Origin of the sequence: Amycolatopsis sp. WAC 01375, assembly GCF_003947325.1 — a bacterium.
Classification (GTDB): Bacteria; Actinomycetota; Actinomycetes; order Mycobacteriales; family Pseudonocardiaceae; genus Amycolatopsis.
Genome location: NZ_QHHW01000016.1, coordinates 112,974 through 197,502, shown reverse-complemented (window position 1 = coordinate 197,502; position 84,529 = coordinate 112,974). Strand labels below are relative to the sequence as shown.

Here is an 84,529-nt window from a genome sequence, read left to right as displayed (position 1 = left end):
GCCTGGCGGATCGGGAGCGGGTCGGGTTGGTCGTGAGTGGCGATTCGGGTTAGAACCCGAATCGCCACTCACGACCCCGTGGCGAGGCCCGTCGGCACGCCACCTGCACGAGCCTCAGAACGCGGTCAGGATGATCCGTGCGGTACGCGGGTCGCCGTCGTGCACCAGCGACTCGAAGTGCCCGACGTCGTCGAAGGCGAATCCGTACGCCTTCCCGTCGACCATCTGCTCGTGCACGATCCGCGAGTAGTGGTCGGTCACGGGCTGCTTGTAGAACTGGCCCGCGTCGTAGGTCGGCTGCGTGTGCAGGGAGCCGAGGGTCGAGCGGTGCAGCGCCGCGCACAGCGTCCGCGCGATCGGGCCGACGACCTGGTCGTTCGGCGCGTGCAGCCGTCCGTCGCAGTTGAAGACATCGCGGGTGCTCGGCTTGCTGAACGACGCCACCGTCGCGCCCGAGGTGTCGGTGAAGCGCAGGACGTCGTCCCCGCCGGTCCGGCCGGTGAACTTCTTGCCGGGTTCGGCCTCGAACGGGACCACGGTCAGCGGGGTCGACTTGTAGGTGTTCCAGGCGCTCGTGACGTAGCCGTCGAGGTAGTTCGCACCGAATTTGCCGGTGTCGAGCCCCTTGCCCGGCGCGAGGACCCGCAGCCGGTTGTACACCAGGTTCGAGAAACCGGACTGTCCTTGGACGGCGTTGAAGATCGCCTCGCGGCCGCCCGCCTTGAGGCGTCCGGCCTCCTTGTTCGTGCCTGCCCCGTTGGTGAGCCCGACGGCGTGCGGCACGCTGAACATGTCGACCTGCGAGCTGTTGATGAACAGCCCGCCGTTGTCGTAGGTGAATTCGCTCCAGTCGAACAGGATGTCGCGGTTCGGGTCACCGTCGGCCCACGGCGCCGGCTGTACCAGCCCGTCCGGGGTCAGGAAGAACTTGATCTTCTGCCCGAACGACATGTAGACGCGGCCCGAGAGCATCCGCGGGATCCGCAGCGTGGTCGAGCCGCCGTTGCCGGGGCCCGCGATCGCGACGTCCGGCGCGGGGCTCGGCGGATTCGCGCCCGCCGGCCATGGGGTGAAGGCACCGGCGGCGTTGACGTAGCCGAGTTTGCCGGTGTCGAGGTTCGTGCCGAGCACGTAGAGGTGAACCGCGTCGGAGCGGTTCGAATTGTTGGTGACGGTCAACGGCAGCGGATCGGGGCCCGCGGCGACCGCGGTGGGCGCCGAAAGCGCCGAAACCCCGGTGACCAGGGGCAGGGCGACCGCCAACGCGGTCAAGACGCGCCGGATCTTCTTGCGGATGCGCACAGTTCACTCCTCGGCGGAATCCCGCCGCGGAACGCGAACGTGCCGCGGCGGTGCTTGCGGATATCGGCCGGGGGCGCGTTCCCGGCCTGGGTGTGACCTTGGCGAGGCGTCTCAGCACGGGAAGTTACGGCGCCGGGCCGGGAGTTGTCCAGACCACTGGTGGGAATCTGTCCGGTTTTGCGCCGGGGTGGACAATTGGTCGCGGACCTTCGTCGATTGAGGTGGCCGGTCCTCTCGACTACCGTTGTCCGCGTTCCGTCCTGGACCTCGGCGGCTGGATTTTCTCATCCGTGGGAGCGGGACATGAACGACGATTTTCCGATGCGAGGAACCGGCGGCGGTGAGACGTGGATTTCCCCCGCCTGCTGGGACGGCCTGGCCAAGGCGGCGACGGACGGCGGGCCGCACGGGATGGACGACCTCATGGCCGCCGTCAACGCGTGGGCGCGGAAGTACGCCGAGATCCGCCTCGGCGGCCGTGACCTGACCTATCTCGAACCGGCCGACGTGGCGCAGGAGATCTGCCTCGCGGTCTTCGTCGCGGTTCCCGGGCACGGCCTGCGCGGCGGCTCCTTCCTGTTCCTCCTGCGCGCCATCGCGGCGAACAAGGTCGCCGACGCCTTCCGGAAGGCGTCGCGGAGCAAACAGGTGCTGACCGGTGAACTCCCCGAACGTCCGGCGGTGGCCGCCGACGAACCGGAGCAGCGTGCCCTGCGGACCGACCTCGGCGTCCGGCTCGGCAGGCTCATGCGGATACTGCCCGTCTCCCACCGGGAAGTGCTGGGGATGCGGGTGATCGGCGAACTGACGTCGAACGAGACCGCCGCGGCGCTCGGTACGACGTCGTCACGCGTACGGGTGACCAAACACCGGGCGATCAGCAGGCTGCGCGCCCGCGCTCAGCGCCGGGACGCCTTGAGCTGAATACGGACCAGTAGCCGGAGGAAGGGATTCCCCCGTTTGGCCCGGGTCTCGAGAATGCGAACGCACATTGCCCCTCCAGAGCTCGCCGACGAGCGCCGTTCGCCGGGGGCCGGGACGAGCGGTCTCGCGTTCCACCCTAGGGGCGGACCGGGGGACCGAAACCGGCTGAACGGACGATTGCCGCCGTCCTGGTCGTCCGTTCGTCTCTTCGGAGCACCGCATTGGTGCCGGAGACGAGGTGGCGGGCGCGGCAAAAGGACGAAGACATGGGAGAATCGGCATGGCGCCGACGAGTGGTCCGCGCTGTTCGCCCTGGCCCCGGCGGGCTCGTCCGAGACCGGACAATGCCGGGGAGGCGCCATGGGGTTTCGGCGGCGTGATCGCACGGCGCTGGTCTGGGCGAAGATGAGTTTTCTCGCTTCGGAAACAGATTCGGCGGTTTCCGTGGAACACGCCTGCGTCGTTTGCGGAAACGTCCTCGAAGCGGCCGGTGTCGGGCTGACCCTCGCCGTCGGCGGAGGAGTCGCCGAGCCATTCTTCGCCACCGACGAACGCAGCCGCGAATTGGAAGACCTGCAGTTCACCTTGGGCGAAGGCCCGGCATGGGAGGTGGTGCGCGGCGGTATGCTCCTCGTCGTAACCGATGTGACCAGTTCGGAGACAGCACTCCGATGGCCGATGTTCGCGCCGGAAGCGATCGACAGAGGCGTGAAATCGATCATCGCGGTGCCGATCCGGACGGGTTCGATCAAATTGGGTGTCGTCGACTGTTATCGCGAACTCGCGGGGTTCCCGTCGAGGGAAGGACAGGCGGAGGCACTCGTTTGCGCCGACGCGGTGATCGCCCTCGCCGATGTCGGTACCGGCGGGCCCGGTCTGGCCGAAGTGATCGATCGCGAATTCGCCGGACACCACGACCGGGTGCATCAGGCCGCGGGAATGGTGTCGGTCCAGCTCGGCATCGGGCCGGTGGACGCGCTCGCCCGCTTGCGTGCCCACGCCTACGCCAGTGGCCGGAACCTCGACGAGGTCGCCATGGACGTGGTGCGGCGCCGGATCACCTTCCGGTCCGAGTCATGACGGACGCGTGCCTAAGGAGATATCAGAAACGATGACCGACCTCGCGGCAGGCTTGCGGGAAACCTTCGTGCAGTTGGCGGACACCCTTGTCGACGATTTCGATCTCATCGAGTTCCTCGACCTGCTCGCGTTCAGATGTGTCGAACTGCTCGGCGTCTGCACCGCCGGGCTGCTGCTCGCCGACGCGCACGGCACACTCACCATGGTGGCCGCGTCCGACGAACAGACCCGCACACTCGAACTGTTCCAATTGCGGAACTCCGAGGGGCCGTCCCTGGACTGCTACCGGCACGCCGAGCCGGTGGTCTGCCCGGATCTCACGCTCACGGGCGAAAGCTGGCCGAAGTTCTCCCGCGCGGCGGAAGACGCGGAATTCCGCTCCGTGTACGCGTTGCCGATGCGCCGCCGGGACGAAGTGATCGGCGCGCTGAACCTGTTCGGCACCCGCCCCGCTTCGCTGGACGACGCCGGATTGAGGCTGGGGCAGGCGCTCGCGGACATCGCCACGATCGGCATCCTGCACCACCGGCTGTTGCAAAGACAGGAAACCATCACCGCACAACTGCAAACGGCGCTGAACAGCCGGGTGATCATCGAACAGGCGAAAGGGGTGCTCGCCGAACGGCTGCGGGTTTCGGTCGACGACGCGTTCGGCGTATTGCGCGCCTACGCGCGGAGCAACAATCGCAAGATCCATTCCGTGGCGACCGGGATCATCGACCGCACAGTGGACATCCCGCGCTGAACGATACCGATTCGGCGCTTGTCCGCCTGCCGGTGATACCTAGACTGGATGGGTGTTCTCCCTGGAACAGCTGGTGAGTTTCGTCGCGGTGGCCGAGGAACTGCACTACGGCCGGGCGGCGGAGCGGCTCTCGATGACCCAGCCGCCGTTGAGCAGGCGGATCCAGTTACTGGAGCGCGAACTGGGGGTCGAGCTTTTCGACCGTACGCACCGCATGGTCCGGCTGACACCCGCCGGACGGGTTTTTCTCGCCGAGGCAAGGAAGATACTGCGTTCGGCGCAGGAGGCGACGCTGTACGCACGCCGGGCGAAGAAAGGCGAGGTCGGCGTCGTCACGCTCGGGTTCACCGCCACCGCCGCCTATTCGTATCTCGACCGCGTCATCGCCGCGGCGAACGCCGAGGTGCCCGGCGTCGATCTCGTGCTGCGGGAAATGGTGACGGCGGCACAGGTGGAGGAATTGCTGGCAGGCGGGATCGATCTCGGCATGGTCCGGCCGCCGGTGACCGGTGCCGACGTCGTGACCCTGCCGCTTTGGCGGGAGCCGCTGCTGGCCGCGCTGCCGTCCGCGCATCCGTTGGCGCGGCGCAAGAAGAATCCCGACGTCCGCGACTTCGACGGCGAGCCGTTCATCATGTATTCGCCGTCGGAGGGCCGGTACTTCCACGATCTGCTCGTGGCGGTGTTCCGCGCCGCCAGGGTGCTGCCGGACTACACGCAATACCCCTGCCAGGTGCATACGGTGCTCGCGCTGGTGAAGGCGGCCCTCGGTGTCGCGCTGGTGCCCGCCGCGGCCGCCGCGCTGCGGTTCGAGGGCGTCGTGCTCCGCCCGGTGGGCGGGGTCGAAGGCCGTCCGGTGGAACTCGAACTGATGTGGCGGAGGGGCAACGACAATCCGGCGCTGGGCGCGCTGCTCGCCGTCATCGGGAATCCGGCTCGGCGAGGTCCGTGAAGGCCCCCTTGAGGGCAGTCACGCGGTGAGCGTGTCGCGTGACGGGATCGGCATGTGACTGGAGGCGTAACTCGCGTGATTGGAGGCGTAACACCCGTGATTGGAGGCGTAACGGCTCCAGACACGCGAGTTACGCCTCCAGACACGCGAGTTACGCGTCCAGACACGTGAGTTACGGCTGGAACCACGCGAGATCCGGCTCAGCGGAACCAGCGGTCGGAGCGGTCCCCGGTGCTCCCAATGTGGCATTGGGGACGCTCAGCGCCTCCAATGCCACATTGGGGGCACAGGCCTGGCGGTCAGCGGGCGGGCCAGGCGTCACCCCATTCGGCGTCGCGGGCCTCGCGGTAGGCGTCGCCGTGCCGTTTGGTGACGATCGTTTCGGTGAGCCCGGTTTCGGCGCACAGAGTCAGGCTGACCATGCCCTTGCGTTTGGCCGGATGCCGCAGGATCCGGCCTTCGGCCCGTTCCGGCGCCGTGCGTGAGGCGACGACGTAGGAGAACTTCTCGTCCTCGAAGCCGAGCGTCCCGGACTTGAGCTGGCGGTGCAGGCCGGTGCGCGGGAGGCGCGCGGAGAAATGGCACCAGTCCTTGCCGCGCGGGATCGGGCACGCGCCTTCGTGCGGGCAGGGCGCGACGAGGGAAAGCCCGAGTTCGACGAGCTGATCCCGCGCTTCGACGATCCGTTCGTAGCCCGCTGGTGTGCCGGGTTCGATCAGCACCAGCATCCCGGCCTTCGCCGACAGCCAGCGGACCGTGTCGGCCCGGCGGGCTTCGGGCAGCTCACCGAGGACGTAGGAAAGGGTCACCAGATCGGCGTCCGGCGCGGGTGCGGCCGGGTCGATCAGGCCGCGCTGCCAGGTCGAGCCGCGGACAGCCTTGCCACCGGCGTTCCCCGCGAGCCGGCGGCCCAGCGCGATCGCGCCGGGGACCTGTTCGACGACGGTGCTCTCCTCCAGCGACGGCCACACGTCGGCCGCCGCCCAGATCGCCGCACCGGTCCCTCCGCCGACGTCGATCTGCGTGCGCGGAGCGAACCCGGGAGTGCGGAGGGCGGCTTCGGCGAGAACGGCGTGTACGGCTGCGTACGTGGCCGGCATCCGGTAGCCCGCGTACGCCGCGATGTCGACCTCGGAGGAGAGGATGGGCGCGCTCGCGGGGTTGTTCTCGCGGTAGCGCGTGCTGAGCCGCTCGACGGACTGCGTCAGCCTGGTCTGCGGGTACTTGCCCAGCTCCTCGTCGAGGGCGGAGCGGAGGGTTTCGGGGAGTGCGGACACGGTTCGGCATTCTCCCATGCATGCTTGACCTGCGGTTTTCCGGCTGCTCGAATACTCGCGGAAAAAAGTTCGGGGACCGTGTCGAAACCGGGGGTGCCCGATCGACGCGTTGATGTGGCAGGGGACGAGCCCCGCCGGGAACGGAGACTCAGATGCGGTTCATGGTGATTGTCAAGAGCGACGAGAAGACCGACGTGGCCGGTGCTCAGCCGAGTGCCGAGGAGTTGCAGGAGATGGGGAAGTTCAACGAGGAGCTGGTGAAGGCGGGCGTCATGCTCGCGGGTGAAGGACTGCTCCCCAGCGCCGACGGTGTCCGCATCCAGTACTCCGGCACCACCGAGGCCAGGGTCGTCGACGGTCCTTTCGCCGAGAGCAAGGAGCTCATCGCGGGTTTCTGGATCCTGCAGGTCAAGGACAAGGCCGAGGTCATCGAATGGATGAAGCGCGCGCCGTTCCGCGAGGGCGAGATCGAGATCCGGCGGGTCGCCGAGATGGAGGACTTCGACAACGCCACGCCCGAGATCGTCGAGCACGAGCAGAAGCTGCGGGAACAGGCCGAGGCGAACTAGGCCGCGTCAGGGTTGCGGTCGTCACGCCGACGATGTTGATTGGTCGGCGTGACGGCAACAGCAGACCCCCGGTCGGCGATCGACGCGGTGTGGCGGATCGAGTCGGCCCGCCTCATCGCCGGCCTCGCGCGGATGACGCGCGACGTCGGCCTCGCGGAGGAACTCGCGCAGGACGCGCTGGTCGCCGCGCTCGAACAGTGGCCGGAGTCGGGCGTCCCGAGGAATCCGGGTGCCTGGCTCATGACCACGGCCAAACGCCGGGCCGTCGACACCTTCCGGCGCAACGAGCGCTACGAACGGAAGCTCGGCGAGATCGGCCGCGAGCAGGAGTTCGAGGAGGAACCCGACTTCACCGCGGGCCTCGACGACCACATCGAAGACGATCTGCTGCGGCTGGTGTTCACCGCCTGCCATCCGGTGCTTTCCACCGAAGCCAGGGTGGCGCTGACGCTGAAGATGATCGGCGGGCTCCAGACGCACGAGATCGCGCGGGCGTTCCTCGCCAAGGAGACCGCCATCGCGCAGCGCATCGTCCGCGCGAAGAAGACGCTCGCCGACGCCAAGGTGCCGTTCGAGGTGCCGGAGGGGGCCGATCGCGTCGCGCGCCTGGAGTCGGTGCTCGAAGTGATCTACCTGATCTTCAACGAGGGCTACTCGGCGACGGCGGGCGAGGACTGGATGCGGCCGGCGCTGTGCGAGGAAGCGCTGCGGCTCGGCCGGATCCTGGCCGGGCTGATGCCGAAGGAACCCGAGGTGCACGGGCTCGTTTCGCTGATGGAGATCCAGGCGTCGCGGTCGGCCGCGCGCGTCGGGCCGAACGGCGAACCCGTGCTGCTGCTGGATCAGGACCGGACGAAATGGAACCGGCTCCTGATCGGCCGCGGCCTCGCCGCGCTGGACCTCGCCGAGTCACTCGCGGACGGCGCTTTCGGCGTCTACGCCGCGCAAGCCGCCATCGCCGCCTGCCACGCGCGGGCGCGGACGGGCGAGGAGACCGACTGGGCACGCATCGCGATCTTGTACGAAGGGCTCGGGAAGCTGAACCCGTCGCCGGTGATCGAACTGAACCGCGCGGTGGCGCTGTCGATGGCGGTCGGGCCGGAAGCGGGCCTCGCGGTGGTCGACAAGCTGACGTCGGAGCCCGCGCTGAAGGCGTACCACCTGCTGCCGAGCGTGCGCGGCGACTTCCTGGCGAAGCTCGGCCGTCTGGACGAGGCCCGCGCCGAGTTCGAGCGCGCGGCGGAAATGACCGGGAACGACCGGGAGCGCACCCTCTTGCTGAACCGCGCGGCCGAGTGCACCCCCTGACCCCTTCGCAATTCGTCACCTACTTGCGTTCGATCCCGGCGCAAGTAGGTGACGAATTGCGATAGGGGCGCGTCAGGCGGGGGTGGGGCGCAGCGCGGACAAGGCCCGGTGCTGGCCCAGCCGGACGGCCTGGACGGTGCAGCCGAGCGCCAGCGCGGTGTCTTCGGCGGAAAGCCCGACGAGCGACCGCAGCACCATGATCTCGCGCTGCTGGCCAGGCAGGCCCGAAAGCGGGTTCGGCAGTTCGGCGGTGCTCCGGTGGAAGTCGTCGACGAGGCCGCGCGTGACGTCGTAGGCGAACGTGAGAAGCGCGGACGCCCCGGCCACTCCGGCGACGATCTCGCGGCAGCTGTCCTTCGCGATCGCGTCGGCGATGTCGTAGGTGCCGGAACGACGTCCGATCCGCGCCCGGCAGTAGCGCACGACCAGGACGCGGACGACGTCGACCAGCTTCGAGGCTGTCTCCGTCCGCCCGCCGGCCTCCAGCGGCCGCCGCGAACCGTGTCCTTGCATCGGCTCCCTCTCCCACCTTTCAGATGAGCACGGCGGAGGGGGAGGGAGGTACGGTCTTTTTGCCGACACGGGCCGCTTCAGGCCTCGATGAAGACGATCCGCTCGGGCTCGGTCGTCAGGTTCACGGTCTGCCGCTTCACGCTCACCAAGGTCTCGAATTCCGTGGCGTGCCCGTCCGGGACGGTGAACAGGCGGTCGTTGCGGGAATCGAGGAAGTCGGAGAAGCCGGTGAGCGAGACCCCGCCGCTTTCGTCGAGCGCGAGGTAGTCGACGAGCCTGCGGAACAGTTTCGGCAGGATCACCAGTTCGTCGGCCAGTTGCCGTCGTGACGAAAGCTTGAACCCGGAGTTCGTGACGTCCTGCGGCCACAGCCCGCGCCCGTCCTGGCGGGCCTTGCCCGCGGCTTCGGCCAAGGCGTCACGAAGATCGGGGTACAGCAGCGAATAGAACGTCGGGTAGACGAGGCCGGCCGCGACCTGCCGGTAGTTCGCGGAGTTCTTCAGCGTTTTGACGTCGAGATTGACCTTGGAAAGGTCCGCGGACCTTCCCGGCCGTTGCCCGGGAAAGGCGAACGCCACCGCTCGTCCGTATTTGTCGGCGAATCGCGTCAGTATGTGACCCGGTACCTTGATCGGAGTCGCCGAAGTGACCCTTCCCCGTTCATCGCGTTCGACCGTTTTGAAGCCGAGGACCTTCAGCAGGTTCGCCGCGGCGGCGTCGGCGAATTCCGCGGGCTGATGCCACATCCCGCCGGTTCCCCTGGCCTGGTAATGCGTTTCGAGCGCGTCGATCGCGTCGAGCCGCAACTGCATCCCGCCCCGTGAATTGAGCCGGACCTTCAGGCCCGCCTTCTTGGTCGCCTGGGGATCGTCGGGATAGAACCGCACCGAATCGCCGTCCGGTGAGGCTCCGACAAGCTGGAACGTACCTTTGATCAGCGTCATGGGCATGAGGACAACGGTAGTTCCCATTCCGGTGAACGAACCTGGTGTTCATCCATCCAGCCCAATGGCCGGTAAAGATCGGGTGACCATTGTGGACATTCCCGTGTTCTCGTTCACGACGGGATCATGAACTCCAGCACGGTCGCCTGCAGCAGCGCGATGACCCCGACCACGGCGGTCAGCGCGACCGACCACAGGAACGTCTGCCGCAGCAGCGCGCCTTCTTTCCCGGACTGCCCGATCGCGGTGGCGCCGATCGACAGGTTCTGTGGCGAGATCATCTTGCCCATCACGCCGCCGGAGGTGTTCGTGGCACCGGCGAGGATCGGGTCGACGTGCAGTTGCTGCGCGGAAATCACCTGCATCGGCCCGAAGAGACTGTTCGTCGACGCGTCCGATCCGGTGAGGAAGACGCCCAGCCAGCCGATGTAGGCGGAGAACAACGGGAACAGCACCCCGGTGGTCGCCAGCGCGAGACCGAGGGTCTGCGTCGCACCCGAGTAGTTCATGACGAACGCGATCGCGAGGATCATGAAGATCGTCGCCAGCGCCCACCGCATCTGGTGCAGTGTCCGGCGGTAGGTGGCCAGCAGCAGCCGCGGTTTCGCGCCCATCGCGAACCCTGCCACGATCGCCGCGATCAGGGCCACGGTTCCTGGCGAGTAAAGGAAATCGACGGTCAACGTCGCCGCGTACGGGGTGTCCTTCGGCGTGATCGGCGCGTGCTGGACGACCTCCTTGTGCAGCCCAGGCCACGCGAACACCCAATCGGCCTTGTGCAGCAGCTTCGTCAGGTCCAGCCATTCGGGCAGGTCCTTGAAGATCGTGCCGATCCGGGAAAGGAAGATCGCCGTGATCAGGACGATGTACGGCGCCCACGCGTACAGCGCGCCTCGCCCGGCTTTCGCCGCGCCGAGATTCGCCCCGGCCTTCACCGGTTCTTCGCCGTCGAAACGCCAAACCGCCGACGGCTGCCAGAAGCGCGTCAGTATCCACAGCGAGGCCATCGCGGCGAGCGCGGCGACGACGTCGACGAGGCTCGGGCTGATGAAGTTCGAGGTGACGAACTGCATGACCGCGAACGACAGGCCCGCGGTCAGCACGGCGGGCCAGACCTCGATCATCCGTTTCCAGCCCGCGAGGACCACGATCAGGAACCCGGGGACGATCAGCGCCAGAAAGGGCAGCTGGCGGCCCACCATCGACGAGAACAGTTCCGTCGCCTGTTCGGAGTTCATGTCGAGGATCGGCGCGGTCAGCCTGCCGAGCACGATCAGCGGATTGCCGAGGCCGCCGAACGCGACCGGCGCGGTGTTCGCCAGCAACGCGAGCACGACCGCCTTCACCGGCGGGAAACCGAGTGCGGCCATCATCGCCGCGGTGATCGCGATCGGCGAGCCACCGCCCGCGATCCCCTCCAGCAGCGCCCCGAACCCGAACGCGATCAGCAACGCCTGGAGGCGGCGGTCCTCACTGAATCCGGCGAGGACCGCCTTGATGTGGTCGAACCGTCCGGTCGCGACGGTGACATTGTGGAAGTACACGGCGTGGAACGCGATCCAGGCCACCGACCACACCCCGAACACCAGCCCCATGGCCGCGGAATCGAAGGCGAGCCCCGCGGGCATGCGGTACAGCAGTACCGCGACCAGCAGCGCGGTGATCAGCGCCAGCGCCGCCGAGAGATGCGCGGATCTGCGCAGGACTCCCAGCGTCACCAGCAGCACGACGATCGGCAGCGCCGCCAGCGCGGCGGACACCCACAGCCCGCCCGCCGGCTGGTAGTCCTGGACCCAGCCCACCTCAGCCCCTTTGCGCGCGGACGTAACCCAGCCGGAGCGAAAGCGCGGCCGCGGTGCCGGCCACCGTCGCACCCAGTTCGTCGGTGCGGCGGAGCACCCGCCCAGCCGGGCCCGCGATGCTGATCGCGGCGATCGGCCGTCCGGTGTGGTCGCGGACGGCGGCGGCCACGCAGCCCACGTCCGGTTCGTTTTCGACGTCGTCCACGGCCCAGCCGCGGCGGCTCGTCCTCGCCAGGTCGTCGAGCAGCCGGACCGGATCGTTGATCGTCTTGAGCGTGAGACTGTCGAGTTTCATCCGGCGGATGCGTTCGACGCGGTCCTGTTCGGGCAGCGCCGCCAGCCACGCCTTGCCCAGCGAGGTCGCGTGCTGCGGACGGCGGGTGCCGAGACGGCAGGCAAGGGTGACGGCGTTGGCGCTGCGTTCGGTGGCGACGTAGACCATCGTGTCGTTGTCCGGGACGGCGAGGTACGTCGTCTCGCCGCTCCGCTCGGCGAGCGACGCGAGATAGCGCGGCGCGCAGCGGTGGAGATCGGTCGCCGCCATCGCGCGGGCGCCGAGTTCGACCAGCCGGGTGCCGAGCCGCACGCGGCCGGTGGCGCGATCGGCTTCGAGGTATTCCAGGTTCTTGAGGGTGCCGACGATGCGGTACGCGGCGCTCCGGGAGAGACCCAGTTGCCTGGCGATCGCGTTGGTGGAAATCTCCTGGTTCTTGCCGACGTGCTCGAGGACCGCTAGTCCGCGCTCGAGTGTGCCACTGGAATCCAGGCCTCGTGGTGTGCCCACTTCGCCCCTCCGTTGGACCGGGGTACCGATGATCGGCACCTGTTTCCGCTAAGCGGGTTCGGACGTTAACAGCTCGGCCCGACGTTGGGAAGGTTTCTTAACAAAGTGGCTACCGGACAAGTTTTCCCTGTTCGGGGCGGTTCGGTCAAGATCACCGGTTCGGCCCAATCCGTTCGGTGGGTTCCGATTCGGCGTATGACTTCAGGGGTCATTTTTCTGTTCACGGATATGAAAGAACCCTCGCCGGAAAATCGCGGCGAGGGTTCGGCTCGAAGTACGTTTCTAACGCACCGACAGATTCGCGACCGCTCGGACGACGGCCGTGCAGCGGTCTTCGACATAGGCCAGACCGCCTTCTTCGGCGATCCGGCGGGACTCGGCGGAGACGATGCCCTGTTGCAGCCAGAGCGCCTTGGCACCGATCGCGACGGCCTGTTCGGCGATCGGCGGGGTGTCTTCGGACGGGCGGAAGACGTCGACCAGGTCGACCGGCTCCGGGATGTCGGTGAGGGAGCGGTAGACCTTTTCGCCAAGCAGCTCGTCGGCCGAAGGGTGGACGGGGATGATCCGGAACCCGTGTGCCTGCAGTACGGCGGCGACGCCGTGCGAGGCCTTGGCCGGATCACGGCTCAGCCCCACTACGGCGATCGTCTTCGATCCGGCGAGGATCTCGGTGGCGCGATCGGTCATACCGGGTTCAACGACGGCGGGCGGCCGTGAATTCCTAGAGTTTCCAGAGCCGCAGGCCGCGCACCCGGTACACCGGCCAGACGACGTGCCAGGCGCGACGCCGCAGGAACACCGTCGAACAGGTCAGGATGCTTCGCGCGGATGTCGTCGCGACGTCGTGGCGGTCCGGCCAGCTCTCGCCGTGCCGCCCGGCGGCGATCCGGAAGACGTTGACCAGGCCGCGGCCCTGCAGGTCGAACTTCGCGCCGGTGTCGCCGGAATCAGGAGTCAGCGAGGCGATCTCCGGGCCGAACGCGGCCGCGGGCGCCGGTCCCGCGTCGGCGGGGAGGTCACCGATGGTCGAGGAGACGGCCTTGCCGTAGAGACGCCGGGTGTAGCGCTGGAGCAGCAGCCGCTCCCACAGCGGCAGGACACGGCGGTGCTTGAGCAGCGCCGAACACTCCGCGTGCCCGATGGCGAAGACGTCGGTCAGCTCGTCGTAGGCGTTGTGCGCGGTGGGCTCGTTGAGGTGCACCCGCACCTCGTAGCGGATGCGCGCGGTGAGCTCGTCGAGCTCTTCGCGGCGGTCGACCCTGGCCTTCGCCCGTGAGAGCGTCCAATCGGACATGGGAGCAGGCTAGGTGATGATCGGGGTCGCACAAGCCACTTTCGGCCTAATCTGTTCGTACCGGCCAGTGGAACGGGCGTCTTGTGCGGGCATCGGTGACGGGGCAGAGTCCGACTGTCGGAAGGAGCCCATGGACGCCAGCACGCTGCAGGAGGCCGCGGCCGCGCTGCTCAGCGCGTACGAGACCGGCAAGCCGATCGCGCCCCTCATCGAGACGTATCCCGCCGCGACCTTGGAGGACGCGTACCGCATCCAGCAGTGGCTCGTCCACCATTGGGCCGAACGCGGCGACGGTGTACGCGGGCACAAGGTCGGCCTCGCGTCCGCCGCCATGCAGCGGCAGATGGGCGTCGACCAGCCCGACTACGGCCATCTGACCGGTTCGATGTTCCACCTCGAACACCAGCCGATCCCGATCGGCGGGTTCCTGCAGCCGAAGATCGAACCGGAGATCGCGTTCGTGCTCGGCTCGCGGCTGTGCGGGCCAGGGGTCACGGTGGCGGACGCGCTGCGGGCGGTGGACTTCGTCGTCCCGGCGCTGGAGATCGTCGATTCCCGCATCCAGGACTGGAAGATCAGCATCGTCGACACCATCGCGGACAACGCGTCCTCCGGCGGGGTCGTCCTCGGCAGCAGGCCGACCGCGATCGGCGACGTCGACCTGCGGCTGGTGGGCTGTGTCCTGCACCAGAACGGTGAGATCGCGGCCACCGGCGCCGGCGGCGCGGTGCTCGGCTCGCCGGTGAACGCGCTGGTGTGGCTCGCGAACACGATCGGACCGCTCGGCGTCGCGCTGGAGCCGGGGCACGTCGTGCTGCCGGGCTCGATGACACGTGCGATCCCGGTGAGCCCCGGCGACACCGTGGTCGCGACGATGGCGGGGCTCGGCAGTGTCACCGCGAAGTTCTCCGGGGAGGAGCGGCCGTGAGCCTTGACGTGCGGGAGGCGGCGGAAGCGCTGCTGTCCGGGGAAGAACGCGAGCCGCTGACGGATTCATGGCCCGCTTTGGACGTCGAAACCGCGTACGCGATCCAGGACGAGGCGCTCCGGCTCAGGCTGGAGCGCGGCGAGACGCTCATCGGCGTCAAGCTGGGCTTGACCTCTCAGGCGATGCGACAGCGGATGGGGATCGACTCGCCGTTGCTCGCCTGGCTGACCGACGCCATGGTCCTGCCCGCCGGTGTCCCGGTGCCGTCGCTGATCCACCCGCGTGCGGAGCCCGAGCTGGTTTTCGTGCTGGGTGAACGACTTTCGGGCCCCGGCGTGACCGCGGCGACCGCGATGGCGGCGGTGAGCCGGGTCCACGGCGGCATCGAGACCGTCGACAGCCGCTACCGTGACTACCGGGGAAAGCTGCCGGACGCCGTGGCGGACAACGGTTTCTCCGCGTACTTCACGCTGGGCCCTGTCGGCATCGATCCGTCCACAGTGGACCTTTCGCTGGAGGCGGCGCTTCTGGAGGTCGACGGCGCCATCGTCGACACCGCCACCGGCGCGGCCGTGCAGGGCCATCCGGCGGAAGCACTGGCGCTGGCGGCCAACACCCTCGGCGCCCGGGGGCTCGCGCTGGAGCCGGGCTGGATCGTGCTCACCGGCGGGATGACCGACGCCGTCGACATTCGCCCGGGTTCACGGGTGGCGGCGCACTTCTCGCATCTGGGCTCGATCACGCTCGCCGGGTCTTGACGTCGGCGAGGTCGGCCGTGCGGAGCAGTCCACGCGTCAATCGCGGCCAGATCGCCCGCGGGAGGTCGTGCCCCATCCCGGGCACGATGTCCACTTCGGACTTCCGCAGCGCGCGGGCCGTCGCCCGGCCGCCGGAAACGTGCACGAGCGGATCCTTCGAACCGTGCACGACGAGCGCGGGTACATCGAGTTTCCGCAACGCGCGGAAGCGATCCCGGCTCGAAACGATGGCAGCCAGCTGCCGCGCCGTCCCGCCGGGATTCACGCCGCGATCGAACGACCGCTCCGCGCGTTCACGCATCCGCGCCTCGTCGAAGGGGTAACCGGGCGAGCCGATGACGCGGAAGGTGCGCACCAAGGACTCGACGTACTGCGCACGATCACGCGGAGGCGCCGAAAGCAGCATCGCCATCGCCTTGGCGCTCGGCCGGCCGACGAACCGGTTGCCGGTGGTCGACATGATCGACGTCAGCGAACGCACCCGCGACGGATACTCGACGGCCAGGGTCTGCGCGACCATCCCGCCCATCGACGCGCCCACGATGTGCGCGCTCTCGACGCCGAGTTTCGTCAGCAGTCCGGCGGCGTCGCCCGCCATGTCCGCCAGGGAGTACGGCGCCGTGCGCAGGGCGTACGCGAGCGGCAGGCTCGCCCGCCCGGTCATCCGGCTGGACCGGCCGGCGTCCCGGTTGTCGTAGCGGATGACGAAGAACCCCTCGGCCGCGAGGTTCTCGCAGAGCTCGTCGTCCCACCAGATCATCTGCGAGGCCAGGCCCATGATCATCAGCAACGGCCTGCCGTCCGGCGGACCGAACGTCTCGTGGCACAGCTCGACGCCGTTCACGTCGGCGATCATCTCCGGCATCGGCACAGTGTGACCGGCGACGGCGAAAACGGCTACGTGTCCTCGATGTGAACGGCCTGGCTCTCCGGCCCGGCGGCCCGCTGAGTGCCCTCGTCTTCGGCGATCTCTTCCGCTCACTCGCCGCGATATGCACGGGCCTGGATTTCGTAAAGCTCGTGGTAGAGGCCTCCTTCCTCGATGAGTTCGGCGTGCGTGCCCTGTTCGATCAGCCGTCCTTTCTCCAGTACCAGGATCCGGTCGGCGGAGCGGATGTTGGCCAGCCGGTGGGTGACCAGGATGGTCGTGCGCCTGCCCGCCCCGGAAACGCTCGCGTGCCGCAGACCGGCGAAGACCCGTGCCTCGGCCTTCGCGTCGAGCGCGGCCGTCGGCTCGTCGGCGACCAGGACGGCGGCGTCGCGGTAGATCCCGCGGGCGATGCCCATCCGCTGCCACTGCCCGCCCGAGAGGTCCTGCCCGTCGTTGAACTTCTTGGACAGCACCGTTCTCTCCTTGGCGGGCAAGGATTCGATCACCTCGTCGGCGCCCGAGGAGATGATCGCGTCGTGCCACGCGGCGCGTTCCGGGTCCTCCCGGCCGAGCCTGCCGACGGTCACGTTGTGCTCCGCCGTCATCGGCCATTCGGCGGGATCCTGGGCGATCACGGCGATATTGGCGTGCACCGACTCGTGATCGGCGTCCGCGAGATCGACGTCGTCCCAGAACACCTTCCCTTCCGAGGGCGGATACAGCCCGGTGAGCAGCTTGCCCAAGGTGGTCTTGCCGGAACCGTTCTCGCCGACGAGGGCGATCACCTCGCCGCGCCGGATGGTCAGCGAAACCTCCCGCAGGGCGGGGTTTTCCTGGCCCGGATAGGTGAAACCGACGTTCTCCAGCCGGATCTCCGCCGGGTCCGGCGGAGCGGCGACGCCGTCCTTCGCCGGGCTGCGTTTCTCGGATTCCACGAGCAGCCGCTGGAAGAAAGCGATGTAGAACGACTCCTCGTACAGGGAATTCACCGCGTGCATCGTGATGGACAGCGAATTCGACGCCGACCGCATGGCGAGCGCGGCCGTCCCGGCGAGGGCGAGCTCCATCTGCCCGGTATAGAGGAGGAGGCCGAGCACCAGATACGCGATGGCGGTGCCCACCCCGGCCGCCGCGCGCCCGGTCAGCCGGACCAGGTTGCTCCGATGCGCGAGCCGGACCTCTTCGCGCATCAGGCTTTCGGTGATCCGCCGGTACTCGTGGAGCAACGGCTCCTGCAAGGTGAGGGCGTGCCGTTCGAGGGCGAAGGTGCGCCAGGTGGCCACCTCCTCGACGATGCCCTTCCGGATGTTCCGGCCGACGGTGTCGAGATAATGCCGGTAGTTCAGCCGCGCGACCTTCGCCGCCGCCCAGCCGTCGGCCACCGCGGCGAGCAGCAGCACCGGCGCGAGCCACGGATTGAGCAAGCCGGCCGCCACCAGCGCGGCGACCAGCGAGATCAGCGCCGAGGTCAGATCCGCGACCCAGCGCAGGCTCATCTCGATCGAGCGGACGCCGTACCGCGCGCCCTGCCTGGCCAGCTCCCGGAAATCGGCGTCCTCGAAGGCCAGCAACCGGACCCGGACCATCGCGGCGGTGACCTCGTCGCCCGCCGAAGTCACGACCCGCGGCCGAAGCGCCCCCTCGACCGCGGCCACCGCGGTGTCGAGCAGGGCGCGCAAGGCGTACGTGCCGACGACGACCAGCAGCGCGGGCAGCGATTCCAGCACCTTGTCCGGCGTCGGCCCGTTCTCCAGCAACGCGATGAACACGTTCGCGGTGGCGAGCAGGCCGAACGCCGTGACACAGCCCGAAAGCAGGTGGACGACGCCGGCGAGCAGGGTCAGCCGCGGCGACGTCCGCCAGGCCAGCCGCAGCACGATGGCCACCGCGGACGGGAGCGTGCGGATGGCCTTGACCATCCCCGCTTCGGCCACGGTCTCGTCGACCGTGGCCCATTCGGGCATCTTCAGGTTCTCGACCCCGATCAGGGGCACGGTCGGTTCGGGCACTCGTCCTTGTCTACGCGCACCCACCGACAATTCCGACCGCCGAGAGGCCGCGGCCGTGCCAAGCCGGCGTTCTCGCGTGACTGGATGGACGACACGTGTGTCTGGCCGGACGACACGCGTGATCCGGCGGACGACACACGTGCGGCAGGGTTTCGCCGCGAGTCGTCCATCCAGTCACGTGAGTCGTCCGCCCAGTCACGTGAGTCGTCCATCCGCGCACCGGCACAGTCGGTCGGCGCACGGGACGAAAGTCCCCTTCACCTGCCCCGGACCGTGAGCTACGCTCTCGCTAGAGCGATCTATCAAATCGCAAGGGGGCGAACATGGAAGCTCTTCGGAACCGGGGACTCACCGCGTTGCGGCTGATTCTGGCCTTCACGCTGCTGTCCACCACGTTGCACTACGCGCACAACGTGATCAGGGCGGCGGACTATCCGCAGGTCGAGGGGATCTCGGTGGGCGTCGCCGCCACCTTGGTCGTCGTCGCCTACGTTCTCTTCACGACGTTCGGCGTGCTCGGCTACCGCGACTACCTGCGCGGACGTTACTGGCGGGCGCTCGCGTTCCTGATGGTCTTTTCGCTGTCCGGGCTGGCGAGCCTCGGCCACTTCCTGGTCGCCGTGCCGCAGATCCCGGCCTTCTGGTTCGCCACGATCTACACCGACACGGCGGCCGCGCTGCTGCTGTGGGCCTTCGTGACCTGGGCGGCGGCGAAGCTCAACCGGGCACCCGTGCCCGCGTGACGGTCATCCGCCGTAAGTGATGCGATGGGGCGCGGCGACCCGGTTGATCTTCGCCGGATCGATCGCCCCATCGGTGAAGACGGCGGGCCCCGCTTCGAACAGGTCCTCCAGGTAGTGCTCCCAGCCGCCGGGAGACGAGATCTGGAGAACCCGAGGCGGTTCGGAAACGCGTCGCAGGGCGTGCGGGACACCGCGCGGCAGCAGGACGAACGTGCCCTTGGTCGCGATGTGGCTCTCGTCGTCGAAATCGATGCCGAGTTCGCCTTCGAGGACATAGATGCACTCGTCGGCCTCGTGGTGCACGTGCCGCGGGATGTCCATGGCGACGGTGACCTCGAGTAGCGAAAACCTCGTCTCGGTGTCCTCGGTCATCGCCTTGACGCTGAACGCGGGCGGCAACGGGACGCGGCCGGGCCGGGCCTCGCCGGGTTTGAGCAGGATGAAGCGGTCCTTCGACATGTTATGCTCTCCTTCATGCGGAAGCGGATTCCGTTTCCACTTAATCGTGAGGGAGGGCGGGTTGTCAACCAAGCCGCGAGCGGACGCGGAGCGCAATCGGGCTCGGGTGGTCGACGCCGCGCGAGTGTTGTTCGCCGAACGCGGGGACGACGTGCAGATGCCGGAAATCGCGCGCGCGGCAGGCGTGGGCGTAGGGACGGTGTACCGGCATTTCCCGGATCGTCAGGCGCTGGTCGAGGCGGCGGCGGAGCACCGGTTCGCGGAGATCGAGCAGTACGCCCGGGCGCACTGCTTCGGGGAGGATTCCGGTCTGGAGCGCTATTTCCGGTATGTCGGCGAGCTGTTGTCCCGCGATCGCGGGCTCACCGCCGCCATCGATTCGGCCCGCGGGCGGCCGGGGAGTGAGCCGCGCGGTACCGCTCGCGAGCGGCTTGAGACCGTGGTCGCCGAGGTCATCGCCCACGATCAGGCCGCTGATCTCCTTCGTTCGGATTGCACGGTCGCCGACGTCTATCTGCTGGTCGGCGCCCTGTCGTCGGTCATCCGCAAAGGTGGCGACTGGGCTCGTTTCCTCGACCTGCTCCGTGACCAACTTTCTACATAACATTGACGGTAGTTAGTGCCATGTAGACAATCGGAAGGGTGACGCGGACCACATCGGTGACGTTCGAACGTCATCCCAGCGGCTACCGGCACTGGAAACTGTCCACCGACGGCGACGTCGCGTGGCTCGAACTCGATGTCGACGCCGACGGGGGTCTCGTACCGGGTTACGAGCTCAAACTCAACTCGTACGACCTCGGCGTCGACATCGAGTTGTACGACGCGACGCAGCGGCTGCGGTTCGAACATCCCGAGGTCCGGGTGGTCATCGTGACCAGCGCGAAGGACAACGTCTTCTGTGCCGGTGCGAACATCCGCATGCTGGCGTCGTCGTCGCACGAATGGAAGGTGAACTTCTGCAAGTTCACCAACGAGACCCGCAACGCGATGGAGGACGCCGCCGCGCACTCCGGGCAGATCTACGTCGCGGCGGTCAACGGCACCTGCGCCGGCGGCGGCTACGAAATCGCGCTCGCCTGCGAGAAGATCCTGCTGGTCGACGACAACTCTTCGACCGTGGCGCTGCCGGAAGTGCCCCTTCTCGGCGTTCTTCCCGGCACCGGCGGGCTCACCAGGGTGGTCGACAAACGCGGCGTGCGGCGGGATCTCGCCGACGTCTTCGCCACTCGCCCCGACGGGGTGAAGGGGCGGACGGCCGTCGACTGGCGGCTGGTCGACGAACTCGTGCCGCGGCAGGGTTTTCGCGAAGCCGTGTTGGCCAGGGCGAAGGACTTCGCGCGGACGATCGAGCGGCTCGACGGCGAAGGCGTCGAACTGAAGCCACTCAAGCATCGTTACGTCGACATAGCCCGCGGCAAGACGGAAGCGACGATCACCGTCAAGGGGCCCGAGGACGACGACGGCTGGCTACTGGACGTCACCCGCGAACTGGACGACGCGATCCTTCGCCTGCGCACCAACGAACCCGGACTCGGCACCTGGGTACTCCGCACCGAAGGCGATCCTGCGAAGGTTCTCGAACACGAGCGAGCCGTGTTCGACGCGAAAGACTGTCTGAACAACGAAATCGTCCACTACTTCAAGCGGACGCTGAAGCGCCTCGACGTCACCAGCCGCAGCCTGATCGCGCTCATCGAACCTGGTAGCTGCTTCGCCGGGCTTCTGCTGGAGCTCGCGCTCGCCGCGGACCGGCAGTACATCTTGGACGGTCCGCCGATCGATGACGAAGAAAGTGAAGAACACGCCTCGATCACGTTGTCCGAAGCCAACTTCGGCCGTTTCCCGATGGGCAACGGCCTGACGCGCCTGGAGTCCCGGTTCTTCGGCGACCCTGGCCACGTCACGAGGCTCGCGGAAGTACGCGACCGGCCACTGAACCCGGCGGAGGCCGACGAACTCGGCCTGGTCACCGACGCCCCGGACGACCTCGATTGGGAGGACGAGATCCGGATCGCGCTGGAAGGACGGGCTTCGCTCAGCCCGGATGCCTTGACCGGAATGGAGGCGAACCACCGGTTCGTCGGCCCCGAGACGCTGGAGAGCAAGATCTTCGGCCGCCTTGCCGCTTGGCAGAACTGGATCTTCACTCGTCCGAACGCATCCGGTCCCGAGGGCGCGTTGCGTCGCTACGGTACTGGTCAGAAGGCCGTCTTCGACAGGAAGCGGGTTTGAACAGCTCATGCCCACCAAGATCGATTACGACGCCAAGATTCCCAACAACGTCGACCTCTCCGGTGATCGGCGGCTCCAGCGGGCGCTGGAGGGCTGGCAGCCGAAATTCCTGAACTGGTGGGGCGAAATGGGCCCCACCCTGCGGACGCGGGGCGTGTACCTGCGCACCGCGGTCAGCGTCGGCCGGGACGGCTGGGCGCATTTCGACCACGTCAACGTGCCCGACTACCGGTGGGGGATCTTCCTCGCGGAGCCGGATCCGGACCGCGTCATCACCTTCGGCGAGCATCAGGGCGAACGGGCGTGGCAGCAGGTGCCCGGCGAGTACCGCGCCGACCTGCAGCGGCTCATCGTCATCCAGGGGGACACCGAACCCGCGTCGGTCGAGCAGCAGAAACTGCTGGGGCTCACCGCGCCGAGCCTCTACGACCTGCGGAACCTCTTCCAGGTCAATGTCGAAGAAGGCCGTCATCTGTGGGCGATGGTGTATCTGCTGCACGCCTACTTCGGCCGCGAAGGTCGTGATGAGGCGGAAGGGTTGCTGCTCCGGAATTCCGGAAGTCCGGACGCCCCGCGGATCCTCGGCGCCTTCAATGAGGAGACCGCGGATTGGCTCGCGTTCTACATGTTCACCTATTTCACCGATCGCGATGGCAAGTACCAGCTCGGCACCCTCAAGGAAAGCGGCTTCGACCCGCTTTCCCGCACTTGTGAATTCATGCTCAAGGAAGAGGCGCACCACATGTTCGTCGGCACCACCGGGGTCGACCGGGTGGTCACCCGCAGTGCCGAACTGATCCGCGAGCACGACACCTTCGACATCGCCGGGCACGGCGGGATCCCACTGGAAGTCATCCAGCGTTACCTCAACTTCCACTACACCGTGTCGCTCGACCTGTTCGGCGGCGAGACCTCGACCAACGCGGCGAACTACTACACCGCCGGGCTTAAAGGCCGCTGGCAGGAGACTCGCCGCAAGGACGACCACAAGCTCACCGACGCCGCCGGAACGCTGTCGAAGCCGAGGGCCGACGGCACCTGGGGGACCGAAGAACTCCCGGCCATCCTGCTGCTGAACCTCGACCTGAGGGAGGAGTACCGCGCCGACTGCCAGACCGGGGTCAACCGCTGGAACAAGATCCTCGACGAGGCCGGGATCGACTTTCGATTCGTCCTCCCGCACCCTGGATTCAATCGCGAAGTCGGCATAAACTCCGGCCACCATGTGACGCCCGACGGCACCGTTGTCGACGAGCGGACCTGGCTGGCCGGCAAACGCAAGTGGCTGCCCACTCCCGAAGACCTGACTTTCGTCCGATCGCTGATGCACCCGGTGTACGAGCGAGGAAAGATCGCGAGCTGGGTGGCGCCGCCACGCCAGGGCATCAACGGGAAACCGTTCGACTATGAATACGTTCACCTGAGCTGAGCGATAGAAGGTGCGCCCGTGACCGCTGCTGCTACCGGGTTCAACGCGGCGAGCTACCTGCTCGACAGGCACCTGGCGGAAGGGCTACCGGCCAAGCAAGCGGTCGTTTCTCCGCGGCGAAGTCTCACGTACGCGGAGCTCGCGGCCGAAACCCGCCGGGTCGCCGCCGGGCTGAAGGCGATCGGCGTCCGCCCGGAGGAGCGGGTCCTGTTCTGCATGGTCGACGACGTCGAGCTGCTCACCGGGATCCTCGGCGCGATGCTGGCCGGAGCGGTCGCGGTGCCGGTGTCCACCATGGTCACCGGGCTCGACCTCGGCAAGATGCTCGCCGATTCGCGGGCACGGGTCCTGTGTGTGTCCGGCGAGTTCGCCGCGCAGGCGACGATCGCGCTCGGGCTGGCGCCGGAGGTCACCGACGTCGTGTTGGACAGGGCAAAGGCGGCCGAACTGCCGTCCGGGGTCCGCGCGCACCAGTGGAGCGATCTGTCCACAGTGGATGATGCCGGTTTCGTGCCGTCTCCCACCTGGGAGGACTCGCCCGCGCTCTGGCTGTACACCTCGGGGACGACGGGCAAGCCGAAGGGTGCGATGCACCGGCACGCGGGTATCCGCGCGGTCTGCGAGACGTATGCGCGCGGCGTGCTGGACATCGGGCCGAACGACCGGTTCCTTTCCGTCCCGAAGCTGTTCTTCGCCTACGGCCTGGGGAATTCGGCGTTCTTCCCGCTCGCGGCGGGCGGGACGGCGCTGCTCGAACCGGCGAGGCCGACCCCGGGGCTGATCGCCGCCAGGGTCCGCAGGGAGCGGCCGACGTTGTTCTTCGCCGTCCCGACCTTCTACGCCGCGCTGCTCGCCGGCGACATCCCCGACGACACGTTCTCCTCGGTGCGCCAAGCGGTTTCGGCGGGGGAACCGTTGCCCGCCGTGTTGTACGAACGATTCCGTGACCGGTTCGGCGTCGAGATCCTCGACGGGATCGGCTCGACGGAGGCGTTGCACATCTTCCTGTCCAACCGGCCGCGTCAGGTCCGCCCCGGCAGCACCGGGATTCCCGTGCCCGGCTACGAGATCGCGCTGCGTGACGAGCACGGGCGCCCCGTGCCGGACGGGGAGCCCGGCGAGCTGTTCGTCGCCGGACCGTCGATCGCGACCGGGTACTGGGCGCGGTACGAGACGACGAAGCAGGTCTTCCAGGGCGAATGGCTGCGGACGGGCGACAGTTTCGTGCGCGACGCCGACGGCAGCTACACCTGTCTCGGGCGGTTCAACGACATGCTGAAACCGGGCGGGATCTGGGTGTCGCCCGCCGAAGTCGAGGACAGGCTGCTGAAACATCCGGCGGTCGCCGAGGTCGCGGTCGTGGCCGCCTTCGACGCCGACGGCATCGAGAAACCGGTCGCGTGCGTCGTCGGCGTGCCGGGGCACCGGCTGGACGCGGACGAGCTGATCGAGTTCTGCCGGGCCGGGCTCGCGTCGTTCAAACGGCCGCGGAGCATCGTCGAGCTGGGCGAACTGCCCAAGACGGCGACCGGGAAGATCCGGCGCAACGTCATCCGGGAACTGGTGCGGGACATGGACGAGGTGCGGGCCTACCAGCCCGATCCCGCCTCACCTCTGCCCGGCTGACCCCCGCAATTCGGCACCTGCTTGCGGTACTTGCGCGTGCAACCATCGCAAGCAGGTGCCGAATTGCGGGGGTGTCAGGCGCCGTTGACGGTGCGCAGGGTTCGCATCGCCTCGGCCAGCGAGTGCGCGTCGTCGCCCAGCGGGGTCAGGACGATGCGCCGCAGGATTTCCGCGCACGCCTCCCGCGCCTTCTCCGCGACGTCGAGGCCGTGGTCGGTGAGGGCCGCGAAGGTGACGCGGCGATCGTCCGGGCTGGGCACGCGGCAGATCAGGTCCGCGGCCACCAGTCTGTCCGCGACCTTGGTGAACCCGCCGCTGGACAGCGCCGCCTCGACGGCCAGCCGCGTCATCGGCATCCGGTGCTCGGGTGACCGGACGAGCCGCAGCAGGATGTCGAACGACGCCGGCGCCAGGCCGAACCGTTCGGCGATCTCGCCCATCAGCTTGTTCTGCGTGGCCAGGTAACCCTCGATCACCAGGCCCCACCACGTGACCACTTCGTCGTCGTTCGGTTCCTCCGATTTCGCCATTGTCACGCGAGCGAGGGTACACCAAGAAGTCTTTCTGGAATATATCTGGCGCGCGAGAGGTTATCGGGCTAGCTTGATTTCATCGGCTACCGGAGGAAGGGGCCACCATGTCGATCAAGACCTCGGGCCTGCACCACGTCACCGCCATCGGTGGCGATCCCCAGCGCAACGTGGATTTCTACACCCGGGCCCTCGGCCTGCGGCTGGTGAAGACCACGGTCAACTTCGATGACCCCGGCACCTTCCACCTTTACTACGGCGACGGCGCGGGCAAGCCCGGCTCGCTGATGACGTTCTTCCCGTGGAGGGACGCGCCGAAGGGCCGTCACGGCACGGGCCAGGCGACCACGACGTCGTTCTCCGTGCCGGAGGCGTCGCTCGGCTGGTGGAAGCGGCACCTCGCCGAAAGCCGTGTCGAGACCAGCCAGATCCGCAACTCCGACGGCGAGGAGATGCTCACCTTCGCCGACCCGGACGGCCTGAAGCTCGCGCTCGTCGCGCATCCGCAGGGCGACCCGCGTGACCCGTGGGACACGAAGCTCGTGCCCGCCGAACACGCGATCCGCGGCCTGCACTCCGTCACGCTCTCGGTGTCCAAAGAGGACGCGACCGCCGGGATGCTGACCGACGGGCTCGGCCTGACCTTCGAACACCAGGAGGGCAACCGCCTGCGGTTCTCCGCCGGTGAAGGCGGCCCCGGCGCGCTCGTCGACGTCCTCGTCACGCCGGACGCCCCGCGCGGGCTGGTGGCGGCGGGCACCGTGCACCACGTCGCCTGGCGCGCGCCGGACGAGCGGACCCAGGCGGCCTGGCGCGACGAGCTGATCGACGACGGCGTGAACGTCACGTCCATTTTGGACCGTCAGTACTTCCGCTCGATCTACTTCCGCGAGCCGGGCGGCACCCTGCTCGAGGTCGCGACCGACGAACCCGGTTTCGCGATCGACGAGCCGCTGCTCGAACTCGGCCGCGCGCTGAAACTGCCGCCGTGGCTGGAGCCCGAGCGCGAAGACATCGAGGCGATGCTCCCGAAGCTCGACCTCCCGAGCGAGAACAACCCGCGATGACGGACCTGGCGCACAAGTACGTCGAAGGGTCGCCCGACGAGCCGGTGCTGCTGCTCCTGCACGGCACCGGCGGCGGGCCGGACGACCTCGTGCCGATCGCCCGGCAGCTGAGCCCGACGTCGGCGCTGCTCGCGCCGGCCGGGCCGGTGTCGGAACACGGCGCGGCCCGGTGGTTCCGCAGGCTGGCAGAGGGCGTTTTCGACCACGAGGACGTCGTCTTCCGCGCGAACCAGCTGGCCGGCTTCGTGCTCTCCTCGCGCGAGGAATACGGCCTCGGCGATCGGCGGCTGGTCGCGATCGGGTTCTCCAACGGCGCCAACATCGCCGCCGCGGTGACCCTGCTCCGGCCGGACGCCGTCGGGGAGGCCGCGCTGTTCGCGGCGATGTCTCCGCTTCCTTCGCCGCCACGTCACGATCTGTCCGGCACGCGGGTGTTCCTGTCGAACGGCGAGCACGATCCGATGGCGCCGCCTGCCTCGGCGGACGCGCTGGTCCGCGACCTGCGCGAGCGCTCCGCGGACGTCGTCGCCCACCGGCATCCCGGCGGGCACCAGATCACCGGCAACGGTTTGGTAGCGGCCGCGGGGTGGCTCAACGGGGGGCGAGGAGAGCAAAGCACGGGTACGTAACATCGTCGGATGACTAACGGGGACCTCGTCCGCGCCCAGGCCCTGCTCGAGAGGGTGCTCCTCGCGGACGGGCACAACGATCTGCCATGGGAGCTGCGGGTCACGACCGGGCCGGATCCGGTCGCGGCCGTGGCGGGCACGGATCTCACGGTCCGCCAGCCGCATCTGCACACCGACTTCCCGAAGCTCGCCGAAGGCAGGCTCGGAATGCAGTTCTGGTCCGTCTACGTGCCTTGCCAGTTCGAGGGGCACAGCGCGGTGACGGCGGTGCTCGAACAGATCGAGATCGTGCACCAGATGGCCGAGCGGTACCCCGATCGCCTCGCCCTCGTGGACACCGCGGACCAGGCCGAAGCCGCCTTCCGCGACGGCAAGATCGCGTCGCTGCTGGGCGCCGAGGGCGGCCACAGCATCGCGGAATCCCTTGGCGTGCTGAGGATTCTGCGCCGCCTCGGCGTCCGCTACATGACGCTGACGCACAACTACAACACCACCTGGGCCGATTCCGGCACCGACGAACCGGCACACGGCGGGCTCACCGAGTTCGGTCGTGACGTGGTCCGCGAGATGAACAAGATCGGCATGCTGGTCGACCTGTCGCACGTCGCGCCGAGCACGATGCGCGCCGCGCTGGAGGTCAGTTCCGCGCCGGTGATCTTCAGCCACTCCTCGTGCCTCGCGGTCAACGACCATCCCCGCAACATCCCCGACGACGTCCTGGAAACCCTGGCCGCCAAGGACGGCGTCGCGATGGTGACGTTCGTGCCGGGCTTCATCTCGCCGAAGGTCGCCGAGTGGGACGACCAGCTGCGCCAGGACATGGAAGCCGCGGGCAAGGACTACCGGAACATCGACCAGCGCACGAAGTTCACCGCGGAGCGAGGCGGGCCCGAGAAGCCGAAGGCGGGCATCGACGACGTCGTCGCGCACATCGAGCACGCGCGCGAAGTGGCCGGAGTCGACCACATCGGACTCGGCGGCGACTACGACGGAGTCGCGACGCTGCCCGAAGGCCTCGAAGACGTTTCGAAGTACCCGGTGCTGTTCGCCGCGCTGCTGGAACGCGGCTGGAGCGAAGAGGACTGCGCGAAACTGGCCGGGAAGAACACCTTGCGCGTGCTGCGCGCGGCGGACGAGGTCACCCGTTCGGACGCTTGAGAGCGCGATCAAGCCCGGTTCGGCGGACACTGTCCGCATGACGCAGCCGCAGGAGGGTGCCGCCGAGGTTCCGGTCAACCCGTCCGACACCGCGGGCGGCGGACGCCACAGCGGTAAGTTCGACGCCGCCCCGAAACTCAAACGGACCAGGGTCAGCGGTACCTGGATCGCCGTCATCGTGGCGTTGATCGTGCTGGTGTTCCTGCTCGTGTTCATCCTGCAGAACCAGGACACGGCCACCGTGCACTTCCTCGGCATGTCCGGCAGCATGCCGCTGGCGGTCGCGATGCTGTTCTCCGTGATCGCCGGCGGCGTGCTGGTCGCGCTCGTCGGCGGCGCCCGGATCCTGCAATTGCGCAAGCAGGCCAAGAAGTCCCGGCATCAGCTGCGCTGAGTGCCTGGTGGGTTCACGCGTTTCGTCGCTTTTGAGCTACGTCTTGAGCTCCGCCGACCGGCGCTGAGGGGCGCCGCGCCGGAAGTCGCTCGGGTTGACGCCGCGCACGCGTTTGAACGCCGCGCTGAACCCGAACGGATCGGAGTAGCCCACGGTGCGGGCGATGTCGGAGATGGTCGCGGATCCCGGACCGGCCAGCAGGTCCGCCGCGAGCGTCATCCGCCAGCGGGTGAGGTAGGTCAGGGGCGGTTCGCCGACCAGGTCGGCGAACCGTTTCGCCAGTGTCGACCGCGAGACCCCGGTCCGCCCGGCCAGCGCGCCGACCGTCCACGGCGCGGCCGGTTCCGCGTGCAGCAGCCGTAACGCGTCGCCGACCACGGGATCCCGCTGCGCGGCCCACCAAGCCGGGGGCCGTCCGCCTGGCCGGTCGAACCATTCGCGCAGTGAGCAGACCAGCAACCAGTCCAGCAGCCGGTCGAGGACCACCTGCTGACCCGGCGCGTCGATGGCGACCTCGGCGGCGAGATGTTCCAGCACGGGGTCGCCCGCGCCCCCGGAGTCCACCCGCAGCACGACGGGCAGCGCGTCGAGCAGCGGGCGGCCGATCTCGCCGCGCACCGGATACGCGCCGACGATCAGGGACGTCTCCCCGCCGGGATCGTCGACCCAGCCGAGACGGTGCCGCGTCCCGCCCTGCTCGGGCGTCGCGCAGTGCTCGCCGCACGCGATCGGCTCGGCCGAGGTGCCGACCTCGTCGACGAAGGTGAAGGTCGAAGGGCCACGCACGATGGCCGACTCGCCCGCGCGCAGCGGCTCGGGCGGACCGTCCTCCGGCACGATCCAGCCCGCCCCGGTGAGTACGGCGCACAGGGTGAGCGGCGCGCCGTCCACGAAGTGCAGCGACCAGGGCGGGGACAGGGTCGAACTGCCGAACAACGAACCGTGGGACCGCACGCCGCGGATCAGGTCACTGAAGACGTCCACCCCGGCGAGGTTAGACGAATACACAGGCGATCCGGCCTTTCACCTATGGGCACGTCCAAGTCCGCCGGGTTGAATCGAGGCCATGCTGACCACTGACGACCTCGAATTCCTTCGCCGCCCCCTGCACGGGTTCCTGACCGTGGCGGGCGGCCCGGTCCGGCCGGTGTGGTTCGAGGCCACCGGCGAAGGCGCGATCCAGCTGTTCACCCCGCGTGACTCGCCCAAGGTCCGGCGGCTGGACGACGATTCCCGCGCCTCGATCATCGTGGCCGCGCCGGTGGGCGAACGCGAACGCTGGGTGTCGGTCGCCGGCCGCGTCACGGTGGAGCCCGGCGGGGCGCACGAACTGGCCGCCCGCCTCGCCGAGCGCTACTGGGACCTCGAAGACCCGGCCCACTCCGGCGAACTCGCCGGGATCCAGAGCCTGGATCTCGTCCGGCTCGTCATCCGGCCGGAGAAGGTGAGCCGTTACCTGATGTGATGATCGACGTCATCCCGAGCAGGATGGCGCAAACGTTTTCGTCGCCCTTGGCGGTGACCCGGTCGCGGTCCGCCGGGTTCCGGGTGCAGAGTCGCCAGAAGGTGTCCGCGTCCGTCGTCACCGAGGCCAGCGGCGAGCGCGACGTCGGCGCGACGCGGTCGAGCGCCCAGCCGTCGGCGGTCCGCTCGGCCGTCCACTTCCCGCCGCCCTGACCGGTCACGGTGTAGCCGACCTGCCTGCCGGCGCGTGCGTCGACGTCACGCAGCGTGTGCGGCAGCGCCCGCATGAAGGTGTCGACCACCGGCCCGCGGAACTCCGAATCGTCGAGCGTCCGCGCGCCAACGGCCTCGCGGATCTGCTGCTGGTGCACCCAGAACTCGGTGTACTCCCGTGCGACGTCGAGCCAGACCGGCGCCGGTTCGCCCCCGGCCCAGCTCACCGGCTCGCCGACGGCTTCGAGGTCGGCGCGGCCCCACATCTCGGCGATCTGAGAAGTGCTGTCCACCAGCATCGCGAACAGCACTTCGGGGGACAGCCGACGGCACGCGACGACCCATTCGTCGTTGATCCGGTCGATGAAGTCCTCGAACCGTTCGCCCTCGCGCGGCGCCGTCGCCCGGTAGTCGTCGCGGTCGCGGGACAGCCTGCCGAGTTTGTCGCCAAGGATGTGGGCGGCGAGATCGTGCACCGTCCAGCCCGTGCACACCGTCGGCGCGGCCCACTGCGCCGCGTCCAGACCGGTGAGCACGTCGAGCAGAGCCTGCTCCTCCCGCGCGAACAGCGGGAGGACGTCGATCGGCGGACCCCAGCGCGTGAAGCTCATGCTCTCCATCCAAACACCCACGTCGATCACAATTTCGGCCATTCGGCCTACTCGCAGGTAGCATCAGCGCGAACGTGAGGGGAGTGCCCGTGAGCAACGAACGACCCGCCGGTGACGACCTGGCCGCTTTCGCCAAACGCGCGGGGCAGCTGGCGGGCTGGGCCGCCCGCACGGGCTTCGAGTTCACTCGCAAACTCCCCGGCGTCGAAATCGCGGAGCAGGTGATCAAACAGGGCGAGCGGCAGCTGCTTTCGGAGCTGCGCCGCCGTCTCGACGAGGTCGACGACCCGTACCACGCCGCGCTCACCGCCGCGTCCGCGATGAACCGGCCCGCCGCCGACGGTGCGCGCCCGGTCGAAGCGACCATCACCCTCGTGCACAGCCGCGCCCAGCTCGAACCGCTCCGCGCGGCGATGGCGGAACTGCTCAACCACTCCATCGGCTTCGGCCGCGAGCGGGCCCGCGAGTACCTCTACGCGATCATCCTGCGGCAGCTCACGCCGGACGAGGCCCGCATCCTTTCCGCGCTTTCCGACGGCTCGCCGTTCCCCGCCGTCGACGTCGCCGAGCGGACCAACCTCGGGGGTGCCGGGCGGTTCGTGCTGCGCAACGCCTCCACCGTCGGCAAGGCCGCCGGGGTGTCGCTGCCCGACCAGGTGCCCGGCTACCTCACCAGGCTGATCGGGCTCGGCCTCGTCGAGCTGGACGAAGAGGTGCCCGCGCTCGAGACGCAGTACGAGATCCTGCTGACCGACGAGACCGTCCGCGAGGCGGAGAAGTCGGTGAAACGGGTCAAGTTCGTCAAACGCACGGTCCATATCTCCCGGCTCGGCGCCCAGTTCTGGCAGGCCTGCGACCCGAGCGCCGGCTGACCTCGGCATGGGTGCGTTCCTCGACGGGATCCTCGCCGACTTCGGACGGCACTGGCCGCTCTACGTCTCCATCCCGATCGTCGCCGCCCTGATCGGCTACACCACCAAACTCGTCGCGATCCGGATGATGTTCCAGCCGGTCGAGTTCGTCGGGATCAAGCCTTTCCTCGGCTGGCAGGGCATCGTGCCCAAACGCGCCGCGCGGATGGCGAGCATCGCCTGCGACACGATGACCGAGCAGCTGATCAAACCGGCGGAGGTCGTCGCCAGGCTCGATCCGCAGAGAATCGCCAAGGAGATCGAAAAACCGCTCCAGGCGGCCGTCGAGGACATCGTGCGCGACGTCGCGGCCCACTACCAGCCGGGGCTCTGGGAATCGCTGCCGGTGAGCGTGCAGCGGCTGGTGATCCAGCGCGTCCAGGCCGAGTCGCCGCGTATGGTCGCGGCCGTGCTGGAGCTGATCAAGTCCGATGTGGACAGTGTGTTCGACCTCAAGGGCATGGTGGTCACCGCACTGGTCAAGGACAAACGGCTGCTGAACCGGATCTTCCAGGAGGCGGGCGACAAGGAGTTCAAGTTCATCGCCCGCTCCGGCATCTTCTTCGGCGGCCTGATCGGCGTGATCCAGATGATCGCGTGGATCCTGTTCAAATTCCCGCTGATCATGCCGCTGTTCGGGCTCTTCACCGGCTGGTTCACCGACTGGCTGGCGCTGCGGATGATCTTCTATCCGATCGAGGAACGCCGGTACTTCGGCGTGCGCTGGCAGGGCCTGTTCCTGAAGCGGCGCGGCGAGGTCGCCGAGGCGTACGGCGCGCTGATCGCGAAGGAGATCATCACCCCGCACAACGTGATCGAGGCGGTGCTGCACGGCCCGCTTTCGGACCGGGTGCTCGGCCTGATCCAGCGCCAGCTCGACGAACAGCTCGGCCGCCGCGTCGGCGTGGGGAAACCGCTGGTGGTGTTCGCCGTCGGCAGCAGGCGGTATCAGGACATGAAGCTGAACATCGCCGAGAAGATCATGGACAAGCTGCCGGACACCATGCGGTACATCGAGGACTACGCGAACGAAGCGATGGACATCCGGAACGTGCTGGTGACCAAGATGAAGGAGCTGTCGCCGCGCGAGTTCGAAGGCCTGCTGCGGCCCGCCTTCCAGCAGGACGAATGGATCCTGATCGCGACCGGCGCCGCCCTCGGCTTCGCCGTCGGTGAGGCGCAGGTCCTCCTTCTGGAGCACTTCGCCGCCTGACCCCCACGTCTGACGCCCCCCCCCGCAATTCGTCACCTACTTGCGAGATTTCGCGTTCGGGGCCATCGCAAGTAGGTGACGAAACGCGAGGGCCCTTCACGACATCCCCACGGACCGGGGCCTGGCATCAACAGCAGCCGGAACCCACATAGGTACCTAAGACACCCTTGGCTCACCCAAAACACTCACGACCCCCTGGCGTCCCGGACCGAACGCGGGAGGGCACGTATCCAGGCGCAGCGACCGCGCACCTGATTGCGGGGGCGTGAAACCGCCCTTACGGGCGAACGAATTCCGGCACTAACGGTGGTACACCGGTTCGCCCGTCCGGTCTAAGGTGCTCGGTGCACAAAGCCTTGGGGAGGGCGCACATGGCCGACGCGGGGAGTCCGTGGCCGCAGGAGATCCGGCTGGCGATGACCATGGTGGGCGGGGCGAGCCTCGCGGTCTGGATGGGCGGGGTCGCCACCGAGACCTCACATCTGCTCCAGGCGTCGAGAACGGCGGAAGCCGAAGGGCCGTACCGCGCACTGCTCGATCTGCTCAACGCCACCGTCTCGCTCGACGTGCTCACCGGCACGAGCGCGGGCGGCATCAACGCGGCGTGTCTCGGGCTGGCCGAGGCGTTCCGGTCGAGCCCGCAGGTGCTGCGTGACACGTGGATCAGCACGGGCTCGCTCGACAACCTGATCCGCGATCCCGGCGAGAAGGAACCGCGTTCGCTGCTCGACGGCGACAAGGTGCTGCTCGGTGACTTGAAGGACGCGCTGCACCGGATCACCGACAAGGCGACGGTGAAACCCGACTGCCCGGACATCACCGTCCTGCTCACCGGCACGATGATCGACGGCGAGACGACCAGGTTCGACGACGCGCTCGGCAACCTGGTGCGGGACACCGAACACCGTCTCCTGTTCCGCTTTGACGGTCCTTTGTGGACGGATGACGTGGTCGGCCCGCTCGCGCTCGCGGCCCGGTCCACCGCGTCGTTCCCCGGCGCCTTCGAACTTTCCAGGATGCCGATCGGCGAGAAGACCGGCCCGTTGCATCCGGACATGACCAGGTACACCGACGTCACGCGGTCGCATTGGCTGACCGACGGCGGGGTGCTGCTGAACAAGCCGTTGCGCCCGGCCCTGCGGGAGATCTTCGAACGGCAGTCGCATTCGGACGTCCGGCGGTTGCTGCTGTACGTGGTGCCGACGGCGGAACGCGAGGCCGAGCGGGTCCCGGTCGATCCGGAGCGGCCGCCGTTGCTGGGCAGCGCGATGAGCAAGGTCGTCGGCACCGTGCTGAGCCAGACGATCAGCGCCGAACTCGAGGATCTGACGCGGCACAACGACGCCGTCGTCCGTACCAGGGGAACCCGGGTCTCCCTTGCCGCGATGGGGGTTCGCGGCGGTCCGGAGACGCTGGTCGACCAGCGGCTGATGAACGACTACCGCGATCGGCGGGTGCAGGAGGACGCCACCGCGCTGGTCCGCGACGCGACCCGCGGGCTCTCACTGTCCGATGTGGAGGATCAGGGCCGTCAGTGGGCGTCCGGGACGGCGGCGCAGCTGCGCGCGGCCGCGGCGGCCGGGCTGCGCGACGGCCTGCCTGCCGAGCCACCGAAGGACACCTGCGAACTCGACGATCTGATCGCCTTCCGCACCACCGCGCTCGACGATTCGGTGGCCACCGGACTGCAACTGGTGAACGCGGGTTTCCGGCTCGATCCGTCACCCGAGCAGGCGGTCCAGCTCAACCGTTGCCGCGTGCTGCTGCACGAGGCGCGGCACAAGGCCGCGCGGGGGAAACGGCTCACGGGCTGGGTCGCCGAACAGGATCCACCGGCGGCAGACGCCACGCTGGCGGCCTGGATCGAGGGGCTGGCCAAGGAATGGGCCGCGCTCGGCCGCGCGGACACGCTGAAGGAGGCGTGGCCGCTCGTGGTCGCCGCGCTCCGGCAGGCGACGCCGATCCTTTTGCCGTTGGCGCAGGCGAAACCCGACACCGAAGCCGCCGACACGGTCAGCACGCTGCTGGCGTGGACGGGGCTCACCACGGACGAAACGAGCGCCAGCGACGCGATCGTCACCTCGCGGCTGGTGCGCCTGCACATCGCGACCAGGGGACTGCTCGCGCAGCCGCCGTCGGTCGACCAGCGGGTGGATCTCGTCCAGGTGAGCGCGGATTCACGGACTCTGCTGGACATGAAGCGACGCCGTTCGTGGGACAAGCTCACCGGTATGCAGGCCGACTACTTCGGCGCTTTCTACAAGGCTTCCTGGCGTGCGAACGACTGGATGTGGGGCCGGGTCGACGGCGCGGGCTGGCTGGTCCAGTGCCTGCTCGACCCGAAGCGCCTGCGGCTGCTGCGTGACGTCGTCGGACGGGAGGCGTTCCGGACGCAGGTGCGGGACACCTTCGAGAAGATCGGCTGGCGGCAACCGGGGACCGAAGACGGGCTGTCGCAAGAGGAAGCAGACGCCCTGCGCGGGCAATTGGCCGAGGAGCTGGCTTTCCTCGGTCTCGACGGTGAGCTCGCCGACGTGGAAGCCGAAGCCGCCCTGCCGATCAGCATGCCGGTGACGGCGATGGTGCTCGCCAGGGTCCGGCAGCTGGAGATCGCGCGCGAGGAGCTGCCCTGCGTCGGACTCCACTGTGGACACGATGTGAAGACGGCCAAGGGGAACGGGAAACCGTCGGAACGGTTCCGGCGCCTGATCGAGAACGAGCCGGAAACCGACGAGCAGACCCAGCGCGCGTTCCAGGCGTGCCAGGTCTCCGGCGAACGGTTCGAACACGAACGCGGGACGATGCTGCTGACGAAGACCCTGGTCAAGGCCGGTGCCGCCGGGCTCAACGCGGCCGCGGGGGCGACACGGGTGCCGAAGTCGGTCCAGCCCGCCGCGACCTTCGCCAAGGCCGCCGGCCGCAGCGCGTGGTGGATCACGCGCGGGGCGGCCACCCTGCCGTCACCGTGGAACGTGCTCGCCGCGATGATCACCGTGCTGGCCGGGTTCGTCATCGGCGGGCAGGGCGGCCCCGTCCTGCAGTGGGTCGGCGTGCCGGTTGCCGCGGGCGCCATCGTGTTCCTGGTGGTCAGCCTGATGACGTTGCGCAAGACGTGGCGGATGGTGCTCACGGTGCTCGGCGTGCTGGTGGGGGCCGCGCTGCTGTTCGCCGCGTTCCTGCCACCCGTCCGCGAGCCGCTGTTCGGCTGGCTCGGCGACGTCGTCGCGGGCTGGCGGCGCGGCGAGGCGCCGGTCTGGTGGCTGGTCGTCTGCCTGCTGCTCGTCCTGCCCGCCGTCTGGACGCCGATCGGTTCCGTCTTCCGGGGGCGTGCACGCCGCAAATAGCCCTCTTCTTGCGGCAACAGGGGCCCGAATCGCGCCCTGACCCTGCGACGAAGTGGTAACGGTTGGTATCGTCACATGCAGTGAGACCGCACCGTGGCGGCCTTACCCACAAGTGCTGCGCTTCAAACGTTACCGTTACCTTTGTCACGTGTGTTTCAGGGTTGTTGCAGGTAGCCGCGTTGCCGCCGCCCCGCTGATCTGACCGCGCCTGAATCCTCCGGTACGTTTCTTGGACATGTCCGGAAAGCACTTGATCGAAAACCCGACCAAGGCGGACGGTGCCGCGCTCTGGAGAATCGCCCGCGATTCGAAGAAGCTCGATCTCAACACGCCTTACGCCTATTTGCTGTGGTGCCACGATTTCGCCGACACCTCGGTCGTCGCGAGAGTCGACGGTACCCCGGTCGGCTTCGTGATCGGGTATCGCAAGCAGGACACCGGCTTCGTGTGGCAGGTCGCGGTCGACGCGTCCCAGCGAGGAAAAGGCCTGGCCGGAGCCCTGCTCGACGAGCTGTTCAGCCGTCTGGCCGCCCAGGGCGTGCGGTACCTCGAAACGACGATCACCCCGGACAACGAGGCTTCGATCCGGTTGTTCGCCTCGTTCGCCAAGCGGTGGGATGCCACCGTGGAACGCCAGGAGCTGTTCTCCGCGGCGGATTTCCCGGCCGAGGAAGGAACGCATGAGCAGGAGGACCTGTACCGAATCGGTCCGCTCAGCAGTCAATAGAACGTAAATCCGGGGATCTCAGGGAGAAAGAAATCGTGATGAGCATTTTCGAGGAGCTCGAATCCGAAGTTCGCAGTTACAGCCGCGGTTGGCCCGTGGTGTTCGACAGGGCGCAGGGGAGCTACCTGTACGACGAGGACGGCAAGGCCTATCTCGACTTCTTCGCCGGCGCCGGCGCGCTCAACTACGGGCACAACAACCCCGCGCTGAAGCGGGCGCTGATCGACTACATCGCCCGTGACGGCGTGACGCACGCGCTCGACATGTTCACCGTGGCCAAGCGGGACTTCCTCCAGACGTTCAAGGAGAAGATCCTTCAGCCGCGCGAGCTCGACTACAAGGTCGTCTTCCCCGGCCCCGGTGGCGCGAACGCCGTCGAGGCCGCGCTGAAGCTCGCCCGCAAGGTGACCGGCAAGGAATCGGTCATCAACTTCACCAACGCCTTCCACGGGATGACGCTGGGCGCCCTCTCGGTGACCGGTAACTCGATGAAGCGCGGCGGCGCGGGTGTCCCGCTGGTGCACGCCACCCCGATGCCGTACGACAACTACTTCGACGGCTCCATCCCGGACTTCCTCTACTTCGAGAAGCTGCTCGAAGACTCCGGCAGCGGCCTGAACGAGCCCGCCGCCGTGATCGTCGAGGGCGTGCAGGGCGAGGGCGGCATCAACGCCGCGCGCGTCGAATGGCTCAAGGCGCTCGACGAACTGTGCAAGAAGCACGGCATCCTGCTGATCCTCGACGACGTCCAGATGGGCTGCGGCCGCACCGGCCCGTTCTTCAGCTTCGAGGACGCGGGCATCAAACCCGACATCGTCTGCCTCTCGAAGTCCATCGGCGGCTACGGCATCCCGATGGCGCTGACGCTGATCCGCCCGGACCTCGACGTCTGGGAGCCGGGTGAGCACAACGGCACCTTCCGCGGCATCAGCCCGGCGTTCGTCACCGCGACCGAGGCGATGCGCGTCTACTGGAGCGACGACGAGCTGGAGAAGTCGACCAAGGCCAAGGGCGAGCGCGTCGCCGCCGCCTTCCAGGGCATCGTCGAGGCGTACCCGGACGCGAACCTGTTCGCGAAGGGCCGCGGCCTCGCCCGGGGCATCGAGTTCGCCAACGGCGACCTCGCGGGCAAGGTCTGCGCCGCCGCGTTCGAGCGCGGGCTGCTGATGGAGACCTCCGGCCCCGACGGCGAGGTCATGAAGGTCCTCCCGCCGCTCACCCTGACGGACGACGAGCTCACGAAGGGCCTCGCGATCATCGACGAGGCCGTCTCCGCCGTCCTCACCTGACCCGACCTGACCGCCCACAACCAGGAACGAGAAGGAGTTTTCCGTTGCTTGTCAGAACACTCGACGAGGTCACCGACACCGACGCCGACATCAAGACCCCGAACTGGCGCAGCAAGCGCATCGTGCTGGCCAAGGAGGGCGTCGGCTTCTCGGTGCACGAGACCACGCTGTACGCCGGGACGGTCAACGACTTCTGGTACGCGAACCACATCGAAGCGGTGTTCATCACCTCCGGTGAAGGCGAGCTGGAGAACACCGCGACCGGCGAGGTCTTCCAGCTGAAGCCGGGCACGTTGTACCTGCTCAACGACCACGACAAGCACCAGGTCCGGCCCAAGACCGAGATCAAGTGCGTCTGCGTGTTCAACCCGCCCATCACCGGCCGCGAGGTCCACGACGAAAACGGCGTGTACCCGCTCGTCACCGAACCCTAGAAATCGCTCGAGGAGGCGACTGCATTGACGCTGACCGACACCCGAGTCGACGACAGTTACCCGACCCGCATCACGGGTAAGCCCGAACATCTGCCCAGGACGCACCCCACCGTCTGGGGCGGCGAGGCCGACGGTCCCCTGGACGCGGCCACTCTCGCCAACCACGAAACGCGTGGTTACACCGTCGTCGACCAGTTGCTGTCGCCTGGCGAGGTCCAGACGTACTGGCAGGAACTCGTCCGGATGTCCTCCGGCGACCACAGCGGCGACGAGCGCGTCATCACCGAGGCCAAGACCGGTGAGGTCCGCTCCATCTTCGACGTCCACGAGACCAGCGAGCTGATCGCGGAACTCGTCCGCGACCCGCGCGTCCTCGACCGGGCCCGGCAGATCCTCGGCTCCGAGGTCTACATCCATCAGAGCCGCGTGAACTACATGCCCGGCTTCAAGGGCACCGGGTTCTACTGGCACTCGGACTTCGAGACCTGGCACGCCGAAGACGGCATGCCCGCGCCGCGCGCGGTCAGCTGCTCCATCGCGCTCACCGACAACTACCCGTTCAACGGCGGGCTGATGGTGATGCCGGGTTCGCAGCGGAGCTTCGTGCAGTGCGCCGGGGAAACCCCGGAGGACAACTACAAGAGTTCGCTGAAAGAGCAGCGGGTCGGTGTGCCTCGCGAAGAGGACATCACCACACTCGCCGCCGAATACGGGATCGACCAATTCACCGGACAGGCCGGTTCGGCGCTCTGGTTCGATTCGAACGTGATGCACGGTTCGTCGAACAACATCACGCCGTACCCGCGGTCGAACATCTTCCTCGTGTTCAACAGCGTCGAAAACGCGCTGCGGGAGCCGTTCGCCGCGATCGAACCGCGTCCGGCGTTCATCGCCGGCCGCGACTCGACTCCGCTGTCGCGCTGACGAAACCGCAGGTGGCGAAGGCCATGACGGGGCGCCTGTAGCCGTCGGTGTGCGCCCTGTTACGTTGTCGCCACGTGAGCGGGCCAGTGGGCTCGCTCACGTAGGTGTTGTCGACGGCCGAACGGGTTCTTCGCTCGGGGTGAGCCCACCCGGACGGACGTGGACGCCGATGTCCGGTGTGGGTCGCGCCCCCAGGCGGCCCAAATCGGACATCCCCCGGCTCCGTGCCATCAGATCGGGACTGATGGCACGGAGCCTTTTCATTTCCTCGGCGGTCTCCCCTCACGCGACGCGCCCAATGTGGCATTGGGGACGCTCAACGTCCCCAATGCCACATTGGGCGCGTTTGTCCGTATCGGTGACCTGGAGCGTCGCACGAGGCTTTTCTGGTTGGCGGCGTCTTCGCGCGGTAGGTTGGCTACTCCGGTAAGGGGAGAGATCGGAGGAGGGGGGCTTGTCATGGGCGAAAGCGGTTCCCCTGCCCGTTTCCAGCTCCTCGGTCCCGTACGGCTTCTCGACGGCGATCGCCCGGTCCCCGTCGGCGGTCCCGGCGTCCGCGGTCTGCTCGCGTTGCTGGCGCTGAAGGTCAACAAGGTGGTCGCGCTCGACGAGATCATCGACGCGCTCTGGGGTCACGATCCGCCCGCCACGGCCCGCACGATCGTCCACGGCAACGTCTCGCATCTGCGGCGCGTGCTCCGCGACATCCAGGGCGACCATCCGCGCGGCGCCCGGATCCTCACCGCCCCGCCCGGCTACCAGCTCACCGTCGAACCAGGCCGGATCGACGTCCACCGTGCCCGGTCGCTGCTGGAGCGGGCTTCTGCCGAAGATCCGGAGAAGGCGTCCGAACTGCTCGCCGAGGCCCTCGCGCTGTGGCAGGGGCCGACACTGGCCGGGGTTCCGGGTTCGGTCCGCGCCCCCGAACTGGAGGATCTGCGGCTCGCCGTCCACGGGGCCAGGGTCGACGCGGATCTCGAACTCGGCAGGCACGCGGAACTGATCGTCGAGCTCAGCCCGCTGGTCCGCGCGAACCCGCTCGCCGAACGCACGGCCGGTCAGCTGATGCGCGCGCTCTACCACGCCGGGCGCCGCGGCGACGCGCTCGAGCTCTACCGCACGGTGTCCCGGGCGACCTTGCGCACCCTCGGCGTCGAACCCGGCGCGGATCTGCGCTGGCTGCACGAACGTGTCCTCAACGACGACCTGCCGGTCAAGGTCGTCGCGGAACCGAAGGCCGAGTCGGCGCCCGTCCAGCAGCTGCCGCCCGCCGTGCCGAACCTCGCCGGGCGCGAGGCCGATCTGGCCTGGCTCGACGAGCTCGCCGAGCGGGCAGAAGCGGGCGAGACGGCGGTCGGCGTGGTCACCGGGACCGCCGGCATCGGCAAGAGCAGCCTGGTGGTGTGGTGGGCGCATCGCGCCGCCCGGCGCTTCCCCGACGGCATCCTCTTCGCCTCGCTGCGGGGTTTCGATCCGCATCATCCGCCGCTGGAACCCGCCGATCTGCTCATCCAGTTCCTGCTCGGGCTGGGTGTCCCCGCCGAGGGGGTGCCCGAGCAGGTCCACGAACGCATCGCGCTCTACCGGTCGATGATCGCGGGCCGCCGAATGCTGGTGATCCTCGACAACGCCCGCACCGCCGAGCAGGTCCGGCCGCTGCTGCCGCCCGGTTCGCGGTCGATGACGCTGGTGACCAGCCGTTCCCGGCTCGACGGGCTCGCCGTGTCCAACGCCGCGAAACTGCGCGTGCTCGGCACGCTCGCGCCCGGTGACGCCGTCCGGCTGATCGAGGAGCTCGCCGGTCCCGCCGGATTCGACCTCAACCACGCGCTCGCCCGGCTCTGCGGCTATCTCCCGCTCGCGCTGCGGATCGCGGGAGCCCGGCTCGCCGCCAGCGCGCAGTGGTCCGCGCAGGATCTGGTCGACGAACTCGGCAACGAACGCACCAGGCTGGCCGCCCTCGACGTCGACGGCCCGGACGACGGCGTCCGCGCGGCGTTCGACGTTTCGTTCCGGGGGCTGCCGCCCGAGGTCGCGAACACGTTCCTGCGGCTCGGCGTCGTCCAATGCGTTTCGGCCGGTTCGCATCTGACGGCCGCGATCGGTGGGATCACCGTCGCCGAGGCGCGACGGCATCTGCGGGTGCTCGCCGCGCACAACCTGCTCGCCGAAACCGGCCGCGACTCCTTCGTCCCGCACGACCTCGTCCGCCTGTTCCTGCGCGAACTGGCGGAGAACGAACTCGACGAGGCCGACCGGGAAGACGTCCTGACGCGATCGGTGCGGTTCTATCAAGCCGTCGCCGACCGGGCCCGGCGCAAGATGCTGCGGATCGTCGATCCGCTGGACTTCACCGGCGCGCTGACCGACGCGCAGACGCCGCCGATCACCTCCTTCACCGACGCGCAGGACTGGTTCACCGCGGAATGGGAGAACCTCCTGGAGGTCCTCGAAGCCGCCCGTGCCGGCGGCCGCCACGACGACGTCTGGCGGCTGGCAAGGGTCGCGCACACCTATCGCGCGGTGTATCCGCTGCTGGACGAGTGGCGGCGGCTGATCGAGATCGGGCTGGAGGCCGCCGAGCGGTCCCGTGACGTCCTCGGCCAGTGCTGGATGCTGATCTCACGCTGCGCCATCGCGCTCACTTTCGAACTGCCGCAAGGGTGTCTCGCCGACGCCGAACGCGCGCTGGAACTCGCGACCGCGATCGGCGACGACCGGTTGACGGTCTCCGCGAACATCCACCTCGGTTCCGCGCTGACCTTGCTGGGACGGTACGACGAGGCGATCAGGACGTTGCGGCAGGCGGTCGAGGAGACCGACCGGACCGGCGATCTCGAACTGCGCGGGCAGGCGCTCAACAACTGCGCCGAGGCGGAAAAACGAGCGGGGCGATTCATCGAGGCGATCGGGCATCAGGTCGCCTCGCTGGAGATCGACCGGACCCTCGGCGACGAAAGCTACGTCGTCGTCTCGCTGAACAACCTCGCCGAATTGAGCATGCGGATCGGCGAACTCGCCGCCGCCGAACGGTACGTCTGGGAGGCCGTGGACCTGACGATCAGCAGACGGTTCGTCCTCCAGGAAGGCGTACTGCGGCTGACACTGGGCCGGGTGCTGCGGGCCGGGTCGGATGTGGACGGTGCCCGCGAGCAATTCGCGTTCGCGCTGAAAATCCTCTCGGACGCCAATCCGAAACTCGCCGGACTCGTCCGTGCGGAACTCACGGACCTCGGCGAAAGTCCGTGAGTGATCCTTAGCGGATTCTTAGTGGCCTCGCGGCTCGCGCGCGTAGGGTCCCGTTCAGCGTCGATCGAGCCCTAGGGGAGGGGCACGCGATAAGGATCGGCGCTCGGGCGGGCCCCTTCTCGCGGCCCGTCTGAAGAGTCGCCAGGAGCGGCTCGTGGCGGTCCGGCCGGTGGAGGTGGGGGCGATACCGGCCGGCCGCCAGGCGACACCTCGCGATTCGGCACTTACTTGCGATGGTCGCGCATGTGGCACCTCGCAAGTAGGTGCCGAATTGCGGGAGTCAGCCGGTGCCGGCGGTGCACAGGGCGATGGTCTGGCCCTTGTTCTCCGCGACCTTCCGGCCGTTGACCAGGATCGAGCAGGCGATCTGGTTGCTGACCGACGAGTTCCGGGTGTCCGCGGTGACGGTGAGCAGGTATTCGCCCGAGTTGAAGGACGCCGTGCCGCGCCATTCGTCGGTGCTCGCCGGGGTCGTCTCGGTGCGCTGGTCGTTGAGCGAGCCGAAGCGGACGGTCGCGCCGCCCGAAGCGCTGACGACGAACTCGACGGTGTTCTTGTCCCCGGCGACGGCCGGGATGTGCAGTCCCGACTCGCCGGTAGCGAAGAAACTGGTGTAGACCAGTAACCCGCCGGCGGCCACCAAACCGGCGATGGAAAGCGCGAGCCCCGCGATCCCCATTCCCTTCTTGTCGGCTTCACCCTTCTTGATTTTGGTCAAACCGATCACGGAAAGAGTCAACCCGATTACGGCGAGCGGCCATGCGGCGATCCCCACGGCCGGGACGAAGGCGACCCCGAGCGCCGCGAGTCCGACCAGGAAACCCGCGACGACCAGGCCGTTCTTGGGTTTCCGGTGCCTTGTACCGTGCGCGGCGAACCCAGGGCCATAGCGGGTGGCCGGCGGGTGCGGGAGTGGTGGATCGGTCGGCATACATGCCCTTTCGGAGGCTTCCGTCCGAAGACGTTAACCCATCGTTCGGGGTAATGGCCGAAATTGTTACCTGCCGGAAAAAGTCATCATTCAACGATGATCAAGCGAATACCGATATTTTCTGACGAGAATTGTGGCATCGCCGAATGTCGGAAACCCGATCACTGATCGAACAGGCTGACTTCCGGGGTGATCTCCAGCAGTTCGTGCACCGGGCGGCCACGGCGGCCGTCGATGGTCGTGGTGCGGACGACACGCAGCCGCGCGGTCACCGGCCGGTCCAGGTTCTCCTTGATCTCGTCGAGCAGATCCGGCGCGACCGCGCCCTGGATCGTGCCGCCCGATTCGCGTTCGAGATAGAAGATCCGACGCCGGGTGCGGACCCCGTCCAGCCTGCCGCTGACCGTCTCGTAGCCGACGGCCTCCCGCGACTCGCGCAGGCTCCCGGACAGGATTCTCGCCTGCTCGGTGGTCATGCTGCGGGTCAGCTCGTCGCCGGCCGTCGGGGTCAGCGCCATGCCGATCCCGGCGTGTTTGCTGACCGCGTTGACGATGTCGCTGACCGCGTTGCGGACGGTGTCACGCTGCAGCAGCACCGCGTCCAGCGCGCCGTCGTCGGAGCCGTTGGCGGGCAGGAAGTCGCACAGTTCCTTGACCGCGCGTTCGGACAGCGACTCGAGACCGTCGTGGATGAGCGCGTCGTCGAGCGCCGGTTCGGGGAAACCGAAGAAGATCGCGTTGCCCGCCTGGCCGCGCTGGATCAGCGGGGCCTTTTCCCGGTCCGCGGGCTGGACGAAGGTCACCTCGCCCGACGGGTTGCGGATGATGTGCCCGATCTTCGCCGTCGCGTCCTGCAACGCGCGGCTGATGTCGGAGAAGGTGTACGCGTCCAGATGCGACTCGCCGAGCACGGACACGCGAAGCAGCGGCGAACGCGACGTCCGCTCGAACTTCGCGTACGCGGCCATCGCCGACGCGCGGGCGAGGTCGTCGAGCCAGGTGCCGCCGGGGATCTCGTCGGCGATACGCCGGAATTCGTTCCTCACCAGATCACTTCCGGAATTCCCCTGCCACCCGATGCCCACACTTCCTCCCAGATCTCCTCGTCGCCGGGGCGGCAGAGGAAGCCGTCGAGCATCCCGCCGACGGGCTGGACCTGGTCGAGATACATGGCGGGCTGGCCGACGATGACCCCGCGCAAGGTCAGCAGCCCGTACAGCGCCGAGCGGCCCGCGTCGTCGAGCCGTTTGAGCGCGCCCCATTCGTCCGGGATCAGCACCACGTCGAGCCCGATCGGCGCGTGCGGGGTCCTGGCGGTCAGATCGCCGCCGATCCACGCCCGGCCGGTGGGCATGATCCGCCGGGCGACACCCAGGTAGCTGTTCAGCGCGCTGAACAGGATCTCGCGGTCGTTCTGATGCGGCGCGTCGAACACCAGCCGCTCGTAGACATCGGCCAGATCGGCGGGATGGCGGCCCGGAGGCAGCAGGTTGTGCGGCGTCCAATAGGGGAGCGCCAAATCGGAGCCTCCTTCGTGTGCCGGAGCTCTCGATCGAAGAAACGTATCCGGCGTCACGCTCACAGTGCGTAGCCGAATTTACCAGGCGGGTGTCAGCCGCCCTGCCCCGGCCGGTGCTCGGGCGCGCGTCGGGCGGGCGGCCAGTCCTCGTCGCTCGGCCAGACCGGTTCGGGTTCGTGACCGCTCTCGCCGTTCTTGGCGGCCGGTTCCGGCTGCTCCGGGTGGTAGCCGTGCACCAGCTCCGGGGTCAGCTGCCCCTCACGGTGGCCTTCCGCCTCTTGGTCGAACGGCTCGTCGTCGTCGTGGATTCGCGCGGGCGGGATGAACTGCGTCCGTTCGGTGGACAGCAGTTCGGGCACGGGTTCCGGTTCCGGTTCGTGTGCGACGGCGCCTGCCGGCTCGTGCGCCACCGGTTCGGCGGCCGGACGCTCACGTCGTTCGCCGCGCATCAGCAGCCAGGTGACACCACAACCGAGGGCGAAGGCGATGAGCAGCCAAAGCCAGATCTGCCCGAAAAGCCAGAGCATTCAGCCATCACCTCTGTTCTGCCGTGATGCCGACGCGGCGGCCCTCGCCGCTCGCGCCGTCGGAGTTCCTGCGCTGGGTGGAGTACGCCTGGTCGCGTTTGACCCCGTTGCGCTCCAGTAACCGCTCCACCGTCAGCGCCCGGTTCAGCGCGAGCCGCCGGTCCGAACCGGTCGCCACCTGCCCGGTGATCCGGAACCGCAGATCGGCGGGGGCGTCCGTGAGCAGCTTCGCGATCTCCAGCGCGCCGCGCTCGCCGTCCGCGGTGAGCTCGGTGGTGTCCGGTTCGAACGTGATCGGCGTGGCCGTCAGCATGCGGTCGAGCTCGGCCTGGAACCCGGCCTTGTCGGTCGGCTTGGCCGACGTCGGCGTCGGGCTCGGCGACGGACTCGGCGGCGGCTGGCTCGACGGTTCGCCGCTGGTCGTCACCGGACCGGCCGGCGGGGCGGTGTCACCGGAGATCTCGACCGTCCGGACCCCGTCGATCCGCTGGATGGCGTCCATCGCCTGCGCGGCCTTGTCCGGCGGGAAGCCGGCGAGGTTCGCGTCGCGGCCGGAGAAGCTCACCTGGCCGCCGGAGACGCCCACGTCGGCGAGCGCGTCCTTCGCGCGCGCCGTCAACTCGGCCTCGATGTCGTCCGAGGCCGACCAGACGGTGATCGCCGTCAAGGCGAGCGTGACCAGCAGCGCTGTAGGCAGCAAGCGGCTCCAGCGTGTACCGGGCATGAAGGGACTGTAAGCCGCGTTCGGCCGGTTAGCGAACCGGCTTTCGTCACGTCCGGCCTAGTGTTCCGCCACTGTCGGGGCTGCTCCGCGAGAGGCGGTCGCACGTCTCTGGCCTGCGACGTCGGGGGCGTCCGGGAAGGGCGGCGGACCGCGCGCCGACGCCGGCGCGGGTGCGCCGGACGGTCAGTACATGACCCTTCTGGGTGACACCGACCGAGGGCGCGGCGTGGGTTTCGCGCGCTATGGAGAGGGTGAGTGGAAAGCTAGCTCCGGCTTTCGGCACCGTGGTCGCTCGAAGTACGTGAAGGGGTCCTTCCTTGCGTCTAGCGCTGTGAAGGGGTCCTTCATGTACTTGTGGGAAGGCCTTCGCGTGCCATCGTTGTGACTGGTGGGGCTACTGGGCTAGAGGCATGTGTTCCGAGTCCGTGAAGGACTCCTTGAGGGACCCAGAGTCCCTCAAGGAGTCCTTCACGGACCGCGGTCCCGCGATCAGCCGAAGCCAGAAAGTACTTAGGCCGCCGTGCTTCAGCTCGCGTGGTGGTGGATCTCCCGCGCCGGGCGCAGCTGCTCCGCCGGGAGCGAGACGCCCGTCGCGTCGATCTGCTCCAGCGGGAGCAGCGGCGCGAGCTGGGGGCGCTTCGGGGACAGGCCGTCGCCCATGGACTCGCCCTTGAGCTGACGCCGGATCCACGGCAGCAGATGAGCCTTCGTCCACTCGAGGTCGGAGCGGCGCGAAGTGATCCAGGTACTCGGCTCCTCGGACGCCGGCCACGGCTCACGCCAGTCGTCGGCGGCCGGGACGCCGAGGACCTCGGCCGCGCGCAGCGCGATCCGCCGGTGGGCCTCGGGGGTGAAGTGCAGCCGGTCGTCGCTCCAGGCGCGGCGGTCGTGCAGCGGGGCCATCGCCCACATGTCGACCATCTTGGCGCCGTGCCGGTCGGCGATCGCCCACAGATGCGCGTTGTAGATGCCGACCTTCCCCCGGAGGACGTGCATCACGGACAGGTATTTGGTGTCCGGCCCGTTGAAGATGAGCACCGGGATCCCGGCCTCGCGCAGCTTGGCGACCCCCGCCTCCAGCCGCGCGGCGACGGCGTCCACGTCCGCGCCGGGCACGATGATGTCGTTGCCGCCCGCGCACAGGGTGACCAGGTCGGGCTTCACCGCCAGCGCGATCGGCAGCTGCTCTTCGAGGATCTCGTCGAGCATCTTCCCCCGGAGGGCCAGGTTCGCGTACTGGAAATCGGGCCTGCCTTCGGCGAGGATCTCCGCCAGCCTGTCCGCCCAGCCCCTGAAGCTGCCGTCGGGCAGGTCATCGTTGAGTCCTTCGGTGAAGCTGTCACCGATCGCCACGTAGCTGTCGAATCCGTACACGTTGGGTCCCCTTCCGTCCGTGTGCCCCCGGTTGGTACTTGTACACCACAACTAACAGCTGAGAGCGCCCCTGCAATCCCATCCGAGCGAAACCCGTGGTTCAGGCCGTTGACACAGTCTCTTATTTTGTCGGACGTCCATGCATCCCCATTACCGGGATGTACACGTCTGCGCAGCGCGGATTCCCCTCAAGTGGGCGTAAACCGGACAGGGTATGTGGCGAACGTCTCCCCGCCCGGGTGTTCGGGGTCATGGATCCGGCAGGCTGTAAGGGTGACCTCACGACCCCCGCGCGAGTCGCTCGCCCAGATCCTCGGTGGGCGGCGTGGCGCCATCGACGCGAGCATCCCGCCCGCGGCCTTCGTCCTCGGCTGGCTGATCGCGGGCCAGTCGATCGCCTGGGGCGCCGGGGTGGCCATCGGGGTGGCGGTGCTGCTCGGGGTCTACCGGGTGGCGCGCGGAGACAAGGCCCGCGCGGTCGTGGTGAGCCTCGCCGCGGTGATCGCCGCCGCGCTGATCGCCCTGCACACCGGCCGCGCCGAAGACTTCTTCCTCATCCAGCTGCTGTCCAATGTGGCCAGCGCGTTGCTGTGGGCGGCCAGCATCGTGGTGCGGTGGCCGTTGCTCGGCGTCGTGGTCGGGCTCGTCATCGGGCAGAAGACCCGCTGGCGCCGCGACCCCGCGTTGCTGCGCGCGTATTCGCGGGCGAGCTGGGTGTGGGTTTTCCTGCAGTACACGCTGCGGGTCGCGGTGTACGGCTCGCTGTGGTGGAGCGGGCAGGTGGTCCCGCTCGGCATCGCGCGGACGGTGCTGTCCTGGCCGCTGGTCGCGGTGACGGTCGCCGTGAGCGGCTGGGTGCTGTACCGCACGCTGCCCCCGGAACATCCCGGTCTGCGGGTGGTGGAAGAGAACGGGGATTCCTCGGATTCCGAGCCGGATGGGCTACCCAGGACATAAGGCGGCCCCCGGCGAGGGGGGAGGGTCCGGGGGCCGGGTCCTACGGTACCCGGAGTTCGGCCCCGGAGTCGATGGTTTGGTCTTTTCGGGCTCGTTTTGGGTGTTTTTCAGCGTGGCGCCGGTCTCGGGGCGTCTTCCCCATACGCCTCGACGGCGGCGAGCCAAGCGGCACCGAGTACCCCGTCGGTGCTGGTCAGCGCCTCGATCCCGGTCAGTTCGGCACGCACTTTCGCCCCGACCGGGCCCTCCGGCGACAACACACTGCCCACGAGGACGATCGGCGTGGTTTCGCCGGGATCCCGCGCGGCCATGACGTTCGTCACCAGAAGGGCGGCCGCCCGGGTGGTGATCTCATCCGCCGCGGGGTCGCCTTCGCGGTCGGCCTCGCTCACGAACGGGGCGAACCTGGCGAGCCGGATCGGTGCCTCGGAGTTGGCGCTCGTGATGAGCGCGTGCCGCAGTGGGGCCCGGTCGCTCGCGGGGTCCACTGCGGACGGTCCGAGCGCTTCGGTGAGAACGGAGCGCGCGAGCGGGCCGAGTCCGCCGCCGCGGCTCAGTACATCCAAAGTGGAGCGAACGGCTTCCCTGCCGAGCCAGTACGCGGAACCTTCGTCACCCAGCAACCAGCCGTAGCCGCCGGCGGTCGAGACCATCCGCCTGCCGCGGACCCGGCCGGCGATCGACCCGGTGCCCGCCACGAGAACCGAACCGTCCGGCGCGGAAGTGGCCGACGCGTAGGCGACTTCGGGGTCGGGGACCGTCCGCACCGGACTGATTCCCAGGTCCTTCCAAGCGGCTTCGAAGATCTCCGCGACCGCCGGATCGCTCAGCTTGCTGACCCCCGCCATGCCGACGACGCACGCCTTGGTCGCGGCCGGGTCCAGCCCGCCCAGCGCGCCGGCGATCGCGCTCGCGATCCGCGCGGCGGCTTCCGATGGCGGATGGGAGTTGGGATTCGCCCCGCCCGCGCGCCCGGTCCCGAGGACGGCGCCGGAGGCGTCGACCGCGATCGCTCGCGTCGACGTGCCTCCGGCGTCCACACCGACGACGTGGGTCACCGGGTCTTGGTCACCTTGAGCAGCCCGCGCGGGCTGTCGGGGTCACCGCCGCGTGCCAGCGAAAGGCCGAGCGCGATCCGCTGGATCGGCAGGATCTCCAGGATCGGGGCGACCTCTTCGGCGGACGGCGCGACACCGATCCGGAGCGCGGCGGGGACGTCGGCCGAAGCGGAGCCGACCGCGAGTACGTCCGCGCCGCGTTTGCCGACGGCTTCGAGGACCTCCTGCATCGCGCCGACGCCGTGGCCCTGACTCGTCACGGCCAGCACGGCGGTCTCGCCGTCGACCGCGGCGACCGGACCGTGCAACAGGTCCGCGCCGCTGTACGCGCGGGCGGCGAGGTAGCTGGTTTCGGCCAGCTTCAACGAACCTTCCAACGCCGTGGCGTAGGAGTAGCCGCGGCCCGTGGTGAGCACCCGGTCGACGAAGCGGTAGCGGTCCACCGCGCGCTGCACGCCTTCTTCGGAGCCGTCGAGGGTCTGCTCCGCGAGCTCGCCCAGCTTCTTCGCGTCCTCACCCTTGCCGCCGCGGACCGCGTCGATCAGAAGGTAAAGCGAAAGCAAGGTGGCCGAGTACGTCTTCGTGGCGGCGACGGCCTTTTCCAGTCCCGCGCCGATGTCGACACCGAGTTCGGCGGCGGCGCGCAGCGGCGAGGACAGGGTGTTGGTGACCGAGACGGTCAGCGCTCCCTGGCGACGCGCGGTTTCGGTGACCTCGATGAGATCCGGGGAACCGCCGCTTTGGCTTACTGTGATGAAGAGAACGTCCCGCAGATCGGGACGGGCGCCGTACAAAGTCGCGGTGGAGGGCGAGACGAGACCGCAGGGGAGACCGAGGAGTACTTCGATCAGGTACTTCGCATACAGCGCGGCGTGGTCGCTGGAGCCGCGGGCGGCGAGCAGTGCGAACCTGGGCGGGCGCTTGGAGATGGCTTCGGCCACCTCGGCGATTTCGGCCTGTCGCTCCACGATTCCTGCCAGAATGGCGGGTTGCTGGGAGATCTCCGCGGCCATGTGCTCGCCGGGGCGCTGTTCGGTCATCTCGTTCCCTTCGACCGGGACGTACTTCGTCCCCCGAGTAGGTCTAGACCAATGCTAGCCCGAATGGACGTTCGTGGAGAAGGGTACGTTTCCTAGCGGGGACGGTGCGCGTTCGAGTGGGAAGGCTTAGGGAGTCGGTCATGTTGGAGACAACCACCGCGAGTGAGGCGGGCGCTACGGCAGGGATGCGCGGACAACGCGAACCCAAGTACTGGGCGCTGAAACAGCATCTGCTCGATCTGCTCGACGCGTTGCCCCCGGGTTCGCCGATTCCGACGGAACGGGCGCTCGCGGGAGAATTCACCGTTTCGCGCACCACGGTCCGGCAGGCCCTCGCCGACCTGACCGCCGAAGGCAGGCTCCACCGCGTACAGGGCAAGGGCACCTTCGCCGCCGAGCCGAAACTCGCGCAGCGCCTCCAGCTGTCGTCCTACACCGAGGACATGCGCAAGCAAGGCCTCAAACCGTCTTCGAAGCTCCTCGAGATCGACGAGCTACCGGTCGAGGCCGACCTCGCGAAACTCCTCGGAGTCCGCGTCGGTGCGAAAATCCTTCGCCTTCGGCGTCTCCGGCTGGCCGATTCGCAGCCCATGGCACTCGAGACCACGCATCTCCCACTCGGCCGCTTCCGCGGTTTGCGCAAACACGTTTCCGCAGGTGGCTCGCTGTACGCGGTACTGAGGGAGCACTACGGCGTCGAGCTCGAAAGGGCCGAGGAAACCATCGAGACCGCCCTCGCCGGACCGCATGAGGCGGAGATGCTCGGCGCCGATGTCGGAATGCCGATGTTGCTCCTTTCGAGGCATTCCTTCGCCACCGACGGAAAACCGGTCGAGTTCGCGCGAGCGATCTACCGGGGCGACCGTTACAAATTCGTCACCACGCTGCTTCCTTGAGGCGCGCTGACTGCTCTTTGAGCGCGCGCTGACGGAAACGTTTCGCAGGGCGCGGGCGCCCTACAAAACGTTTCCGTGGCCTTCGGCCAAAAGAGGGCGCGCGCTGTGCGGACTCCCCGTCGCGCTGACGCGCTTCGGGGAGTCGGGTCCGCCGGTTCCAGTGGGTTCGGTCTTTTTCTCTGACGTGTCAGGTATCCGCGGTGGCCCGGTGTCGGTCTTCGTGATTCAGTCGTCTTATGGGTGATGGGGTGGCGACGGGGATTCGGTGGGGGACGCCGGTGGCGCGCGGCGTACTCGCCACGACCATCGTCGGCTCGGGCATGGCGATGCTCGACGGGACGATCATCAACGTCGCCCTGCCGAGGATCGGCGAAGAACTCAAGGCCTCCGTCGCCGGCCTTCAATGGATCCTCGACGGCTACCTGCTCGCCCTCGCCGCCCTGATCCTCGTCGCCGGATCACTCGGCGACCGCTACGGCCGCCGCCGCATGTTCATCGTCGGCGTCGTCTGGTTCGGCATCGCCTCCGGGCTGTGCGCCGCCGCGACGACGACCGAGATGCTCGTCGCCACCCGGATCCTCCAGGGCATCGGGGGAGCTTTGCTCACGCCCGGCTCGCTCGCGATCCTCCAAGCGTCCTTCGCCCACGACGACCGGGCCCGCGCGATCGGCGCCTGGTCCGGGCTCGGCGGAATCGCGGCCGCCATCGGCCCGCTGCTCGGCGGCGTGCTCGTCCAGGTGTGGTCGTGGCGGCTGGCGTTCCTGATCAACCTGCCGCTGGCCGCCGTCTGCGTCCTGCTCGCCCGGCGCTACGTGCCCGAGTCCCGCGACGAGGAGGCGACCGGACATCCCGACTTCCTCGCCGCCGCCGTCGGCGCGATCGGACTGGCCGGGCTGACCGGCGCGATCGTCGAGGCGCCGGGACGCGGTATCGGTGACGTCGTCGTCCTGGTGGCCATCGTGCTCGGCGTCGCCGGGTTGGTGTCGTTCCTGGTGATCCAGCACCGCTCGGCCGATCCGCTGGTGCCGCCGAAACTGTTCCGCGACCGGACGTTCAGCCTCGCCAACGCGCTGACCTTCGTCGTCTACGCGGCACTCGGCGGCGTGATGATGCTGATGGTCATGCAGTTGCAGGTGTCGCTGGGCTATTCGCCGACCGCGGCCGGCCTCGCCGGCCTGCCGATCACCGTCATCATGCTGCTGTTCTCCGGCCGGTCCGGCGCGCTCGCGCAGAAGATCGGGCCGCGTACGCAACTGGTCGTCGGCCCGATCCTGGTCGGCGTCGGCATGCTCCTGCTGATGCGCGTCGGGCCGGGATCTTCGTACCTCGGTTCGGTGCTGCCCGCGGTCGTCGTGTTCGGCGCCGGGCTGGCGACGGTCGTCGCACCGGTGACCGCGACTGTGCTGGCCGCCGCGCCGGACCGGTATGCCGGGGTCGCCTCCGGCGTCAACAATGCCATCGCCCGGTCCGGTGGCCTGCTCGCGATCGCCGTGCTGCCCGCCGTCGCCGGACTGTCCGGCGCCGCCTACACCGATCCGGTGGCGCTGACCGCGGGCTGGCGGACGGCGCTGCTCGTCTGCGCGGCGCTCGCGATCGGCGGCGGCCTCATCGCGCTCGGCATCCACAACGGTGTCCTCGACACGCCTTCCGCACCCGACACCGCCGACACCGACGAGTCACCGCACCCCGGCGAATGTCTCCACTGCGGGGTCGACTCGCCGCCGACGCACGTCCGCCCCGCCGGACACACGTGATCAAAGGCGTAACTCGCGTGATCAGAGGCGTAACTCGCGTGATTGAAGGGCGAACACGGAGATCCGGCTTCAATCACGCGAGTTACGCCTCCAGTCACGCGAGTTACGCCTTCAATCACGCGTGATCCGGCGGCGGACACGCGGGCTAGGCCAGCAGGGTGGCCAGGGTCGCCGGGTCCAGGTTGCCGCCCGAAACGACCGAAACGACCTTGCCGGGCGGTAGCGCGTCGCGGTGCGAGAGGAACGCCGCGGTCGCGGTGGCGCCGCTCGGCTCGGCGATCAGACGCGCGCGGTGCGCCAGCGTCCGGACGGCCTCCCCGATCTCCGCCTCGGAAACGGTGATGACGTCGTCGAGCACCGCCTGGAGGTGGGCGAAGGTCAGATCCGACGGCTGGGCGCGCAGGCCGTCGGCGCTGGTCCGTGCCCGCAGGTCCATCGGCCACTCGATCCGCCTGCCCGCGCGGAAGCCTTCGGCCGTGTCGGCCGCCAGCTCCGGCTCGACGCCGATGACCTTCGCGCCGGGAAGCAGTTCCTTGATCGCCGTGCCGACGCCCGAGGCCAGCCCGCCGCCGCTGAGTGGGACGAGCACGACGCCGGCGTCCGGCAGGTCTTCGGCGATCTCCAGGCCGACGGTGCCCTGTCCGGCGATGACGTCGCGGTGGTCGAACGGCGGGATCATGGTGAGTCCCCGTTCTTCGGCGACGGCGAGCGCCGAGGACTCCTGGGCGTCGATCGGGACCTCGATCACTTCGGCGCCGAGCGCTTTGGTGGCTTCGATCTTGGCGCGTGGCGCGACATCCGGAATGAGGATCACCGCGTGGATTCCGAATCGCTTCGCCGAGTAGGCGACCGCTTGCGCGTGGTTGCCACTGGAGAACGCGACGACGCCGCGGGCGCGCTGATCTTCGTTCAACGCGGCGATCGCATTGTACGCCCCGCGCACCTTGAAAGCGCCGATCGGCTGAAGGCTTTCCGGTTTGAGCCACAACGGCGCCCACGTTTGTTCCAGTAACGGTGTGCGCACCGCGACGCCTTTGACGCGGCTCGCCGCGTCGCGGATTTCCTCGATCGATACCAGGTCCATACGGCCGATTATGTCAAGGATTCGTGAACCCTGGACAGTCCTTTTTGGACAGATGGCGTGGCGCTCCTCACGTGCGGACAACGAAGGGAGCATCCCGTGCGCCTTACTCGTTAGGACTGGGTGAGGACCGACTAGCTGCAGAACGGGATCATGGCCAAGGAGACTTCCGAGAAGGACACCGAGAAAACCGAAAAGACGGAGAAGCAGGGCCGGATCGTCCAGGTGACCGCGGCCGCGATGGCCGCGATCACCGCGGCACTGCTGGGTTCCACGCTCGGCGTCGCCGGAACGGTGGCGGGTGCCGGGCTGGCGAGTGTGATCACCACGCTCGGCGGCGAGCTGTACCTGCGTTCGCTTCAGCGGACGAAGGACGCGGCGCTGAAGGCGCGTGTGGTGCTGACCGTGCCGGGACGGCGCCGGGTGCTCGACCCCGGCGAGCAGGAAACCGTCCGGTTGAAGCCGTCCGAGGACGAAGAGGAACCGTCGGGGCGGAAGTTCAAGCCGCGCTGGGCGGTGATCGCCGGGGTCAGCGTGGCGGCCTTCGCGGTGGCGCTCGTCGCCATCACCGGCTTCGAGGGGGCGACCGGCAAGACCTTCGGCGGCGGCACCGGGACGACCATAGGGAAGATCATCGGCGGCGGGCAGGCCCAGGAACGCCAGGACAAGCACGACACCCCGCCGGCGACATCGCCTTCGGAAACGCGGGACGAGCAGCCGGAGACGACGCCGTCGACCACGCCGACGCCGACCACGACGCCGACTGCTCCGACGACCACCCAGGCGCCGCCGACGACGCCGTCCACGACGCCTTCGACCTCGCAACCGCCCCCGACGACCCCCTCGGCCCCCGCTTCGAACACCCCCGCGCCCTGACCCCTCCCGCAATTCGGCACCAGGTTGCGGTAGTTCGCATCCCCGACTACCGCAATCTGGTGCCGAATTGCGTCAGGAGAGGGCGGAGCGAAGCGTGCGAGCGGCCGCTTCGGGGTCTTCGGCCTCGGTGATCGCCCGGACGACGACGATCCGCGACGCGCCGGCGTCCAGGACCTCGGGCAGCCGGTCGGCGTCGATCCCGCCGATCGCGAACCACGGTCGCGACGTCCCCAGCGCGGCGGTGGAGCGCACCAGGTCGAGCCCCGGGGCGGACCGGCCCGGCTTCGTCGGGGTCGGCCAGCAAGGGCCGGTGCAGAAGTAGTCCACGCCGGGCTCCCCGGCCGCGGCCCCGGCCTGTTCGGCCGAATGGGTGGACCGGCCGATCACCACGTCGTCGCCGAGGACCCGGCGGGCGAGCGACACCGGGATGTCGTCCTGGCCGAGGTGCAGCACGTGCGCGCCGACGGCGAGCGCGACGTCCGCGCGGTCGTTCACCGCCAGCAGCTTGTCGTGCTTCTCGCACGCCTCCGCCAGCACTTCCAGTGCGGCGATCTCGTGTTTCGCCTCGATCGGGGCACCGCCGGTCTTGTCCCTCAGCTGGATGATGTCGACGCCGCCCGCCAACGCCGCGTCGGCGAATTCGGCGAGGTCGCCGCGGCCGGACCGGGCGTCGGTGCAGAGGTACAGGCGGGCGTCCGCGAGCCGGGCGCGGATCAGCGAACCAGACAGGGTGGGCATGGCGGCGACGGTACCCGCGCGCTACGGTGGGGTTGTCCGCACGGGAGCCCGAGGACGGGCTGAGAGGGAGCCGAGACCGCTCCGACCGTGGAACCTGATCCGGGTCATGCCGGCGCAGGGAGCGTGCGTTCATGAGAGAACTTTCGGTTGTCGGCGGCGGGGTCATCGGCCTCTCGGTCGCTTGGCGCGCGTCCGCGCGCGGCCACCGCGTCACCGTGTACGACCCCGAGCCGGGGCGCGGCGCGTCGTGGCTCGCGGGCGGCATGCTCGCGCCGGTCACGGAAGCCTGGCCCGGCGAAGAGGACGTCCTCTCACTCGGTGAAGCGTCGCTTCGGCGCTGGCCTGATTTCGCCCGTGACCTGGCCGAAGAGGGCATCGACCCGGGCCTTTCGCCGCACGGCACGCTCGTCGTCGCGCTGGACAGCGCCGACGCGGGCAACCTCGAGATGCTCGCCGCGTACCTCACCGAACTCGGCCGCGAGGCCGAGCAGCTGACCGGCCGCGAGGCCCGCCGCGCCGAACCCGGTCTCGCCGGGTCCGTCCGAAGTGGACTGCTGGTACCCGGCGATCTGGCCGTGGACAACAGAAGGCTGCTGCACGCGCTCGCGCACGCCTGCGGCAGGCACGGGGTCGAGTTCCGCCACGAGACGGTCGCGGATCTCGAAACCCTCAACGGTGACGTCGTCCTCGCCGCGGGCGCCTGGACCGGACGCCTGCACCCCGCGCTCGCCGACGCCGTCCGCCCGCTGAAGGGCGAGATCCTCCGCCTGCGGCCGCGGCGGGGCTGCCTGCCGCCACCGAAGCGGACCGTCCGCGCGATGGTCGAGGGCCGCCCGATCTACCTCGTCCCGCGTGACGACGGCCAGCTCGTGCTCGGCGCGACCCAGTACGAGGCGGGTTTCGACGAGACCGTCACCGTCCGGGGCGTTCGTGAGCTGCTCGAAGGCGCGGAGCGCGTCTTCCCTGGCATCACCGAGTACGAACTCGTCGAGACCGCTGCCGGGCTTCGCGCGGCGAGCGTCGACACGATGCCTTTCATCGGTGAGCTGGGCGAAGGCGTCTTCGCCGCGACAGGTCACCATCGCAACGGCCTCCTGATGGCCCCGGTCACCGCGGACGCCGCGGTCGCCTGGCTGGACGGCGTGCCGTTGCCGGACGAGGTCGCGGCGGCAACGCCGTCGCGGCGAAGCGAGGAGCGGGTGTGATGGAGATCCAGGTCAACGGCCAGTGGCGTGAATTCCCCGACGGGACCACCGTCGAAGGCGTACTGGAGGCACTGGGCACGGCGACGAAAGGTGTCGCGGTCGCGGTGGACGGCGTCGTCGTCCGGCGCGGCGAATGGCCGGAAGCGGTGGTGCGCAAGGGCGCCAGCGTCGACATCCTCACCGCTGTGCAAGGAGGCTGACATGAATGGTGACGACCTCGTCATCGGCGAGCACAAGCTCTCGTCGCGGTTGATCATCGGCACCGGCGGCACGTCGAACCTCGCCGTCCTGGAACGCGCGCTGGTGGCGTCCGGAACGGAACTGACCACCGTCGCGATGCGCAAAGCCGACGCCGAAGGCGGCTCCGGTGTCCTCGAACTGCTTCGGCGGCTCGGCATCAGGCTGCTGCCCAACACCGCCGGGTGCCGGACGGCCGCCGAAGCGGTCCTCACCGCCCAGCTCGCCCGCGAAGCGCTCGAAACCGACCTCATCAAGCTGGAGGTCCACGCCGACGACCGCACGCTGCTGCCGGACCCGTTCGAGACCGTCGAAGCGGCCGAACAGCTCGCCGCGGAGGGCTTCACCGTGCTGGCGTACACCAACGACGACCCGGTGCTGGCGCTGCGGCTGGAGGAGGCGGGCTGCGCGGCCGTGATGCCGCTCGGCGCGCCCATCGGCACCGGTCTCGGCATCCGGAACCCGCACAACATCGAGCTGATCGTGTCGCGCGCGGGAGTCCCGGTGATCCTCGACGCCGGTATCGGCACGGCTTCCGACGCGACGCTGGCGATGGAGCTCGGCTGCGACGCCGTCCTGCTCAGCACCGCCGTGACCAGGGCCGCGGACCCGGAACGGATGGCGTCGGCGATGCGGGCCGCGGTCACCGCCGGACGGCTCGCCGCCGGTGCGGGACGGATTCCCCAGCGGTTCTGGGCGCACGCTTCGAGCCCGCCTCGATAACCCTTTTGTACGGTTCACGGCCTTCACGGCGAGTCCGCCCCGTCAGCCCGTATGGTTGACGGCACTTTCCGGAGGCGCACCCGCCGCCGTGTACCCAGAGGAGCCAGTGGTGACCACGTCAGCGGTCCAGGATGTTTCGGGCAGGTTGTTCCTGGCGGTGGGCCGATTGTCCCGGTCACTGCGCCAGGCGGGCGTGCCCGGTCCCGGCCACGGCGCGATCTCGGCGCTCGCCACGCTCGTGAACTACGGCCAGCTCCGCCTGGGTGATCTCGCGGCGAAGGAAGGCGTCGCCGCGGCCACCATGTCGAGGATCGTCGCTTCGCTGGTCGAAGCGGGCTACGTCAGCCGTGAATCGGACCCGATCGACAGGCGCGCCTGGCTCGCGGAGGCCACCGAAGAAGGCGAGAGGCTGGTTTCCGGTGTCCGGTCGACTCGGGTGAACGAGCTGGGCAAACGCCTCGAACGGCTGACCCCGGAGCATCAGGCGGCCCTGGCGGCGGCTCTGCCCGCGCTCGAAGCGCTTATTGCTGACGAAGAGCGCTGACTTCGGCGCGAAGGGCGCGGAGCTCGTCGAGGATCTCCTTGTTCGCCACAGCCTGGGTTTCGGCCTGCTTCGCTTCTTCCTCGCGGATGTCCTGGCGCAGCTCGTCCTCCATCCCGCTCACCACCACGGCGATGAAGAGGTTCAACACCGCGAAGCTGGACACGAGGATGTAGACCACGAAGAACACCCAGGCCATGGGCGCTTCCTTCATGACCTCCTTGGCGATGTCCGGCCAAGCCTCGCCGGTCATCACCTGGAACAGCGTGAACAGCGAAGTGCCGAGGTCGCCGAAGTTCTCCGGCGAGATCGCGCCGAACAGCTTCGTCGCCATCACGCCCGCGACGAAGATGATCAGCGCGAGGAGCGCGGCGATCGACGCCATGCCGGGGATCGCCGCGAGCAGGCCGGTGACGACCTTCCGCATCGACGGCACGACCGAGATCAGCCGCAGCACCCGCAGGACCCGCAACGCCCGCAGCACCGCGAACGGGCCGGTCGTGGGGATCACCGCGATACCGACGACGACCAGGTCGAAGATGTTCCACGGGTCGCGGAAGAACTTCCCGCGGTAGGCGTACAGCTTCGCGCCCAGTTCGAGGACGAAGATCCCGAGCGCGATGTAGTCGACCGTGTGCAGCAGGCTTCCGTACTCCGCGAGCATTCTCGTGGAGGTCTCCAGGCCGAGGGTGACGGCGTTGAAGACGATCACCGCGATGATGAAGTGCTGGAAGCGGCGGTCTTCGACGACCTTGGCCACCGTTTCGCGTGCGGTCACGGCGCAGATCGTAACCGGACGGGTGCTCAGTGCTCCGGCGCAAGCCGCCAGAACGCCGAAACCGGACCGACCTTCGCGCCCATGGGATAGGCGTTTTCGACCGCGTGTGAAACGAACCACTTGCCGTAGCGGGCGGCCTCCACGACGGACATCCCCTTCGCGAGACCGGCCGTCAGCGCCGACGCCATGGTGTCCCCGGCGCCGTGGGTGTGCTGCGTCGCGAACCGCTCGCCCGGCAGTTCGACGAACGTGGAGCCGTCGAAGAGCACGTCGACGCATTCCGGGTCGGAGACGAGGTGACCGCTCTTCACGAGCACGTACTTGGGCCCGAGCCGATGCAGGACGACGGCCGCCTGATGCATCTGTTCGCGGGTGGTCACGGTCATCCCGGTCAGCAGGCGGACCTCGTCGAGGTTCGGCGTGAGGACGGTCGCACGCGGCAGGAGCTCGTCGCGCAGCGCGACCAGCCCGGCCTCGTCGAACAGCGGATGGCCGTGCATCGACGCCGCGACCGGGTCGACCACGAACGGCACCTTGGCGTCGCGGCCGATCTCGGCCTTGTCGCACGCCGCGGCGACGGCGTGGATGATCTCGGCCGAAGCGAGCATGCCGGTCTTGGCCGCGTTCACGCCCATGTCGGCCGCGACCGCCTCGATCTGCCCGGCGACGATGCTCGCCGGGATGTCGGTGCGGTCGTGGACGCCGAGGGTGTTCTGGACGGTCACGGCGGTGACCGCGACCAGACCGTGCACGCCACAGGTGAGGAACGTGCGCAGGTCCGCCTGAAGGCCGGCGGCACCGCCGGAATCGGACCCCGCGATGGTCAGCGCCGACGGCGGGCTCGGGTTCTCGCTCATGGACCCATTTTCCATGCGCGATCTCAGAGGGTCAGGACGAGCTTCCCGGTCACCCTGCCGCCTTCGCCGACTTCGTGCGCCTTCGCGACGTCTTCGAGAGGGAAGGTCTGGTCGACGTGGACGCGCAATTCACCCTTCTCGATCAGGCCGGTCAGGGCCAGCAGGCCGATCTCGTCGGGTTCGGCGAGCATTCCCGACGTCCGCACGCCCAGCTTCTCGGCCTTCGCGGCGACAGCCTCGCTCACGCCGCCCGGGACCGAGACGAGCAGGCCGCCCGGTTTCACCGCGTCCAGCCAGCGCAGGTCGCTCCGCTCCCCGACCAGCCCGAACACGACGTCCACGCCGGCCGCCGTCGCGGTCTCGTCGCGGTAGTCGATCGGCTCGTCGACACCGAGCTCGCGGAGGAAGTCGTGCTTCCCGGCGCTCGCCGTGCCCAGGACGTACGCGCCGCGTGCCTTCGCCACCTGCACGGCGAGGTGCCCGACCCCGCCCGCGGCGGCGTCGATCAGCACACGCTGTCCAGGCTGGACGTCGGCGATGTCCACGAGACCCTGCCAGGCGGTGAGCCCGGCGAGCGGCAACCCGGCGGCCTGCTCGTGGGTGAGGTTCGCGGGTTTGCGCACGAACTGGCGGGCGGGGGCCGTCACGTATTCGCCGTAGCCCCCGGCCTGCCGGGGGAACCACGGGAAGCCGAGGACCTCGTCGCCGACGGCGAAACGCGTCGTGCCCACGCCGAGCTCCTCCACCACCCCGGACACGTCCCAGCCGAGGACGAACGGTGGCTCGCCCATGAAGACGCCGTAGGCCCGGGTCTTCCAGTCGACCGGGTTGATCCCGGCCGCGCGCACGCGTACGAGTACCTCCGTCGGGCCGGGGGACGGCCGATCGGTTTCGGTCACCTCCAGCACTTCCGGGCCACCAAGCCGCTGCTGGGTCACGACGCGCATCGAAAGCTCCTCCGTTGTTGGTGCTCTCCATGTTCGGCCGCGTGGTCTCTTTTCGCTAGAAGGCACTTAAAGGTAAACTAGGTACCTGATGGAAACCACCTGTGAAGTGCCGGAATCCCCGTGGGACATCTACCTGCGGAACTGCCCGTGCCGAGACGTCCTCGACCTGCTCGCCAACAAGTGGACCGCGCTGGTGCTCGGCGCGCTGACGAGGCGGCCCCACCGGTTCGGCGAACTGCGCCGCGCCGTCGGCGGGATCAGCCAGAAGATGCTGACGCAGAACCTGCGCGCCTTCGAACGCGACGGCCTGGTCACGCGCACGGTCTTCCCGACCACGCCGCCGACCGTCGAGTACGCGCTGACCGAGCGCGGGGCGAGCGCGGGCACGCTGCTCATGGCGGTCAGCGAATGGTCGGTCGCCAACTTCGACGGGATCCTCGAATCGCGTCAGGAGTACGACTCGCGGGTGATGGAGCCCGTCGGCTGAAGTCCTTCGCGGGGGCACGCGGACTTCATCGGGAAGACAGTTCGGCGCACTAACTTGACGAACAATTGGTTCGAACAAGTTATCTGGAGGCTTTCGTGCGCAGAACGCTTTCCCTCCTGTCGGCACTGGTGGCCGTCGCCGGATTGACCTCCGGCGTGGCCACCGCCGCGGCCAAGACGCCGAAGGTACTGGTCATCGGCCTGGACGGGGCCCGCTTCGACAAGCTGATGGCCGCAGACACACCGAACGTCCACGCGCTGGTGGAGCGCGGCTACGCCTCGCGCAGTTCGCTGTACGGCAGCGGGATGGCGCCGACGGTGAGCGGTCCCGGCTGGTCCACGATCCTCACCGGCGTCTGGCCGGACAAGCACAAGGTGAGGGACAACTCCTTCACCGGCAACGACCTCGCCACGCATCCGAGCTGGCTCGCCCGCGCCGAAACCGCGAACCCGGCGCTCGACACCTACGCCGCGGTCGACTGGACGCCGATCGGCGACCGGATCCTGCGTACCGGCCAGGACCGCAAGTTCGTCCGGAACGGCGACAGCGACGGCTACGAGAAAACCGACGAACAGATCGCCGTCGACGCCGAGAAACACCTCAAGCAGGACAAGGCCGACGCCTCGTTCGTCTACTTCGGACAGACGGACATCGCGGGCCACGACCACGGCGCGGACTCCCCGCAGTACGAAGCCAGCCTGCGCACCGACGACGCGCTGATCGGCCGTCTGCTCGCCGCCGTCGAAGCCCGCGCGGACCGCGCGAACGAAGACTGGCTGATCATGATCTCCTCGGACCACGGCCACACGCCGTCGGGCGGGCACGGCGGTGACACGCCCGAGGAACGAATGACGTTCGTGATCGCCGCCGGTGGCACGGTCCCGGCCGGAACCCCCGCCGTGGCACCGAAGATCGTCGACATCGCGCCCACGGTGCTGCGGCACCTCGGCATCGCGGCTCCGGCTGCCTACGACGGCTACGCGCTCGGCGCCGCGCCCTCGGATGTCTTCGACACGGCCGTTTTGAAGGCACGGCAGGACGAGACCGGTGTCCCGGCGGGAGTACTCGGCTGGACGCACGACGCGCCGGGCGGCTGGACCGTGCGCAACGCTTCCGGCATGCCCGCCGGCGTGACGGAGTGGCAGGGCTGGTCCTTCACCACCGACGACTTCTGGACCCGCACCGCTCCCGGCCAGCAGCGCGAGGCGAACGCGCGGGCGCGCGGCGTCTTCGCGGTCGCGGACCCGGACGAGTGGGACGACAAGGGCTCACCTTCTTCGCGTGGGACCTTCGACTCTTCCCTGGTCTCGCCTTCGGCTGATGTCACCGGGAAGTCCACAGTGGACGTCTCGTTCGTCTCGCACTACCGGCAGGACGGGACGCAGCGGGGCGCACTGACGGCGTCGTTCGACGGTGGTCCGGAGCAGAACGTGCTGGCTTACGGGCCGGAATCCGGTACGGCGAACAAGGGCGGCGATGTGCTTTCGGTGCCGACGTCGGCTTCGGTCAAGGTGCCCGCCGGGGCTCGTTCGGTGAAGCTGACCTGGCGGCTCTACGCGGCGGGGAACAACTGGTACTGGGCCGTGGACGCTCCTCGCGTCACGATCCGGTAACGCGTGCAATGAAGGGGCCTTTCATAGCAAAATTTGCTATGAAAGGCCCCTTCATTGCACGCCTCAAGCGTCGCTGAGCCGCCAGAAGGGTGAAACCGGACCGACGCCCGCCCCCAGCGGATACGACTCCGCCACACACCGCTCGATGAACCGTTTGCCCTCGGCGACGGCGGTCGGCACGTCCGCCCCCTTCGCCAGCGAAGACGTGATCGCCGAAGCCATCGTGTCACCGCCGCCGTGCGTGTTCCGCGTGTCGAAGCGAGGCCCGCTCAGCTCCACCCAGGATTCGCCGTCGGACAAGAGATCCACACAGTCCTGAGCAGCGTCGAGGTGCCCGCCCTTCACCAGCACCCACTCCGAACCGAACTCCAGCAACGCCTCCGCCGCCTCGCGCTGGGTCGACGGCCCGGTCACGGAAACGCCGGTCAGCAGCCGCACCTCGTCCAGGTTCGGTGTGATCAGCGTGGCCCGCGGGAAAAGCTCGGTGCGGATCGCCTCCAGCGCCTCCTCGCGCAGCAACGCGTGCCCGGTCATCGAAGCGGCGACCGGGTCGACGACGAACGGCGTGTCCGACGAGCGTCCGATGTGGACTTCATCGAGTGTCTTCGCGACGGCGTTGATGATCTCGGCGGTCGCGAGCATGCCGGTCTTCGCCGCGTCCACGCCCATGTCCGTGGCGACGGCCTTGATCTGCCCGGTCACGACGTCGACCGGGATCTCGCTGAAACCCTGCACGCCCAGCGAGTTCTGCACGGTGACCGCGGTGAGCGCGACCATCCCGTGCACCCCGTTGGCGAAGAAGGTCCGCAGATCTGCCTGGATGCCCGCACCACCACCGGAATCCGATCCGGCGATGGTGAGGGCGGTCCTGGGGGTGGCTGTCACTGATTGACCACCGGCAGGTACACCTTGTTGCCCTGCTCGGCGAACTCGTTCGACTTCTCCGCCATGCCGGCCTCGATGGCCTCCACAGTGGACAGCCCGTGTTCGTCGGCGTACTTGCGGATGTCCTGGGTGATGCGCATCGAGCAGAACTTCGGCCCGCACATCGAGCAGAAGTGCGCCGTCTTCGCCGGTTCCGCGGGCAGCGTCTCGTCGTGGTAGGCGCGAGCGGTGTCCGGGTCCAGCGACAGGTTGAACTGGTCGTTCCAGCGGAATTCGAAGCGGGCCTTGGAAAGCTCGTCGTCCCACTCCTGCGCGTACTGGTGCCCCTTGGCGAGGTCGGCGGCGTGCGCGGCGATCTTGTAGGTGATGACGCCGGTCTTGACGTCGTCGCGGTTCGGCAGGCCGAGGTGCTCCTTCGGCGTGACGTAGCAGAGCATCGCCGTGCCGTACCAGCCGATCTGCGCCGCGCCGATGGCCGAGGTGATGTGGTCGTACGCCGGCGCGATGTCGGTCGCGAGCGGGCCGAGGGTGTAGAACGGCGCCTCGCCGGTCAGCTTCTCCTCGAGTTCGACGTTCTCCTTGATCTTGTGCATCGGCACGTGGCCGGGGCCTTCGATCATCACCTGGACGTCGTGTTCGCGGGCGATGTGCGTGAGCTCGCCCAGCGTCTCCAGTTCGGCGAACTGCGCGCGGTCGTTGGCGTCGGCGATCGAGCCGGGCCGCAGGCCGTCACCGAGCGAGAACGTGACGTCGTACTCGCGCAGGATCTCGCAGAGTTCGGCGAAATTGGTGTACAGGAACGATTCCTTGTGGTGCGCGAGGCACCAGGCCGCCATGATCGAGCCGCCGCGCGAGACGATGCCCGTCACCCGGCGCGCGGTCAGCGGGATGTACCGCAGCAGCACCCCGGCGTGCACGGTGACGTAGTCGACGCCCTGCTCGCACTGTTCGATGATGGTGTCGCGGTAGACCTCCCACGACAGCTTTTCCGGCTCCCCGTTGACCTTTTCCAGCGCCTGGTAGATCGGCACGGTGCCGACCGGCACCGGTGAGTTGCGGACGATCCACTCGCGGGTCTCGTGGATCCGCTTGCCGGTGGAGAGGTCCATGATCGTGTCGGCGCCCCAGCGGGTGGCCCACACCATCTTGTCGACCTCTTCCTCCACAGAGGACCAGACGGCCGAGTTGCCCATGTTGGCGTTGATCTTCACCAGGAACTTCTTGCCGATGATCATCGGCTCGGTCTCCGGGTGCTTGCGGTTGGCGGGGATCACCGCACGACCGCGGGCGACCTCGTCCCGCACGAATTCCGGCGAGCAGCGCTCGCGTGCCGCGACGTACTCCATCTCGCGGGTGATGACACCCTGTTTCGCCCAGCCGAGCTGGGTGTTGTGCTCACGACCGTCGGCCCAGCCGGCACGCAATCGATGCAGTCCACTGTGGACATCGATCTGCGCGTCGTCGTCGGTGTACGGGCCGGAGGTGTCGTAAACGTCGAAATGCTCGCCGTTCGAAAGGTCGATCCGCCGCGCGGGAACCCGGAGCCCGGATTCCGTCCGGTGGTAGATCTTGCGGGAACCGGTGATCGGCCCGGTGGTCACGGTCGGCGTGATGCCCTGGGCATTCTTTTCAAAGGCACTGTCAAGCGTCGTCAACGACGTTCACTCCCTACGCCGGCATTACCCGGTCAGGTTCATGCGGTCGGCGGCGCCGGGTCTTCCAGAAAAAGACTCCAGCCGCCCTCTCAGCCCGCCATGGCGCGAGCTCCCGCGTTGTTTGGTTGTGCCCCGACCATGCCACGCCGGGGCTCGGACAATCAACCCTCCAAGGCGACGGTCACTCCGAAGCCGACCAGAAGGCCGCCGGACGTGCGCTCCGGCCTCAGCTTGACGCGATCGCGGCGCAGCCACTCACCCAGGCGTGTGACCAGGAAGGCGAGCCAACTGGGGGAGGAACGAGATCGCGAACGCGCTCGCCTTCGGGTTGCTCACGTTGATCAGGAAGACCGCGCCCGCGATGCGCAAGATGTCGTAGGCGACCGGTGAGGCGACGAGGAGCGCGGTGAGACCGAAGACCGCGGCGAGCCCCCAGAACGCGATGCCCGCCTCGATACCCGCGACGGTGGCGGACGCGTTCCGGCGTGAGCCCTTCGCCGACTGCTTGATCAGCATCACCGTCGCCGGGCCGGGGACGAACGCCAAGAGGTTCGGCATGCCCCCGATCGCCGGCGACGGGGCCTGTCGACAGCAACGCGATTTCCGGGGCCGACATGTCGACAGCGTTAGCGGTTCACCGGTTTGGAGCATGTGCGCGCGGGGGATTCACGACACAATCCCGGAGGTTCTGCACCGTTACAGAAGTCTGGGGTGGATATGCGAAAACTCATGCTCCCGGCACTGGCAGGCGTGCTGGTCGCGGGGCTGGTCCCGGCGGTGGCCGCGGCACAGGGCGGTGAGGCGCCCGGTGCGCCCGGCGCCCATCCGAGCTGGCTCCCGGCGGACAAGACCGGGTTCGGCACCGCCCGCGAACGCGCGAGCAACGTCTGGTTCACGCTTCAAGGTGGCCGGCTCGCCGAGGTCTACTACCCGGATCTGTCCACGCCGAGCGTCCGCGCGCTCGACCTCGTCGTCACCGACGGGACGAGCTTCGCGACGGTCGATTCCTCGGCCAAGGCGCAGCAGGTGCGCCGCACCGATGGCCTCACCTACGAACAGACCATCACCGACGACCAGCGCCGCTGGAAGCTCCGCAAGACCTACGTCACCGACCCGGCGCGCGCGAGTGTGCTGATCGACGTCGACTTCGTTTCGCTGACCGGCCGTCCGTACCAGGTGTACGCGGTCGCGGATCCCGATCTCACGAACGAAGGATCCGACGACTCCGCACGCACCGATGGGGTGAACGCGGTCGCGTCCGACGCGAAGACCGCTGTCGCACTGACCGCGGAACCGGCGTTCTCTCGCACTTCCGTCGGCTACGCGGGTTCCTCCGACGGCATCACGCAGCTGACGAAGTCCTTCGCCCTCAAGGATTACGCGACCGCGGCCAAGGGCAACGTGCTGATCACCGGGCAGACGTCCGCCGACGGTGTCCGCTCACGGGACTTCACGCTTTCGCTCGGCATGGGCGCGAAGGACACCGACGCGCTCGCCACCGCGAAAGCCTCGCTACGGCGCGGATTCGCCGACGCCGCCCGCGCGTACGACCGCGGCTGGAAGCAGTACCTCCGCCAGGTGAAGGGCGCGCCGTCGTCGCTCAAGACCAAGCAGGAACGGGACCTCTACCAGGCGTCCGTGCTCATGCTCGCGGCGAGCGAGGACAAGATCCACCAGGGGGCGCTCATCGCGTCGCCGAGTATGCCGTGGAGGTTCGGGAACAACGACCCGGAATGGTCGCCGTCGGGCACCTATCACCTGGTCTGGCCGCGCGACCTCTACCAGATCGCGACCGGCCTGCTCGCCGCCGGCGACCGCGACGCCGCCAACCGGTCGATCGACTACATGTTCGGCACGCAGCAGCTGCCGGACGGGCATCTGCCGCAGAACAGCCACGTCGACGGCACGCCGTACTGGACCTCCATCCAGCTCGACGAGACCGCGCTGCCGATCGTGCTCGCCCAGCAGCTCGGCCGCACCGACGCCAAGACCTGGACGGGTGTGCGCAAGGCGGCGGAATTCCTCTTGTCCTACAAGGCGGACAATGGGCACGCGTCGCCGTACAGCCAGCAGGAGCGCTGGGAAGAACAGGACGGCTACTCGCCTTCGACGATCGCCGCGGTGATCGCCGGACTGGTCTGCGCGGCCGACATCGCCAAGGCGAACGGCGCCGGCGCCGACGCGAAGCGCTACCTCGACACCGCCGACGCGTTCAAGGCGAAGCTCGCCCAATGGACGGTGACCACGAACGGCCCGCTGTCGAAGGACCCGTACTTCGTCCGGCTGACCAAGGACGGCAACGCGAACAACGGCACGAAGTACAACCTCGGCAATTCCAGCGTGACCATGGACCAGCGCGCCGTGACCGACGCCGGGTTCCTCGAACTGGTGAGGCTGGGCATCTACCGCGCCGACGATCCGGTGATCAGGAACAGCGTCAAGGTCACCGACGCCGACATCGCCTTCACCACCCCGACGGGTCAGTTCTGGCACCGCTACACGAAGGACGGTTACGGCGAGAAGGCGGACGGGGCGCCGTGGGACTACACGTTCCCGGCGGAAAGCCGGACCACTTTCGGGCGACTGTGGCCGCTGCTCGCGGGTGAACGCGGCGAGTACGACCTCGCCGCCGGTGACCGCGGTACGGCCGCGAAGCGCCTTCGCGACCTGGGGCGCGTCAGCAGCTCCGGGGACACGATGCCGGAGCAGGTCTGGGACGAGAACGCGCCTTCGGGGCAGCCTGGCTTCCCGGCGGGCACTCCGACGGCGTCCGCGACACCGTTGGCCTGGACGCACGCCCAGTACCTGCGGCTCGCGTGGTCGGTGCAGGCGGGGAAGGTGATCGAGCAGCCGCGGGTGGTGCGGTGCCACTTCCTGGGCTGCTGACCCTCGCGTGACGCCATGAAAGGTCCTTTCCTTGCAAATTTTGCAAGGAAAGGACCTTTCATAGCACGCGGAACGGGTGCGAGAGGGTCAGTCGTCGGCCGATTCGGGCTGAGCCTCCGGCAGCCACGAGCTGCCCGGAACGCCCCATTTGTTCGACTTGAGCATTTTCTTCGCCGCGCGAGCGTGGCGCCCCACCAGCCGGTCGAGGTAGATGAAGCCGTCCAGGTGATCGGTCTCGTGCTGCAGGCAGCGCGCGAAGTAGCCGGTTCCTTCGACCTCGATCGGATTACCTTCGACGTCGAAGCCGGTGACCTTCGCCCACGAAGCGCGTCCGGTCGGGTACGACTCGCCGGGCGCCGACAGGCAGCCTTCCCAGTCGTCGTCCGGATCCGGCATGGTCTCCGGGATCTCCGACGTCTCGAGCTTCGGGTTCACCACGACGCCCTTGTGGCGCGTGCCCTCGTCGTCGGGGCAGTCGTAGACGAACACGCGCAGGTCGAGGCCGATCTGGTTGGCCGCGAGGCCCACCCCTTCGGCGGCGTACATGGTCTCGAACATGTCGTCGACGAGGGTGCGCAGCTTGTCGTCGAACTCGGTGATCTCCCGAGTCGGGTTGTGCAGCACTGGCTCGCCGGCGATCACGATGGGATGGACGGTCACGCGCGCAGTTTAGTCGGACCCTTCTGGTACACCCTTACCCATGACGCGCCGACGCCGATACCGAGGCCGGGCGCCGGTTCCGTGGTCTAATGGCGCCGCGGAATGACAAGCCTGTGGTTTCACGCCGCCGAGCACTGACCTGATTGCGAGGAGTCGGATGGACGCCGCGGAGTCGATGGCCGAGCCCGACCAGCCGTCCCCGTCGGAGACCGTGAACGGCCTCAGCGAGCGCGAGCTCGACATGCTCGCGTTCGAACGTCAGTGGTGGAAATACGCCGGCGCGAAGGAACAGGCGATCCGCGAACGCTTCTCTATGTCGTCGACGCGCTATTACCAGTTGCTGAACCGGCTGCTCGAGAAGACCGAAGCCATGCAGGCCGACCCGATGCTGGTGAAGCGCCTGCGAAAGACGCGAGCGGCCCGGCAGCGCAATCGCGCGGCCCGGCGACTGGGGATCGATCTCTCATGAGTCTGTTTTCGGGGCTGTCCCGGCCGATGAAGGCCGCCGGACTGGCCTTGGTCGGTGTCGCCGTGATCGCCGCCGTGATCGGCGGAATCACCCTGACCAGTGGCGGCGGTGATTCGGACACCGCCACGCCGCCCGGCACCACGCCCACGTCGGCAGAGCCTTCGGACGGTGCGACCCAGCCTTCGTCTCCGGCGCCGGGTTCGCCTTCGGCCAGCACGCCGCCCGCCTCGTCGGCGCCGCCGTCGAGCGCGCCCGCGAGTTCCGCCCCGCCGGCGAGTCAGCCGGGTCAGCCCGGTCCTGGGCAGCCCGGTGGCGATCAGCAGGCGTCCCACAAGTGGGTGACCGTGCGGGTCTACAACAACAGCACGGTCCAGGGGCTCGGCGAGCAGGCCGCGAAGGACTTCCGCGCTTCCGGCTGGAACGTCTCCGAGGTCAAGGGCTATCCGGGCAGGCTCCCCGAGACCGTGGCCTACTTCCGGCCGGGCACCGACGAGGAAGCGGCCGCGAAGGCGCTGGCGCTGGAGTTCGGTTTCCGCGCCGAGCCCAGGTTCAAGGAGATCGAGAACATCGGCCCTGGCGTGATCGTCATCCTCACCAAGGATTACAAGACCAACGACAAAGACGGCTCCTAGCAGCTACGGAAAGGGCCCTCTTCCTCGCGAGGAAGAGGGCCCTTTCCGTACTCAGGCCTGGTTCTGCGCGTAGGCCTCCAGCGCCGCGAGCTGTGCCGGGTCGAGCGACGGCCGGACGGCCTCGGCCGCCTTCGTCAGATGCGTGGCGTTGACCTCCTTGGCCTCCAGCGACTCGCGCATCGCGGTCAGCGCGGCCTCCCTGATCAGTGCCGCGCAGTCCGCCGCCGAGTAACCGTCCAAAGTGGCCGCATACGCCGCGAGGTCCACATCGGACGCGAGCGGCGTGTTCTTGGCGCTGGCGGCCAGGATCGCCTCGCGCGCGTGCGCGTCCGGCGGTGGGACGTAGACGCGGCGCTCCAGCCGTCCCGGCCGCAGCAGCGCCGGGTCGACCAGTTCCGGCCGGTTCGTCGCACCGAGGACGACGACCTCGCGCATCGGCTCGACACCGTCCAATTCGGTCAGCAGGGCCGCGACGACCCGGTCCGACACGCCGGAGTCCGAGGACTGGCCGCGGCGCGGGGCGAGCGCGTCGATCTCGTCGAGGAAGATCAGCGACGGCGCGGCCTCGGCGGCGCGGCGGAAGAGTTCCCGCACCGCGCGCTCGGACTCGCCGACCCATTTGTCCATCAGTTCGGCGCCCTTGACCGCGAAGACGTTCAACGCGCCGGTGCCCGCGAGCGCGCGGACCAGGAACGTCTTGCCACCGCCCGGCGGGCCGTACAGGAGCACGCCGCGCGGCGGATCGACGCCGAGCCGGGCGAACGAGTCCGGGTAGCGCAGCGGCCACAGCACCGCTTCGGTGAGCGACTGCTTGACGTCCGTCATGTTGCCGACGTCGTCGAGCGTCAGTCCGCCGGTGGCCAGATTGTCCGAAGTGGACATCGAGATGGGGCGGACGGTGGTCAGCGCGTCGAGCAGGTCCTGCTGGGAGATCCGCGGCTCGTCGGCGTCACGCTGCCGCAGCGCGGCTCGAAGGGCGGCGTCGCGGCGGAGCGCGATGAGATCCGCGGCCACGAAACCGGGCGTGCGCTCGGCGATCGGGCCGACGTCGACGCCGGACTCCAGCGGGGCTTCGCGCAGGAGCACGCGCAGGAGTTCCGTGCGGGTCTTCGAGTCGGGGAGCGGCAGGCCGAGTTCGCGATCGAGCAGGTCCGCGGCGCGCAGCCGGGGATCGGTCGACTCGGTCCGTCCCGTGGTGGCGATGACCGCGAAACCCTTGCTGCGCAAGGCTTTACGCAGGTCGTCGAGGACGACCGTCGCGAGCGGTGGCGGCTGGGACGCGGGCAGCAGCGCGTCGATGTCGGTGATCAGCAGGACGGCGGGGTCTTCGTCGCGGGTGGCCTGTTCGATCGCCGATCGGAGCCGCGCGGCGGCCACGTTCGGATCGAGGACGGCGATGTTCGGCGCCGCGAGCGACACCACCCGCACCTTCTCGGCCTGCGCCACGGCGCGGACCAGCGTCGCCTTCCCGACGCCTTCCGGCCCGGACAGCAGGACCCCGAGATGCGCCGACGTCCCGAGCTTCGCCAACAGCTCCGGACGGTGGAAGGCCAGGTCGAACCATTCGGCGAGCTTGCGCGCGGCCGATTCGGAGCCGGCGAGATCCGACAGGGGAGGCACGGACTCCTCGGCCACTTCGTCGACCCGCTCGTCTTCGACGATCTCGGCGTCGATGAAGTCCTCGTGGGGTGTGGAGGGCGTGCTGCGCACCAGCGTCGTCCCGGCACGGGCCGGGACGGCGGCGGGCTCGGCCTCGCCGGTGCGGGCGCCGTCACGCCAGCTGACCACAGTGGACGGTCCGACGGCGACCGGTCCCGGCGGCTCGGTGGCGGTGACGGTGAGCAGTTCGTTCGTCCACGTCATGCCGATGGCGCGGGAGAGCTGGCCGCGGACCGCGGAGACGTCGGAGCCCGGCGCGGGCGCGAGGTCCTGGGGGAGCAGGGAAACGGCGTCGCCGACGGTCAGGACCTTGCCGATCAGGGCGAGCCTCAGGGTGTGCGGGGACAGCGAGACACTCGCCATCCTCGAACCCGACACGGTGACCGTCTTCGCGGCCGACACCTCCGCCGGCGTCACGACCACTTCCGCTCCCTCGGTCACGCCGAGGTTCGACATCGTGACGTCGTCGAGGAGGATCACGCCCGGGATCCCCTCCGCGTCCGACGGGGCGGCCAGCGCCGAGCTGACGCGGGCGCCGGTGACGCGGACGGCGTCCCAGGCCATCAGGCCGAGCGCGTCGAGGACTTCGGGATGCAGCCGGACGACGCCGCGGCGGGAGTCCAGGGCGGACGGGGTGTGCCGGACGGTCAGCGTGATCTGGGGTGCGCTCACCCCGTCACCCTATCTACGCGGCGGGCTCCCAGTGGTCGCCGCGCGCCGCTCGAGCCTCACGACCGCGATCGCCCGAGTACATGAAGGCCCCCTTCCTTGCGCTGGGCGCAAGGAAGGGGGCCTTCATGTACTCGACTTCCGAGTTGTCCACAGGCTCACCCACTTGTGGACAACTCCCGCCTCCGACCCCCGTTCCCCCCGGCCCCGTCAGTGGGCACCGATACGCTGGGCGCGGGGCCGTCCCCCAGGGACGGGCGGGGGGCTGGGGTGGCGCGGGTCAGCGTTTCCGGAGGCCGATCCGGCGCCACGAGCGGCGCCGCGGGCCGCGGCCGTTGTCTCGGTCCTTGTCGGTGCTGATGGTGCGCGGAGCGCGGGCGACGTGCTGTTCGCCTCGCTGGAGCCGGACGCGCTGGGCGGCCCCGGCCACCACCCGCCGCAGCGGCGGGCGGCGCAGACCCAGACGGCGGCGGCTCGAAGAGCGCCGGATCGCGCGCCGTTCCCTTGGCGGCGCCATCCACGCCTCCGGGTGCTTCGCCAGCCAGCGGTGCCGATACACCGAGTACGGGATGTGCGCCAGGTACAGGATCAGCGCGATCGCCAGCGCCACCAGCGGGAACTGGATGATCGCGGCGGCCAGCAGGCCAACCCCGACCAGCAGCGGCGCGATCGCCTTCGGCGGCGCCTTCACCGTCTTCAGCGAAAGCGTCGGGATCCGGCTGATCAGCAGCGCGGCCACGGCGATCGTCCACACCCACACCATGTACTGGTGCGACCACCAGCCCTGCCCGAACTGCAGCTCCAGGATCAGCGGCAGCATCGCCAGCAGACCACCGGCGGGCGCGGGCACACCGACGAAGAACTCGCCCGCGTACGGCGGCTGCTCGGTGTCCTCGATCAGCGTGTTGAACCGCGCCAGCCGCAGGATCATGCAGACCGCGAAGATCAGCGACGCCACCCAGCCGATCCGCTCGCCTTCGGCGTGCCAGACGTACAGCACCAGCGCGGGAGCGACACCGAACGAGATGCCGTCGGACAGCGAGTCGAGCTCCTGCCCCATCTTCGACGTCGCGTCCAGCAGCCGCGCGATCCGGCCGTCGAGACTGTCGAGCACCGCGGCGATCCCGATCGACGCGATCGCCATCGGGTAGTTGCCGATCAGCGCGAACTGCACCGACGACAGACCGGCGCACAGGGCGAGCACCGTGATGGCGTTCGGCAACAGCCGGACGCCGGGAGTTGTCGTGGTCACGCGGACCATGGATCAGCCTTCCGGGTGCGGCGCCGTGGGCAGCTCGGCGATCGGCGTCTCGCCGCCGATCGTGCGCTGGCCCTTCGAGACGAGAACCCTGCTGCCCGGCGGCAGATACAGGTCGACTCGCGAGCCGAAGCGGATGATGCCGTACGTCGAACCGACACCGACCTTGTCACCCTCGCGGATCTCACAGAGGATGCGCCGCGCCACCAGCCCGGCGATCTGCACCACGACGAGCTCGTGACCGTCTTCGGTGCGCATGAGCACGGAGTTGCGCTCGTTGTCGTCGCTCGCCTTGTCCAGGTCCGCGGACAGGAACTTCCCGGGCCGGTAGGCGACCCGCTCGATCACGCCCGACGCCGGGACCCGCTGGACGTGCACGTCGAACACCGACAGGAACACGCTCACCCGCATCCGCGGTTCGGCGGACAGCCCCAGCTCGGGCGGCGGCACGGCCTCCTCGATCAGCGAGACCAGGCCGTCCGCCGACGCGACCGCGAGGCCGGACTGGGCGGGCGGCACCCGCTTGGGCTCACGGAAGAACGCGGCCGTGGCGGCCGTCGCGAGCGCGCCGAGGACGCCGAGGGGCTTGGAGACCTTCCGCAGCACCAGCGTCGCGGCGAGGCCACCGAGCACGAACGGCCTGCCGGCCGGGTGCATCGGCGGAACGGTCTCGCGGGCCAGCTTCACGGCGTGCGTGAGTGGGTTTCCAGTGGATTCCGGCCGGTTGCCGCTCATTGGTCGGGTTCACCGCAGTTCGTGTCGGGGGGTTGGGTATGAAGAGCCACCACGCTACCGCCCTGTCCTGGCCAGGGCCGTGCCTCCCCCGGAAGGGTTTCCCCGGCGTGGGTGGGAGGCACCACATCCCGGTAACGGTCGGTGGAAATGAGCGATAACTCTAGGTGATTGAAGCCGATCGCCGACCTTGAGGACCCGCGAATGCCCGCCAGCCCGGACCCCGCAGGCGAGCGACTCGCCGAGCTGTTCCGAGCCTGGAAGAGGGACATTTCGGCGGCGCCGATGCCTTCTCTCGTAGACCCCGTCCGCGCCGCCTCGGTCATCGCCGAGGCACGCGCGTCCGGATGCATATGCCCCCCGACGGCATATGCACCCGGACGCGGCCGCTGGAACTGAGCGAACGTCCCACTCTAGTTCGCCGGACGCCCGTGATCACCCGTCGCGAGAAAACCGTTACCAACCGTCACTCCCTTGATCACCTGCGGGAGGCGTCGCTCCGCCCGGAGCCGCGCACCAGCCGCAGCAGGGCGAGCAGCACGATCGAACCGAGAATGGCGACGCCGAAGCTGGGGAAGTCGAACTCGAAGCTCCGCTCGGTGCCCGTCGCGAGCCGGTAGATGAAACCGCCGAGCGCCGCCCCGAGCACGCCGATCAGGATGCTGAACAGGCAGCCACCCCGCCGATCCGGACCGCCGACCATGACGTTGGCCAGCCACCCGGCGATGGCGCCGAACACGATCCACGAGAAGAAACCCATGCCGTCGAGGTTACGTGGAGTGCGGGAGTCGAACCCGGTGGCGCCGTCACCTCGGGTTGGTCGTGAGTGGCGATTCGGGTTCTAACCCGAATCGCCACTCACGACCAACCCGACCCATCGCCCCCGGCGCACACAACAACTCTTGTACAAGAGTCGTTGTACAACTACTGTTGTGTGTCATGGCCGACCGTGAGGTACGTGAAGTCCACGATTCGAAAGTGCTCGCCGCGATGTCGCATCCGTTGCGGCGCCGCCTGCTCGACGTCCTGCGCCTCGACGGCCCGTGCACGGCGTCCGTGCTCGCCGAGCGGACCGGGCAGGCGGTCGGGAACGTCAGTCACCACCTGAAGGTGCTGGCAGCCAGCGACCTCGTCGAGGAGGCACCCGAACTGGCTCGAGACCGGCGCGAGCGCTGGTGGCGCCGCGTGGGTTACGCGGTTTCCTGGTCGCCGTCGGACTTCCCCGACGATCCGGTCGCGGCCGCCGCCGAGTCTCTCGCCCTCGAACGCCAGGTTTCCATGGCGCGCCAGTGGTTCGCCGAACGCGACACCTACCCCGAGGAGTGGCATCGCGCCGCCTTCGCCACCGACAGCTGGGCGAAGATGTCGGTCGCTGAACTGGCCGAACTCGAAGAAAAGGTCCACGAGCTGATCAAGTCCTACAGCGGCCGTGAGATCCCGGACGACGGCCAGGAACGCCGCCCCGTCTTCATCTCCACCCGCGCCGTCCCGGCCCGCCCGTGACCACCCGCGAACGCGGCGGATTGCTGCGCTCACGCGATTTCCGGCTGTTGTGGACCGGTGAGACGACCAGCGTGCTCGGCAGTTCCATCGCCGTCGTCGCGCTGCCACTCGTCGCGGTGGTCACGCTCCAGGCGAGCACGTTCGCGGTCGGGCTGCTGACCGCGGTCGCCTGGCTGCCGTGGCTGCTGATCGGCCTGCCCGCCGGCGCCTGGGTCGACAGACGGCCGAAACGCCCGATCATGCTGGCCTGCAACACCGTCTCCATGCTCGTGTTCCTGAGCGTCCCGGTCGCCGCCTGGTTCGGGTTGCTCACGATGACCCAGCTGCTCGTCGTCGCCTTGGCGGGCGGCGTCGCGAAGGTGTTCTTCAACGTCGCATACCGCGCGTACCTGCCTTCGCTGGTCGAGAAGAAGGACCTCCAGGAAGCCAACGAAAAGCTGCAGGGGAGCGAGTCCGCCGCGCAGATCGGCGGACCCGGTCTCGCCGGTCTGCTGGCGCAGGGTTTCGGCGCCGTCGCCGGGGTGCTCGCCGACGCCGTCAGTTTCGGGATCTCCGTGCTGTGCCTGCGATCCATCCGCTATCGCGAGCCCGAACGCCCGGCGAAGACGCGATCACGGCTGCGGGACGAGATCCGCGAGGGCCTCGATTTCGTGGTCCACGACCGGTACTTGCTGGTCTTGGCGGTCTTCGGCGCGGTCTCGAATGTCGCGCTCATGGGTTACCAGTCGATCGAAGTCGTCTTTCTCGCCCGCGATCTAGGCGTGGGAGAGGCGACCGTCGGGCTCGTGCTCGCGCTCGTCGGCGCGGGCGGCGTCGCCGGTGCCGCGCTTTCGGGCAAGCTCGCCGCGCGGATCGGCACCGCGCGCGCCTTCGTGCTCTGCGAGGCCTTCGGGGCGCTGATGATGTTGCTGGGACCGCTCGCCCAAGGCGGCTGGGGGCTCGCGTTCTTCGTCGCCGCCGGGTTCGCGCTCAGCGCCGGGGTGGTCGGCTCGAACGTCCTCAACGCCACCTTCAAACAGCGGTACGTCCCGGCGTCGATGTTCGGCAGGGTCACCGCGAGCATGTCCGTGCTCAGCTTCGGCGCGATCGCGCTCGGCGGCCTGCTCGGCGGGATCCTCGGCGAGACCGCCGGGGTGCGGCAGACGCTGGGCCTGATGGCCGGGCTCGAGGTCGTCGCCGTCTTCGCGCTCCTGTTCACGCCAGTCGGCCGGTGCCGCGACTTCCCGACCTGACACCCCGCAATTCGTCACCTACTTGCGACGGTGCCCGGGCGCAAGTAGGTGACGAATTGCGGGCGGGCGGACGTCAGAGCAGCAGGACGTCCACCTCGTCGCCCTGCTCGGCCGAGTCCACGTCCTCCGGCAGGACGATCAGGCAGTTCGCCTGGGTGAACGACGCCAGCAGATGCGATCCCGGCCCGCCGCGCGGCCCGACGATGCCGGTGACCTCGCCTTCGGAATGCGTGTAGAAGCCCCGCCGGAACTGGCGCCGTCCGGCGGGGGAGGTCATCGCCTCGGTCAGCCGGGCCCGCACGCGCTGCCGGTCGACGCCCGCGTGCCCCATCGCCGCGAGCAACGCCGGCCGCAGGAACGCTTCGAACGAGACGAGCACGCTCACCGGGTTGCCCGGCAACGTCACCACCGGCACGCCGTTCCACCGTCCGCAGCCCTGCGGCCCGCCCGGCTGCATCGCGACCTTCCGGAACTCCACGCCCTGCCCGGTCAGCGCGTCTTTCACCACTTCGTACGCCCCCGCGCTGACCCCGCCCGAAGTCACCAGCAGGTCCACGTCCGCCAGCCGCGGCTCGATCACCGCGCGGAACTCGTCCACGTCGTCGACGACACTGCGCACGACCTCGGCCTCGCAGCCGAGCGCGCGGATCGCCGACGCCAGCATGATGCTGTTCGACTCGTAGATCTGCCCGTGCCGCAAGGGCTCCGGCGCGTCGACGAGTTCGGTCCCGGTGGACACGACGAGCACCTTCAACGGCCTGAACACGGGCACCTCGGCGAGCCCGACCGCCGCCGCGAGCCCCAGCTGCGCCGGGCCGAGCACGGTTCCGGCCGAAAGCGCCACCGTGCCCTCGACGACGTCTTCACCCTGGCGCCGGATATGCGCCCCCGGGACGGCCGTCCTGAGAATCCGGACGTCCGTCACACCACCGTCGGTGTGTTCCACCATCACCACCGCGTCGGCGCCGGGAGGCAGCGGGGCGCCGGTCATGATCCGGTGCGCGGTGCCCGGCTCCAGTTTCGTGATGTCGACGCGGCCGGCGGGGATGTCCTCGGTGACCGGCAGCGTCACCGGCGCTTCGGCGGCGGAGGCGATGTCTTCGGCGCGGACCGCGTAACCGTCCATCGCCGAGTTGTCGAAAGGCGGTAGCGAAACCCCCGCGCGCACGTCCTCGGCGAGGACGAGCCCGGCGGCGGAGGCGAGCGGAAGGCGGATGACAGGGGCGTTTCCGAGCAGGCCGGTGACGGTCTCACGGTGGGCGTCGACGGAGATCACGCAGACCATCCTCCTCGGTCGGGGGTCGCATGCAAGACTCTGCGCGTCACAACGACCACCGGGGAGAAGAAGACATGCAGGTTCAGATCCGTCACCAGCCGTCGTTCGCGGTGGCGAGGCTCGTCCTCGCCCCGGGCGAGCCGGCGCAGGTCGAGTCTGGCGCGATGATGGCGACGAGCTACGGCGTGCAGGTCCAGTCGCAGGCGCAGGGCGGCATCATGAAGGGGCTCGGCCGCGCCTTCCTCTCCGGCGAGTCCTTCTTCATCTCCACCTACACCGCCCCGCAGAACGGCGGCTGGGTCGACGTCGCCGCGAACCTGCCCGGCGACATGCAGATCATCAACCTCGACGGCCGCACCGGCTGGTGCGTCACCCGCGGCTCGTGGCTCGCGTCGTCGCACGGCGTGCAGACCGAGACCAAATGGGGCGGGCTCAAGAACCTCGTCGGCGGCGAGGGCGGCTTCCTGACCCACGCGACGGGACAGGGCCCGCTGGTCGTGGCCTGCTACGGCGCGCTGGAGACGGTCACCCTGCAGCAGGGCGAGGTGATCACCATCGACACCGGGCACGTCGTCGCGTTCGCCGACACCCTCCAGTACCAGATCCGCAAGGTGGCCACCGGCGTCATCCAGTCGATGAAGAGCGGTGAAGGCCTCGTCTTCGACTTCGCCGGTCCGGGCCAGCTGCTCACCCAGACCCGCAACCCGTCGGCGCTGTCCGCCTGGGTGATCGCCCAGGTCCCCTCCCGCTGAGCGCATGCGGGTCCAGACGAGGCACACCCCGAACTTCGGGGTCGCACGCGTGCTGCTGTCCCCCGGCGAGGCCGTCCAGGCCGCCGGGGACACCATGCTGGCCAGCAGTTTCGGCATCACCGAAACCGTTCCCGCCCGCGGTGGTTCACGGGCGGGCAAGGCCGCGCCTTCGGTGTTCAACGCGCCGGAGGGCGGCGGCTGGATCGACTTCGCGCCGCTGACCGCCGGTGACGTCTACCCGCTGGAGTTCACCGGCGGGGCGGGCTGGTGCGTGAGCCGGGACGCGATCCTCGCCCGGCCGGCGACCGTCCGGCTCGATCCAGGCTGGGCGCCGCTGCAGAAACTCTTCGGGGCCGACTCCGGTTTCCTGGAGCACTACAGCGGGACCGGTCCGCTCGTGCTGGCCGCGCAAGGCCCGGTCGACGCCTTCGAGCTCACCGCGGGCGAACTCGTCACCGTGCGGCCGGACTTCCTGCTCGCCTACCCGGACACCGTGCAGTGCCGCCTCCGCGCGGTCGACCAGTCCGGCCCGCAGTCCGTCCGCACCGGCGAAGGGCTCGCGCTGGACTTCGCGGGACCAGGACGCGTCCTTGTGCAAGCGCGCAATAGGCGGCTTTCTCGCGGATGACCTTAAGACGAATTGAGCATTGCCGACGCCGGTGATTCGGGTAGCGTGAACTGCACTCGAAACCGCCGTCCGGGGCAGGCGAGGCCGGCGGATCCTGTGCTGAGGGAGTGCGTCGTGGCAGTCGGCACCGTCAAATGGTTCAACTCGGAAAAGGGCTACGGATTCATAGAATCCACCGAAGGGCCCGACGTCTTCGTCCACTACTCGGCCATTCAGGCCGACGGATTCCGGACGCTCGACGAGGGCGATCGCGTGGAATTCGAAGTCCAGTCCGGGCGCGACGGGCGGAGTCAGGCGGCGGACGTCCGCAAGGTCTCATAGCAGGACTTCGGCCGACCCCCGGCGGCCTCCGGAACTGGCGCGTTACGCTTCGCTGCGTGACAGGCGATGAGTCGGGGGACCTGACCGGTCGCCGGCTGGGCAACTACCGCATCGACGGTGTGCTCGGCAAGGGCGGCATGAGCGTGACCTACAAGGCCACGGACGTGCGGCTCGGACGCAAGGTGGCACTGAAGGTCATCGGTGATCACCTCGGGGCCGACGCCGAGTTCCGCGAACGCTTCGTCGACGAGGCGCGGAACACGTCCGCGATCGACCATGCCAACGTCGTGCCCTTGTACGACTTCGGCGAGCTCGAAGGCATGCTCTACATCGCCATGCGGATGGTCGACGGCGGGGACCTCGCCGGGCTGATCTCGGGTGGCCCGATCGCGCCCGCCCGTGCGCTGACCATGCTCGACCAGGTCGCCGACGCGCTCGACACCCTGCACAACCGGGGTCTCGTGCACCTCGACGTCAAACCGGCGAACGTCCTGGTCACCAGCAAGGAGACCTCGCGCGAGCACGTCTACGTCGCCGACTTCGGCCTGACCCGCCGCGGCGCCACCGGGCACCGCACCCGCGGCGGCGACTTCCTCGGCTCGCCAACGTACGCGGCCCCCGAGCACCTGCGCGGCGAGCCGCTCGACGGCCGCACCGACCAGTACGCGCTCACCTGCGTCCTCTACGCCTGCCTGACCGGCAGCCCGCCCTTCAAGGGCGACGTGCAGACGGTCATCAAGGGGCATCTGAACGGGGAGCCCCCGGCCATCTCGCGGATCGTCGGCCTGCCTGCCGGGATCGACGAGGTCGTCCGGAAGGGAATGGCGAAGAATCCCGCCGATCGCTACCCCAACTGTGTTGAGATGATCGCGGCCGCCAGGCGCGCGCTCGGTCCGCTCGCGACTTCGAACGAGCCGCCCGGCCCGCCCGGGGCCGCGGCGCCGGTCCAGCAGACCGCACCGCAGCAGGCGCCACGGCAGAACACGCCGCCACAGGGAGAGGGGGGCCCCGTGCACCCGTACGGAGGACAGCAGCCCGGCTACGGCCAGCAGGGACCGGGACCGCAGGGTCCCCCGCCGCAAGGCCCGCCCCAGCAGGGCCCGCCGCCCGGTTACGGCCCGCCGCCGCAGCAAGGTGGCTTCCAGCAGGGCGGATACCAGCAAGGACCACCCCCCGGTTACGGCCCTCCGCAGCAGCAGGGCGGCTTCCAGCAGGGTGGCTTCCAGCAGGGCCCGCCCCCTGGCTACGGCCCTCCGCCGCAGCAGCAGGGCGGTTTCCAGCAGCAGCCCAAGAAGGGCGGCGGCGCCAAGTGGATCTGGATCGTCGTCGGCGCCCTCGTGGTCGCGGGCGCGATCGTCGCGGCGATCTTCATCTTCAGTGATTCGAGCAGCGGCAACGGCACGCAGACCACCGCGCCGAATATCCCGGTCGGGCCCGGCGGCTCGCAGTCGCAGGCTCCCGGATCGTCGCTGAAGCCTCCGCCCTCATCGATCCCCATCAAGCCGAGCAACTGAATACCACCGCGCTGACCTGCGGTTCTTGCACTCGACGGTGGAGAGTGCTAAACACGACATTGGCACTCGACGCCGTCGAGTGCCAGGCGGAGCGGTCACCGATCGCTCGCCTGAAGGTCGGGACGGTGAGGCCGCACCCTTGATCGGGTGGGTCGTCCGTCGCGGGCACCGAGCCTGGCCGAGGAAGAGTCCTGCCGCCGCGCTTCTGTGACTTTCGAGACAGAGCGTGCGGCGGCGCCCAATACCGGAGGACCACACCGCAATGGCCAAACTGATCGCGTTCGACGAGGACGCCCGCCGCGGTCTTGAGCGCGGCTTGAACATCCTCGCCGAAGCCGTCAAGGTGACCCTCGGCCCGCGGGGCCGGAACGTCGTGCTCGAAAAGAAGTGGGGCGCGCCGACGATCACCAACGACGGTGTCTCCATCGCCAAGGAGATCGAGCTTGAGGACCCGTGGGAGAAGATCGGGGCCGAGCTCGTCAAGGAAGTTGCCAAGAAGACCGACGACGTCGCGGGTGACGGCACCACCACCGCCACCGTGCTCGCCCAGGCTCTCGTCCGCGAGGGTCTGCGCAACGTCGCCGCCGGGGCCGACCCCATCAGCCTGAAGCGCGGCATCGAGGCGGCCGTCGAGGCCATCACCGAGCAGCTGCACAAGATGGCCGTGCAGATCGAGACCAAGGAGCAGATCGCTGCTACCGCCTCGATCTCGGCCGCTGACCGCACCATCGGCGAGCTCATCGCCGAGGCGCTGGACAAGGTCGGCAAGGAAGGCGTCGTCACCGTCGAGGAGAGCAACACCTTCGGGCTCGAGCTCGAGCTCACCGAGGGTATGCGCTTCGACAAGGGCTACATCTCCGGTTACTTCGTGACCGACCCGGAGCGTCAGGAAGCCGAGCTCGAGGACCCGTACGTCCTCCTCTTCGGTTCCAAGATCTCCACCGTCAAGGACGTCCTGCCGCTGCTGGAGAAGGTCATCCAGTCCGGCAAGCCGCTGCTGATCATCGCCGAGGACGTCGAGGGCGAGGCCCTGGCCACCCTCATCGTCAACAAGATGCGTGGCACCTTCAAGTCCGTCGCCGTCAAGGCCCCGGGCTTCGGTGACCGCCGCAAGGCGATCCTGCAGGACATCGCGATCCTGACCGGTGGCCAGGTCATCTCCGAGGACGTCGGCCTCAAGCTGGAGAACGCGGACCTTTCCCTGCTGGGCAAGGCTCGCAAGGCCGTCATCACCAAGGACGAGACCACCATCGTCGAGGGTGCGGGCGACGCCGACCAGATCCAGGGTCGCGTCAACCAGATCCGCGCCGAGATCGACAACTCGGACTCGGACTACGACCGCGAGAAGCTCCAGGAGCGGCTGGCGAAGCTGGCCGGCGGCGTGGCCGTCATCAAGGCCGGTGCCGCCACCGAGGTCGAGCTGAAGGAGCGCAAGCACCGCATCGAAGATGCAGTGCGCAACGCCAAGGCCGCCGTCGAAGAGGGCATCGTCGCCGGTGGTGGCGTCGCTCTCATCCAGGCCGCCGAGGCAGCCTTCGCCGGTCTGAAGCTCGAGGGCGACGAGGCCACTGGTGCCAACATCGTCAAGGTCGCCGTCGAGGCGCCGCTCAAGCAGATCGCGATCAACGCCGGCCTCGAAGGCGGCGTCGTGGCGGAGAAGGTCAAGTCCCTCCCGCAGGGTCACGGCCTCAACGCCGCCACCGGTGTCTACGAGGACCTGCTCGCCGCCGGCGTGCCGGACCCCACGAAGGTCACCCGCTCCGCGCTGCAGAACGCCGCTTCCATCGCGGCGCTGTTCCTGACCACCGAAGCCGTCGTGGCGGACAAGCCGGAGAAGGCCTCGGCCGCTCCCGCCGACCCGTCCGGTGGCATGGGCGGCATGGACTTCTGAGTTCGAGCCCGTAACACCGGAAAGCCCGGACGCGCCTCGCGCGTCCGGGCTTTTCCTTTGTCAGGTGGCGGTTTAGATGCATGAAGGACCGCTTCCTGTACCTGGGCGCCAGGGGCGTTTTGCGGACGGGTCGTGAGTGGCGATTCGGGTTAGAACCCGAGGGTGTCTTAGGTACCTACGTGGGTTCCGGCTGCGGTTGATGCGAGGCCCCGGTTCGTGGGGACATAGGAGTTCGACGCCGGGCCGTCGGGGAGCACTGAAGCTGGGTACCAAGTGGCGGGCGGGTCGGGATCGAAAGTCCGTGAAGGACTCCTTCCCTACCCTGAGAGTAG

At 68.7% G+C, this 84,529-nt stretch carries 82 protein-coding genes and 2 riboswitches; of the genes, 46 read left to right on the top strand and 36 right to left on the bottom strand.

The features are described 5' to 3' along the window. Window positions 1–114: 114 nt before the first annotated feature. Window positions 115–1,302, bottom strand: coding sequence for a beta-1,3-glucanase family protein (locus tag DL991_RS07335; RefSeq protein WP_125782271.1), 1,188 nt, complete (start codon window positions 1,300–1,302; stop codon window positions 115–117). A gap of 303 nt (window positions 1,303–1,605) precedes the next feature. On the opposite strand from DL991_RS07335, the gene DL991_RS07330 reads away from it, so the two are divergent. From DL991_RS07330 to DL991_RS07315, 4 genes are all read left to right on the top strand, one after another. Beyond that, entirely contained in the window at window positions 1,606–2,226 is a 621-nt protein-coding gene (locus tag DL991_RS07330) for a sigma-70 family RNA polymerase sigma factor (protein ID WP_125782269.1), read from the top strand. Window positions 2,227–2,586: 360 nt separating this feature from the next. Further along, window positions 2,587–3,306, top strand: a complete 720-nt coding sequence (locus tag DL991_RS07325) for a GAF and ANTAR domain-containing protein (protein WP_125782267.1) — start codon at window positions 2,587–2,589, stop codon at window positions 3,304–3,306. A gap of 31 nt (window positions 3,307–3,337) precedes the next feature. Next, entirely contained in the window at window positions 3,338–4,051 is a 714-nt protein-coding gene (locus DL991_RS07320) for a GAF and ANTAR domain-containing protein (protein WP_125782265.1), read from the top strand. Between the two features lie 52 nt (window positions 4,052–4,103). Next, entirely contained in the window at window positions 4,104–5,003 is a 900-nt protein-coding gene (locus tag DL991_RS07315) for a LysR family transcriptional regulator (RefSeq protein ID WP_125782263.1), read from the top strand. A 299-nt stretch (window positions 5,004–5,302) separates the two neighbouring features. Here DL991_RS07315 and DL991_RS07310 read toward each other — a convergent pair whose 3' ends face one another. Beyond that, window positions 5,303–6,280 carry a small ribosomal subunit Rsm22 family protein gene (locus DL991_RS07310; RefSeq protein ID WP_233598699.1) on the bottom strand — a complete coding sequence of 326 codons (978 nt, stop codon included), beginning with the start codon at window positions 6,278–6,280 and terminating at the stop codon, window positions 5,303–5,305. Window positions 6,281–6,432: 152 nt separating this feature from the next. On the opposite strand from DL991_RS07310, the gene DL991_RS07305 reads away from it, so the two are divergent. Both DL991_RS07305 and DL991_RS07300 read left to right on the top strand, forming a co-directional pair. After that, the gene (locus DL991_RS07305) at window positions 6,433–6,849 is read left to right on the top strand and encodes a YciI family protein (protein ID WP_125782259.1); all 417 of its coding nucleotides are present in this window, start codon (window positions 6,433–6,435) and stop codon (window positions 6,847–6,849) included. Between the two features lie 39 nt (window positions 6,850–6,888). Next, window positions 6,889–8,157: an RNA polymerase sigma factor gene (locus DL991_RS07300; RefSeq protein ID WP_125782257.1), complete on the top strand. Its 1,269-nt coding sequence runs from the start codon at window positions 6,889–6,891 to the stop codon at window positions 8,155–8,157. A 72-nt stretch (window positions 8,158–8,229) separates the two neighbouring features. On the opposite strand, the gene DL991_RS07295 is transcribed toward DL991_RS07300, so the two are convergent. From DL991_RS07295 to DL991_RS07270, 6 genes are all read right to left on the bottom strand, one after another. Then, a complete protein-coding gene (locus tag DL991_RS07295; protein ID WP_125782255.1) occupies window positions 8,230–8,670 on the bottom strand; it encodes a sigma factor-like helix-turn-helix DNA-binding protein in 441 nt (146 codons plus the stop codon). A 77-nt stretch (window positions 8,671–8,747) separates the two neighbouring features. Further along, a complete protein-coding gene (locus DL991_RS07290; protein WP_125782253.1) occupies window positions 8,748–9,620 on the bottom strand; it encodes a nuclease in 873 nt (290 codons plus the stop codon). Window positions 9,621–9,727: 107 nt separating this feature from the next. After that, window positions 9,728–11,416 (bottom strand): L-lactate permease, encoded by a 1,689-nt coding sequence (locus DL991_RS07285; RefSeq protein WP_125782252.1) that lies wholly within the window; start codon window positions 11,414–11,416, stop codon window positions 9,728–9,730. A 1-nt stretch (window position 11,417) separates the two neighbouring features. After that, window positions 11,418–12,200, bottom strand: coding sequence for an IclR family transcriptional regulator (locus DL991_RS07280; protein WP_125782250.1), 783 nt, complete (start codon window positions 12,198–12,200; stop codon window positions 11,418–11,420). Between the two features lie 282 nt (window positions 12,201–12,482). Beyond that, the gene (locus DL991_RS07275; protein WP_125782248.1) at window positions 12,483–12,890 is read right to left on the bottom strand and encodes a CoA-binding protein; all 408 of its coding nucleotides are present in this window, start codon (window positions 12,888–12,890) and stop codon (window positions 12,483–12,485) included. A gap of 34 nt (window positions 12,891–12,924) precedes the next feature. After that, window positions 12,925–13,497 (bottom strand): hypothetical protein, encoded by a 573-nt coding sequence (locus DL991_RS07270; protein WP_125782246.1) that lies wholly within the window; start codon window positions 13,495–13,497, stop codon window positions 12,925–12,927. Window positions 13,498–13,627: 130 nt separating this feature from the next. Here DL991_RS07270 and DL991_RS07265 point away from each other — a divergent pair, with 130 nt between their 5' ends. After that, complete coding sequence (locus DL991_RS07265; protein ID WP_125782244.1) at window positions 13,628–14,425, top strand: 2-keto-4-pentenoate hydratase; 798 nt, start codon at window positions 13,628–13,630, stop codon at window positions 14,423–14,425. Continuing rightward, a complete protein-coding gene (locus DL991_RS07260; protein WP_199753852.1) occupies window positions 14,422–15,183 on the top strand; it encodes a 2-keto-4-pentenoate hydratase in 762 nt (253 codons plus the stop codon). Before DL991_RS07265 ends, DL991_RS07260 begins: the two co-directional genes overlap by 4 nt. Here DL991_RS07260 and DL991_RS07255 read toward each other — a convergent pair. Both DL991_RS07255 and DL991_RS07250 read right to left on the bottom strand, forming a co-directional pair. After that, entirely contained in the window at window positions 15,164–16,048 is an 885-nt protein-coding gene (locus DL991_RS07255; protein WP_125782242.1) for an alpha/beta fold hydrolase, read from the bottom strand. The genes DL991_RS07260 and DL991_RS07255 overlap by 20 nt on opposite strands. Before the next feature lie 113 nt (window positions 16,049–16,161). Further along, window positions 16,162–18,063, bottom strand: a complete 1,902-nt coding sequence (locus DL991_RS07250) for an ABC transporter ATP-binding protein (protein ID WP_199746728.1) — start codon at window positions 18,061–18,063, stop codon at window positions 16,162–16,164. Between the two features lie 323 nt (window positions 18,064–18,386). On the opposite strand from DL991_RS07250, the gene DL991_RS07245 reads away from it, so the two are divergent. After that, complete coding sequence (locus DL991_RS07245) at window positions 18,387–18,806, top strand: hypothetical protein (RefSeq protein WP_125782240.1); 420 nt, start codon at window positions 18,387–18,389, stop codon at window positions 18,804–18,806. A gap of 3 nt (window positions 18,807–18,809) precedes the next feature. Here the strand turns inward: DL991_RS07245 and DL991_RS07240 are convergent, their stop codons facing one another. Further along, on the bottom strand, window positions 18,810–19,265 hold the full coding sequence (locus tag DL991_RS07240; RefSeq protein ID WP_125782238.1) for a cupin domain-containing protein: 456 nt from the start codon (window positions 19,263–19,265) through the stop codon (window positions 18,810–18,812). 61 nt (window positions 19,266–19,326) lie between these two features. Between DL991_RS07240 and DL991_RS07235 the strand changes: the two genes are divergently transcribed. Genes DL991_RS07235 through DL991_RS07220 form a run of 4 tightly spaced genes read left to right on the top strand, consistent with a single transcriptional unit; the run spans window position 19,327 to window position 24,555 of the window. Continuing rightward, complete coding sequence (locus DL991_RS07235; RefSeq protein WP_233598698.1) at window positions 19,327–19,869, top strand: TetR/AcrR family transcriptional regulator; 543 nt, start codon at window positions 19,327–19,329, stop codon at window positions 19,867–19,869. A 38-nt stretch (window positions 19,870–19,907) separates the two neighbouring features. Then, a complete protein-coding gene (gene boxC, locus DL991_RS07230; RefSeq protein WP_125782236.1) occupies window positions 19,908–21,500 on the top strand; it encodes a 2,3-epoxybenzoyl-CoA dihydrolase in 1,593 nt (530 codons plus the stop codon). A gap of 7 nt (window positions 21,501–21,507) precedes the next feature. Next, complete coding sequence (gene boxB, locus DL991_RS07225) at window positions 21,508–22,929, top strand: benzoyl-CoA 2,3-epoxidase subunit BoxB (protein ID WP_125782234.1); 1,422 nt, start codon at window positions 21,508–21,510, stop codon at window positions 22,927–22,929. An 18-nt stretch (window positions 22,930–22,947) separates the two neighbouring features. Further along, window positions 22,948–24,555, top strand: a complete 1,608-nt coding sequence (locus DL991_RS07220) for a benzoate-CoA ligase family protein (RefSeq protein WP_125782232.1) — start codon at window positions 22,948–22,950, stop codon at window positions 24,553–24,555. Window positions 24,556–24,629: 74 nt separating this feature from the next. Here DL991_RS07220 and DL991_RS07215 read toward each other — a convergent pair whose 3' ends face one another. Continuing rightward, window positions 24,630–25,085, bottom strand: a complete 456-nt coding sequence (locus tag DL991_RS07215; RefSeq protein WP_125782299.1) for a MarR family winged helix-turn-helix transcriptional regulator — start codon at window positions 25,083–25,085, stop codon at window positions 24,630–24,632. 107 nt (window positions 25,086–25,192) lie between these two features. Between DL991_RS07215 and DL991_RS07210 the strand changes: the two genes are divergently transcribed. From DL991_RS07210 to DL991_RS07195, 4 genes are read left to right on the top strand one after another with little or no spacing between them, the layout of a single operon-like run. After that, entirely contained in the window at window positions 25,193–26,152 is a 960-nt protein-coding gene (locus DL991_RS07210) for a ring-cleaving dioxygenase (protein ID WP_125782230.1), read from the top strand. Next, entirely contained in the window at window positions 26,149–26,781 is a 633-nt protein-coding gene (locus DL991_RS07205) for an alpha/beta hydrolase (RefSeq protein ID WP_125782228.1), read from the top strand. The genes DL991_RS07210 and DL991_RS07205 overlap by 4 nt, the downstream gene beginning before the upstream one ends. 9 nt (window positions 26,782–26,790) lie before the next feature. Further along, on the top strand, window positions 26,791–27,939 hold the full coding sequence (locus DL991_RS07200; RefSeq protein WP_125782226.1) for a dipeptidase: 1,149 nt from the start codon (window positions 26,791–26,793) through the stop codon (window positions 27,937–27,939). Between the two features lie 37 nt (window positions 27,940–27,976). After that, window positions 27,977–28,333, top strand: coding sequence for a lipopolysaccharide assembly LapA domain-containing protein (locus tag DL991_RS07195; RefSeq protein ID WP_125782224.1), 357 nt, complete (start codon window positions 27,977–27,979; stop codon window positions 28,331–28,333). Between the two features lie 36 nt (window positions 28,334–28,369). Here DL991_RS07195 and DL991_RS07190 read toward each other — a convergent pair whose 3' ends face one another. Beyond that, window positions 28,370–29,317: an AraC family transcriptional regulator gene (locus DL991_RS07190; protein WP_125782223.1), complete on the bottom strand. Its 948-nt coding sequence runs from the start codon at window positions 29,315–29,317 to the stop codon at window positions 28,370–28,372. 82 nt (window positions 29,318–29,399) lie between these two features. Here DL991_RS07190 and DL991_RS07185 point away from each other — a divergent pair, with 82 nt between their 5' ends. Further along, window positions 29,400–29,798, top strand: a complete 399-nt coding sequence (locus DL991_RS07185; protein ID WP_125782221.1) for a pyridoxamine 5'-phosphate oxidase family protein — start codon at window positions 29,400–29,402, stop codon at window positions 29,796–29,798. Here DL991_RS07185 and DL991_RS07180 read toward each other — a convergent pair. Next, window positions 29,761–30,630, bottom strand: a complete 870-nt coding sequence (locus DL991_RS07180; protein ID WP_125782219.1) for a maleylpyruvate isomerase family mycothiol-dependent enzyme — start codon at window positions 30,628–30,630, stop codon at window positions 29,761–29,763. The genes DL991_RS07185 and DL991_RS07180 overlap by 38 nt on opposite strands. 80 nt (window positions 30,631–30,710) lie before the next feature. Here DL991_RS07180 and DL991_RS07175 point away from each other — a divergent pair, with 80 nt between their 5' ends. The 8 genes from DL991_RS07175 (at window position 30,711) to DL991_RS07140 (ending at window position 42,712) form a co-directional block, all read left to right on the top strand. After that, entirely contained in the window at window positions 30,711–31,493 is a 783-nt protein-coding gene (locus DL991_RS07175; protein WP_125782217.1) for an Abi-alpha family protein, read from the top strand. A gap of 7 nt (window positions 31,494–31,500) precedes the next feature. Further along, the gene (locus DL991_RS07170; protein WP_125782215.1) at window positions 31,501–32,745 is read left to right on the top strand and encodes a DUF445 domain-containing protein; all 1,245 of its coding nucleotides are present in this window, start codon (window positions 31,501–31,503) and stop codon (window positions 32,743–32,745) included. Between the two features lie 371 nt (window positions 32,746–33,116). Beyond that, window positions 33,117–36,089, top strand: coding sequence for a patatin-like protein (locus DL991_RS07165; protein ID WP_125782213.1), 2,973 nt, complete (start codon window positions 33,117–33,119; stop codon window positions 36,087–36,089). A gap of 235 nt (window positions 36,090–36,324) precedes the next feature. Continuing rightward, window positions 36,325–36,816, top strand: a complete 492-nt coding sequence (gene ectA / locus DL991_RS07160) for a diaminobutyrate acetyltransferase (RefSeq protein ID WP_125782211.1) — start codon at window positions 36,325–36,327, stop codon at window positions 36,814–36,816. Window positions 36,817–36,854: 38 nt separating this feature from the next. Then, entirely contained in the window at window positions 36,855–38,105 is a 1,251-nt protein-coding gene (gene ectB / locus DL991_RS07155; protein ID WP_125782210.1) for a diaminobutyrate--2-oxoglutarate transaminase, read from the top strand. A gap of 44 nt (window positions 38,106–38,149) precedes the next feature. Then, window positions 38,150–38,539 carry an ectoine synthase gene (locus tag DL991_RS07150; protein WP_007033454.1) on the top strand — a complete coding sequence of 130 codons (390 nt, stop codon included), beginning with the start codon at window positions 38,150–38,152 and terminating at the stop codon, window positions 38,537–38,539. A gap of 24 nt (window positions 38,540–38,563) precedes the next feature. Continuing rightward, entirely contained in the window at window positions 38,564–39,463 is a 900-nt protein-coding gene (gene thpD, locus DL991_RS07145; protein ID WP_125782208.1) for an ectoine hydroxylase, read from the top strand. A 459-nt stretch (window positions 39,464–39,922) separates the two neighbouring features. Next, complete coding sequence (locus tag DL991_RS07140) at window positions 39,923–42,712, top strand: BTAD domain-containing putative transcriptional regulator (protein ID WP_125782206.1); 2,790 nt, start codon at window positions 39,923–39,925, stop codon at window positions 42,710–42,712. A 280-nt stretch (window positions 42,713–42,992) separates the two neighbouring features. Here the strand turns inward: DL991_RS07140 and DL991_RS07135 are convergent, their stop codons facing one another. The 6 genes from DL991_RS07135 to DL991_RS07110 all read right to left on the bottom strand — a co-directional run bounded on the left by DL991_RS07135 (window position 42,993) and on the right by DL991_RS07110 (window position 47,787). Beyond that, window positions 42,993–43,643 (bottom strand): DUF4190 domain-containing protein, encoded by a 651-nt coding sequence (locus DL991_RS07135; protein ID WP_125782204.1) that lies wholly within the window; start codon window positions 43,641–43,643, stop codon window positions 42,993–42,995. Window positions 43,644–43,804: 161 nt separating this feature from the next. Beyond that, complete coding sequence (locus tag DL991_RS07130; RefSeq protein ID WP_125782202.1) at window positions 43,805–44,689, bottom strand: hypothetical protein; 885 nt, start codon at window positions 44,687–44,689, stop codon at window positions 43,805–43,807. Then, a complete protein-coding gene (locus tag DL991_RS07125; RefSeq protein ID WP_125782200.1) occupies window positions 44,686–45,162 on the bottom strand; it encodes a hypothetical protein in 477 nt (158 codons plus the stop codon). The genes DL991_RS07130 and DL991_RS07125 overlap by 4 nt, the downstream gene beginning before the upstream one ends. Window positions 45,163–45,254: 92 nt before the next feature. After that, window positions 45,255–45,689, bottom strand: a complete 435-nt coding sequence (locus DL991_RS07120) for a hypothetical protein (protein WP_125782198.1) — start codon at window positions 45,687–45,689, stop codon at window positions 45,255–45,257. Window positions 45,690–45,696: 7 nt separating this feature from the next. Beyond that, window positions 45,697–46,413 carry a cell envelope biogenesis protein OmpA gene (locus DL991_RS07115; protein WP_233598697.1) on the bottom strand — a complete coding sequence of 239 codons (717 nt, stop codon included), beginning with the start codon at window positions 46,411–46,413 and terminating at the stop codon, window positions 45,697–45,699. 525 nt (window positions 46,414–46,938) lie between these two features. Continuing rightward, the gene (locus tag DL991_RS07110; protein ID WP_125782196.1) at window positions 46,939–47,787 is read right to left on the bottom strand and encodes an SGNH/GDSL hydrolase family protein; all 849 of its coding nucleotides are present in this window, start codon (window positions 47,785–47,787) and stop codon (window positions 46,939–46,941) included. A 273-nt stretch (window positions 47,788–48,060) separates the two neighbouring features. Between DL991_RS07110 and DL991_RS07105 the strand changes: the two genes are divergently transcribed. Next, on the top strand, window positions 48,061–48,744 hold the full coding sequence (locus DL991_RS07105) for a DUF3159 domain-containing protein (RefSeq protein WP_125782194.1): 684 nt from the start codon (window positions 48,061–48,063) through the stop codon (window positions 48,742–48,744). A gap of 107 nt (window positions 48,745–48,851) precedes the next feature. On the opposite strand, the gene DL991_RS07100 is transcribed toward DL991_RS07105, so the two are convergent. Then, entirely contained in the window at window positions 48,852–49,802 is a 951-nt protein-coding gene (locus DL991_RS07100) for an N-acetylglucosamine kinase (RefSeq protein WP_125782192.1), read from the bottom strand. Then, complete coding sequence (locus tag DL991_RS07095; protein ID WP_125782190.1) at window positions 49,799–50,842, bottom strand: SIS domain-containing protein; 1,044 nt, start codon at window positions 50,840–50,842, stop codon at window positions 49,799–49,801. The genes DL991_RS07100 and DL991_RS07095 overlap by 4 nt, the downstream gene beginning before the upstream one ends. 140 nt (window positions 50,843–50,982) lie before the next feature. Here DL991_RS07095 and DL991_RS07090 point away from each other — a divergent pair, with 140 nt between their 5' ends. Then, complete coding sequence (locus DL991_RS07090) at window positions 50,983–51,738, top strand: GntR family transcriptional regulator (RefSeq protein WP_125782188.1); 756 nt, start codon at window positions 50,983–50,985, stop codon at window positions 51,736–51,738. Window positions 51,739–51,986: 248 nt separating this feature from the next. Continuing rightward, the gene (locus DL991_RS07085; RefSeq protein WP_255433238.1) at window positions 51,987–53,492 is read left to right on the top strand and encodes an MFS transporter; all 1,506 of its coding nucleotides are present in this window, start codon (window positions 51,987–51,989) and stop codon (window positions 53,490–53,492) included. Between the two features lie 145 nt (window positions 53,493–53,637). Here the strand turns inward: DL991_RS07085 and DL991_RS07080 are convergent, their stop codons facing one another. Continuing rightward, the gene (locus DL991_RS07080; protein WP_125782184.1) at window positions 53,638–54,576 is read right to left on the bottom strand and encodes a threonine/serine dehydratase; all 939 of its coding nucleotides are present in this window, start codon (window positions 54,574–54,576) and stop codon (window positions 53,638–53,640) included. 150 nt (window positions 54,577–54,726) lie between these two features. On the opposite strand from DL991_RS07080, the gene DL991_RS07075 reads away from it, so the two are divergent. Beyond that, a complete protein-coding gene (locus tag DL991_RS07075) occupies window positions 54,727–55,449 on the top strand; it encodes a hypothetical protein (protein WP_125782182.1) in 723 nt (240 codons plus the stop codon). 72 nt (window positions 55,450–55,521) lie between these two features. Here the strand turns inward: DL991_RS07075 and thiE are convergent, their stop codons facing one another. Next, the gene (gene thiE, locus DL991_RS07070; protein ID WP_125782180.1) at window positions 55,522–56,187 is read right to left on the bottom strand and encodes a thiamine phosphate synthase; all 666 of its coding nucleotides are present in this window, start codon (window positions 56,185–56,187) and stop codon (window positions 55,522–55,524) included. 30 nt (window positions 56,188–56,217) lie between these two features. Beyond that, a riboswitch (TPP riboswitch) is annotated at window positions 56,218–56,325 on the top strand. On the opposite strand from thiE, the gene thiO reads away from it, so the two are divergent. The 4 genes from thiO (at window position 56,319) to DL991_RS07050 (ending at window position 58,896) form a co-directional block, all read left to right on the top strand. Beyond that, complete coding sequence (gene thiO, locus DL991_RS07065; protein ID WP_125782178.1) at window positions 56,319–57,392, top strand: glycine oxidase ThiO; 1,074 nt, start codon at window positions 56,319–56,321, stop codon at window positions 57,390–57,392. Its footprint overlaps the riboswitch before it by 7 nt. Further along, window positions 57,392–57,592: a sulfur carrier protein ThiS gene (thiS, locus tag DL991_RS07060; protein WP_005160548.1), complete on the top strand. Its 201-nt coding sequence runs from the start codon at window positions 57,392–57,394 to the stop codon at window positions 57,590–57,592. Before thiO ends, thiS begins: the two co-directional genes overlap by 1 nt. A 1-nt stretch (window position 57,593) precedes the next feature. Further along, window positions 57,594–58,352: a thiazole synthase gene (locus DL991_RS07055; protein ID WP_125782176.1), complete on the top strand. Its 759-nt coding sequence runs from the start codon at window positions 57,594–57,596 to the stop codon at window positions 58,350–58,352. A gap of 109 nt (window positions 58,353–58,461) precedes the next feature. Further along, window positions 58,462–58,896 carry a MarR family winged helix-turn-helix transcriptional regulator gene (locus tag DL991_RS07050; RefSeq protein ID WP_125782174.1) on the top strand — a complete coding sequence of 145 codons (435 nt, stop codon included), beginning with the start codon at window positions 58,462–58,464 and terminating at the stop codon, window positions 58,894–58,896. On the opposite strand, the gene DL991_RS07045 is transcribed toward DL991_RS07050, so the two are convergent. Genes DL991_RS07045 through DL991_RS07035 form a run of 3 tightly spaced genes read right to left on the bottom strand, consistent with a single transcriptional unit; the run spans window position 58,874 to window position 61,475 of the window. Continuing rightward, the gene (locus DL991_RS07045) at window positions 58,874–59,671 is read right to left on the bottom strand and encodes an ion transporter (protein WP_125782172.1); all 798 of its coding nucleotides are present in this window, start codon (window positions 59,669–59,671) and stop codon (window positions 58,874–58,876) included. The genes DL991_RS07050 and DL991_RS07045 overlap by 23 nt on opposite strands. Before the next feature lie 26 nt (window positions 59,672–59,697). Next, window positions 59,698–60,528, bottom strand: coding sequence for a bifunctional hydroxymethylpyrimidine kinase/phosphomethylpyrimidine kinase (gene thiD, locus DL991_RS07040; RefSeq protein ID WP_125683775.1), 831 nt, complete (start codon window positions 60,526–60,528; stop codon window positions 59,698–59,700). 23 nt (window positions 60,529–60,551) lie between these two features. Next, window positions 60,552–61,475 carry an NADP-dependent oxidoreductase gene (locus tag DL991_RS07035; protein ID WP_125782170.1) on the bottom strand — a complete coding sequence of 308 codons (924 nt, stop codon included), beginning with the start codon at window positions 61,473–61,475 and terminating at the stop codon, window positions 60,552–60,554. An 88-nt stretch (window positions 61,476–61,563) separates the two neighbouring features. Between DL991_RS07035 and DL991_RS07030 the strand changes: the two genes are divergently transcribed. Beyond that, window positions 61,564–61,962, top strand: coding sequence for a helix-turn-helix domain-containing protein (locus DL991_RS07030; RefSeq protein WP_199746729.1), 399 nt, complete (start codon window positions 61,564–61,566; stop codon window positions 61,960–61,962). A gap of 95 nt (window positions 61,963–62,057) precedes the next feature. Beyond that, complete coding sequence (locus DL991_RS07025; RefSeq protein ID WP_125782168.1) at window positions 62,058–63,575, top strand: alkaline phosphatase family protein; 1,518 nt, start codon at window positions 62,058–62,060, stop codon at window positions 63,573–63,575. A gap of 63 nt (window positions 63,576–63,638) precedes the next feature. On the opposite strand, the gene thiD (DL991_RS07020) is transcribed toward DL991_RS07025, so the two are convergent. The 3 genes from thiD (DL991_RS07020) to DL991_RS07010 all read right to left on the bottom strand — a co-directional run bounded on the left by thiD (DL991_RS07020) (window position 63,639) and on the right by DL991_RS07010 (window position 66,673). Continuing rightward, window positions 63,639–64,460: a bifunctional hydroxymethylpyrimidine kinase/phosphomethylpyrimidine kinase gene (gene thiD, locus DL991_RS07020; protein ID WP_125782166.1), complete on the bottom strand. Its 822-nt coding sequence runs from the start codon at window positions 64,458–64,460 to the stop codon at window positions 63,639–63,641. Further along, window positions 64,457–66,061: a phosphomethylpyrimidine synthase ThiC gene (thiC, locus tag DL991_RS07015; RefSeq protein WP_125782165.1), complete on the bottom strand. Its 1,605-nt coding sequence runs from the start codon at window positions 66,059–66,061 to the stop codon at window positions 64,457–64,459. The genes thiD (DL991_RS07020) and thiC overlap by 4 nt, the downstream gene beginning before the upstream one ends. A 47-nt stretch (window positions 66,062–66,108) precedes the next feature. Further along, a riboswitch (TPP riboswitch) is annotated at window positions 66,109–66,241 on the bottom strand. A gap of 129 nt (window positions 66,242–66,370) precedes the next feature. After that, window positions 66,371–66,673, bottom strand: a complete 303-nt coding sequence (locus tag DL991_RS07010) for a LysE family translocator (RefSeq protein ID WP_233598696.1) — start codon at window positions 66,671–66,673, stop codon at window positions 66,371–66,373. Window positions 66,674–66,832: 159 nt separating this feature from the next. Here DL991_RS07010 and DL991_RS07005 point away from each other — a divergent pair, with 159 nt between their 5' ends. Beyond that, window positions 66,833–69,001, top strand: coding sequence for a glycoside hydrolase family 15 protein (locus tag DL991_RS07005; RefSeq protein ID WP_125782293.1), 2,169 nt, complete (start codon window positions 66,833–66,835; stop codon window positions 68,999–69,001). Between the two features lie 87 nt (window positions 69,002–69,088). On the opposite strand, the gene DL991_RS07000 is transcribed toward DL991_RS07005, so the two are convergent. After that, complete coding sequence (locus DL991_RS07000; RefSeq protein ID WP_125782163.1) at window positions 69,089–69,661, bottom strand: peptide deformylase; 573 nt, start codon at window positions 69,659–69,661, stop codon at window positions 69,089–69,091. Between the two features lie 157 nt (window positions 69,662–69,818). On the opposite strand from DL991_RS07000, the gene DL991_RS06995 reads away from it, so the two are divergent. Continuing rightward, entirely contained in the window at window positions 69,819–70,130 is a 312-nt protein-coding gene (locus DL991_RS06995; RefSeq protein WP_005160574.1) for a DUF3263 domain-containing protein, read from the top strand. Beyond that, the gene (locus tag DL991_RS06990; RefSeq protein WP_125782161.1) at window positions 70,127–70,762 is read left to right on the top strand and encodes a LytR C-terminal domain-containing protein; all 636 of its coding nucleotides are present in this window, start codon (window positions 70,127–70,129) and stop codon (window positions 70,760–70,762) included. The genes DL991_RS06995 and DL991_RS06990 overlap by 4 nt, the downstream gene beginning before the upstream one ends. 51 nt (window positions 70,763–70,813) lie before the next feature. Here the strand turns inward: DL991_RS06990 and DL991_RS06985 are convergent, their stop codons facing one another. The 4 genes from DL991_RS06985 to DL991_RS06970 all read right to left on the bottom strand — a co-directional run bounded on the left by DL991_RS06985 (window position 70,814) and on the right by DL991_RS06970 (window position 75,840). Beyond that, window positions 70,814–73,093 carry an AAA family ATPase gene (locus DL991_RS06985; protein ID WP_125782159.1) on the bottom strand — a complete coding sequence of 760 codons (2,280 nt, stop codon included), beginning with the start codon at window positions 73,091–73,093 and terminating at the stop codon, window positions 70,814–70,816. Window positions 73,094–73,370: 277 nt separating this feature from the next. Next, on the bottom strand, window positions 73,371–74,351 hold the full coding sequence (gene pssA, locus DL991_RS06980) for a CDP-diacylglycerol--serine O-phosphatidyltransferase (protein ID WP_125782157.1): 981 nt from the start codon (window positions 74,349–74,351) through the stop codon (window positions 73,371–73,373). A 3-nt stretch (window positions 74,352–74,354) separates the two neighbouring features. Continuing rightward, on the bottom strand, window positions 74,355–75,083 hold the full coding sequence (locus DL991_RS06975; protein ID WP_125782155.1) for a phosphatidylserine decarboxylase: 729 nt from the start codon (window positions 75,081–75,083) through the stop codon (window positions 74,355–74,357). 475 nt (window positions 75,084–75,558) lie between these two features. Next, window positions 75,559–75,840 carry a GlsB/YeaQ/YmgE family stress response membrane protein gene (locus DL991_RS06970; protein WP_125782153.1) on the bottom strand — a complete coding sequence of 94 codons (282 nt, stop codon included), beginning with the start codon at window positions 75,838–75,840 and terminating at the stop codon, window positions 75,559–75,561. 179 nt (window positions 75,841–76,019) lie between these two features. Here DL991_RS06970 and DL991_RS06965 point away from each other — a divergent pair, with 179 nt between their 5' ends. Both DL991_RS06965 and DL991_RS06960 read left to right on the top strand, forming a co-directional pair. Beyond that, window positions 76,020–76,583 carry a helix-turn-helix transcriptional regulator gene (locus tag DL991_RS06965; protein WP_125782151.1) on the top strand — a complete coding sequence of 188 codons (564 nt, stop codon included), beginning with the start codon at window positions 76,020–76,022 and terminating at the stop codon, window positions 76,581–76,583. Then, entirely contained in the window at window positions 76,580–77,815 is a 1,236-nt protein-coding gene (locus tag DL991_RS06960) for an MFS transporter (RefSeq protein ID WP_125782149.1), read from the top strand. Before DL991_RS06965 ends, DL991_RS06960 begins: the two co-directional genes overlap by 4 nt. Window positions 77,816–77,888: 73 nt before the next feature. On the opposite strand, the gene glp is transcribed toward DL991_RS06960, so the two are convergent. Then, on the bottom strand, window positions 77,889–79,091 hold the full coding sequence (gene glp / locus DL991_RS06955; RefSeq protein ID WP_125782147.1) for a gephyrin-like molybdotransferase Glp: 1,203 nt from the start codon (window positions 79,089–79,091) through the stop codon (window positions 77,889–77,891). Between the two features lie 74 nt (window positions 79,092–79,165). Here glp and DL991_RS06950 point away from each other — a divergent pair, with 74 nt between their 5' ends. The 5 genes from DL991_RS06950 (at window position 79,166) to groL (ending at window position 84,197) form a co-directional block, all read left to right on the top strand. After that, complete coding sequence (locus DL991_RS06950) at window positions 79,166–79,843, top strand: TIGR00266 family protein (protein WP_125782145.1); 678 nt, start codon at window positions 79,166–79,168, stop codon at window positions 79,841–79,843. A 4-nt stretch (window positions 79,844–79,847) separates the two neighbouring features. Next, the gene (locus tag DL991_RS06945) at window positions 79,848–80,471 is read left to right on the top strand and encodes an AIM24 family protein (RefSeq protein WP_125782143.1); all 624 of its coding nucleotides are present in this window, start codon (window positions 79,848–79,850) and stop codon (window positions 80,469–80,471) included. 114 nt (window positions 80,472–80,585) lie between these two features. Continuing rightward, a complete protein-coding gene (locus DL991_RS06940; protein WP_005164266.1) occupies window positions 80,586–80,792 on the top strand; it encodes a cold-shock protein in 207 nt (68 codons plus the stop codon). Between the two features lie 56 nt (window positions 80,793–80,848). Then, the gene (locus DL991_RS06935; RefSeq protein ID WP_125782141.1) at window positions 80,849–82,306 is read left to right on the top strand and encodes a serine/threonine-protein kinase; all 1,458 of its coding nucleotides are present in this window, start codon (window positions 80,849–80,851) and stop codon (window positions 82,304–82,306) included. 262 nt (window positions 82,307–82,568) lie between these two features. Further along, window positions 82,569–84,197, top strand: a complete 1,629-nt coding sequence (gene groL, locus DL991_RS06930; protein WP_125782140.1) for a chaperonin GroEL — start codon at window positions 82,569–82,571, stop codon at window positions 84,195–84,197. Window positions 84,198–84,529: the final 332 nt, after the last annotated feature.

Bases quoted from the DNA above. Each gene is read 5' to 3' on its own strand.
- DL991_RS07330 (WP_125782269.1), top strand. From the start codon at position 1,606: ATGAACGACGATTTTCCGATGCGAGGAACCGGCGGCGGTGAGACGTGG.
- DL991_RS07325 (WP_125782267.1), top strand. From the start codon at position 2,587: ATGGGGTTTCGGCGGCGTGATCGCACGGCGCTGGTCTGGGCGAAGATG.
- DL991_RS07320 (WP_125782265.1), top strand. From the start codon at position 3,338: ATGACCGACCTCGCGGCAGGCTTGCGGGAAACCTTCGTGCAGTTGGCG.
- DL991_RS07305 (WP_125782259.1), top strand. From the start codon at position 6,433: ATGCGGTTCATGGTGATTGTCAAGAGCGACGAGAAGACCGACGTGGCC.
- DL991_RS07295 (WP_125782255.1), bottom strand. From the start codon at position 8,670: ATGCAAGGACACGGTTCGCGGCGGCCGCTGGAGGCCGGCGGGCGGACG.
- DL991_RS07290 (WP_125782253.1), bottom strand. From the start codon at position 9,620: ATGCCCATGACGCTGATCAAAGGTACGTTCCAGCTTGTCGGAGCCTCA.
- DL991_RS07275 (WP_125782248.1), bottom strand. From the start codon at position 12,890: ATGACCGATCGCGCCACCGAGATCCTCGCCGGATCGAAGACGATCGCC.
- DL991_RS07270 (WP_125782246.1), bottom strand. From the start codon at position 13,497: ATGTCCGATTGGACGCTCTCACGGGCGAAGGCCAGGGTCGACCGCCGC.
- DL991_RS07265 (WP_125782244.1), top strand. From the start codon at position 13,628: ATGGACGCCAGCACGCTGCAGGAGGCCGCGGCCGCGCTGCTCAGCGCG.
- DL991_RS07255 (WP_125782242.1), bottom strand. From the start codon at position 16,048: ATGCCGGAGATGATCGCCGACGTGAACGGCGTCGAGCTGTGCCACGAG.
- DL991_RS07245 (WP_125782240.1), top strand. From the start codon at position 18,387: ATGGAAGCTCTTCGGAACCGGGGACTCACCGCGTTGCGGCTGATTCTG.
- DL991_RS07240 (WP_125782238.1), bottom strand. From the start codon at position 19,265: ATGTCGAAGGACCGCTTCATCCTGCTCAAACCCGGCGAGGCCCGGCCC.
- boxB (WP_125782234.1), top strand. From the start codon at position 21,508: ATGCCCACCAAGATCGATTACGACGCCAAGATTCCCAACAACGTCGAC.
- DL991_RS07215 (WP_125782299.1), bottom strand. From the start codon at position 25,085: ATGGCGAAATCGGAGGAACCGAACGACGACGAAGTGGTCACGTGGTGG.
- DL991_RS07210 (WP_125782230.1), top strand. From the start codon at position 25,193: ATGTCGATCAAGACCTCGGGCCTGCACCACGTCACCGCCATCGGTGGC.
- DL991_RS07205 (WP_125782228.1), top strand. From the start codon at position 26,149: ATGACGGACCTGGCGCACAAGTACGTCGAAGGGTCGCCCGACGAGCCG.
- DL991_RS07200 (WP_125782226.1), top strand. From the start codon at position 26,791: ATGACTAACGGGGACCTCGTCCGCGCCCAGGCCCTGCTCGAGAGGGTG.
- DL991_RS07195 (WP_125782224.1), top strand. From the start codon at position 27,977: ATGACGCAGCCGCAGGAGGGTGCCGCCGAGGTTCCGGTCAACCCGTCC.
- DL991_RS07185 (WP_125782221.1), top strand. From the start codon at position 29,400: ATGCTGACCACTGACGACCTCGAATTCCTTCGCCGCCCCCTGCACGGG.
- DL991_RS07180 (WP_125782219.1), bottom strand. From the start codon at position 30,630: ATGGAGAGCATGAGCTTCACGCGCTGGGGTCCGCCGATCGACGTCCTC.
- DL991_RS07170 (WP_125782215.1), top strand. From the start codon at position 31,501: ATGGGTGCGTTCCTCGACGGGATCCTCGCCGACTTCGGACGGCACTGG.
- DL991_RS07165 (WP_125782213.1), top strand. From the start codon at position 33,117: ATGGCCGACGCGGGGAGTCCGTGGCCGCAGGAGATCCGGCTGGCGATG.
- ectA (WP_125782211.1), top strand. From the start codon at position 36,325: ATGTCCGGAAAGCACTTGATCGAAAACCCGACCAAGGCGGACGGTGCC.
- ectB (WP_125782210.1), top strand. From the start codon at position 36,855: ATGAGCATTTTCGAGGAGCTCGAATCCGAAGTTCGCAGTTACAGCCGC.
- DL991_RS07140 (WP_125782206.1), top strand. From the start codon at position 39,923: ATGGGCGAAAGCGGTTCCCCTGCCCGTTTCCAGCTCCTCGGTCCCGTA.
- DL991_RS07135 (WP_125782204.1), bottom strand. From the start codon at position 43,643: ATGCCGACCGATCCACCACTCCCGCACCCGCCGGCCACCCGCTATGGC.
- DL991_RS07120 (WP_125782198.1), bottom strand. From the start codon at position 45,689: ATGCTCTGGCTTTTCGGGCAGATCTGGCTTTGGCTGCTCATCGCCTTC.
- DL991_RS07115 (WP_233598697.1), bottom strand. From the start codon at position 46,413: ATGCCCGGTACACGCTGGAGCCGCTTGCTGCCTACAGCGCTGCTGGTC.
- DL991_RS07095 (WP_125782190.1), bottom strand. From the start codon at position 50,842: ATGACCGAACAGCGCCCCGGCGAGCACATGGCCGCGGAGATCTCCCAG.
- DL991_RS07090 (WP_125782188.1), top strand. From the start codon at position 50,983: ATGTTGGAGACAACCACCGCGAGTGAGGCGGGCGCTACGGCAGGGATG.
- DL991_RS07080 (WP_125782184.1), bottom strand. From the start codon at position 54,576: ATGGACCTGGTATCGATCGAGGAAATCCGCGACGCGGCGAGCCGCGTC.
- DL991_RS07075 (WP_125782182.1), top strand. From the start codon at position 54,727: ATGGCCAAGGAGACTTCCGAGAAGGACACCGAGAAAACCGAAAAGACG.
- thiE (WP_125782180.1), bottom strand. From the start codon at position 56,187: ATGCCCACCCTGTCTGGTTCGCTGATCCGCGCCCGGCTCGCGGACGCC.
- thiO (WP_125782178.1), top strand. From the start codon at position 56,319: ATGAGAGAACTTTCGGTTGTCGGCGGCGGGGTCATCGGCCTCTCGGTC.
- thiS (WP_005160548.1), top strand. From the start codon at position 57,392: ATGGAGATCCAGGTCAACGGCCAGTGGCGTGAATTCCCCGACGGGACC.
- DL991_RS07055 (WP_125782176.1), top strand. From the start codon at position 57,594: ATGAATGGTGACGACCTCGTCATCGGCGAGCACAAGCTCTCGTCGCGG.
- thiD (WP_125683775.1), bottom strand. From the start codon at position 60,528: ATGAGCGAGAACCCGAGCCCGCCGTCGGCGCTGACCATCGCGGGGTCC.
- DL991_RS07035 (WP_125782170.1), bottom strand. From the start codon at position 61,475: ATGCGCGTCGTGACCCAGCAGCGGCTTGGTGGCCCGGAAGTGCTGGAG.
- DL991_RS07030 (WP_199746729.1), top strand. From the start codon at position 61,564: ATGGAAACCACCTGTGAAGTGCCGGAATCCCCGTGGGACATCTACCTG.
- DL991_RS07010 (WP_233598696.1), bottom strand. From the start codon at position 66,673: ATGCCGAACCTCTTGGCGTTCGTCCCCGGCCCGGCGACGGTGATGCTG.
- DL991_RS07005 (WP_125782293.1), top strand. From the start codon at position 66,833: ATGCGAAAACTCATGCTCCCGGCACTGGCAGGCGTGCTGGTCGCGGGG.
- DL991_RS06995 (WP_005160574.1), top strand. From the start codon at position 69,819: ATGGACGCCGCGGAGTCGATGGCCGAGCCCGACCAGCCGTCCCCGTCG.
- DL991_RS06990 (WP_125782161.1), top strand. From the start codon at position 70,127: ATGAGTCTGTTTTCGGGGCTGTCCCGGCCGATGAAGGCCGCCGGACTG.
- pssA (WP_125782157.1), bottom strand. From the start codon at position 74,351: ATGGTCCGCGTGACCACGACAACTCCCGGCGTCCGGCTGTTGCCGAAC.
- DL991_RS06975 (WP_125782155.1), bottom strand. From the start codon at position 75,083: ATGAGCGGCAACCGGCCGGAATCCACTGGAAACCCACTCACGCACGCC.
- DL991_RS06970 (WP_125782153.1), bottom strand. From the start codon at position 75,840: ATGGGTTTCTTCTCGTGGATCGTGTTCGGCGCCATCGCCGGGTGGCTG.
- DL991_RS06965 (WP_125782151.1), top strand. From the start codon at position 76,020: ATGGCCGACCGTGAGGTACGTGAAGTCCACGATTCGAAAGTGCTCGCC.
- DL991_RS06950 (WP_125782145.1), top strand. From the start codon at position 79,166: ATGCAGGTTCAGATCCGTCACCAGCCGTCGTTCGCGGTGGCGAGGCTC.
- DL991_RS06945 (WP_125782143.1), top strand. From the start codon at position 79,848: ATGCGGGTCCAGACGAGGCACACCCCGAACTTCGGGGTCGCACGCGTG.
- groL (WP_125782140.1), top strand. From the start codon at position 82,569: ATGGCCAAACTGATCGCGTTCGACGAGGACGCCCGCCGCGGTCTTGAG.